Origin of the sequence: Leeuwenhoekiella sp. MAR_2009_132, assembly GCF_000687915.1 — a bacterium.
GTDB lineage: Bacteria > Bacteroidota > Bacteroidia > Flavobacteriales > Flavobacteriaceae > Leeuwenhoekiella.
Genome location: NZ_JHZY01000002.1, coordinates 57,672 through 173,014 on the forward strand (window position 1 = coordinate 57,672; position 115,343 = coordinate 173,014).

The 115,343-nt window shown below is 38.4% G+C and carries 74 protein-coding genes (1 of these 74 only partly in view); 36 read left to right on the top strand and 38 right to left on the bottom strand.

Going from position 1 to position 115,343, the window contains the following annotated elements:
• The 19 genes from P164_RS00355 to P164_RS00445 form a co-directional block, all read left to right on the top strand.
• Positions 1 to 625 carry the end of a nucleotide sugar dehydrogenase gene (locus P164_RS00355; protein ID WP_028374506.1) on the top strand. The gene continues 770 nt to the left of window position 1, outside the view, so 625 of the gene's 1,395 nt are visible here — the last part of the coding sequence; its start codon lies off the left edge, out of view; its stop codon occupies positions 623 to 625.
• Between the two features lie 35 nt (positions 626 to 660).
• Entirely contained in the window at positions 661 to 1,773 is a 1,113-nt protein-coding gene (gmd, locus tag P164_RS00360; RefSeq protein WP_028374507.1) for a GDP-mannose 4,6-dehydratase, read from the top strand.
• A gap of 115 nt (positions 1,774 to 1,888) precedes the next feature.
• Positions 1,889 to 3,019: a GDP-L-fucose synthase family protein gene (locus tag P164_RS00365; protein ID WP_028374508.1), complete on the top strand. Its 1,131-nt coding sequence runs from the start codon at positions 1,889 to 1,891 to the stop codon at positions 3,017 to 3,019.
• On the top strand, positions 3,012 to 4,046 hold the full coding sequence (locus tag P164_RS00370) for an acyltransferase family protein (RefSeq protein ID WP_028374509.1): 1,035 nt from the start codon (positions 3,012 to 3,014) through the stop codon (positions 4,044 to 4,046). The genes P164_RS00365 and P164_RS00370 overlap by 8 nt, the downstream gene beginning before the upstream one ends.
• Before the next feature lie 4 nt (positions 4,047 to 4,050).
• Positions 4,051 to 5,337, top strand: a complete 1,287-nt coding sequence (locus P164_RS00375) for a hypothetical protein (protein ID WP_035899264.1) — start codon at positions 4,051 to 4,053, stop codon at positions 5,335 to 5,337.
• Positions 5,337 to 5,930: an acyltransferase gene (locus tag P164_RS00380; RefSeq protein WP_028374511.1), complete on the top strand. Its 594-nt coding sequence runs from the start codon at positions 5,337 to 5,339 to the stop codon at positions 5,928 to 5,930. The genes P164_RS00375 and P164_RS00380 overlap by 1 nt, the downstream gene beginning before the upstream one ends.
• A gap of 9 nt (positions 5,931 to 5,939) precedes the next feature.
• Positions 5,940 to 7,109 carry a glycosyltransferase family 4 protein gene (locus P164_RS00385; protein WP_051621095.1) on the top strand — a complete coding sequence of 390 codons (1,170 nt, stop codon included), beginning with the start codon at positions 5,940 to 5,942 and terminating at the stop codon, positions 7,107 to 7,109.
• Complete coding sequence (locus tag P164_RS00390) at positions 7,078 to 8,475, top strand: hypothetical protein (RefSeq protein WP_028374512.1); 1,398 nt, start codon at positions 7,078 to 7,080, stop codon at positions 8,473 to 8,475. The genes P164_RS00385 and P164_RS00390 overlap by 32 nt, the downstream gene beginning before the upstream one ends.
• Positions 8,472 to 9,635: a glycosyltransferase family 4 protein gene (locus tag P164_RS00395; protein ID WP_028374513.1), complete on the top strand. Its 1,164-nt coding sequence runs from the start codon at positions 8,472 to 8,474 to the stop codon at positions 9,633 to 9,635. The genes P164_RS00390 and P164_RS00395 overlap by 4 nt, the downstream gene beginning before the upstream one ends.
• 23 nt (positions 9,636 to 9,658) lie before the next feature.
• Positions 9,659 to 10,612 (top strand): GDP-mannose 4,6-dehydratase, encoded by a 954-nt coding sequence (locus P164_RS00400; protein WP_028374514.1) that lies wholly within the window; start codon positions 9,659 to 9,661, stop codon positions 10,610 to 10,612.
• Positions 10,605 to 11,627 (top strand): glycosyltransferase family 4 protein, encoded by a 1,023-nt coding sequence (locus P164_RS00405; RefSeq protein WP_028374515.1) that lies wholly within the window; start codon positions 10,605 to 10,607, stop codon positions 11,625 to 11,627. The genes P164_RS00400 and P164_RS00405 overlap by 8 nt, the downstream gene beginning before the upstream one ends.
• Positions 11,628 to 12,797: a glycosyltransferase gene (locus tag P164_RS00410; RefSeq protein ID WP_028374516.1), complete on the top strand. Its 1,170-nt coding sequence runs from the start codon at positions 11,628 to 11,630 to the stop codon at positions 12,795 to 12,797.
• On the top strand, positions 12,797 to 13,378 hold the full coding sequence (locus tag P164_RS00415) for a putative colanic acid biosynthesis acetyltransferase (protein WP_035899265.1): 582 nt from the start codon (positions 12,797 to 12,799) through the stop codon (positions 13,376 to 13,378). Before P164_RS00410 ends, P164_RS00415 begins: the two co-directional genes overlap by 1 nt.
• On the top strand, positions 13,371 to 14,186 hold the full coding sequence (locus tag P164_RS00420) for a glycosyltransferase family 2 protein (protein WP_035899266.1): 816 nt from the start codon (positions 13,371 to 13,373) through the stop codon (positions 14,184 to 14,186). The genes P164_RS00415 and P164_RS00420 overlap by 8 nt, the downstream gene beginning before the upstream one ends.
• The gene (locus P164_RS00425) at positions 14,183 to 15,118 is read left to right on the top strand and encodes a UDP-glucuronic acid decarboxylase family protein (RefSeq protein WP_028374518.1); all 936 of its coding nucleotides are present in this window, start codon (positions 14,183 to 14,185) and stop codon (positions 15,116 to 15,118) included. The genes P164_RS00420 and P164_RS00425 overlap by 4 nt, the downstream gene beginning before the upstream one ends.
• Positions 15,119 to 15,128: 10 nt before the next feature.
• Positions 15,129 to 15,899, top strand: a complete 771-nt coding sequence (locus P164_RS00430; protein ID WP_028374519.1) for a glycosyltransferase family 2 protein — start codon at positions 15,129 to 15,131, stop codon at positions 15,897 to 15,899.
• Positions 15,900 to 15,905: 6 nt separating this feature from the next.
• Entirely contained in the window at positions 15,906 to 17,252 is a 1,347-nt protein-coding gene (locus tag P164_RS00435; RefSeq protein WP_028374520.1) for an exopolysaccharide biosynthesis polyprenyl glycosylphosphotransferase, read from the top strand.
• Between the two features lie 97 nt (positions 17,253 to 17,349).
• Positions 17,350 to 18,144 carry a polysaccharide biosynthesis/export family protein gene (locus P164_RS00440; RefSeq protein ID WP_028374521.1) on the top strand — a complete coding sequence of 265 codons (795 nt, stop codon included), beginning with the start codon at positions 17,350 to 17,352 and terminating at the stop codon, positions 18,142 to 18,144.
• Positions 18,144 to 20,549: a GumC family protein gene (locus P164_RS00445; protein ID WP_028374522.1), complete on the top strand. Its 2,406-nt coding sequence runs from the start codon at positions 18,144 to 18,146 to the stop codon at positions 20,547 to 20,549. Before P164_RS00440 ends, P164_RS00445 begins: the two co-directional genes overlap by 1 nt.
• An 81-nt stretch (positions 20,550 to 20,630) precedes the next feature.
• Here P164_RS00445 and P164_RS00450 read toward each other — a convergent pair whose 3' ends face one another.
• The 5 genes from P164_RS00450 to P164_RS00465 all read right to left on the bottom strand — a co-directional run bounded on the left by P164_RS00450 (position 20,631) and on the right by P164_RS00465 (position 29,453).
• Positions 20,631 to 21,797 carry a sensor histidine kinase gene (locus P164_RS00450; RefSeq protein ID WP_028374523.1) on the bottom strand — a complete coding sequence of 389 codons (1,167 nt, stop codon included), beginning with the start codon at positions 21,795 to 21,797 and terminating at the stop codon, positions 20,631 to 20,633.
• Positions 21,798 to 21,880: 83 nt separating this feature from the next.
• Complete coding sequence (locus tag P164_RS00455; RefSeq protein ID WP_028374524.1) at positions 21,881 to 24,280, bottom strand: glycoside hydrolase family 31 protein; 2,400 nt, start codon at positions 24,278 to 24,280, stop codon at positions 21,881 to 21,883.
• Positions 24,281 to 24,367: 87 nt separating this feature from the next.
• Positions 24,368 to 26,257, bottom strand: a complete 1,890-nt coding sequence (locus tag P164_RS00460; RefSeq protein ID WP_028374525.1) for a RagB/SusD family nutrient uptake outer membrane protein — start codon at positions 26,255 to 26,257, stop codon at positions 24,368 to 24,370.
• Positions 26,258 to 26,268: 11 nt separating this feature from the next.
• Positions 26,269 to 27,357 carry a TonB-dependent receptor domain-containing protein gene (locus P164_RS18765; protein ID WP_316930195.1) on the bottom strand — a complete coding sequence of 363 codons (1,089 nt, stop codon included), beginning with the start codon at positions 27,355 to 27,357 and terminating at the stop codon, positions 26,269 to 26,271.
• Positions 27,303 to 29,453, bottom strand: a complete 2,151-nt coding sequence (locus tag P164_RS00465; RefSeq protein ID WP_051621100.1) for a SusC/RagA family TonB-linked outer membrane protein — start codon at positions 29,451 to 29,453, stop codon at positions 27,303 to 27,305. The genes P164_RS18765 and P164_RS00465 overlap by 55 nt, the downstream gene beginning before the upstream one ends.
• 266 nt (positions 29,454 to 29,719) lie before the next feature.
• Between P164_RS00465 and P164_RS00470 the strand changes: the two genes are divergently transcribed.
• From P164_RS00470 to P164_RS00485, 5 genes are all read left to right on the top strand, one after another.
• Positions 29,720 to 32,458, top strand: coding sequence for a glycosyl hydrolase (locus tag P164_RS00470; protein ID WP_028374526.1), 2,739 nt, complete (start codon positions 29,720 to 29,722; stop codon positions 32,456 to 32,458).
• A gap of 27 nt (positions 32,459 to 32,485) precedes the next feature.
• The gene (locus P164_RS19075; RefSeq protein WP_262490347.1) at positions 32,486 to 32,869 is read left to right on the top strand and encodes a glycoside hydrolase family 88 protein; all 384 of its coding nucleotides are present in this window, start codon (positions 32,486 to 32,488) and stop codon (positions 32,867 to 32,869) included.
• Between the two features lie 17 nt (positions 32,870 to 32,886).
• Positions 32,887 to 33,609 (top strand): glycoside hydrolase family 88 protein, encoded by a 723-nt coding sequence (locus P164_RS00475; protein WP_262490348.1) that lies wholly within the window; start codon positions 32,887 to 32,889, stop codon positions 33,607 to 33,609.
• A gap of 44 nt (positions 33,610 to 33,653) precedes the next feature.
• The gene (locus P164_RS00480; RefSeq protein WP_028374527.1) at positions 33,654 to 34,571 is read left to right on the top strand and encodes an alpha/beta hydrolase; all 918 of its coding nucleotides are present in this window, start codon (positions 33,654 to 33,656) and stop codon (positions 34,569 to 34,571) included.
• 61 nt (positions 34,572 to 34,632) lie between these two features.
• Entirely contained in the window at positions 34,633 to 35,574 is a 942-nt protein-coding gene (locus P164_RS00485; protein ID WP_028374528.1) for a glycoside hydrolase family 43 protein, read from the top strand.
• A gap of 302 nt (positions 35,575 to 35,876) precedes the next feature.
• Here the strand turns inward: P164_RS00485 and P164_RS00490 are convergent, their stop codons facing one another.
• The 15 genes from P164_RS00490 to P164_RS00560 form a co-directional block, all read right to left on the bottom strand.
• Entirely contained in the window at positions 35,877 to 38,027 is a 2,151-nt protein-coding gene (locus tag P164_RS00490) for a hypothetical protein (RefSeq protein WP_035899268.1), read from the bottom strand.
• 8 nt (positions 38,028 to 38,035) lie between these two features.
• Entirely contained in the window at positions 38,036 to 41,680 is a 3,645-nt protein-coding gene (locus P164_RS00495; RefSeq protein WP_028374529.1) for a DUF4450 domain-containing protein, read from the bottom strand.
• Positions 41,677 to 44,565 carry a sugar-binding domain-containing protein gene (locus P164_RS00500; RefSeq protein ID WP_028374530.1) on the bottom strand — a complete coding sequence of 963 codons (2,889 nt, stop codon included), beginning with the start codon at positions 44,563 to 44,565 and terminating at the stop codon, positions 41,677 to 41,679. Before P164_RS00500 ends, P164_RS00495 begins: the two co-directional genes overlap by 4 nt.
• Position 44,566: 1 nt before the next feature.
• Positions 44,567 to 46,447, bottom strand: a complete 1,881-nt coding sequence (locus tag P164_RS00505) for a rhamnogalacturonan lyase (protein WP_028374531.1) — start codon at positions 46,445 to 46,447, stop codon at positions 44,567 to 44,569.
• A 3-nt stretch (positions 46,448 to 46,450) separates the two neighbouring features.
• Complete coding sequence (locus P164_RS00510; protein ID WP_051621102.1) at positions 46,451 to 48,970, bottom strand: glycosyl hydrolase 115 family protein; 2,520 nt, start codon at positions 48,968 to 48,970, stop codon at positions 46,451 to 46,453.
• A complete protein-coding gene (locus P164_RS00515; RefSeq protein WP_028374532.1) occupies positions 48,971 to 50,458 on the bottom strand; it encodes a glycoside hydrolase family 28 protein in 1,488 nt (495 codons plus the stop codon).
• A gap of 195 nt (positions 50,459 to 50,653) precedes the next feature.
• Positions 50,654 to 52,828 (bottom strand): hypothetical protein, encoded by a 2,175-nt coding sequence (locus P164_RS00520; RefSeq protein WP_028374533.1) that lies wholly within the window; start codon positions 52,826 to 52,828, stop codon positions 50,654 to 50,656.
• 8 nt (positions 52,829 to 52,836) lie between these two features.
• The gene (locus tag P164_RS00525) at positions 52,837 to 53,151 is read right to left on the bottom strand and encodes a DUF3892 domain-containing protein (RefSeq protein ID WP_028374534.1); all 315 of its coding nucleotides are present in this window, start codon (positions 53,149 to 53,151) and stop codon (positions 52,837 to 52,839) included.
• Between the two features lie 369 nt (positions 53,152 to 53,520).
• Positions 53,521 to 54,267, bottom strand: a complete 747-nt coding sequence (locus tag P164_RS00530) for a hypothetical protein (RefSeq protein WP_028374535.1) — start codon at positions 54,265 to 54,267, stop codon at positions 53,521 to 53,523.
• A 160-nt stretch (positions 54,268 to 54,427) separates the two neighbouring features.
• Complete coding sequence (locus tag P164_RS00535) at positions 54,428 to 55,687, bottom strand: SEFIR domain-containing protein (protein ID WP_028374536.1); 1,260 nt, start codon at positions 55,685 to 55,687, stop codon at positions 54,428 to 54,430.
• A 384-nt stretch (positions 55,688 to 56,071) separates the two neighbouring features.
• A complete protein-coding gene (locus P164_RS00540) occupies positions 56,072 to 57,487 on the bottom strand; it encodes a purine-cytosine permease family protein (RefSeq protein WP_028374537.1) in 1,416 nt (471 codons plus the stop codon).
• Positions 57,488 to 57,490: 3 nt separating this feature from the next.
• Positions 57,491 to 58,642 (bottom strand): alpha-hydroxy acid oxidase, encoded by a 1,152-nt coding sequence (locus P164_RS00545; protein WP_028374538.1) that lies wholly within the window; start codon positions 58,640 to 58,642, stop codon positions 57,491 to 57,493.
• 5 nt (positions 58,643 to 58,647) lie between these two features.
• A complete protein-coding gene (locus tag P164_RS00550) occupies positions 58,648 to 60,021 on the bottom strand; it encodes an FGGY-family carbohydrate kinase (protein WP_028374539.1) in 1,374 nt (457 codons plus the stop codon).
• 18 nt (positions 60,022 to 60,039) lie between these two features.
• The gene (locus tag P164_RS00555) at positions 60,040 to 61,320 is read right to left on the bottom strand and encodes a sugar isomerase (protein WP_028374540.1); all 1,281 of its coding nucleotides are present in this window, start codon (positions 61,318 to 61,320) and stop codon (positions 60,040 to 60,042) included.
• A gap of 88 nt (positions 61,321 to 61,408) precedes the next feature.
• Positions 61,409 to 63,505, bottom strand: a complete 2,097-nt coding sequence (locus tag P164_RS00560; protein ID WP_028374541.1) for a bifunctional rhamnulose-1-phosphate aldolase/short-chain dehydrogenase — start codon at positions 63,503 to 63,505, stop codon at positions 61,409 to 61,411.
• A gap of 151 nt (positions 63,506 to 63,656) precedes the next feature.
• On the opposite strand from P164_RS00560, the gene P164_RS00565 reads away from it, so the two are divergent.
• The 5 genes from P164_RS00565 to fucP all read left to right on the top strand — a co-directional run bounded on the left by P164_RS00565 (position 63,657) and on the right by fucP (position 72,393).
• Positions 63,657 to 64,703 carry a GntR family transcriptional regulator gene (locus P164_RS00565; RefSeq protein WP_028374542.1) on the top strand — a complete coding sequence of 349 codons (1,047 nt, stop codon included), beginning with the start codon at positions 63,657 to 63,659 and terminating at the stop codon, positions 64,701 to 64,703.
• An 83-nt stretch (positions 64,704 to 64,786) separates the two neighbouring features.
• Positions 64,787 to 66,073: a rhamnogalacturonan acetylesterase gene (locus P164_RS00570; RefSeq protein ID WP_028374543.1), complete on the top strand. Its 1,287-nt coding sequence runs from the start codon at positions 64,787 to 64,789 to the stop codon at positions 66,071 to 66,073.
• 6 nt (positions 66,074 to 66,079) lie between these two features.
• A complete protein-coding gene (locus P164_RS00575; protein WP_028374544.1) occupies positions 66,080 to 68,926 on the top strand; it encodes a glycoside hydrolase family 2 TIM barrel-domain containing protein in 2,847 nt (948 codons plus the stop codon).
• Positions 68,927 to 69,239: 313 nt separating this feature from the next.
• Positions 69,240 to 70,751: a rhamnogalacturonan acetylesterase gene (locus P164_RS00580; RefSeq protein WP_028374545.1), complete on the top strand. Its 1,512-nt coding sequence runs from the start codon at positions 69,240 to 69,242 to the stop codon at positions 70,749 to 70,751.
• Positions 70,752 to 71,073: 322 nt separating this feature from the next.
• The gene (gene fucP, locus P164_RS00585) at positions 71,074 to 72,393 is read left to right on the top strand and encodes an L-fucose:H+ symporter permease (RefSeq protein ID WP_028374546.1); all 1,320 of its coding nucleotides are present in this window, start codon (positions 71,074 to 71,076) and stop codon (positions 72,391 to 72,393) included.
• A gap of 82 nt (positions 72,394 to 72,475) precedes the next feature.
• On the opposite strand, the gene P164_RS00590 is transcribed toward fucP, so the two are convergent.
• Positions 72,476 to 73,189 (bottom strand): gluconate 2-dehydrogenase subunit 3 family protein, encoded by a 714-nt coding sequence (locus P164_RS00590; RefSeq protein ID WP_028374547.1) that lies wholly within the window; start codon positions 73,187 to 73,189, stop codon positions 72,476 to 72,478.
• Positions 73,190 to 73,192: 3 nt separating this feature from the next.
• The gene (locus tag P164_RS00595) at positions 73,193 to 74,911 is read right to left on the bottom strand and encodes a GMC family oxidoreductase (protein WP_028374548.1); all 1,719 of its coding nucleotides are present in this window, start codon (positions 74,909 to 74,911) and stop codon (positions 73,193 to 73,195) included.
• A gap of 233 nt (positions 74,912 to 75,144) precedes the next feature.
• On the opposite strand from P164_RS00595, the gene P164_RS00600 reads away from it, so the two are divergent.
• Positions 75,145 to 76,263, top strand: a complete 1,119-nt coding sequence (locus P164_RS00600; protein ID WP_234405800.1) for an ROK family protein — start codon at positions 75,145 to 75,147, stop codon at positions 76,261 to 76,263.
• A 70-nt stretch (positions 76,264 to 76,333) separates the two neighbouring features.
• Here the strand turns inward: P164_RS00600 and P164_RS00605 are convergent, their stop codons facing one another.
• The 4 genes from P164_RS00605 to P164_RS00620 all read right to left on the bottom strand — a co-directional run bounded on the left by P164_RS00605 (position 76,334) and on the right by P164_RS00620 (position 82,282).
• Positions 76,334 to 77,023, bottom strand: coding sequence for an SGNH/GDSL hydrolase family protein (locus P164_RS00605; protein WP_028374550.1), 690 nt, complete (start codon positions 77,021 to 77,023; stop codon positions 76,334 to 76,336).
• A gap of 45 nt (positions 77,024 to 77,068) precedes the next feature.
• A complete protein-coding gene (locus tag P164_RS00610) occupies positions 77,069 to 79,363 on the bottom strand; it encodes a GH92 family glycosyl hydrolase (protein WP_028374551.1) in 2,295 nt (764 codons plus the stop codon).
• Positions 79,364 to 79,555: 192 nt separating this feature from the next.
• A complete protein-coding gene (locus P164_RS00615; RefSeq protein WP_028374552.1) occupies positions 79,556 to 81,004 on the bottom strand; it encodes a Gfo/Idh/MocA family protein in 1,449 nt (482 codons plus the stop codon).
• Between the two features lie 255 nt (positions 81,005 to 81,259).
• A complete protein-coding gene (locus tag P164_RS00620) occupies positions 81,260 to 82,282 on the bottom strand; it encodes a LacI family DNA-binding transcriptional regulator (protein WP_028374553.1) in 1,023 nt (340 codons plus the stop codon).
• A gap of 360 nt (positions 82,283 to 82,642) precedes the next feature.
• Here P164_RS00620 and P164_RS00625 point away from each other — a divergent pair, with 360 nt between their 5' ends.
• Positions 82,643 to 83,614 carry a bile acid:sodium symporter family protein gene (locus tag P164_RS00625; RefSeq protein WP_028374554.1) on the top strand — a complete coding sequence of 324 codons (972 nt, stop codon included), beginning with the start codon at positions 82,643 to 82,645 and terminating at the stop codon, positions 83,612 to 83,614.
• 3 nt (positions 83,615 to 83,617) lie between these two features.
• Here the strand turns inward: P164_RS00625 and P164_RS00630 are convergent, their stop codons facing one another.
• On the bottom strand, positions 83,618 to 85,045 hold the full coding sequence (locus tag P164_RS00630) for an exonuclease domain-containing protein (protein WP_028374555.1): 1,428 nt from the start codon (positions 85,043 to 85,045) through the stop codon (positions 83,618 to 83,620).
• 130 nt (positions 85,046 to 85,175) lie between these two features.
• Positions 85,176 to 86,183, bottom strand: coding sequence for a class 1 fructose-bisphosphatase (gene fbp / locus P164_RS00635; RefSeq protein ID WP_028374556.1), 1,008 nt, complete (start codon positions 86,181 to 86,183; stop codon positions 85,176 to 85,178).
• A 286-nt stretch (positions 86,184 to 86,469) separates the two neighbouring features.
• On the opposite strand from fbp, the gene P164_RS00640 reads away from it, so the two are divergent.
• The 5 genes from P164_RS00640 to P164_RS00660 all read left to right on the top strand — a co-directional run bounded on the left by P164_RS00640 (position 86,470) and on the right by P164_RS00660 (position 102,559).
• The gene (locus tag P164_RS00640; RefSeq protein ID WP_028374557.1) at positions 86,470 to 87,735 is read left to right on the top strand and encodes an NAD(P)/FAD-dependent oxidoreductase; all 1,266 of its coding nucleotides are present in this window, start codon (positions 86,470 to 86,472) and stop codon (positions 87,733 to 87,735) included.
• Between the two features lie 568 nt (positions 87,736 to 88,303).
• Positions 88,304 to 98,011, top strand: a complete 9,708-nt coding sequence (locus P164_RS00645) for a T9SS C-terminal target domain-containing protein (RefSeq protein WP_028374558.1) — start codon at positions 88,304 to 88,306, stop codon at positions 98,009 to 98,011.
• A gap of 31 nt (positions 98,012 to 98,042) precedes the next feature.
• Positions 98,043 to 98,966: a type IX secretion system membrane protein PorP/SprF gene (locus tag P164_RS00650; RefSeq protein ID WP_035899269.1), complete on the top strand. Its 924-nt coding sequence runs from the start codon at positions 98,043 to 98,045 to the stop codon at positions 98,964 to 98,966.
• 11 nt (positions 98,967 to 98,977) lie between these two features.
• Entirely contained in the window at positions 98,978 to 100,900 is a 1,923-nt protein-coding gene (locus P164_RS00655) for an OmpA family protein (RefSeq protein WP_028374560.1), read from the top strand.
• Positions 100,901 to 101,107: 207 nt separating this feature from the next.
• Positions 101,108 to 102,559, top strand: coding sequence for an SLC13 family permease (locus P164_RS00660; protein ID WP_028374561.1), 1,452 nt, complete (start codon positions 101,108 to 101,110; stop codon positions 102,557 to 102,559).
• Positions 102,560 to 103,196: 637 nt separating this feature from the next.
• Here the strand turns inward: P164_RS00660 and rpe are convergent.
• The 10 genes from rpe to accD form a co-directional block, all read right to left on the bottom strand.
• Positions 103,197 to 103,856, bottom strand: a complete 660-nt coding sequence (rpe, locus tag P164_RS00665; RefSeq protein ID WP_028374562.1) for a ribulose-phosphate 3-epimerase — start codon at positions 103,854 to 103,856, stop codon at positions 103,197 to 103,199.
• 28 nt (positions 103,857 to 103,884) lie between these two features.
• Positions 103,885 to 104,358 carry a BLUF domain-containing protein gene (locus P164_RS00670; RefSeq protein WP_159105996.1) on the bottom strand — a complete coding sequence of 158 codons (474 nt, stop codon included), beginning with the start codon at positions 104,356 to 104,358 and terminating at the stop codon, positions 103,885 to 103,887.
• 131 nt (positions 104,359 to 104,489) lie between these two features.
• Positions 104,490 to 105,353, bottom strand: a complete 864-nt coding sequence (locus P164_RS00675; protein WP_028374563.1) for an RNA polymerase sigma factor RpoD/SigA — start codon at positions 105,351 to 105,353, stop codon at positions 104,490 to 104,492.
• A 153-nt stretch (positions 105,354 to 105,506) separates the two neighbouring features.
• Positions 105,507 to 108,230 carry an ATP-binding protein gene (locus P164_RS00680; protein ID WP_051621106.1) on the bottom strand — a complete coding sequence of 908 codons (2,724 nt, stop codon included), beginning with the start codon at positions 108,228 to 108,230 and terminating at the stop codon, positions 105,507 to 105,509.
• Between the two features lie 181 nt (positions 108,231 to 108,411).
• A complete protein-coding gene (locus tag P164_RS00685) occupies positions 108,412 to 109,611 on the bottom strand; it encodes a glutamate-5-semialdehyde dehydrogenase (protein WP_028374564.1) in 1,200 nt (399 codons plus the stop codon).
• A 104-nt stretch (positions 109,612 to 109,715) separates the two neighbouring features.
• Positions 109,716 to 110,486, bottom strand: coding sequence for a glutamate 5-kinase (gene proB, locus P164_RS00690; protein WP_028374565.1), 771 nt, complete (start codon positions 110,484 to 110,486; stop codon positions 109,716 to 109,718).
• Between the two features lie 4 nt (positions 110,487 to 110,490).
• A complete protein-coding gene (gene proC, locus P164_RS00695) occupies positions 110,491 to 111,297 on the bottom strand; it encodes a pyrroline-5-carboxylate reductase (RefSeq protein WP_028374566.1) in 807 nt (268 codons plus the stop codon).
• A gap of 369 nt (positions 111,298 to 111,666) precedes the next feature.
• On the bottom strand, positions 111,667 to 113,904 hold the full coding sequence (locus P164_RS00700) for a polyribonucleotide nucleotidyltransferase (RefSeq protein WP_028374567.1): 2,238 nt from the start codon (positions 113,902 to 113,904) through the stop codon (positions 111,667 to 111,669).
• 198 nt (positions 113,905 to 114,102) lie between these two features.
• Positions 114,103 to 114,372, bottom strand: a complete 270-nt coding sequence (rpsO, locus tag P164_RS00705) for a 30S ribosomal protein S15 (protein WP_028374568.1) — start codon at positions 114,370 to 114,372, stop codon at positions 114,103 to 114,105.
• Positions 114,373 to 114,465: 93 nt separating this feature from the next.
• Positions 114,466 to 115,323: an acetyl-CoA carboxylase, carboxyltransferase subunit beta gene (gene accD / locus P164_RS00710; protein ID WP_028374569.1), complete on the bottom strand. Its 858-nt coding sequence runs from the start codon at positions 115,321 to 115,323 to the stop codon at positions 114,466 to 114,468.
• Between the last annotated feature and the right edge of the window lie 20 nt (positions 115,324 to 115,343).

The window sequence follows — 115,343 nt, forward strand, 5'->3', positions numbered from 1 at the left end:
AGGTATGGACAGCCGTATAGGACCTAAATTTTTACAGGCATCTGTAGGATTTGGGGGGTCATGCTTTCAAAAAGATATTTTGAACCTGGTGTATATCGCCAAGTCCTTTGGTCTGCATGAAGTTGCCGATTATTGGGAGCAGGTCATCATTATGAACGATCACCAGAAGCGGCGTTTTGCGGCGAAGATGGTCAAAACATTATACAATACCGTTTCGGGTAAGAAAATAGCCATGTTGGGCTGGGCATTTAAAAAAGACACCAACGATACGCGGGAATCTGCAGCCATTTATGTGGCCGATTATTTATTGAATGAGCGCGCCGAAGTCGTGGTATATGATCCTAAAGTAAGCCAAGAACAAATCTTAGCCGATTTAGACTATTTAGGCACCCGCACCGAAGCAGAGAACCGCGCAGCTATTACTGTGGTAAACAGCGCTATTGAAGCAACTCAGGGTGCTCACGCCATTGCCATTATGACCGAGTGGGATGCATTTAAAGATTTAGACTGGAAACACGTTTATGAAGAGATGCTTAAACCGGCGTTTCTGTTTGACGGGCGCAGACTCTTAGACCGTCACGAACTGGAAGCTCTAGGATTTGATTTTTATGCAATAGGTTCCTAACACATTTAAAACATTATTTTTTATACCCATCAATTATGAAAGTAGCATTAATCACCGGCGTTACGGGCCAGGACGGCGCTTATTTAAGTGAATTTTTATTAAAAAAAGGATATCAGGTACACGGCTTAAAGCGCAGGTCATCCCTGTTTAATACCGATCGTATCGATCATTTGTATCAGGACCCTCATGTAGAACACCGTAATTTTATATTGCATTATGGGGATATGACCGATAGTACGAATCTGATTCGTTTGATTCAGGAAATACAACCTGATGAAATCTATAATCTGGCTGCGATGAGTCACGTGCAGGTTTCGTTTGAAGTTCCGGAATATACGGGTAATGCAGATGGTTTAGGTACACTACGTATTCTAGATGCCGTGCGTTTATTAGGCTTAGGCGATAAAACACGAATCTATCAGGCGTCTACTTCCGAGTTATATGGTAAAGTACAGGAAGTTCCACAAACGGAAACGACTCCTTTTTACCCACGTTCTCCATATGCTGTTGCAAAAATGTATGCGTATTGGATTACCGTAAATTACCGCGAAGCCTATGGGATGTATGCCTGTAATGGTATTTTATTCAATCACGAGTCTCCAATACGTGGAGAAACTTTCGTTACCCGTAAAATTACCCGTGCCGCTTCGCGTATTGCTTTAGGACTTCAGGATAAAATTTATTTAGGAAATCTAGATGCGAAACGCGACTGGGGTCATGCCAAAGATTACGTGCGTATGATGTGGATGATTTTACAGGCAGACGAAGCTGAAGACTGGGTGATCGCAACTAATAAAACTACACCGGTACGTGAATTTGTACGTATGGCTTTTGGACATGCCGGTATTGAATTGGAGTTTAAAGGAGAAGGAGTTGATGAGAAAGGCTATGTCAAAGCATGTAACAACCCGGAATACCAACTCGAAATAGGGAAAGAGGTATTGGCTGTTGATCCTAAATATTTTAGACCTACGGAAGTTGACTTATTGATTGGTGACGCTACGAAAGCCAAAGAAAAATTAGGTTGGGTGCCTGAGTATACCCTTCAGGACTTGGTTGAAGATATGATGCAGAGTGATTTGAATCTTATGAAAAAAGATCAGTACCTGAAAGATGGGGGTTATCAAATTTTAAATTACTTCGAATAACTAAGATTCCCTCATCCCCCGAGTCTTTCTCTTCAGGGGGAGCAGGGAGGGGATTGTAACTACGAGACGATTTGTTTTAATAAAGTTTAGGTATCGTAAATGCGTTTGAAAAAGTATGAATAAAGATTCTAAAATATATATTGCAGGGCATCGCGGACTGGTAGGTTCGGCAATTGTGAAAAACCTGAAGTCTAAGGGATATGCTAATCTGGTGTATCGTAGCAGTAGCGAACTTGACCTAAGGGATTCCAATCAGGTTGCTGCTTTTTTTCAGACAGAACAGCCCGAATATGTTTTTTTAGCTGCAGCAAAAGTTGGGGGTATTGTAGCCAACAACACCTACAGGGCCGATTTTATTTATGAAAACCTGATGATTCAAAACCATGTGATTCATCAGGCTTATAAACATGCCGTTAAAAAGCTGTTGTTTTTGGGGAGTACGTGTATATACCCTAAAGTCTGTCCCCAACCTATGAAAGAGGAGTACTTGTTGACGGATGTTTTAGAATATACTAATGAGCCGTATGCCATTGCAAAAATTGCAGGGATCAAGATGTGTGAGAGTTACAACCTGCAATACGGTACCAACTTCATTTCGGTAATGCCTACTAATTTGTATGGTCCTAACGATAATTTTGATTTAGAAAAATCACACGTTCTACCTGCTTTAATTCGTAAAATGCATTTGGGGAAAGCACTGGAGCAAAATAACTGGGACAGCCTAAAGGCTGATTTGAATAAGCTGCCGATTGAAGGGGTAGATGGTAATGCCACCGAGCAAGAAATTCTAGATATTCTAAAAAAATATGGAATTCGTAGTTCCTCACTCCTGGGGGGAGGTCAGGAGGGTGATGTGGTACAGGTAGAAATCTGGGGTACCGGTAAACCCATGCGTGAATTTTTATGGAGTGAAGACATGGCAGATGCCTGTGTCTTTATTATGGAAAACCGGGATTTTCAAGACGTGGTTCCGAACGGAGTGAAGGAATCTCATACTAAACCGGAAATACGCAACACCCACATCAACATCGGTACCGGTGAAGACATCTCCATTTGCGACCTGGCACATCTTGTCAAAAAAACAGTAGGTTTCAATGGGGAACTTTATTTCAACACCGATAAGCCCGATGGTACCATGAAGAAACTGACCGATGTATCTAAATTGAACGATTTGGGATGGGAATATCAGGTTAAACTAGAAGAAGGAATTAAAGAAGCATTTAATTGGTACAGTAAAAATGATTAATAAAATTGTCAATATTTCTCCCGGACTATTTCGACTACTTTTAGCCTTCATCGTAGTAGTTTTTCATTCTGTTGATTTTCTTACGATAGGCCATGCAGCTGTTTATATTTTTTTCGTACTTAGCGGATACTGGATATTTAGAATGTATTCTGAAAAATATGTAAACTTTAAGAATGCGTATTGGGTTTATATAAGGAGCCGTTTATGGAGGATATTTCCTATTTATTGGTTAATTCTAGTTTTTTCTATTGGAATACATTACTTTCTAAGTTCAGTTGGTTTTAAGCCTTTCTTTAGGGATTATGTTATTTCAAATTTTATTTTGTTGGGAGAAGGAATTAATAATGCAAAATATTTTATTGGTTCAGCTTGGTCTTTGGATATTGAATTACAATTCTATTTGATTGCTCCTTTACTGCTGTATTTTTTAATGAAAAGAGGGGGGCTATTTCTGATAATTTCATTTGGCTTTGTACTGGTATCCTATATATATAATTACAGTTTATTTAAATTAGAAACTATTTTACTATATCTACCCTATTTCATTTTAGGGGGGATGATTTATAAACTAAAATTAAAGTCAACTAGTTTTTGGGCGCTAACAAGTTTATTAGTGTCCTTTTCTTTTTTAGGAATACACTATTTGTATCCTGAGCTCAAAGCTTTGCTATTCGATAAAAATCCTTTTCTATATGGTGTAATTTACCAAGAATATGTAAACATAATTTTAACGATTCTTATCCTGCCTTTTCTAATTTATAATATACATCAGGTAATAAAAAGAAGGGAGTTAGATGCTGTTTTATCTTCAATGTCTTATGTGATTTATTTGCTACATTGGCCGCTATTACAGGTTTACGCATATCTAATTGATGGAGTTAGTTTAAGTTTAAAATTCTTATATCTATTGTCATACTACATAATAACAATTCTTTTATCTTATATAATTAGTATCTCTTACGACAACGAATCTGAAAAGCGAAGAAGAGCATGGCTTAAATTGCAAGTTTACAAAACTAATAAGTAGTTTAATGTCAGGAAACAGAAAGATCAGATCGTCTTTGCTTTATCAAAAAATTTTTTCTTGGACAAAATTAGTGAGTTTGGCAGGATCATCCCAGATACTTATTCAAGTATTAGGATTATTAGGAGGTATTTTAATAATTAGACTTTTAACCAAACAAGAATATGCATATTATACCCTTGCAAATACAATGCTAGGAACTATGACGCTACTCGCAGATGGAGGAGTGGCAGCAGGAGTGGTGGCTGAAGGGGGTAAGATTTGGAAAAACAAGGTAAAACTAGGAGTAGTACTTGAAACAGGTCTTAATCTTAGAAAAAAATTTGCTTTTTACAGTTTATTGGTTTCAATTCCTGTTTTACTGTACTTACTTATTAATAATAATGCATCTTGGTATACAGCAATACTTATTACAGCGTGTTTAATACCTGCGTTTTTATCGGCCTTATCTGATACCATTTTACAAGTTCCATTAAAGTTACATCAAGAGGTTAAGGATTTACAAAAAAACCAGATAATCGTTGCCTTAGTGCGACTTTTGTTAATAAGTTCTTCCATGTTTTTTCTCCCATTTACTTTTATTGCTCTTTTAGCAAATGGAATTCCTAGAATATTTGGGAATCGTAGACTTAAAAAGATCGCTGAACGTCATGTAGATTATGAGGTAGAAGCCAGCGAAGAGGTGCAAAAGCGGATTCTTATAATGGTTAAAAGAATTTTGCCCGGTACCATTTATTTCTGTTTATCAGCACAGATAATTATTTGGATTTTGTCCTTCTACGGTTCAACTGAAGAAATTGCTAATGTAGGTGCTTTATACCGTATAGCTACGATATTAATCGTCATGGATGTAATTTTTAATACCTTGATTTTGCCGCGCTTTGCAAGGCTTCAGGCAGATGGGGCTATGCTCTTAACTAGAAGTATTCAAATTTTAGCTTTAGCTTTTTTAACACTTGCATTTATAGCTTCAGCAATTTATATTTTATCAGATTACGCTTTATGGGTTTTAGGAGATGAATATGCAGGTCTTAATTTTGAGTTGTTGCTAATAATTTTAGGTATGGGAATACAAAATATCGCACATTTAACGCTCTCATTAGCGAATAGCAAAGGATGGGTTTTAAATCCCCTACTGTCAATTAGTATAAATATTATCGTACTGGTACTAGGTATATTTATATTCAATCTAAAATCTATTATAGGTATTCTTACTTTTAATATATTTATTGCTGCCGGACAATTTTTGATGAATTCATTATATCTTTTCTACAAAACAAAAATCACACAATAATGGCTGAATTGTCATTTTTATGGAAACATAGGAGTAAATTTTCTCTAACCTCTATTAATTTCTATAAGGCCTGGGCAAAGCGTTTTTTGACATTGCCTGCACTTCTAAAAAGAAATTGGAGAAGTTTTAAACTGCGTCAAAAAGGGGCTTCGATATCTCCCACAGCAGAGATAGGAGTAATTAAAGCTAGCGGTAATAAAAAAAACTTATCAATAGGAGCAAATAGTTCTATTGGTAGGGTTGAGTTTGCCTTGCATACAAAAATAGTTGTTGGCAATAATGTCTGTATAAATGACGGCGTTATTATATTAACTGCATCTCATAATTTGAATGACCCGTTATGGAGACATAAAACGGGTGATATACTTATAAAAGATTATGCCTGGATTGCTACTAACTCAATACTATTGCCCGGGGTTACAATAGGTAAGGGTGCTGTAGTAGGAGCTGGAGCCGTAGTATCTAAAAGTGTAGGTGATTATCATATTGTAACTGGTAATCCTGCTCAGCCTATTTCAAAGTATAGAATTGAAGATTTGAAATATAATCCTTGTGAATTTTTAGCAGCTAATCAAGCCTGGTTAGTTGGTTAATAGAATAAAGTGAAAGTACCTAAAGTTATTTATACCGCACCAAACAGAGCTCACCATTACATTTACGCTGTAGGGCTAGAAGGTCAAGGTCTGCTCTACAAATTTATATCTGGTTTTTCAAGATTAAGTAAGCGATCTAAAATTGATTTGCCTAAGAACAAAGTGGAACGAGTTGATTTTTTACAAAGTATTTATGTTTTATCCCTAAGGTTTAAGCTCCCATATTCAATAAGTCAATTTCTAAGTTTAATGGCTAAAATTGAACAGGATCTCAGGTCAGGATTTTATATAGAAGAAGCAGATATCTTTATATACTATAACGGCTGTGGTTTATATAGTGCAAGAAAGTTTAAAAAAAAAGGGGGTATAACTATCGTAGAAGCTGTTAATAGCCACGTATGGTATCAAGAAAAGCTTTTAGAGGAAGAGCATTTAAAATTGAATTTACCTTTTAAAAAATTTAATAAACTAGAAGTTAAAAGAAGAATTAAAGAATATCAAGAAGCAGATTATATTTTGGTTCCTTCACAATTTGTGAAAGACAGCTTTCTTGAAAATGGCTTTGTTGAAGAGAAAATTATTAAAGTACCTTTTGGATTTAAAGCGCAAGACAATTTAAATCCTGGTAATAAATTAAAAACTTCATTTCCATCCATTAATATTTTATTTGTGGGAAGTGTAAGTGTGAGAAAGGGGCTTCGCTACTTAATTAAGGCACTTGACTCTTTGAATGATTTAAATGTTAATTTAACCGTTGTAGGTCCTAGATCTATTTATACAGGTATAGAGGATTTGAAACTAAATTCGAACATTAGATTTACAGGTGCTTTAAAAGGAGCTGAATTAGAAAGAGAATTTCTAAATGCAGATTTATTTTGTCTTCCTACCATAGAGGAGGGTTTAGCTCTGGTAATAGGAGAGGCGTTGTCATATGGTTTGCCGGTTATAACCACTGTTAATTCTGGCGCTAGTGAAATTATGAGTGAGGGTAGGGAAGGATTTATAGTACCCATAAGAGATGTTAGCTCCCTAGCTTCTAAAATAAAATTGCTGGTATTGGATGAACAATTGAGATCTGATATGAGTGAAAATGCATTTGAATTGGCTAAAACTTTTAAAGGATGGGAGTCAACAATTTTAAATTTAAATGAAAAACTATCAGAAATTAGAAAATATTGATTTGAATTTTGTCAACCACTTAGATAATAAGACTAAATTTTTTCGATTTCTTTTTTATTTACTGTTATTTCTTCTGGTCTTTGAGGGAATTACAAGGAAGTTCTTGCCAGGTTCTTTATCAAATATTTTATTTTTTTTTAAAGATTTTATCTGTGTTTTTATAGTTTTTCAATTTGCAATTAAAAAACTCTCAGTTAATTCTAATTATATACTTAGAAAGTGGAAAATTTTAAGTATTCTTTTTTTTCCTTTGTTTTTTATCCACTCTTTTTATGATCCTATTTTAATACTATGGGGTGGTAAGCTTTATTTACTATACGTCGCACTTGCCATATTAACTATTGAAGCCTTCAATTCGCTAGAAGCTTTTAAAAGATTATATTTTATTGTTTCAATTTTGGTTGTGGCAACTACATGCTTTGCTGTGATACAGCAATCTCTCCCTCATTCGCATTGGATAAATCTTTCTGTTACCGGCGATTCATTAGAACACTTCAGTTCAGCAGGTGAATTACGGTTAAGTTCTACTTTTTCATTTGCTGGTCAATATGCGTATTTTCTTAATTTTTCGGGTTGTTTTGTTATCGGCGGAATGTTTTTGGACATTCAGAGAGGTTTTAAACTCTTTGGAGGCTATAATCTATTACTTAAAATTATTGTGATAATTAGCTTAATTATTGGCGTTTTTATAACTGGTGGGCGTGCTGCAGTGCTAGGTGTGGCTGCTACTGCAGTTATAGGCTTAATGTTATCTTTAATTAAGTATAGGGCCTATGTTATAAAAAAAACTTTTGCCCCTATTCTTTTAGGTATCATTTTAGTAGCTGTAGCGCAAGTCGTAAAACCGGAATATTTTAAAGCCTACAATAAACGGGCTCAAGGGTATAATGGGGTTAGTAATTCACAAGAGATGCAAAATCGAATTTTTGGCGCTTATGAAGATGGATTTAATGAGATAGCTAAAGAAAATTCTTTTGTAGATCTGTTTTTTGGAAAAGGCATAGGTGTGATGACAAATGGTGCAGATAAAGTAAGCAACTATGCAAACAAAATTAGATCTAAAGTAGCCTGGACAGAAACAGATTTTTACACAACAAGTTGGGAGGGGGGATTATACCTAATTATCTTGTGGTATGCTTTTCGAATTGCAATTATATTTAAATGCTTTGGAGTTTGGAGGTCATTAAAATTCAAGAAATTTACTTTAGCAGGTTCATTCCTTTTAGCATATATACTAGTAACCGGTTTAATAGGAAGCTTAAGTATTCAACCACCCTTGAGTATATATTGGTGGATCTCAATAGGTTTAATTTTTGTAATAAAATATTTAGATAATCAATTAATTAAAAAAGAAATAGCATTATGAGAAAATTAGTTTTTATAAATTCTCATCCAATACAATATTTTGTCCCATTGTATAAATTTCTTGTAGAAAAAGGTATTGATTGTAAAGCTTGGTATTGTTCTGACGAGTCGTTAAATACAAGATTAGATAAAGAATTTGGGGTAAAGATGAAATATGATATCCCATTATTAGAGGGTTATGAATCTAAGTTTTTTAAAAACTATTCTTGGAAACCTTCACATTTTAATGGTTTTTTTGGTCTTATTAATTTTGGTGTTATAAAGCAGTTTTTCAAGACTAAAGATACTTTAGTTATAATCCACGGTTGGCATTATTTCACGCATTTTTTTTCTCTTATTATTGGATCTTTTAGTCAAAATAAAATTGCTTTAAGAGTGGAGACACCACTAAATCAAGAGCAGACACAAAGCGGTGTAAAGAACAAAATACGAAGAGCTATTCTCAGGTATTTGATTTTTCCCAGAATTGATTATTTTTTATATATCGGAAAATATAACAACGATTTTTTTATTGATTTAGGTGTTGATAAAAATAGTCTGATTCATTGCCCTTATGCTGTAGATAATGAAAGGTTTCAAAAAAGTTTCAAGGATTTATTGCCTTTTCGAAACGATCTAAGATCCAAAATGGGAATTGGAATTCAGCATAAAGTAATTCTTTATTCAGGTAAATATATAGCTAAAAAAAATCCACTCGACTTGCTAAAAGCCTTTAATAAACTTGATAATTCTAGCTATTGGTTAATTATGGTAGGGGAGGGAGTTTTGAGAAAAGAGTTAGAGGAGTACATAAGAGAAAATAACGTAAAACAGGTTATACTAACGGGATTTATAAATCAATCAAGAATAGCTGAGTACTATACTGTTGCTGATCTTTTTGTAATGTGTTCAGGTAATGCAGAAACCTGGGGTTTATCAACTAATGAAGCAATGAATTTTAATTTGCCTGTAGTTATTTCTGATAGAACAGGATGTTCCGCAGATCTTGTTGAAGAGGGTGTAAATGGCTATACTTATCCATTAAATGATATTGATGCATTATCAGAACGAATAAAAGACGTTTTAGAACATAAAAAATTAAGTTTTACTAGAAGTTCTCAGGAAATCATAAATGACTTTAGCTATAATACTATAAGCGAAAATCTCAAAAGCATACTATAAAAATAGCCTAAAGATTACTATTTATGAAAACAGCATTAATAACAGGTATAACAGGACAAGATGGAGCGTATCTGGCTCAATTCTTGTTAAATAAGGGGTATGAAGTTATTGGCATCGTTAGAAGCGAGAATAGTATCAATGCTAAAGGACTAAAATATCTTAAGATTTTAGAACGCGTACAATTAGTAGAATGCGAACTAACAGATCTCTCTCAGGTTATTACAACGCTCAAAGCGTATGAGCCCAATGAAATATACAATCTGGCCGCTCAAAGCTCGGTTTCTCTGTCTTTTAATCAGCCTATAGGTACTATACAGTTTAATGTTTTATCTGTACTCAATCTATTAGAAGCCATTCGAATACTTGATATTTCAACAAAATTTTATCAGGCATCCAGTAGTGAAATTTTTGGTCAATCTCAATTGCCCATTACAGAGGATCGCGTAATTAATCCGTTAAGTCCCTACAGCATTTCAAAAGCTAGTGCGCACTGGATTACCCGTAATTATCGGGAGGCTTACGGTGTTTTTAGTTGCAGTGGTATACTTTTTAATCATGAATCGTATTTGAGAAGTTCAAACTTTTTCATTAAAAAAGTAATCCGTACGGCGATCGCAATACGTACTGGTGAAGAACAGGAATTGAGAGTTGGTAATATTGACATCAAAAGAGATTTTGGTTGGGCTCCTAAATATGTAGAGGCGATGTACCTGATGATGCAGCAGGAAAAGCCGGATGACTTTGTAATTTGTTCAGGAGTTTCAGTTTCTTTGCGCTCTCTAATAGAATATGTTTTTGAATATCTCAATATCTCAAAAGATCTTATAGTGGTAGATCCTAAATTTTACAGACCCACTGAGATTACTAATATTTATGGCGATAACTCAAAAGCAAAAAAACAATTGGGTTGGGACTATGATCTCTCTTTTTATAAGGTATTAGAAAAATTAATTGAGGAAGAATTAGAAAATGGATAAAGATAAATTACACGTTACCTATTTTCAGCGTAAACCCCGACCGGGTTTCAACTTTAGTATGGAAGCGATATTTGAAGATGTCAGATACCGTATTTCTAATCATATCACTCCAAAGGTTTATATATGCTCAGATTTTAATGATGGCTGGAAATCTAAAATATCTAATATTCTAGAAGCCTATCGTAGGCAAGGAAACGGAGTAAACCATATTACAGGAGAAGTACATTTCTTAAATCTCCTGATGAAAAAGAATCGAGTCGTACTAACGATTCTTGATTGTGGTATGATGAACCGCAAATCGGGATTTTCACGAAAAATCATTCAATGGCTCTACTTAAAGGCCCCTGTCGCAAAAGCTCAACTAGTAACAGCTATTTCTGCGCAGACGAAAGAACAAATAGTAGACTTTACAGGGTGTAATCCTAATAAAATCGTGGTTATTCCGGTTGCTATTGCAACTCGTTTTAAGCCCTCTCCAAAAGATTTTAATGAGGACTGTCCTAAAATTTTACAAATCGGTACAGGAGCAAATAAGAATCTAGAACGTTTAATTGAGGCCTTGGGTGGTATCTCGTGTGAGCTGCAGATTGTAGGTAAGCTGAGTCCAAAACAACTCTCATTACTCGAGCAGTATAGCATTAACTATACAAGTCTTTCTAACTTATCTAATGATGAAATTCTAAAATGTTACCAAGATGCAGACATTGTTTCATTTGTTTCTACGGCAGAAGGTTTTGGAATGCCTATTTTAGAAGCACATGCAGTGGAGCGCGTAGTGGTAACAAGCAATGTTTCTTCTATGCCCGAAGTAGCTGGAGAAGCGGCCTGTCTTGTCAACCCTTTTGAGGTGGAGTCAATTAAACAAGGATTTTTAAAAGTTATAGCAGATAAAGAGTATCGAGATCAGTTAATCGCTAATGGAAGAGTAAATAAGTTAAGGTATGATCCTCAATATATTGCAGAACGTTACTTAGAGGTTTATAAAAGCGTGGTTAATAAAAAACAGTTGGATTAATTGAAGTTTTTAAGAGTAATCGCATCTATGGATCCTGCCTCAGGCGGTCCGTGTCAGGGTATCCGGAACAGCGTCCCTGCTTTGAAAGAATTGGGTGTAAATACTACAGTTGCGACCTTAGATTCTCCTGAAGCTTCTTTTTTAGGACAGGACGACTTCAATATAGAAGCTTTGGGTCCCGGAAAGACGCCTTATGCGTATAGCAAAAAACTGAAAAACTGGCTTAAACAAAATCTGCAAGATTTTGATGTGGTTATTATTCACGGGGTATGGTTATATAACAGTTATGGCACCTTTTCCGAATGGAATACGTTAAAAAAATCAGGTGTAAAAGTTCCTAAGCTATACCTCATGCCTCACGGCATGCTCGATCCTTATTTCCAAATGGCAGAAGGACGTAAATTGAAAGCACTGCGTAATCGGGTATTCTGGCAGCTTTTGGAGAAAAAAGTCGTTAATGGTGTTGATGGTGTTTTGTTTACCTGCGAGCAAGAACTTCTTTTAGCCCGTACTACGTTCCCAGATTACCATCCTCAACACGAACTTAATGTAGGGTATGGGATACAACCCCCTCCAGCAAAAACTGAAGCACAACAACAGGCCTTTGTAACGAAATGTCCCGAAGCTGAGAATCAACCCTATTGGCTTTTTTTAAGTCGTGTTCATGAGAAAAAAGGAGTTGACCTTTTGATAACCGGGTATCGCAAGTTGATAGAAAAAAATCTAGAGGCACCTATTTTAGTAATTGCCGGTCCGGGTATGGAAACCCATTACGGATCTCATTTGAAAAAACTAGCGGAAGGATTACCGGTTTATTTTACAGGAATGCTCAAAGGAGACGAGAAATGGGGTGCCTTATATGGGGCAGACTGGTTTATATTGCCCAGTCATCAGGAAAACTTTGGCATTGCAGTAGTAGAAGCTTTAGCCTGTAAAACTCCGGTCGCAATTAGCGACCAGGTCAATATCTGGAGAGAAATCGATGCGGGTAAAGGGGGCGTGATCTTTAAAGATACTCCCGAAGGCGTTACTCAAGGTCTGGAGCTTATATCTGGTTTTTATGAACCCGATTTAGTTGATTTTAGAGCTCAAGCAATCGCCTTATATACTAAATTATTTACGGTTTCAGAAGCCGCAACGAAGCTTATCAAAAAATTGAAATTAAGTTAATGAGTTCTAAAAATACAGGGAATACGATTGATGCAGATCTCTCGGCCTATACTTCAGATTTTGGTTTAAAAAATAAAGTATACAGGCTCTTGTGGATGCTCAGTTCTTTTTTCTTTTTTAAACCTTTTCCAGGTCAGCCGTTTAAAACATGGAGAAACGTTGTATTGCGTATATTCGGCGCATCTGTTCATTCTACTGCACATATTTATGCGTCTGTGAAGATCTGGTCACCTAAAAATCTCCGTATTGGAGCACATAGTACTTTAGGGCCCAAAGTGGATTGCTACAATCAAGGAAGCATAACAATTGGGGTGAACACCATAGTTTCTCAAAAAACCTATCTCTGTGCCTCTACCCATGATTTTGAAAAATCAAATTTTCCGCTAATTTGTAAACCTATAATTATAGGTGATTCCGTCTGGATTGCAGCAAATGCTTTCGTAGGCCCGGGAGTAGTTATTCAGAATGGTGCAGTGGTTGGTGCCAGAGCTGCTGTATTTAAATATGTAGATTCCTGGACCGTCGTAGGTGGGAACCCTGCTCAATTTATTAAAAAACGCGTACTCAAAGCTTATGAATAAAATACCTGTTACCGTTTTAGTTCCTATTAAAAATGAGGAAATCAATCTAAGAAAATCTCTACCACTATTAACCGATTTTGATCAAATACTGATTCTGGATTCTCAAAGTACTGATGAATCTCTGAGTATAGCTGAATCGTATGGTGCAGAAATTCATCAATTTCACTGGAACGGAAAATTCCCTAAAAAGCGAAACTGGGCGCTTCGAAATCTGGAAATCAAAAACGATTGGGTTTTGTTTTTGGACGCTGATGAATATGTAACTCCAGAGTTTATTGAAGAATTAAAAGTTGCGATAACTAAGCCTGATGTTCAGGGCTATTGGATTGTCTTCCGTAATTACTTTATGGGGCATCAATTAAAACACGGGGATCAATTTAAAAAACTTCCCTTATTTAGAAAAGGCTCAGGCGAGTATGAGCGTATCATTGAAGACAGTTGGAGTCACTTGGATATGGAAGTTCATGAGCACCCCATTTTAGAAGGCGTTGTGGGTGATTTAAAGGCTCCGATACTGCATAATGATTACAAAGGATTAGAACACTATATTGCTCGTCACAATGCGTATAGCAGCTGGGAGGCACGTAGATTTATAAAACTGAAAGAATCGGGATTTGAAGGTCTTAATAGCAGGCAACGCTTAAAATATAAATTGATAGCCTTAGGTATAATGCCGTTTGCCTATTTTTGGGGAAATTATATTTTAAAAGCCGGTTTTCTAGATGGCATGGCGGGTTACTACTTTTCGAAATACAAAGCCAATTACTTTTTCCAAATACAAACTAAAATAAAGGAATTAACATCATGAAAAAAATACTAGTTACCGGGGGAGCCGGTTTTTTAGGGTCACACTTGTGTGAACGTCTTTTAAAGGAAGGCAACGAAGTTATTTGTTTAGATAATTATTTTACAGGATCCAAACAAAACATAGTCGAGTTTTTAGACAACCCGTATTTTGAGATGGTGCGTCATGATGTTACCGAACCCTATTATGCAGAAGTAGATGAGATTTACAATCTGGCCTGTCCTGCAAGCCCGGTGCATTATCAATACAATCCCATCAAAACGATTAAAACCTCGGTCATGGGTGCTATTAATATGCTGGGATTGGCCAAGCGGGTAAAAGCCCGAATTTTACAGGCCAGTACTTCTGAGGTTTATGGAGATCCGGCAGTACATCCCCAACCTGAAAGCTACTGGGGGAATGTAAACCCTATCGGCTTACGCTCCTGTTATGACGAAGGGAAACGTTGCGCAGAAACCCTTTTTATGGACTATTATAATCAAAATGGGGTAGATATTAAAATCGTACGTATTTTTAATACGTACGGTCCTAAAATGAACCCGGAAGATGGGCGCGTGGTTTCTAATTTTATTGTGCAGGCGTTGAAGGGAGAAGATATTACCATTTTTGGAGATGGTCAACAAACTCGTTCGTTTCAATATGTAGATGATTTAATAGAGGGATTTTGCAGAATGATGCAGAGTGAAGCGGGGTTTACCGGTCCTGTGAATCTGGGCAATTCCGGCGAATTCACGATGCTCGAGTTGGCAGAACAAGTATTGGATTTGGTGGGCTCCAAATCAAAACTCAAGTTTATGCCCTTACCTCAGGATGACCCTAAGCAGCGTAAACCCGATTCTTCTTTGGCCTATGCTAAACTAAACGGCTGGGAGTCAAAAGTTAAATTAAGAGATGGTCTGGAGCAAACAATTGCTTATTTTGATAAAATCATTTAATTGCTAACTATTGAAAATTTCTGTAATCACCATAGTCTATAATAATAAGAATACAATTGAATCGTGCCTGCAAGCTGTTCATAATCAAGATTATGCTCATGTTGAACATATTGTAATCGATGGGGGTTCTACAGACGGAACCCAGCAACTTATTGAAGCCTATAAAGACAATTTGGGCTACTATATTTCTGAAGCCGATACAGGTCTGTATAATGCCTTAAATAAGGGGATACGGGCAGCTACCGGAGACATCATTGGTATTTTACATTCTGATGATTTTTATCCTAATTCTTCCACATTAGGCGAAGTGGCGGCCGCTTTTGAAGCCACTGAAGCCGATGTGGTTTATGGGAATGGGATGTTTGTAGCCCGGGAAGACCCTTCCCAAATCAAGCGGGTGTATAAAGGGACTCCCTTTAAAAAAGCCCTGTTGAATTACGGCTGGGTACCTTTACATACGACTATGTATGCTACCGCAGCGGTATTTGACCGGTATGGGTTGTATGAAGAAGGGTATCGTATCGCCGGAGATTATGAGATGAGCTTACGCTGGTTTAAAAATCCTGATATTCGGTTTTATTTTTTAGACCGGTGGTTGGTCAAGATGCGACTGGGCGGTAAAAGCACCACCGCTTCACTTCAGAAAAAGAAATCTAAAGAAGATCTGGACATCATTCGCAGGTATGGGCTGTGGGGACCTTTTACGTTGGCGTTTAAAATAGCCCGCAAAATCCCACAGTATTTATTACCCCGTTTATTACCTGTAAAATCATATAACTAGCTCCATTTGCGTTTTTCAAAATACATAATTCCGATATCTATTGTTATCCATTTAGTTTTTATCAATGGAATTCTTGGATTTTTTGTACCCGAAACGTTCCTGAATTTTTGGGCGATTGTGTACTTTAACTTTTCCTGGATATTGAGCGCCTACTGGCTTAATTTTTATCCTACAGCGCGTAAAGAACGCTTCAGGGATAATTTCAATCGCTTTTTACAGTTGTTATTAGTTTTTGGTTTGGCGTATTTTGCCTGGTTTGGCTTTAGAAGAGCGGGTATCACAGCCTCCGGGAACCCGTCTTTTGCGTTAGGCGTTCTTTACGCGTGCCTTTTGGTCTATCGGATTTCGTTTTTTTGGGCGCGCAGCAGCTATCGGGAGATGGGTGGGAACCAGGTCAATGTTGTGGTCATAGGACGAGACCGGAATTTAAAAAAAATACGAAGCGTTTTTGATGAAGGGGATTTGGGGTATCGTTATAAGGGGTATTTTGACAATCAACATTCGCAAAGTCCTACCTACTTAGGTAAAATAGAAGAGTGTTTTCAATATGTACTAAACTACAATATCGATCAGATCTTTTGTACCGTTTCCCGCTTGTCACAGGCAGAACTGCTCAATTTGATGGCTTTTGCAGATAACAATATGAAAAAGCTCAAAATCATACCCGATAATAAAGAAATATTTACCCGGGCGATGACGATCGAGATGTATAAGTCTGTACCTGTATTGAATATGCGTGAACTGCCTTTAGATACCCTTTGGGCGCACTGGTCTAAGCGTACTTTTGATGTGATATTTTCATTATTAGTAATCGTAGGTATTTTATCGTGGTTGAGTCCTATTATTTTTATCTTGCAGCGTTTTGATTCTAATGAACCTCTATTTTTTAAGCAAAAGCGTCACGGGGTAGATCGTAAGGTATTCTGGTGCTATAAATTTAGATCGATGACCACCACAGCCGATGCAGATAAAACCATGATGACCAAAAACGATAAACGGGTTACCAAGTTGGGTCGTTTCTTGCGCCGAACCAGTATCGACGAGTTGCCCCAGTTTTATAATGTATTGTTGGGTGATATGAGTGTAGTGGGACCCCGGCCGCATATGGAACTGCATACCGAGATGTATCAGAGCTCGGTAGATAAGTATTTGGTTCGGCATTTTGTTAAACCCGGAATAACCGGTTTAGCGCAGGTACGGGGGTATCGCGGAGAAATCGTACAACAGGCCGATATCGTTAACCGTACGCGACTAGATATCTTTTATGTCGAGAAATGGTCGTTGCGGTTGGATATTAAAATTGTTATTAAGACTGTTTTAAACGCCATTCAAGGTGAAGAGAAAGCCTATTAATACTCAAGATCGTTTGTTAAAGTGTTTAAACTATAATCTAAAAGAAACACGAAGCTTCTTAAGAATATAATCATAAATTTGGCTAAATTTTAATTTGATGAATATAATAAAATATAGTGTTGTCTTTTTCTTGCTCATTAGCCTAAGCTCTTGTATTTCGAGAAAAGAAATGGTTTATTTCTATGAGCAGGAGCTCGATAATCCTTCGATACTTGTTGATTTAAATCAACCGGAGCGATCTCTGTTTAAAATTAAAACAAATGATCAACTTACTATTAGTGTTTCTGCACCCGAACAAGAAGCCGCAATACCTTTTAATTTGCCGGTTATAGGTGTTGGTAACGTAAGCAGTGGAGCATTAGAGCCTACAGGTACTCCTAGATTACAGACTTATTTAGTAAGTGATGAAGGTACTATTCAATTTCCGGTATTAGGAGACGTTAAAGTAAGCGGTTTAACACGAAAAGAAATTTCGGAATTATTACAAGAGAAGATTTCTATATATGTTCAAGACCCAATCGTGGTGGTGAGATTGGTTAATTTTCAGATTTCTGTTCTGGGAGAGGTGAATAAGCCGGGAACTTTTGCTATAAATGATGAATACATCAGTTTACCAAAGGCTTTAGGACTTGCAGGGGATATGACGATTTATGGGCGTAGAGATAATATATTAGTTATGCGCGAAGAAAATGGCACGTTAACAAAAGCCTATTTAGATATTACAGACAATGCTATTGTAAATTCTCCCTACTACTACTTAAAACAAAATGACGTTGTTGTCGTAGAGCCCAACGGCCCGGCACGTCAGGCAGCCAGTTACAATAGAAATACATCTTTGTATATTTCTGTAGCTTCCGTTATAATTTCACTAATTGTTGTAATATCTCGTTAATGCCCGATCAATCCTCGTATACTAAAATGGAAGAACAAGAAATCAATATTAGAGAAGAACTTGATAAGTATTTACGCTACTGGCCATGGTTTATTTTAGGGGTGCTCACCGCCTTAATCATCGCCTTTGTTTATTTAAAATTAAGTGTTCCTGTTTACCAAACCGTTGCCAGTGTCATTATTAAAGATGAAGAAAGCAAAGGTGGCGGTTTAGGTGCTGAGGCTGCCGGTTTTGCAGATTTGGGTCTCCTGGGAGGTATGAGCACCAATAGTATAGAAAATGAAATAGGACTTCTAAAATCCCGTCGCTTGATGATAAGTACCATACAGGCGCTTAAAGCGAATGTAGAGTATTATGATTTAGAGGGTGTTAAGGAAGATGAGTTGTATTTGAATACGCCCTTTCTCGTTGAGGTTATCACCTTAGATGAAGCTATACTCAGTAAAGCCGCCAGCGCAGCGTTGAATATTTTTACCATAGAACCCAAAGAACAAGGAACCCTGACCTTGACCTTTGTGGAAACCGGGAACTCCCAACTGGTAAAAATTGGGGAACTGGTCAATTTACCATTTGGGACGTTTATGTTTAAGGATAATCGTTTTAATGGGAATGGAGAAGCGGTCTCTGCAAAAAATCGGGTATTGGTAAAGGTTAAAAAAGTTGCTGATGTAGCCGATAAATACCGACAAACTGTACAAATTAATTTAATAGATGATAATGCCACACTTCTGGAGTTCAGCTTAGGAAGTACGGTTAAAGAAAAGGCTCAAAATATTTTAGATCAATTAATTTTTGAATACAATAAAGAGGCCATTGAAGATAAAAATGAAGTGGCGGTAAGTACCGCGCGTTTTATTGACGAGCGTTTAAAAATTATTAGTGGCGAACTCGATACGGTAGAGGTAGGGCTTGAAGAATTTAAGGAAGACAATAGTCTTACCAACATCGAAGCCGAAGCCTCACTCATTATCGAAAATGCGAGTGAGTATCGAAAGCGCGAACAGGAACTGCAAACCCAACTGTCTATATCCCGATCGATGCTGAGCTATCTTAAAAACGATACCGATAACAGTGGGCTGTTACCTGCTAATGTAGGATTAGAAAGCGAATCTGTAAATACGCAAATTGCCAACTACAACCAATTGGTTTTAGAACGCAACCGTATCTTAGCTGGTGCTACGGAGTTAAACCCGACGGTTACCCGTCTCAATTCACAAATTAATCAGCTTAAAGCTAATATTATTAACGGGCTTGAACAAACTTTATCTAACTTACGAATTGCTGAGAATGATTTAAACAGACAATCTCGTTTAATAGGTTCTGAAATTTCTAAGGTTCCTGCAAAAGAGCGTCAATTTAGAGACATCTCAAGACAGCAAAATATCAAAGAAGCCCTGTATATATTTCTGCTTCAGAAACGCGAAGAAAATTCGTTGTCCTTAGCGGCAACGGCACCTAAAGCAAAAATTGTAGATAGCGCTTATTCTTTAAACATACCCCTATCTCCAAAACCGAAAATTATTTTTGCAGCAGCTTTATTATTGGGTCTGGCAATTCCTTTTCTGGTCATTTATATCAAACGCTTACTCAATAATAAAATAGAGCGTCGAGAAGATATTGAGAAAGTAACCAAATCTATTCCTATTGTAGGGGAATTACCCAGTATTGCTAAAGGAGAATCTGATCTGGTAGTTGAAAACGACCGTTCGGTACTGGCGGAGTCTTTTAGAATTATGACCACTAACTTACAATACTTACTCGTCAATGTTGCGAATGAAGATCGAGGTTACTGTATTTATGTGACCTCTACGGTAAAGGGGGAGGGGAAAACCTTTACTTCGATCAACCTGGCTATGACCCTGGCCAATACCGGTAAAAAGGTGGTTATAGTGGGGGCCGACCTTAGAAATCCGCAGTTACAGCGTTATGATAACTCTTCCAAGAGTTTCTTAGGGGTGAGTGATTATCTGGTTAATAACGATCACAAAATTGATGATTTGGTTCACGATTCTAAATTTCATAACAATCTGAAGTTGTTCCTTTCGGGAAGTATTCCACCTAACCCGTCTGAACTTTTGAGACAGGCGAAGTTTGGGCATATGCTGAAAGACTTACAGACTAAATTTGATTATGTGATTGTAGATACGGCACCTTCAATGCTCGTAACCGATACCTTCTTAATTAGTAAACATGCAGAACTTATACTCTATGTAACCCGGGCCGGATACACCGAAAAGCGCTTGTTAGAATTCGCTGTTGATTCCAATAACGAAGGGAAACTACACGATGTAAGTTTTGTAATTAATGACGTGAAGAACGCTAATTTTGGTTATGGTAATAAATATGGTTATGCTTATGGACAAAGTAAACCTAGTTTGTGGGAGCGTTTTAAAAATAGTTTTTAATTCCTTATAAGTTATATATAAAAAGCCCTGTTGAATATTCAACAGGGCTTTTTATATATTAGAACGTTTTTTCTACTATAATCAAAGCAATGGAATCTCAATCCTTATTTGCGTTCCCTGATGTTTGGTACTTTCAATATGCATGGTACCATTTAAATTTGCAATGAGTTCTTTTACAAATAAGAGTCCCATCCCATAGCCCAACTCTCCTGAAGTTCCTGCTTTATGAATAGACTGGGTGTTTAGAATCGCATCAATTTGATTTTGATTCATTCCTACACCCCAATCTTTAACTTCAATTTTTAAAATGTCGAGCTTCAATTGTTCTTCTATCGCTAAATAAACATGTACCTGTTCTTTAGATCTGGTAAACTTTATGGCATTGGATATGAGATTGCCAATGAGCGGTAGCAAATTGCGTCTTGGGAATGTTAAATCGTGCTCCTTAAAGTCTATCGAAAGCTCAATATTCTTAGATCTAGCCTGTGGGCTGTAGAGATCACTTAATTTTGAAGCCAAGGAAGCTACGGTAAACTGGGCTTCCATTTTGCTTTCAGCAGCTGTAAAATGATCTTTTAAAATATCATTGGTTAATTGCAGAATGCCTGATGAAGCAGCCGAAATTAATTTTACGATATCCTGTAATTCTTCCTTTGTTTGACTTTCAAAATCATTGAGTTCTATAAGTTGGGAGATCCCGCTCAAAGGGCTTCGTACATCGTGTGCCAGGCGTAATTTTAGCAGTTTCTCCTCATGAGCCTGCTGAATGGCTTTTTGCGTTTCAAACTTTAATTGTATATGCTTTACAATTTGTTTTGCGATTATGTGTAGCTGTTCTATTTGAGCGTCTGACAACTCTTCAATTTTCTTACCGCCTACACACAGCGTACCTATTGCAATGTCATCTCCTAACCGTAACGGAATACCATAATAAAATTTATAGCCTTCATTCTTTACATAATCAGAATTTTTAAAACGCGGATCTAAGTCAACCCGGGATTCAAAATGATGCTTTTCTTCTATTGTAAAATTACAAATAGATTCTTCGCGACTTTTTTGTGAGAATTCATCCAGCGTTCCGGCGACGGTCCACTGCGTATAATTATCAATAAAATTTACTTCAGAAAGCTCAGTCCCTGCTATTTTAGCGGCTAATACACTTAAAGGGCCAAACTCACTGCGAAGCGACTCATAATCCAGATCGAGATCTGCTAATTTTTGTACTCTTAAAAAGTCTTTATTAATCAATTGTAGGGTTTAGAGGCCCTAAAAATAAGTCATATTTAAAGCTAAACTTCACATTTTGTTCGCATTAAAAATTGTTTAACATTTTAAAGCTCAATTTTAATGGTTTTTAATTTTTGAACATCAGTAAGGGCGAATTCTAAAATTTCGTTTTCATACGTATAACTTGAAATCTCATTATTATTTATCTTAATAGCTGTGGGTTTTGCTACAAAATGTACCCGTACGTTATACGTGCGCTTAGCTAATTCAAAATTTTTATAATCGGGATTAATGGTAATAGCTAAGGAATTTTCAGTATGCGCTGTAGTAATTTGAGTACGGGTATACATCCCTTTTTTATAGTCTAAGCTTTTACCATCATCATCATACAATTGAAATTCTGAATTTTTACCGGAGTAGATATCTAAGGTAATGACCTCCGGAGTTTTAGACCCAATGGTTTCTAACCGGTCTTGTGTAGGTATAATAGCGCCTTCTTTAATAAATATAGGCATCTCGTCTAAGGGGCATAAGACATTTATAAAACGCTTCCCGGTATATGCTTCCTGTGTCCAGTAATTAATCCAATTTCCTTCGGGCAGATAAACCGTACGGGTTTTAGCTCCTTTTGTAGTAACGGGACAAATCATCATAGCATCTCCTAATAAATATTGATCTGTTATAGCATATACATTGGGATCTTCCTGATAATCGAGCACTAATGCGCGCATGATTGGGCTTCCATCTTTATGGTTTTTATACATAGTACTGTATAAATAGGGGGTGAGGCTATAGCGTAGGTCGTCGTATTTCTTAAAGCTTGCCAGAGCTTCATCACCATATTTCCAGGGTTCTTTATAGTTGGGATGCTCCATACCAAACAAATGTGCTATAGGACTCATCAAACCAAACTGCGTCCATCTGATGTATAACTCGGGGTCTGCAACGTGTTCAAAACCACCCATACAATGCGCCCAGTTGCTCACGCCTGATAAACCAATATTTAACCCCGCTTTAATCACGGGTTCAAAATACTGCCATTCGCTAGGCCAGTCACCCGCAAAAATAAAGGGATAACGTTGAATACCGGCGTAGCCTTCTCGGGTATGATTCATTCCGCGTTGACCGTTATACGTTTCAAACTTCTTATAGGGTGCTTTAGCATAAACGAGCGGAAACAAATTATGCAATCGCTTGATCTCTTCGCCTTGAGGACCGGTTTTATCACTTTCATTGGCTTTTCGCCCAAAGGCACTTCCTTCGTCGGTTTTAAAAAACATAGCACCCGAATCTGCAAGGCGCTTCGCTCCATTTTGCCACCACCAGTTTACAGCTTCTTCGTCAAAAAAGTTTACAAATTCACCGGTATTATTGGGTTCGGGATATACAAAACCCGCTTCACGGGCCTGATCGAGTAAATTGAGTGTGTTACCATTATCAAAACGCGGTCTTACGTGAACGCCCACCATACTTAAGTCCTGCGCATACAGGCTGTCAAACATAGCTTCGGGATTTTCAAAGGTTTCCCGCCATTCAAAAGTTGTAGCACCGCTGCCTCCATTTTTACCGAAAATACGCCAGGTAGAATCCAGATGTAAAATATCTATTGGAATATTAAGTGCTCTAAATTTTTTTACAAGCGCTACGGGATATTGATCTGAAGTTAATTCTTCGTACCCCCAGGTTCCGCCGCTGTACGTCCCTACGTGCAGCCCTAAGGCAGCCTTAGGAAGTAACGGAGATTTACCAGTAATGTCCGTATAGTGATCTAAGATCGCCGGAAAACCGGGCCCGTAGATAAAATAATAGTCGAGTTCCCCACCTTTAGCTTCAAACGTGTAGACATCGTTAGCGGTGTGTCCCATATCCCAGCGTGTTTCAAATGAAGTATGAAAAAATATCCCATATCCACGCGTACTCATAAAAAATGGCACCGGACTGTAATTGGCTTCCAAAACGTTGTAAGCACCGATAATATGGGGCAAACCCTCACCGCGACCCACCGTAAGATTGGTGATTTTACCTCTTCGGTCTAAGAAATCCATACTTTCGCCAAAGCCAAAGAAATGTTCGTCAGGAAATAATTCTTTTTGAGCGCCTACTACTTGATCTTTTGTATAATCTCCGGAGTTGGCATCTTTAGAAAGTATGTTTCCAAATTTATCTTTAATCGTTACCTGAACCGGATTTTTAGTTACTTCTACAAGGAGCTGCGCTGTTTTTAACTGAATTAAATCTGCAGTTTCTTTAAGATCCCATTTGGTTTCTGCCCAGTCATACTGCGTTACCATATAGGGTTCATTAGGTTCAAAATTACCATCCCAGGAGGTTCTAAATCGTATAACAGCTGCGTTGCAGATCTCCATACACATATGACCTTTAGTTGTTTTAATCTGAATGTGTTTTTTATCCTGGCTTGTTATCGATTGAAAACTGCCTAAAGTGGTCTGGGCAGCAAGCGATGCTGTAATTAAAAGACTAAACAGAAAAATAGATAAGCGCATAGTAGTTGAGTTAAAATTATAAACAGGAATAGTCAAACACGCTTTAATGTGTTTGACTATTCTTTAAGTTAACCGGAATAATCACTATTAGAATCCCGGATTTTGCATTGCTTGTTTTTCACTTGGAGACAAAGAAGCTCCATCAATTTTTAAAGCATCAAGGTACGACTGTGGTACCGGACGTAAGGTAAATTTCTCACTCACATTTGCCGCTGCATCAGGGTTAAATGCTTTTGCTCTGCTAATTAAACGTTCAGTTCTGGTAAGATCTACCCATCTGTAGAATTCACCCATAAGTTCGCGTGCACGTTCATTAAGTACAAACTCTATAAATAAATCTGCTTTAGAACCTGATCTTGCAGGGTACAACTGCGCATTTGCTTCTGGTGTGCCGGGTGTAAAAAAGGCTTCGGTGGCCTGCATAGCATCAGCAGTACTTGTAGTAACTCCGTAATTAACCTCAGGTTCTGTAAGGTAATAAACAAAACCACGATCTTCACCTTCTTTATATGCAGCACGCTCTCGTAACTCATTTATATAACCAAGTGCAGTATTGTAATCACCCATTCTGCCATAAGCTTCTGCTGCTATTAAATACGTCTCTCCCAGACGTGCAAGAATACCATCACGAGTTCCTTTAGCATCATTAAAGTTGGTTCTAAACGGGTCTGCATATTTTAGTAGGGAAGGGTAAGTGCTTATGTTATAATCTGTAGTTTGATTACCATTTTCATCAACTGCATATCTTGCAACCACCAGTGGCGCCAACGTTGATTTATAAGCAGGTGTAAAGCGCATATCGTCACGTTCATTCACCACATAGACTGCTGCAGTATCCCCTACATTAAATTTTAATTCACCTACTAGATCTGGAGTGGGCGCTGTAGCTGCTGTCCATCTGGGTACAGAGTTTGTATTCTGAGCGATATATGAAGTCTGAAAACTCTTATAAAATCTGGAGTCATTTACCCGGTCAAAATTATCAAGGCCATAGTCTGTAGGCTTTAAGCGCTGAAATTCCCGTCCATCTGCAAGATTACGCGTCATACCCGGAAAGAAGCGATAGACTGATAAGAAATACAGGTGCGTTTGATTTCCGTATCTCCCTAAAAGTGCCTGTGTATTGTCAAACTGTGCGGCTAGTAGAATTTCAGATAATTGCTCGTTAGCCCCATTTACAGCGGTATAATTAAAAATATCTTTATAATTAGGTGCTAGTGAACGCTCACTGATTACCTGATCTGCAAGAGTAGCCGCCATTTGTAAATCGTTTGGCTGTGTTATTTCGGCATTCAATTCGCTAGCTCGCGTAAGATATGCTTTAGCTAAATAATGACGTGCTGCAGCTTTTGTGAGTCGGCCTTCCTGAGTTTCTTCAGTAGGAAGCATTTCTACCGCTTTTGTCAAATCATCTATTAATAAATTAAAAACATCTGCCTTAGGCTGTCTGGGGAAATCTGCACGATCTGTCGTTATAGGTTCTGTAGATATTGGCACATCACCAAACTGCGTTACGAGATTGTAATAATTAAACCCTCTAAAAAAATAGAGTTCTCCCATACGCGTATCTCGCAAAGCGGGAGTTTCTGCAAGCACTTCTGGAATTTTAGAAATACCAATATTCGCGAGATTTATCTGCGCATACATATTGTTCCAATAAGGCGCAAGATTGTCTCGTTCTGTAGCATCTAATTCACTGCTGTATTGATTCCATTTGATGTGGTTTGTGCCCCCACCATTAGTAAAGGTGTCAGTCCCATAATTGGTTAAAACATACGACCATTCATAATTAAAATGAAAGCGTAAGCCCTCATAAGCACCGTTTACAAGTTCTTCTAATCCTTCTGGCGAGTTGTAGCGCTCCTGCGTAAGTACTGCCACCAGTTCTTCCTGTATGAAATCATCGCTGCAAGAGCTGTAACCCAATGGAAGAGCAGCAAGTGCGCAAAGTGTTATTTTTTTATATAAATTTTTCATCTTGCTTTTTTTTAAAATGTAACATTAAGTCCTACAACAAAACTGTTTGTTGTGATAGACGAGGCGCTGTTGTTAGAACCCCCATTTTGAAAACTACTATCAGGATCTAAGAAATCTGCTTTCGAATATAACCACGGGTTTATTGCCTGAGCATAAATTTTTAAGTTTGACAAGCCTATTTTTTCGATATAGTTTTTTTCAAAATTATACCCGAGTGATACATATCTTAGCTTGATGAATGATCCATCCTGATAATTCATAGAACTAAAGAACAGGGGTTGACCGCCATTGTTGTAATTCGGTCTAGGATATGCATTGGTAGGATTATTTGGTGTCCAGTAATCTACTGCGCGATGCACGTATTGACCTTGTAAATCTACCGCTCCACCACGTATGGTAGCACCCCATTCTGAATATAAGAATGCACTTAAATCCCAATTTTTATAGCTGAAGGTATTGATAAGTCCACCTATCCATTCCGGATTGCCATTACCTATTATCTGACGGTCGTTAGTAGGATCTATAATACCATCGTTATTTACATCCTGTACTCTAATATCTCCCGGCTCATAATCTGCACCGTTGTCATTGTAACGTGCAAGCTCAGCTGCATCTGCAGTTTGCCAAATACCTATTTTTTTGAAATCGTAAATAGCACCTACTGGCTGGCCTATAAAATAGCCGTTATTAATATCATCATCTTTACTTCCGTCAACCAGTGATACAATTTCAGTACGGCTTGAGGTAAAAGTTAAGTCAGATGTCCATCTAAAATCAGGACTTTCAATATTTACCGTAGAAAGCGCCAGTTCAACTCCTGTATTCTTGGTTTTTCCGGCGTTGACTGTAATCGTACCGTAACCCGTAACCGAGTTTGGCGTTTTATTTAAAAGAATATCATCGGTATTTGCTACATAATATTCAATAGAACCTGTAATTCTATTGTTTAGAAAACCATAATCTAATCCCAGGTTAATTTGTTGTGTATGTTCCCAACCTAAATTTCTATTGGGCAAGCTTCCCTGATCTGTACCTTTAGGATCCCCTACGACATAACCGGGTGCTGCAATAGAACCAAATATATACGGAAGCCTAACCAGTCCTCCAGAAGTCGAGTAGGGGCAACAGCCTGATTACCTACTTCACCATAACCCAGTCGTAATTTAAACTGATTGATCCAGTCTATATCTTTCATAAAATCTTCCTGCTCCATTTTCCAACCTAAAGCCAATGATGGAAAGAAATCCCATTTATTACCTTCACTTAATACGGAAGCAGCATCTGCACGACCGGTTACCGTTAAGAGGTATTTGTCTAGAAGGCCGTAATTTAAACGAGCCATATACGAGGTAAGTGTACGTTTAGTATAACTAGACCCCCAGCCATCAAGAGCTCCACGGTTTGTTGAGCCCAGGTTGTACCATAACTGACTATCATACGGTAAATCTGAAGCAGTCATATCATTACTTTCGCCGGTAACACGTGACGAACTTTGTAGCAGGGTAACCCCTACATTGTGTAAATCATTAAAGTTTTTATTGTAGTACAGTAGGTTTTCAAGCGTCCAGGATACACTCTCGCTGGTTGAGTAGCGTGCATAATTTGTAGAAGAAGAACTGCCACCACCTCGTAAACTTGATTCCGCACTTTGAAACTGACCATTTCTAAAATTACGAATATCGGGACCAAAGATGGTCTTAAACCTTAAGCCTTCAGCTAATTTTAATTCCGCAAAAAAGCTGCCAAACATACGTGCAGTTTTACGCTCGTTGATCACTTCACCAATATCGCGTATTGGGTTTATGATATTTGGGTTACCACCGGGATTAAAAATATAATCTCCATTAGCATCATAAGGTTGCGCATAAGGTAACTGTCCTAAAGCCGCTTCATAAAGCGTTCTTGACCCTCTTGATCCTCCGGCTGCATACCCATAATCCTGTACCGAATAACTCGCATTGATCGTTCCTCCTATGGTAAACCAGTCTACCGGAGATAATTCTAAATTCATCAAAGCACTGTAGCGTTTGTATTCCTGACCCGGTACGGTTCCCTGTTGATCTAAATAACCTGTAGAGATATAGGCTTTCATTTTTTCAGTACCCATATTGGCACTCAGGTTGTGTTGCTGTAAAATACCTGTTTGTTCTGCAAAATCGGTCCAGTTTGCAGTAGGTACCTGTGAACCGTCATATACCGGTATTTCACTTACACCATAAAGGGCCTGCTCTTCTGCAGTCGCAGGGCGGGTTTGTACGATGCGTGCATCACGGTCAACCCAGGAGTACCCGTCTAAAATATTATTTAATGCCGTCTCATCACCGCCAAAATACTGTGCATCTAAGATTGGGTCTGCATAGCCCTTACTCTGATAAAGACCGGCACCGCGTAACGCATCTCGTCTGTATTCGGCATAGTCTCCTGCATTCCAATAGTCAGCAAGATTACGTATGTTTTCGACAGTTACATTGGTACTGTAGTTTAATTGAAATCTTCCGTCTTTACCACTTTTGGTAGTTACTAATACCACGCCGTTTGCACCACGTGAACCATAAATAGCAGTTGCCGAAGCATCTTTTAGAATCTCAACAGATTCAATATCATTAGGATTGAATGCTTCTAAGCCACCCGATTGCAGCGGTACACCGTCAACCACATACAGAGGACTGCTATTACCGCTTATAGAGCGTTCACCACGTATACGTATAGAACCTATTTCACCCGGTCTCGCATTAGATGAAATATTTACCCCGGCAGCTTTACCCTGAATACCTTGTAAAGTGTTTTGAACCGGGAAGTCATTGAGTTCATCTGCAGATACCTGCGAGATAGCACCAGTTATATCTGACTTCTTTTGGGTACCATATCCCACTACGATGACGGCGTCTAATTCTGAGCTATCTTCTTGTAACGTAATAGGATATGAATTTGCAGCACCTACAAGTTGCGAAATCGATTTCATTCCTACAAAAGAAAAAAGGAGGGTTTGGCCTTCATTAGCCTGTAAGCTGTAATTACCGTCAAAATCGGTTTGGGTACCTGTTGAGGTTCCCTGTACAATGACATTAACTCCCGGGAGCGGCATTCCCTGAGAATCTGTAACGGTACCCGATACTGTTTTTTCTTGTGCCCAGATGGTTATACTAAGCATTAAAAAACTTAAAAACAGTACGATGTGTTTTTGCGTTTTTTTCATATTCATTAATTTTTAGAGAGATAAACTAGCATTAGTTGTTTGTGCTTTAAAATTAAATAAAGGAAACGGTAGCGCTATCCTGTACTTACTGTGCTGTACTGTCCTGCTTTATGTTAATATAGTCGTGGTAGTTTCTACTATACATTAATTAGTGTGCTCAACAGGACGGCACAGGATAGCATTTGATTTATGAACTTTTATTTTTAGCATAACTTGAATACCTGTAGCATACCCACTTATTTTTAGCAATTAATTACCTTGAATTAATGACCTATACCAACCCTAAATATTTATTGATCCTCTCAGCCTTAATGGTTTTTTTAAGTTGTAAAACGCAAGAGCATCAAGAACCGTTAAAAAATTCGATCTGGCCTGAAGTTACCAATACCACTAAGCCGTGGACACGCTGGTGGTGGATGGGTAGTGCAGTAGATAAACCCAATCTAAAAAAACACCTCATTGCTTTTCAAGAAGCAGGTCTTGGCGGAGTGGAAATTACTCCCATATATGGTGTAAAAGGGGAAGAAGCTAATTTTCTAGATCATCTTTCTCCAAAATGGCTGGAGATGCTAGATTATACCATTTCTACCGCAGACAGTCTTGGTCTGGGAGTCGATATGGTTTTAGGAACCGGCTGGCCTTATGGTGGGCCACAGGTTACAAAAGAGTTTGCCGCAACCAAGCTGGTAGTGTCTACTTATACGGTAAGAAAAGGAGTTGCCTTTACTAGCGCCATTCATCCACCAGCTATCGAAAAGCAACCTGCAGTGTTCTCTGCTTTGTTAGCTTACGACGACGATGGAAACTTAAAAGATTTAACGACACAAGTTAGTGACGGGACAATTTCATGGGAGAATCCTGATGCAGACTATACCGTATATGCCTTATTTACCGGTAAAACAGGTCAGCAGGTAAAACGGTCTGCCCCGGGTGGTGCAGGTTATACTTTAGATCATTATTCTAACGAAGCTTTTGAGGCATACGTAAAACCTTATGATTCTGCATTTGCGAAATTAAATGGAAATCTTCGTGCTATTTTTAATGATAGTTATGAAGTATATGGTACCGATTTTACACCTAAGTTCTTTTCTTTTTTTGAAGAACACAGAGGTTACGATCTTAAACAACATATCAATCTTTTATTGAGTGAAGAAGACGAGGAACTGGGCAATCGGGTAAAAGCAGATTACAGGCTTACCATTTCTGAATTATTATTGACCCAATTTGATGAACCCTGGACTAAATGGGCAAACACCCATAATTTTAAAACCAAATTGCAGGCACATGGTTCGCCGGGCAATTTGATCGACTTATATGCATCGGCAGATATTCCCGAGTGTGAGACTTTTGGCTCTATGCCGTATGATATACAGGGTTTTAGACGCGAAGCCGAAAATATACGTAGCGGTGATGCAGATCCTGTAATGCTGAAGTTTTCGTCTTCCGCAGGGCATATCGCCGGGAAACCTTTAATTTCTTCAGAGACATTTACGTGGTTACGCGAGCATTTTAAAACCGCACTTTCACAAACAAAACCGGAAGCAGAAGAGTTGTTGCTTAATGGGGTAAATCATATCTTTTTACATGGCTCTACCTATTCACCGGAGCGTGCAGGTTGGCCGGGCTGGAAGTTTTATGCTTCTGTAAATTTTAGTCCTAATACTACGATATGGGAGGATGTACCTGCTCTATTTTCGTATTTGACTAATGTGCAATCTGTTTTACAAGAGGGTAAACCCGATAATGAGACTTTATTATACTGGCCTATTCAGGATGAGTGGAACAAATTTCAGCACGGTAAATTGTTCTTTGAGTTTAAAATTCACTCGCTAGAGGAGTGGTTGCTGGGTACACCCTTTTATAATACTACTCAGGAACTGATGCAAAAAGGTTATGGAGTAGATTTTCTTTCAGATGATTTTCTAAAACAAGCAACTGTTGTAGATGGAAAGATCGTTCTACCCGGCGGTAGCTACAAGTCTTTGGTAGTCCCAGATACTGATTTTATGCCATTGGCAACACTTCAAAAATTAATTGAATTGAAAAATCAGGGAGCTTCGGTACTATTTAGAGGCTTACCAGAAAGTGTTCCGGGGTTTTATAAATATGTGCAGCAAACCCAAGAATTAAAATCACTTATCGAAACTAATTCTCTTTCAGCAACTGATTTAGAAACCGGTTTGCAAGCAGCTTCAGTGTATCCCGAGACTTTAGTAAACACAGGGTTAAAATTTATAAGACGGGATGTTGATGGAAGCAAAATTTATTATTTGGTAAATCATACCGCAAATGCTATTGATCACTATATTCCGCTTGCGGGAACAGTTGAGAATGTGCTGATTTTAGATCCGCTTACGCGAAAGGCGGGAGCTGCACGTACCAAAAAAGCAAATGGTGTTACTACTGTAAACGTGCAAATCGCATCTGGTGATGCCTTAATTCTTAAAACAAATACTTCAGTTGCTGCAGATGACTGGGTGTATACTAATCCTATAAATTCAGGAATTGAGTTGACCAATCCCTGGAAAATTTCATTTGAAAAGGGTGGTCCTGTCTTACCCGAAGCTGTAGAAATGAAAAGCCTAAAATCCTGGACGACTTTAGGTAAGGAAGCCGAAGAATTTTCAGGAACAGCCGTATACACAACAATGTTTAATACGCCAGATGTTGAAGCAGATGCGTGGCGCTTAGATTTAGGCGACGTACGGGAAAGTGCAGCAGTTTGGTTAGATGATGTGTATATAGGTACTGCCTGGTCTGTACCCTATGTTCTTGATTTAGGTAAACTAGATTCGGGAAAACATACTTTAAAAATTAAAGTCACCAATCTTGCAGCAAACAGACTTCGTGCTAAAGAACTACGCGGTGAAGAATGGAAAATTTTTTATGAGATCAATATGGTAAATAAAGATTACAAACCTTTTGACGCTACCGTATGGGAACCTACTCCTTCTGGTTTATTAAGTCCCGTAAAATTGATTCCGCTTAAAACAACAACAAACTAATTACTTGATAAATTAAAGAATACTCTGATGAATAAAACAATCGCATTGCTACTTTTTGCTGTGTTTAGTATTAACTGTGCAGCTCAAAAAACAATAGACCGTAACGACATTTTAGCAAAAATGGAATTAGCCAATTCGTATTTTATGCAAAAATGGCCCGATGTAGGCAAAACCATTATTACTAATAAAGAGCGCCCCAGCCACATCTGGACACGCGGGGTTTATTATGAAGGCTTAATGGCACTTCACAAAATTTACCCTAAAGAAGAGTATTATACCTACGCGCTAGACTGGGCTAACTTTCACGAGTGGAGTTTTAGAAGTGGTAACGAGACCCGTAATGCAGATGATTATGATGCAGCACATACCTATATCGATTTGTACAATTTGCAACCCGACCCGAGAAACTAAAAAACACCCGCGCGTGTATGCAGAAGTTTCTAGTTACACCTCAAAATGGGGATTGGGACTGGATTGATGCCATACAAATGGGAATGCCTGTTTTTGCAAAAATGGGCGTGTTGGAACAAGACGACCGTTATTTTGAGAAAATGTACCAGATGTATATGGAAAGTAGAAACGTAATCGGCGGGAAGGGCTTATACAATCCTGAGGACGGACTCTGGTGGCGTGATGCAGATTTTGATTCGCCATATACAGAGCCTAATGGAGAAGATTCGTATTGGAGCCGCGGGAATGGCTGGGTGATTGCAGCATTAGCAAAAACACTTGCTATAATCCCGGCAGATGCTCCACACCGCGAGCAGTATGTAGAAGATTTACAAGCAATGGCAGAAGCTCTAAAAAAGGTACAGCGTCCTGATGGCTTCTGGAATGTGAGTTTACACGATCCCACACATTTTGGAGGTAAAGAAACTTCAGGAACAGCTCTGTTTGTATACGGTATCGCATATGGGATTAACAACGATTTACTAGATAGAGAGACCTATTTACCTGTAATTACTAAAGCCTGGAATGCGATGATTTCAGATAGTTTACACGAAAATGGATTTTTAGGATGGTTACAATCTACGGGTAAAGAACCTAAAGATGGGCAGCCGCTTTCTTATGATAAGCAACCCGATTTTGAAGATTATGGTTTGGGTTGTTTTCTTTTAGCAGGTGCCGAAATGTATCGTTTAGAGTTTTAAAATGTAGTTTTTACAATTAACTTTTCTTTGTTTAACTTTCCGGTATGAAATTAAAAATAATTTTAATGAGCTTATTTTTAAGCAATGCTGCAATAGCCCAACAGGAAGAAGTTAAACTTTGGGATGTAGTGCCGGGAAGTATTACAAATGATTCTTTTAAAGAAGAAAAGCAATACGAAGGTGATCAAATACGAGGATATAGCAAAGTTTCAGAGCCTACATTAACCATTTTCACTCCGGAAGATGGTAAAAGTAACGGCACTGCAGTGGTAATTTGTCCCGGTGGTGGTTACAGCCATTTAGCGATAAATAAAGAAGGCTACAAACTAGGCGCCTGGTTTGCAGAACAGGGTATTACAGGATTTGTGTTAAAAAATAGATTACCTAGTGATGCCATTATGCAGGATAAAACTATTGGTCCGCTACAAGATGTACAACGTGCGATTCGCTATGTTCGGGAAAACGCTTTAAAATTTGGTATCGACACTACAAAAGTGGGGGTAATGGGTTTTTCGGCAGGTGGACATCTTGCTGTTACCGCATCTACTTTGTATGAGGAAGCTGTATATGACAGTAAAGAAGGTGTGTCTGCAAAACCTGATTTTTCAATGCTAATTTATCCAGTAGTTAGTATGAAAAAAGGAGTAACACATCAAGGTTCGCGAGATAATTTATTGGGTAAAAATCCCGATGAAGCGACTGTCACAAAATACTCAGGAGAAGAACAAGTAACAGCAGCTACTCCAAAGACTTTTCTAATTCACGCTACAGATGATAAAGCTGTTCCGGTAGAAAACAGTATTCATTATTACCTGGCTTTAAAAGATGCCGGTGTACCGGTAGAACTGCATATCTATGAAGATGGCGGTCACGGGTTTGGGATGGGACGCTCTGCAACAGCCGATTCTTGGCCTGCAGCATTAAATCTGTGGTTGAAAAAGCATAGCTTAATTTCAGAGTAATTAAATTCAAAATTTCATCCTGAACTTGTTCTAAAACCTCATCACACGTAATTTTTATATTATGATCAAAAAAATTCTATTCGTACTTATAATTGCAACCGCTTTTACTTCCTGTAAAGCTCAAGAGCCCGCTTACTTGTTTACTTATTTTAAAGGTAACGGGGAAGATGGTTTGCATCTGGCTTACAGTACCGATGCGCTAAATTGGAAATCGCTAAACAACGATGAATCTATTTTGACTCCAGAGGTGGGGGAGCAAAAATTAATGCGTGATCCCGCAGTAATTAAAGGTGGAGACGGCTTGTATCATATGGTATGGACCACCGGTTGGACCGAGCGGGGTATCGGTTATGCCTCTTCAGAAGATCTGGTAAACTGGTCTGAGCAGCAATTAATACCGGTTATGCAACACGAAGAAACTGCGCGTAATTGCTGGGCTCCGGAGATTACCTACGATGCTAAAAACGACCAATATATGATTTACTGGGCGACCACCATCCCCGGTTTATTCCCGGAAACCCAATCAAAAGCAGATGATGGATACAACCACCGTATGTATTATATCCTAACCAAGGATTTTAAAGATTTTACTAAAGCCGAAGTACTATACGAACCGGGTTTTAATTCCATAGACGCGACCATACAATGGGATGGCGAGCAGTATGTGATGTTTTTAAAAGATGAAACCCGCGAACCGGCACGTAAAAATTTAAAAGTTGCATTCGCGGAAAATTTAACCGGACCGTATTCTGAAGCTAGCGAACCCATCACCGGTAAATACTGGGCAGAAGGACCTACTGCCATTCAAAAAGATGGGAAATGGATTGTTTATTTTGATAAATATACCGACCATCAATACGGCGCTGTGATGTCTGAAGACTTAAAAAACTGGACCGATATTTCAGATAAAGTTACATTTCCTGATGGTATACGTCACGGGACTGTGATATGTGTTTCTACCGCGGAGTTGAAACAGATTCAAGAGGTATTAGTAATTGATTGAGATGTTGTGATAGAGGTTAAATCTGCAATTAAAGGCTTTATTGATTAGAGCAGGTAAATTTTCTTTACTTTTCTTTGCTTGTCTAAAGAAAAGTAACAAAAGAAAAGACACTTTTTCTTAGGCATTTTTGCCCTATTAGGCAAAACCGCAACAAGTCCCCTAAATTTTCTCCAAGGCTTGGAAAATTTTTAACGTGAACTTGTTACTAAGCTGAAGAAAAAGAACACTTTTTATTGAAATCATTCTTACAGTTGAAAATGTAAATTTATCTATTTGATAATTTCGCATAAAAAATACACGACTTAAAAAAACGGCTCTAGACCTTCCCATTTTACATCCCAGCTTCCATCATTCGGGAAGCCGGGATTTTTTAATTTATTCCCATCCCAACCGGCACACATCATCGCAACGGCAGTCAATAATCCGCCATTTCCAGGCATATACAGCGTTAAACGTTCTTCCTGATAGTTGTGTCCGTTTTTAAGGTAGGTGTTCGTCTGTACGTCCATAAATAAGGCGTCAATTGCTTTATCGGGCATTCCCAGTCGGGCAGCAGTCATTGCAGTCATTGGGAAATCCCATCCCCAGGTATCTTCCCAGATCCACACCTCCCAAACTTTATCAAAGGTATGTTGCATCGTTGGTTTGTCTAATAAACTCGTCTCCGGAAGCATTCCATAAGCCCCAAGAACCGAGGGGTGATCGGTTAAGAACTCAGGATTGGTATACGAATCTGTTGCGCTTTCGGTCGCCAGGTAATAGTCTTCCTGAATCGGCAACGCCGAAAGCTTATCCAATACCTTCTGCCAGTTCTCAGGTACGGTTTCTCCTAAGCGTTTTTTCCAGTTAATGGCTGTTTTTAGCGCCCAGTTCCAATAGGCGAGTTCGTAGGTTGGGTTATAGGTTTCTGTTTTTTCAAAACGTTCCTGTGCAGGGATCACCGGCGGACCTAAAACATAGCGGTCATTTTTTTCATCATAATCGGGAAAGGAAGCCATAAAATCGGCTGTTGCAAAAACACGGTCTTTATAGGTAGTTAATGTCGTTTCAGTAGTGTCTGCACGGTACATCAATTCGGCAAAGGTGATAAAATGCGGTTGTTGCCAAACCAAAAATGCACCTACCGATGAGGGTCCTTCATCCCCATAAGGATCGGTCATTTTTTGCCAGCGCGCCCCGTCAAAACCCTGGCGGGCTGCCAGATCTTTTGCATTTTGAAATGCCGTATTGTACCAGCCTAGACTGTTTTCAAGCAATTGCGGTCTTCCCCAAAGTGGATAATGTACTCCGTGCCACCAGTGCATTTCAAGATGGGGTTTACCATACCAACTGTTATAAGTCAATCCGGTTTCCTGAGGTGGCATATTCGCGCTGGTTTGCGCTTTGGTTAAATATTGCGAAAGCACCACGCGACGCTCCAATTCCGCTGCTCTGGAGTCTGTACTTCCCGAAAAATCTACAATACCGCCACTTTGCCAAAATGCTTCCCAACCCGTACTGCTGCTTGCATATACGGTATTTACAGTGGGTAATTCATCAATTTTTTTATCAGAAAAGGTACAGGTAAACGCGATTTTTTCGCCTTTAGGGGCTAAACTAAAATAGTGCTGTTTCTTTTCTATAACTTTTGCTTCTCCTTCCCATTTTAATCCCACCGTATAGGACAACGAATCTAGCGAGCGATTGATTACCGCAGTGTTATCATAATTTGTGGTAAGTGTACTGGTATAGTGTTTAGGGTTTTTCCATTGGGTTCCATAATCAGACCATCTGGCGGTAGCTGCAGGAAAACGTAAGCGTATTTTGAGTTGGCCGGTGTTGAGTAATGCAGATTCTACGCTAATTCCTATCGCATCCTGCTCCTGACTACTGGAGGTAATTACTTTTACCGGAACGCCCTCTACTTTAAAATTACTGATTAATATTCCCGTCCATAAATCTAGGGTTTGATCTACAGCCTCTATATCTTCTGGTTTTACCGGCGTTCCATCTTTTTTGGTTAAATCAAAACCCAAATTTCCTAAATGCACCCGATGCGGATTGGATCTGTAATATTCAGCGGCATCTTTGGCATGTTGAGGTGATTTTACCTGTATGGCATAAGATACGTTTCGGCCATTTTGATCATAGTCTAACAGGGTTTCCTTAAAATCAAAAGCTTCTGTATTGGGGAACGCATTCCAGCCCCAATTAGATTGTGTTCCTAAGGGAATCCCTTTTTCGTAGAAATCGGGAAAGGTTTGCAAACCGGTAACATCGGTTGTAAAAGCAAAATTACCATTACCCAGTGTCAACGAAGCCAGTGTATCAATCTCGGTGAGATGTACATTGTGACGCGAGACCACAGTTTTACGGTCTATTTTATTTTCTAGAGTAGTTTCTTTTTTAACTTCCTGAGTACAGGCTAATGTACACCCGAGGAAAACCAGAATGAATAGCAGTTTAAGATTCATAATTTTAGTTAGCGTTGTAAGGTGAGACTCATTAATCCTATAATCACATCATTGGTAATACTTTCTATGTGTATATGTTGTAGCGTTTTTTTCACATCCAGCGGAAGATCTAAAAGCGTTCCTGCACCATTATCAATTCCATACTGCGTAAAACCGTGAATATCTGTATAGTCATCAAAGTTTCGGGTTATTTCTCCTGTTTTAAATATGAGGCGTGGAGGTTTTGGGGCATCTGCTGTAAATGCATAGCCGTCTGCATAATAATCCTGCTCGATTGGCCACCAGTTTTCGGGATTTTTTAGACTCAGCTTATCTGAAGTTCCATCAGTATAGGTTACGGTAACTCTGCCATTTTCCATTCGGGTCTGCATGGGGTTTGTAGTACCTGTCATAATTAAGTAAGCGTGGCTTGCTTTACCCGTGAGTGGTATGTTAATCGTGTCTGGATAGGTATCCCATTTTGAGGTGAAAACTACATTCTCCTCATTTGCTTGAGACCCAGTTTTAAATGGGATGTTTTGTTGACTTTTTATGGTTCCTGTACGTGCTGCTGCCTTACGTAAGCCACTATCGTCTATAGTTATTTCTTCGGAAATATTAGGGTAGCACCAGTTGCCGATGCCGGTTGTGGGCAGTTGTAGTGTAGGTGATTCCGGTCGCGGACTCCAATACTGTTGTTTGAAAATTTGATTGACCTCTGCATTAAAATGACTCGATAAATCAATACAATCAAATTTAGGTACCTGGTAAACAGGTATGTCCCAATTGGTAAATGCCAATTCAATTTCGGCTCCCGAAGTTAAACTAAACTTCAACTTATTTGTCCCGGGAACCACTGCCCGTACGGGTAACTTTAGTTGTTTGCTGCCTGATGAAGGAATTTTTATTTTTTGTTGATGGTTGGTATTTATTCCTAAAGTACCTTCTAGGATTTCTGAAGCATTATTTTGAAGATCAATTTTTACAGCTCCTGAAGAATAGTGGTTGTTGACGATTTCTAGTTTTGGAATAACTTCAAAATTTATCGGTTGCCACCAGATCATTTCGTCATGTTTCAGTTTTATAAAAACCGTTTTATGCCCCAAACCGGAATTTATACGTGCATCAATTTTCTTTGAAGAACTATCAATCTCAGAAAGGGCACGTTGAGGATCGTAAACTTCTAGAATTTCTGCGTTTGAAGTGTTGAGGTTTAGTGGTTCTTGAAGTGCATATTTTGTTTTTGTAGTAATAGGATCTATAGCTTGAGTACCCCACTTTACTTCAATTTTATACTGCTTAGCCTTACCCGCATCAATACTTATTTTAGGAGTTCCTACTGCATTCGTATCCATGGTGTAAGTTGCTTTTTTTCCGTTTACAGTTAGCTCTTCAAGCGTAGAACAGGCGGCATTTAATTCTAATTTGAGATTTAAATCGGCGTCGAAATTATTTTTCAGCGTATAGATTTCGGTATTTTCTATTCTTTTAAAAGACAACGAGACATCAGGTAGGTGTAAAGAAGCCTGTTCCCATTCTTGCGGAAAGCCGGGTTGTATAATCAATTCATTATTGATAAAATTTGGCTTTATGCCAAAAAGACCTTCTACTAAAGCTCGTGCAGCAACACCTATAGGATCTGCAAAATCCCGATAGAGTTCGCCGCGCATGGCATCATAAAACGACAATTGCTGAAATCCGCCCGGCGAAGCACCCAGATACATACTTTCTACAAGGGCGCTTTCAAAAAGTTTAAAACCTTTTTCAGGTTGATTGCCCTGCCAGTAGGCAAGTGCCATATTAAGATTTTCAGCCAGCGCAACATTGTTTACAGACCAGGTGTAGGGTTGCCAGTTGGTCGTTGCAACTAAAGAAAGATCATCATAGGGTAAGCCTTCAGCCGCGACAGGAATATGCGGAATTTCATTGCTCACATAATTCAAACTTTGATACGCCTGAAAATTATCTGCAATGTCTTTATCAAGGGCGTGATACACCGTCCAAATTCCGGGAGTTTTGTGTAGCAGTTGATTGCCTAATGCATCTTTATACTCTGCAAAAACACCTTGTTCAGGAAGCCATAGTGTGTTTTGAATGGCGTTTTTAATTTTTTTGGCTTCTAAAAAATAAGGTTGTGGATCTTTTTCTAAAAGCTGAGCTAATTTTGCGGTCAATACATTAGCACGGTAATTATATGCCGAGGTATAGGTCACCGAACCCCCGCTGTATTGCAGGGCGTCACTTGCCCAGATTGTTGCGTAGGCATCATACAATCCATCATCATTTGCATCAAAATTTCGTTTTTCCCATTTTAAATGCCGCTCAATTACGGGAAATATTTCTTTTAGAAATTGAGGATTTTTATTCCATTTAAAATGCGTGAGCAGCTGATCTATAAAAACCAGATTCATATCATAATGATGTGCGCGGTCGTTGCGATTGGGATGTCTGCTTATGTAGCCCTCGCTAAACATAGCCGTACCCAAAACTTCCTTTTGTCGTGCAAAATAACGGCTGCTGTCTAAAACCACAGGGCCGGTCTCGGGTTCTAAAACCTGTGATTTTCCGTAGCTGCTAAAGTGGGTTTTCGCACGGTCGTGCCAGCCTAATAGGTCTGCAGTATATGCACCACGCCAGGCGTTGAGGTGCATCCGCCAGGCTACCGAGCCATGTAAATATGCCGGACTTTCCCAGATGGCATCTGCTGCAGTAGCGAGTGCGCCGCCCAATGTATTCAAATAGGGATCAGGAGTTTTAAGCGTTACGCGGTTTGCCAGCGTTTCTGCTTTATGTAAAGCCTCATTAAATGCTTCTTCGGTAGTACGTGTATCTTGAGTTGTTTTAGAATCGGGGTTTTCAATCGCCCAATAATAGGTTTTTGAAGCGTTTCTTGAAACGGTACCGTACACCACAGGAAGCGTATCTGCAGTGGAGTTGGTTAAACTTTTAGGGTTCTGATTTGCTGTTGCACTGCCTACCTTTACGATGCCGTCGGGGATTGTGCCATGGAGTATTTTGGTGTTTTTATGCGTTTTTTTATCCCAGTTAAAATCAAGAGTAAACTTGTTTTTGGCTAGAGTATAGGTGTTGTGTAAACAATATTCCGGTTGCAGGTAAAACACAGATTCGGGGTCTGCGCCAATATCACCATCTCTATGGAATTTCTTTCCGCTGGCTCCACCGAATAGCCAACTTATATCAACCGTTTCGGGTAGATTGATTTCCGTTACTTTAAGTAAGAAACCTTCGTGTGTCGCCGAAGCAACCACGGTAAGCTGTAAACTTCCGGCACCTAAAATCTCATCCCGCAGGGTGTATTCCATAATACCCGGCGTATAGCGGGTTTCAATACTGTCTGCTTCTGTAATCCATTTGGAGGTTTTTCCATTAGCAATGCCCAGTTTAAAGTTGCCACCCATTCCCGGCATATACAATGCAAACTCGGGTAAGTCGCCGGTTTCTACTCTAAAACCAGAATTGGTACCGTATAAGGCGCGGTTAAATTTTCGGGTACCGTTTACTAAAACAAAACTTTTACCGTCCGGCTTATAGTGTAGTAGCCTTTTTTGATTGTGCCAAAGCGCTTTTTCTTGTGCGATTGCAGGCGTAAATGCTAAACCTGCTAAAATCAGAAGTGAAGAAAAACCAGCTATTAGTTGGATAGAACTTCTCATTCACCCTCATTTTTAGGCTTTAATTCGTCGGGACTGTCGTTTGTATATTTATTAAATTGTTGCTTGGATGGGGTTTTAAATAAATCCTGAATCAGCGCAATATCGAGTTCGTTTTTTGGATTAAATTCTGCCGAAGCCATATACTTCTGCAAGCTGTAATACAATTGGTGGGCTGCCGCATCTTTCTCAGGATCGTTAAGATCAACACTCACAACCATAAGTTTCCCGTTGCCCACTTTGGCTTCAAAAGCCATTGCAAGTCTGCGGTTCATAAACCAGGTGTCTATAGGCTGAATTAGCGGTCTAAAGTTTTCGGGAAAATCTTCCAAATGCATTACCTGCTGGTTGTTTACAATGCTGTACCACTGTAAATCACTGTGATATTCGGTGGGAAATTCGTTAAACAACGGGTGCTCCGGATCGATTAAAATTCCGGTAGTATGCGGTGGGCGCATCTGAAACCACGAGGTGTTCCAAAAAACCGGGATAAAGGTTTGTACTACTTCGGCACCTTTTACGATGCGTCCTGCAGCATTTAATATAACGGTACCGCCAGAGTTTAGGGTTTTTAGCGCTTGTTCGTCAAGCGAGGTACACTCATAAACTTGCGTGGTTACGGCAGGTAATTCCTTAGGATATACCCAAAAGTCCCAGTGATTCTTAAATTCGGTATTTTCAACCGAAATGGTAAATATCAATTTTTGTGGAGTTTCGATTTCGCTAAGCGGAACTGCTACTTCTCCTAAAGTAGATAATCCATAACCAATTTCAGGAGTATCAAAACTACCTGAAGCTACACTAATTCCTGCGCTATTAGTGATCTGCCAGTTTTGATTTTGCTTTAAAGGTGTCTTCCCAAAATGGGAAATGAGCGCAGTAGCGGTAAACGATTCGTCATTAGTATATACAAACTTTGGGATCTCAGCGAGCGGCACCGTACTGTTTGCAAATTCCCGAAATGCAGTCGCATCTGTATAGGATTTTGGGTCCCAAAAGGCATCCAAAACACCTACTAGCGCAGTCCCCTGACCCGAATAATCACTTAGCGAAAGCATTTGATAGCCGGCATAATTGGGAGTACGCAATGCTTTCTCAATATCATATTTATAACACAAAGCCTGTAATTTCCCGGAAGCCATAAAAAAATCATCTGCCTGATCAAGCATATGATGATCTTTAAGATCCTCTTCAAAAAGTTCGAAGTTCTTAGCCTTAAGCGGACCTGTATATTTTTTTGTCTCGTTGAAATTAGGGAAAACACAATATTGCCCCAGTTCGTGCGACACAAACGGGACCTCAAATTGCGCGATATTTTTGGTAAAATTATTAAGCGTTTGCGGCGTTTCATTTTTCCAATCCAGTCCGCGGGCACCACCACGCACCATAAATTCGTTATTGGGTACTACCGGCCAGCTGCCACCTACCGATGCGCCAGTGTATAAGCGACGGGTATCTTTTTGTTTCCAATAATTATTAAAAGCACTCAGGTATTCTACCTGTCGTCCTGTGGGTTCGTTACCATAAGCCAGCATCACATAGGAGGCAAAGTTGCCGTAATGGGTTTCCATACGGTTTGTTTCTTCATAAATATAGGTATCTATAGGTCTGCCTAGTCCTAAAGCACTGCCGTGATTTGCCCAGCTTGGGCCTTCGGGTTGTAAATAAATACCCAATAAATCTGCGGCTTTAAAAGCAGCTTCGGGCGGACACCAGGAATGATACCGTACGTGATTGAGACCGTGATCTTTTATAGCTTTAAACACTTTTTTCCAGGAGTCTATATCCATTGGGGGATGTCCTGTAAGTGGGTAGATCGCATTGTCTAGCGTTCCTCTTAAAAATACAGGTCGGTCATTTATGAGAAAAGAAGTGGCTTGTGTTTTAAAATCCCGAATCCCGAATTGCAAGGTTTTATGATCAACACCTTTAGAAGACGTCAAAGTGACTTTAGCACGGTATAAAGCCGGGTCAAACTCATCCCATAACGCAATAGTTTCTCCTAGCGGAACCGTTGCAACTAGTGTATCCTGAGTTGCGTTTATTTTAAATGAAGTCGAGTAAGGGTTTATTTTTTGAGGAGCAGCCGTATTGAACGTTACCAACTCAAAATTTAAGGTTACTTTTTTAGACTGTTGCTTTAATTGGGCAACAGCAATTTTAAAACGAACTTCTTTTGCAGCTCGATTGGGATAGGCCTGTATATTTTCAATATAAATTTCGGGGGTGGCGACTAATTTTAATTTTCCTATAATTCCATTCCAGTTGCCCTGTGTATGGTCGGTGATACTGTGGGAATCGGGACCTACATTAATTTCTTTAACGCGGTTGTCAACGCGAATGCTTAGCGTATGTGTACCCGGAGTTAAGTAGCTGCTTAAGTCGTATTGATGGGGAGCCACCATAGAATTTTGTATCCCTATTTTTTGACTGTCGAGATATACCAGTGTTTCGGTATGCGGGCGTTCCAGATAGAGGTAAATGTGCTTATTATCCCAATCTTTTGGAATGGTAATTTCCTTTTGATACCAGGCTGCGCCTACGTATTCTTTTTCGGGCGTAAGCCAGAATGGGAATTTGACATCCCCCGGCTGACGGTACTTTTCAAACCGCGGATTGAAATAAAATGAACTGTCGTAAATACTACCCGTCCATTGTGTTTTTATGGTAACCTCGTTGCCTTTGTTATTGGTAAGCATCGACCCCGGAAGTATGATGTTGTCTTTTAATTTTCGGGCAAACCATGCTGCAGTAGTTCCCTGGTCTTTAGCATCTATTTCAAATCGCCAGGTCCCCTCTAGGTGCAGTGTATCACTTTTTTGGGCGTGTATTGGCTGTAATCCTATAAAGCTTACTAGTAAAATAAAAAAAGTATAAAAGTGACGCATATTAGTTAGAATTTAATTGATTAGGAACGAGTTTGATATTGGGTTTGGGGGCTTTTTGCATCCCGTAACCCATATAAAAACCTACATGTGGCGGCTGGTTGTAGCCCACATTTTGCCAGGCAATACTCAAGCGGTACTGCGGATCGTGCATTAAGGTGTATACGCGTGTGGTGGTAGGATTAGGTGTTGTATAAATACGCAGTTCTGTACCATCATCACTGGGGAGCATCAGCTCTTCACGCCAGTCGCCCAGAATATCTGCCGAAAGACTGGGAGTAGATTTTGATCCGTTTACTGAATGTGCGCCATCGGCTTTAAAAATTCGGCCTTTGCCATATTTCTCAATATAATTGCTGTTTAAGAGTTCGCGGGTCGTATCGCCATCCCACCAAATTAAAAAGTTGGCAACCCGTGGCGCTCTACCTATGGGATTGCCTTTGCTGTCGTGAAGATTCCGATTGCCAGACCACCACATTTGTGCACCTACACGAGTGGTATCAATATTTGCGGCTACGCCACGACCCACATCTTCATCAGGTTGTGCTTCAAATAATACATTACCATCTTTTGCGGAAAACAAGACCACTCCCGGTCCTTTGGTACCTTCTTCAATTTCGTGAACACCAAAACGTTCCAGACCCGGTATTTCAGGATCGAGGTCACTTACGTGAATGGCATCACCGTGTCTAAACCCTGTGGTGTATAAACCGCTACCGTCATCATCTACGGTCATCGCACCAAAAATGATTTCATCTTTCCCATCCTCATCAACATCAGCAACAGAAAGGTTGTGGTTGCCCATCCCTGAATAGGGATTTTTTCCGTTTTCAGAATCAAAGGTCCAGCGCGATTGTAGTTGGTTATTTTTAAAATCAAAGGCTGCCAGAACGATGCGCCCATAGTAGCCGCGGCCCATTACGATATTGGGATGAATGCCGTCAAGGTAAGCAACACAGGCGGTAAAGCGATCTACCCGATTGCCGGTGTTATCGTTTTTACCGTTTCCACCGGTTCCGCCCCAGGCGCCAATATTCCCACGTTCGGGAATGTAAGCGGTAGTGGCAACCACTTTACCGGTTTCACCATTAAAAACTGTAAGATATTCGGGGCCTTTTAAGATTTTACCAAAGGTTCGGGAGCGCTCATCGGTATCCCGCCAGTCGGCTTTAGGGTCACCAATAACGGTTCCCAATGCATCTGTGGTGCCGTCTGCGGTTTTGCAAACCATTTCGGCTTTACCATCCCCATCAAAATCATAAACTAAAAACTGCGTATAATGCGCACCTTCGCGAATGTTTTTTCCCAGACTGAGTTGCCAAAGCAGTGTGCCATCTAATTCGTAAGCCTGAAAAATAGGAGGGTCGGTTAACCCGCGATGGGAGTTGTCGTGACTTTTGCCGGTCATATGCACAATAAGCTCATACTGCCCGTCGCCGTCTAAATCTCCCACAGCGGCATCGTTTGCGCTATAGCCTTCAATTTGAGTAAGCGGTAAGGATAAATAAGGTTTTACAGCTGCATTAGCCGGTATCGTGAATTTACCGGGTTCTTCGGTTTCTGTGTTCTGTAAAACCGACTTTACAAACCAGGTATTGTGCAGGGTTAAGTCTGCGGTTTTATCTATAAAAAACGTCCTATTTGAAATAGGATCTGTATTCAATTTAACCGGTTTCTCATCACCAGATTTTCGGTAGATATTAAAACAAAGTTCGTCGGGGTCAGTTCCTAGAAATCGCCAACTAACGATGACTTCTTGATTTTCCTGAGCGAGGGCAACCACACCACGATCCAGATGTTCCATCTGTCGCTGTGCGTTACAGGCAACGCCAATTACGCAGAAAATTAAAATAAGATAATGCTTAATTGGACGGGATAGATTCATCGGTTAGTCGGTTAGGGGTAGGGTGTAGGGAAGTGCTGTGCCATTCTCGGCGAGTATAAAATAATCGGGCAATACTCCGGGATCAAGTCGGTAGATTTTAATCGTATGCGTACCGGCTTTAAGCACACCTAAATTCAGTGATTTTCGGGCTTGATTGCGCAGTACATTTTGTTTCCATTCTTCACTTCTGCCGAAGGTCTCAAAATCTAAAATCTCGACAGTATTATCGTTTAGTTGTATTCCTATTTTTAAGTTTTGGTTACCGGTTGTGGGATGATTGGGTAATGCTGTAAGCGTAAAGTCGGCGTTTTTTAAATCTTCTAACAGCTCAATCTCGTAGCTTAAAACCGGAGTGGTAGCTGCTAGCTCTTTAATTGTTGTGGCGTCTGAAGCGGCTAATTGTAAGATTTGCCCGCTATAACCTAATCCGTTTAATTGCTGCGGAAAACCTGCTTCAAAGTTTGTAGCACGCGTATAATCTGCTGCGTTGTGCACCAGTGCAAGTTTAGGAGCTTCGGTGCTTTTGGACTCGTCGTCCAAAATTTCGGGTAGCTCAAATACCGGAAGTCTGCGCGGTGCAGGATCCATAATACCGTTCCATTTTCCATTTGCGAGGCTGTTGTAGGTGCTGGTTAATTGCGCCATCTCCTCTTGATTTGCGCGTATTGCGTTTTTATATTCCTCAGCTTTTTGACGATTGGTCTTACTATAATGCGTTGCCAAATCCCGATATAAATACTTTTTGTTCATCGCACTTGATCCAAGTACCGGATAAACCACCAACTGATACCAGGCATCGGTACGGTGTTTCGGGATTTCGTTTTGAGTGGTGTACACTTTTTTTGAAAGCGCCTCATAGGCTGCTATACGCTTTGTGTTTTCATCATTTTCGGGACTTAATGAAAATCCCGTAAGGTGCGTAGCGCGTGTAGGTTCGGTTTGACTCCATCCCATAAATTCGGGTTTGCGTAGCCAGGCGAGATCATAATACGTATGGCGTATATCGCTAATTTCAGAAGCCAGATTTTCACCAAAAATGCTTCCGTAGAACTGTTGCATATGGGTTAGATAGTTTTCAGGCTTTCTAAATCTTTCCGGCTCAAAAGCCAAATCCATAAAAAACTGCGTATTGTATTCTGCAGGCTTAATATCTCCCACATTAAGAATCCATATTTTATCTGCTCCCGTATCGTAGGCTTTCAGTAATTCTTCGCGTATTAAAGCGGGATGTGTCGTACTCAACCACAAATAATCGTGCGGTCTGCCCCAGTAGGAAGCGTGGTAATACACACCGCTACCGCCAGTGCGTTTGCGCTCTTCGGCGTTGCTTAATTGTCGAAAATATCCGTAGTTATCATCGGTCCACATCAGGGTGATATCTTCAGGTAAATCGAGGCCGTATTCATACAAGTCAAGCACCTCTTTGTAAACGGTAAACACCTGCGGTACCTGTTTAGGGTCTCCTATATGTTTTTGCAATAAAGCCCGCTGATCTTTAATTACGTCATTTAAAATTGCTGCGGCATCTGCCGTGTTTTTAGCACCTTCCATACCGCTGTCGTGAACGCCACGCATCCCAATGGTGTAAATTCCGTTTACATTTTTAGCTTCAGCAACACGCTCTTCCCAATAATTGAGTACGCCTTTTTTATTGCTGAAGTAATTAAAATCACCCATCGTATCGTGATCCCATTCATCTACATTATTACGTAACATAGGTTCTGCGTGTGACGAACCTAAAACAATCTCATAATCTTCAGCCACTTTAGCATTGCCCGGATAGTGAAAAAACGCTTTAGTACTGGGATGCATTGCCGGCCAGATGGTATTTGCACGCAGGCGCAATAACAATTCAAAAACCTTTGCGTAGGTTTTAGGTCCTATATCACCGGTTTCGGGTTCAAAAGTTTTTGCTGCCCAGGGCTGTAAACCCCAGTCTTCATCATTTATAAAAATGCCGCGGAATTGAACCGCCGGACTTACCGATTGAAAATCATCAATCGCCAATACCAAATTTTCTTGTGGGGTAGGTGTGACATCTGCCCACCAATACCAGGGAGAAACGCCTATTTTTTGAGAGATTGAAAATACACCATAAGCCGTTCCGCGGGGATCTGCTCCCGAAATCACCAGAGCTTTTTGAATACGTTCAGCAGGATTGTGTACCAGTGTATGTGTATAGGTTTCCCAGGCATTTGCTGCCGGAAGTTTATTTTGATCGTTGACTAAGGCTTTAATCAATTGCGAATCGCGGTTACCTATCGCAATTACATTTCCTGAAACCTCTACAATACGCGTAACGACCTGAGGCTTAAAGCCAGTAACCTGCTCGATGTCCTGAGCGAGCAAATATGCCGAAATAGAATCGAGCGCAGGACCGTTTGCATCGTAAATAATCGCAGTCTTTGTGTCTGCGGTTACGAGTTCAAAATTTGAATTATTGAGCGTTTCTTTTTGCGTAGCACTGCCACAGCTTATACAAGCAGCAGATACTAACAAAAGAAATAGAAAAGAGCTTTTCATTTAGTTGATTTTCGGGGAAGAGGTATAAAGCGAATCTGAAATGACAACTCCGGGTGAATTTTCAATTTTTAAGGTCGAACCGTTTTTGATACTCAGGCTTACGTTTTCAATAGTCCAGTTGGTACTGTGGGTGATTTGACCGGCTTCTTCTGCCTGTATGTGTACATCTTTTAAGGTGATGTTTTCAACAAGTGATTGCTCCATACCATTAACATTAATAGCGCGTTGCGCCCCTTTTACATCAATGTTATACAAGGTGATGTCTTTAAACGTAGGGATGCCTTTTTCGGGAGGGTCTACTTCCATCAATAAGGTTTTCCAACGTTGTGGTATGCTTTCTTCATCGTAACCTTCGGGCAACTTAGAGTAAGAGTACGACGGGTTCCAGTTCATCGAAACTTCCATAAATGTACGTACGCTGTCCATCTGAATGTTTTGAATCTGAATGTCTTCTACCGTACCGCCACGATTAGTAGCCGATTTGATGTTGAGTCCGTTTTTAGTTCCCAGACCTTTAATGTTAGAAACAAAAACGTGGCGTATGCTACCACTGGTCTCACTACCTATGGTACACAATCCCGAACCGGCAAGTGCTATACAGTCGCGTATCACTACATATTCGGTAGGGCGATCTACCCGAAGACCGTCCCAATCGCGACCGGCTTTTAAACAAAAATTGTCATCGTTACAGTCGATGTCGCAGTTTTGTACCAGAATATATCTCGAGGAATCAATATCAATCCCGTCTGTGCTGGGGCCGTGACCGCCTATATTGTTTCTAATGGTTAAACCATCTACCGTGATGTGGCTAGAATACAACACCTGTACCGTCCAGAATCCTGCACGTTGTATGTTGAGGTCTTCTATAAATACATTTTCTGAATTTTGCACCAGGAGCGTACGCGGGCGTTTAGCGTCATAATCTACAATCCAGCGCAGGCCTTTGGGTTCGTATTCTTTACGCAGATTCCAGTAATAGTCCCAAAACACTTTTCCCTGCCCGTCAACCAGACCGTCGCCGTTTATGGTCACATTGGTCTCATCTAACACATTGATTAATGCCGCAGGCCATTTCATCTCAATACCGGCAACACGCGTATCAATCTCGGGGTAGTCTTTAATGTCCTCACTCCCTAAAATCACAACCCCTTCAGGAATGGTAAACTGTATGTTTTTTTTGATAAAAATAGAGCCGCTTAAGTAGGTACCCGGTTTAAAGGTTACCGTACCGCCACCATTTGCTGCAGCTGCATCAACGGCTTGTTGTATTGCTGTTGTGGTTAATGCGCTCCCATCCGCAATGGCGTTGTAGTCGTTTACATAAAACACCTCTTTTTTAAAATCTATAGGTTTTGCACCTACTTCGCTTACCCAGGCGGGTTCTGTATCTGCAGGAGATTGGGCTGCGAGATCTGGAGTTGCGGTCTTGTTTTTGCAACTGCTCAGACTGATTAAGGCACTAAATAAAAGAAAAGAAAGCTGTCTCATAATTGTTTATCCAATTGAATAAACAAGTTCCTTTTTTTTAAAGAAACTAGCATCCTGTTCTTACCTGTTGGGGGAAAAAATGCAGCAGTTAGAATTTGTTTAGTAGAGGTTTTATTAGAGTATATGTAGGTTTACTAATCAAATCTTGTAATGAGTTGTTTTTTACCTTAGTTCTTTTTTGTCTTAGTTTTTTTATTATTTTAAATTTTTTATTTCTTCGTATAAATTCATTAAATGAATCATAGACATATCAATTAAAGGCTCAAACATAAATGCATTAATATGAATGTTTTCAGGAGTCATTAAGTTAACTTTATCTATTATGAAACTATTATTACTGTCAGGATATTTTTTGCAATATTCTTTAAACAAAGCCTGAGTTTGGTTTTTCTTTATTGTTTTTAAATCAAGATCAGGTAGCTTGTTTATTAAGTATTTTTCTGTTTCTAATCTAATTGCTACTGCTAGACAAATTTTATTTTCGAGAGCTATTTCATTAGAGTCGTTTAGTTTTATAGAATTGGCTGTTGCGATTATTAATTCTATTAAATTTTCTTCTCCAAAATCAATTGTTCTATCTTTTAAGAATATTAGTTTCTTTTGAAATATTTTAAATACATCTTTTGCTAATAAACTTTCTGACTCTTCTTTTCTATGCAAGCAACTTGTTAGAGTTAAATAATCCTGATTATTCTTACTTTCACTGTATTCTATTAAGTTCCTTACAAAAGCAATCAAGCTAATAAAAAACTTTTCATCCTTAAATTTTTTAATGAAATAACTAAAAACATCATTTACATATTCACCTTTATTGAAAGTTATTTCATTTTCTAAATTTTTTGTAGTCATATAAATTACATCTCTACTTAAATAAAGTCTTGATGCTATAGTTCTATAGAAATCAAAATTATGAGTTAAAATAATTACTTTAAAATCATTCTTTTCGTGAATCTCTTTTATGTATTCAATAATTGCAAATTTATTTTTATAATCAAATGAATCTGCAATATCATCGAATATTAGTAAATCTCTACTTTGCTTTAATTTTCGAGCTTCAATTTCGAATAAGAAATGTAAAATAAAATAAGCTCTTTGTTCTCCTTTGCTTAATATTGAAAGTAAATTTTCTCGATTTTGTTGTATAGGTTCTTTTCCTCTGTCAGAATAATCAAAGTTTAGATTAGCTGTTTCTTGTTTTAAAATTATATCTTCTTGGTTTATAATATTAACCTTAAATGGAACGTGGAACCTAGAATTAAAGGTTGTTACGATATTTTTCCATAAAGCAAATTCCTTTTTAGCTTCGCTTATAATTTTCTCTAATCTAGCTTTTTTGGATTTGTAAAAATCCAATAATTTTACAGACTCTTCCTTTATTTCTGAAAAATAATTAATCCAAATTTCTTGTTTAAATTTATCATAATCCTTTAATTTAATTAGAATTAAGTTGTTTTTTTCTAAGACATTTTTAAATAATCTTAATTCTGCATTAGCACCAATTGCCTTATCCACTTTGTCAAATGATACTTTTAGCTTTTCATCATTTAAAATGTTTTGAATTTCTTCTTGAATTATTGACTTTAAATTTTCTACATTTTCTATTTCTGTTCCATCTTCTAAAACAAATTTATGACCTGCTTCAAAAAAAGAATTATCTTCTATGGATTTGATAATAACGTTTGCTTGATAAGTTCCAAAAGTATTACCAGTAGAATCTTTAAAGAATCTTGATTTAGAAATAATATTTTTGTAATCATTAATGTATTGGTCTAAAATCGTTTTGTTTTTATCAAGAAATCTTTTTACGTTTCCTTTCCTATCAAAAACATCATTATATCTAAAATCAAATTTTTCAAATTTTGTTTTTAGATTATTAATTTGTTGGTTTAAAACCTCAAAAAAATTAGCGTTTTCATCTTCTGAAAATGTATTTATAAATTCTGTCTCACAATCCGTACTTTGTGATATAATTTTTAGTTTTTTTATAAATTCGACTTTATTATCATTCAATTCCTTGTAGATAGAATCATATTCCTGCTTTAATTCTTTACTAGCTAAGAAACTGCTGATTTTACTTGAAGCATCAAAATTATTATCTTCTGCATTTATTACTAATATATCTTCAGGATTAATTTCTTCATTTTCAGTTAGAACTTTGTATTTAGTAATTCTATTCTTATAAATTCTATCGCAAGGTTTTTGTTTGGAATCATTTTTCGCAATCAAATCAAATGTTTTTGCGAAAGAGGTTTTCATAGTTCCATTTGGGGCATAAATTAGATAAGAATTACTTATGCTGAAATCAAACGAGTGGTCTAATTTTCCGATTCCGAAACAATTTTCAAATTGAATATGAAGTTCTTCTTTCATTCTAAGTTTTATGGTGCTATCCAATCAAAATCGATTAAATGAGCTAGATTATCTGTCTTTGTATTGTCAGGATTAGACCTTAAGTATTTTCCATTACTTCCATTTACTACTTCTACATTTTCTCCTATTTTCCAGCCAGCAGTTGAATAATTCCAAACCCAAGTAACAGCGGAATTCCCATTCATTTCTAAAAGTTTAACAGCATCTACTTTTGATTTTTTTGATGCTCTTGTAGTTGATTTTTCTCCAACAGTATGAAAAGCGTAATGTGTTATTACATTACTACTATTTTTCCATACTCCAGAAATTCGATATACTGCCATATTGTTTTTTTTTTCGTTATTTAATTATTTAAATGTTATTAAAACAATTAATTTTAGTCTTCGGATGTATGTTTATGAAGTTTTAACCCTGAATATTTAGGTTTAGTTTCAGGTGTTCCATTTTCCTTCTTTGGTTTTTGGCCAGGCTTAATTGCTCGTATTATTTTCCTATTTTTTTGTTTATCAATATTATTTTGCTAAAGTTTTGACTTAATAATAATTTTAATTACGGAAATGCGTATTAGAAACGAGTTTTTTTATATTAAAGATAACGGTATCGGCTATGCGTAGTTGCGTATGTTAGCGATTAACTTTACAAAGTAGGCGAGAAAGAGCAATTACTTATAGCCATTGATGTGCATAGTGTTTTTATTCCGATTTCCATCTTTTAATATAGTGTTGTAGACCAGTTTTTGCACCACCTTTAAAATAGCCACCAGAGTTTACTTTGTCAATCAATTTTATGATGTCATTTGCATAATCAGACTCCCAATTCAATTCGGTTGTTAGAAATGAAAATATTTGTTTAGAATTCAGTTCATAATTATATTTGTTTAAAGCTCTGATATAAGTTTTGCATTGTTCTTCATCCATAAAGTGATGAATTCCAGTTGACATATTTATAGAATTACTTAAATCAATAAATGCTTTTTGAACAACTTTATCTGGTAATTCGGTTTTTTCTATTTTGGTTTCAGATTTTATGTCTATTGCTCCCCAAGTTCTAGCCCAATCTTTAACACTATCTTCCATCCATTGATGAGCAATAATTCCAGTTATATTTTCGTAATCATCGTATTTATGTAATTCGTTTGAACGTAATCCAAATGCAACAACAATTTTATTTCCTTGATAATCGTCATTGAAAGTTCGAAGAGTTTCAATTTTCATAGGTGGATAACTTTCGTCCATTTTAACTCCACGAAATAAATTCTTTACATTCCTAGTGTTAAAAATTCTTTCTAAATATCCTGTATTTCCTTTTGTGTGAATTAAAAAAACTATTTGAGTTATATCTCCAATTTCATTGCACAACTCCAATGCTTTTTTGAGGGCAAGAATTTCATTTTCTTTATTTGCACCTACATTATCATTATAATACCTTTTTTTCTCCATTTTTCGGTTTTGTTACGTTATACATAACGGTCTCAGCTATGAGTAGTTGCATGGGTTAGCTGTTAATTTTGCAAGTACGCACCAAGCTGAAAATCCGCGAGGGTTTTCAGAAGTAGGCGAGAACAAGCAATTACTTATAGCCATTGTTGCCAGTAGTTTCTTATCTATAATTCTTATCGTGAAATTTGTCAATTGTTAAATTCTCATTCCCATAAATTGAGTTGAATTTCAAAACTTCGGATAAATTAAATTCTTTTTCTACCACTCCGTTTTTAGAAAATACTTTAACAATTAAATTATTTTCTAAAATTTCCTCTGCGGTATAATTTCTTATTAATATTCTGTGTAACTGAACACTTTTTGATTGTTTAGGGAAAATTTTAGGATTATCCTCATATGTAACAATTTTATAATTGTTCTCTATTCTTCCATCAACATCATATTCTGTTGATTTTTGAGGATAATGAATTTCTAAATTGTAATCCTCAAAAATTTCATCAGTTTCATTATTGAGTTCAACACTCAATTCATATTCGATTTTGGTCAATAAATTTGCGAATTGGCTTGAAAAATCGAATCTAGGAATTAAATCAAAAATCTGTACATTTTTTTCTTCGACTTCAAATGGTGGAATGACTTTTTTAGCTATTTGAGGTTTGTTTTTACCAACCTCTGAAAATTCAATTATTTCCTCATCCATCAATTTTGAGAATAATTCGTTCATATTCTCTTTGATTGACAAATCAATAATGTGTCTTCCTTTGAAAAATAAAGGCGTAATATCATCAGATATTTTGTCGAATGAAACTAAAATATACTTATTGTTGGATTGCTCAATATCTTTAATGATTAGATTATATTCATTTCCCACGCCACCTTTAAATGCTGTTGCTTTTTCTTTATAACCTTTTGACAAGACCACAAGAACTTTTTTATAATCTGTCATTGCTTGGTGCATCATTTTATTGAAATCTGTTGCAGACTCTCTTTGAGACATTAGCTTGTCCACTTCTGCTTCAAAACCTTTGTCTCTTAAAAAATTTGTAAATGAAATGACTTTATCATTATGTTGCTCATCGTCCCAACTGTAGGTTACAAATACATCTTTTAATTCCATTTTTTTGTTCTCTATAATGTTTTGCTTTTTTAAATGTTCTATTCCTTTTAAACTTATGCTATACCTCAAATCCATTTTTACTAAATGAGGCATTCCGGGAACGTGTCCGTTAGGTTCTGATTTTTTAGTTACTAACTTATTTTCGTGCAATTCGTCCAATAAATCTCTAAAATTGTCAATTCCACTTGTCGGCATAAGTTCCATAAAGAAATTCCCAAAATCGACTGGATGTACTTTTTTATAGAGTTCTAACAATATAAAATTCACATAATCTTCTTTGTTTTGGACGTCCTCTTTTTTCAATTGTATTTTGTGTTTTGGGTTTGGTTCAAATTACTGGCAACGTAGGGATAACATTACCCTATTATATTTAATCCATTTTTAATTTTGCATAAAAGCAATTAAAAGTGCATTATTCATCTAAGTAGATATAATCTTCATTCCAGTCAAGTTTACTCTTCTTTTAAGCCTTTTAAAAACCGTAGATGAGATTCTGAAATTAATTTAGAATGACGTTATCTACCTGATAACTAATAGATAAATATAACTAATTACTCCATAGCCTTTTTTACAATTCGTTATTCACAACCAATTCTCGGTTATATAACACTCTCGTGTATGTATCTGTAAATAAGAAATGGCCGTCTTTAAAAAAAGACGACCATTTACACACACAATTATTTTGAGCTATACCGCTTTGCGCTGATACAGTTTACTAAAGATTAAAAACAAAATCCCACAGCTAATCCACGCGGGTAGGGTTAAAAAGGATAAGAATACATCATACTGCACCGAGATAAAGTAGAACACCCCAAAGCTTAACGCCCAGGCGCCAAACACCGCCCAGTTGAATTTGATTCCGGTTTTTTCTGCATAAAAAGACTGTATTCCGGCGCGCTTTCCGAAGAAATATTCAAAAACAATGATCGCTCCTATAGGTGCTAAAATAAAACCGTACAGGGCAACAAAACCTAAGAGTTTCATTGCAAACGCGGGGAATAGTCCGGCGATGGTGGCTACTGTACCCGCGATAATGGTTACCCAGAAGGTAGAAAGTTTTGGTATGATGGCTTGAAAGGCAAGACCGGCTCTGTAAATCGTTGGGTTTGCGGTCGTCCATCCTGCAAGCAGTACTGCGATAATCCCAAAAATACCAATAGCGTTATACGCCAGCGGTCCCGGTGCAACGGTAGGCGCTTCCCCACCGGCAAGCATTGCCAGCGCTTCGGGTGATTTAAGATATACGGCATAGAGTAGGGCAGCAGCAATCCACGCGATATAGTGGCCTATATAAATCCCGGCAGCCGTCGTCCAGCCTGCGCTTGCTTTTTTAGCAAAACGAAATACCGATAAATCTGACATCCCAATGTGCATCGCTGCATTTGCAAACCACGACCACAACACCACGTGCCAGAAGGTATATTTTATTTGTCCCGGAAAAGGCTCACTGCCTTCGCCCCAGATATTCCAGAAATCTGAAAAGCTGTTTACATCAAGTTGTATCAAAGCCACAACACCACAAGCTACAAAAGCCAGTACGATAACCGGAGACATCCAGTTAGCAGCCTTGGCAACGGTATTGTATCCGCGGGCAGCAATGAGTGAAATTACAGCTCCTATTGCTAAAACGACAAGGACCCAGGTAAGGCTGTTAGGCGTGGTATCGGTCAATTTGGGCATTTCCATATCAAACGGAATTCCCACTGCGGTGGCAGAAACGGTAATCATCGCCCCGGCAAGAAAACAGAATAAGATTCCGTTTGCCAGATTGTAGGCCGTAACCAGGCGGGTACCACAAATTTTTTCTAAATGAAAATACAGGGTGTATCTAAATTTGGTTCCTATTTCTGCGGTTAAAAACCTCCAACTTAAAACGGCAAGGAGGTTACCTATTAATAAACCTATGATGAGGTCAAAGGCACTTACACCGGTGGTTAAAAATAAGGGACCTATAACAAACTCGGTACCTGCGGCGTGCTCGCCGGCGTACATACCTAAAAAGGCTTTCCAGCTTTGCAATCTCGATTGCGGAACGGGCTGGCGTTCAAATTCGCCACCTGCGATTTCTTCAATAGTATCTTCTTCCTGGTTGTATTGAGACATAGTCTAGGTTGTTATTAAATGTTTTGGTAAATCTTCTACGCGCTCGCAAACCAACTGATCCATCACTTGCTTAAACTGGGTTTTGAGCATCCCAATGGTGTGATCGCCGCCTTTGTTGCCCAAAGCGCCACAGCCGTACATAAACGAGCGACCCATAAAGGTAAATTTGGCTCCACAAGCCATTGCACGGGCAATATCTGGGCCCGAGCGTAAACCGCTGTCCATCATCACTTCAATCTGATCGCCATAAGTCGCGGCGATTTCTTTAAGTGAATTGATCGTAGATTGTGCCGCGTCGAGTTGGCGCCCGCCGTGGTTAGAAACGATAATGCCGTCAAAACCCATACGTATGGCAGCAGCAGTATCTTCTAACGAAGCAACGCCTTTAAGCACGAGTTTGCCCTTCCAGCGATCGCGGATGGGTTTTATTTTTTCTTCGTTGAGTTTTCCTGAAAAGGTACGGTCCATAAAGGCGCCCAGTTGTTTTAGGTTTAAACCTTCGGGGGTATAGGGTTTTAGATTTTCAAAAGTAGGCTGCCCGTATTTAAGGGTATTGTACGCCCAGGTAGGTTTCCCCAGAATTTGCATAATGTTGCGTACCGACATTTTAGGCGGAAGCGCCAATCCGTTTTTAAAATCTCTGGGTCGAAAGCCAAAGGTAGGCACATCGCACAGCAGCACGAGAACGGGGCAACCGGCGGCTTCTGCACGGTCTATAATATCATTGCGTACCGCATCTTCCACAGGGTTGTACAGCTGAAACCAGGCATTGCCTTCGGTAAGTTCGCTGGCTTTCTCGATATCCATCGTGGTTACCGTACTCAGAATAAAAGGCACATTGTGCTGGTGAGCGGCTTTTGCCAAAATAGCAGGCGAGTTGGGCCACATTAAGCCTTGCAGACCTACGGGTGCAATCCCAAAAGGCGCATCAAATTCCATCCCCAAAACTTTGGTTTTGGTAGAACTTTGACCGTAATTGTTTAAATACCGCGGCTGTAATTGTACATCGCGTATCTCTGAAGTGTTGCGTTTGATACTTACATCTTCGTTGCAACCGCCATCAAGATATTCAAAAGCAAATGCCGGGACGCGGCTTTTTGCTTTGGTACGTAAATCGTCAACAGAAGGATAGGCAGTGTTAAAAGCGTTGGCCATAGTATTTATTTAGCGATGAACGGAATGTGTTTTTTCATCGAGTAATTTTTCTTTAAAAATTTTGAATTCAGTTGGGTGTCAGAGATGCAAATTGCCGCTCCTAATGCAGAGCCTAAAGAAGAATCTGTGGTGCGGAGTTCCATCGTTCTAAAATGATGCGAAAGCAGGTGAATGTATAGGTCGTTATCGCTAAAACCACCGTCAACAAAAAGTTTTTCGATCGTCATATCACCTTTTGCCGTCTGTATACTTTTAACCTGTAAGCGTACCAGCTCCATCATTAACTGGTGGTAGGCGTCTTCAAAAGAAGTGAATCTAAGCACTGTTTTTGGCGGCATCTCAGGATCTTCAAGAGACTCCCAATGAAAGATTTTTTCAAACTCTTTTACGAGTTCGTAGTGAATTTCAGGATTAAATTTTACCGTTTTGTGGTAGTCTTTATCTACCCCATAATGTTCGGTTAGTTTTTTAACCTGTATGCTGTATTCATTGCCTAAAAAGAGGCGTGCAGATTTTACGGGTTTACCGTTAATACGCATATAATTGATGCAATCTTTGGCAACATCTGCTTTGCTGAGTTCGTTTTCTACAAACGGATTTAAAGCAATACTCCAGGTTCCCGTAGAAATCAAAATAAATTGTTTTTTAAGACTGCGCACATAGGGCAGCAATGCAGCCGAACTGTCGTGAATACCTACGCCAATCTTAATACGCTTCCCGTTATAGTTCATATTGATACTCGTTTCGGTGGAAACGATAGGAGGTAAGATCTGGTCGAGCTGTTCGGCATATACCCAGTCGTGGTAATCGCGCTTTTCAAAATCCCAAAGCGAAGTATGGCAGCCTATACTGGTGTATTCGCTTAACGGGATTCCTGTAAAAACAAAGCTTAAATACTGCGGAAGGTGCAGCGAATATCGAATTTTTTTAAAGACTTCGGGTTTGGTGTTTTTTAACCAATACAATTGCATCCCGGCATTGAGCATGCCTGAACTTGACGAACCTGTTTTCTGATGAAAAATTTCTTCAGGTCCGTATTTTTCGTAAAACGAATCTATAATTTCGGTAGGAATCGCTTTAGTATAATTATACAGCGGAAAAATCACATCGCGGTTCTCATCGAGATGTACCAAACTGGCGCCGTATGAAGAAAAGTTAATGGCTTTGATATCAAATTTTTCGGTTTTTAGAATGCGGTCAAACACCGTTTTTAACCATTCGCGCAAAGCGGAAAGATCTTCGGTAGGATGCCCATCTTCATCTGAAATTTCGTCAAACTGAATGTACTCGCGGTACACCTCCTGAAATTCAGAATCAAAAAGAAAAAACTTTTTATTTGTTTTACCAATATCAAATACTGCCGTAACTGTTTGCTTCATTAAATGCGTGTTTCCAGATTAAAGTCCTGTAGCGATCGTGTTTTTACCACGTTCTTTGATCAATTGACCACGCACATCCAATTTGCGGTAAGCATCAATAGGATTGATAACTCCGCCTGCCTGTACCCGTGCCTGGCGAACCAGTGGGCGTACATCTGTGCGGTACGCTCCCTGAATGATTTCCTGACAAAGTGTAACATCATTAGCTTCCTGAGCCGCTCTAAGTGCATCCTGATCGATTAAAAGAGCTTTTGCATAGGCTTCCTGAATGGCTTCAAGAGACTGTATTAAATCTTCTAACGGATCTTTTACATTGTGACTCGCATCGATCATCCAACCCAGTTCGGGATTGTTTGGGTTGTTTTGCATCCCGTAAACCAACTCGTTAAAAATAAGGAATAGGGCGTAGGGTTTTATACTTCCCACGGTGATATCATCATCCCCATATTTGCTATCATTAAAGTGGAAACCGCCCAGTTTGCCTTTCAGCATTAAGATGGAAACAATCTGCTCAATATTCGTATTGGGTAAATGATGTCCTAGATCTACTAAGGTATAGGCTCGTTCCCCGCAACCATTGGCAAGCATCAGCGAGGTCCCCCAATCTTGAATCACCGTACTGTAGAAATTAGGTTCGTAGGGTTTATACTCAATAAACAGTTTCCAATCCATCGGCATATCTTCGTAGATGGAAATCAGGCTGTTTTGTGTATGGGTGAGTGCGGTCTGAAAGTTATTTTGTCCCGGAAACGAAGAACCATCTGCCAACCAAACGGTCAAACTTTTTGATCCCAGCTTATTTCCGATTTCAATAACCTCTTTATTGTGGGCAATCGCCTGCTCGCGTACTGCTGCACTGGTGTTGCTCAACGAACCGTATTTGTACGATTCTTTCTGGTTTTTTTGATCCTGAAAGGTGTTGCTGTTTACCGCATCAAATTTAATTTTGTGTATGGCGGCCAGTTCTTTTATCGCATTGTAATCGTTAGGCACATCCCACGGAATATGCAGCGATACCGCACCCGCGGTTTGCGTAAGACTGTGAATTAAGCCAATATCTTCTATTTTTTGCTCTAAAGAAGCCGGTTCGCCAGAAAAGGAAAACCTTCCAAAGCGGGTCCCGCCGGCACCCAAAGCCCAGCTGGGGATAGCTACCTGAAATTCGGCAAGCTTATTTACAATTGCAGTAACATCTACCTTATTTTTCGACAACGATTGAGCCAAAAAATCAAAGTGTGATTTATGATCAGAAAGACCTGTTTTGTTGAGGTCTTCTACGTGTTGGTTATTAATTTTCATAAGAAAAAAATTCTGAAAATGAAGTTAGTTAAAACTCTCGGAATCTTAATGAATCTAAGAGTTTTAACCCACTTCAATAAGTTTTTAATTAACGTACAAAAGCATTGGCCATACCACCATCTACGTTTATGGTATTTCCGGTACTTTTCTGAAGAACGCTTACACAGGCAAAAACACCATCTGCGATATCGTCTGGTAAGATGATCTCGTTAAGTAAATTACGTTTTGCGTAATGTGCCGGTAAATCTTTAACCTCAATCCCGTAGGCTTTGGCGCGGCCTTCGGCCCAGGCACCTTCCCAGATTTTACTACCTACAATAACGCCATCAGGATTTACCGTATTTACACGTATTTTATCACCACCTAATTCGGCAGCAAGAAGACGGGTCATATGTTGTTGTGCAGCTTTTGCTGTTCCGTAGGCCACGTTATTAGGTCCTGAAACCAGTCCGTTTTTACTGGCAATATTTACGATGTCACCGCCTAAGCCTTGCTTACGCATAATCGCAACACCTTCCTGAGCCATTAGAAACTGCCCTTTTACCAGAACGTTTTGTAAAATATCCCAGTCTTTTTGAGTGGTCTCTTCCAACGGTTTAGAAATTGCAAGTCCGGCAGAATGTATAACAATATCTACCCCACCAAATGCGAGGCAAGCTTCTTTATAGGCTTTTTCAATCGCTTCCTGGTTGGTCACATCGCACACGGCACCGGCAACCTGATCTTTTTTGTAAGTCGCCACGGCTTCTTTAAGCGCGTCTTCACTCATATCGGTAAGCACCACATTGGCACCTTCGGCAACCAGCTTATCTGCAATTGCTTTACCTATACCACCGGCGGCACCGGTTACAATCGCTACTTTACGAGAAAGCGGTTGTTCTTTAGGCATACGCTGTAACTTCGCTTCTTCAAGAAGCCAGTATTCAATATCAAAAGCTTCCTGACGGGGTAATGAGGTATAACTTGTAATCGCTTCTGCACCGCGCATCACATTGATCGCGTTGATGTAGAATTCGCTAGCAACCCGCGTTGTCTGTTTATTTTTAGCAAAGCTAAACATCCCCACACCCGGATAAATAATAATCACAGGGTTAGGATCCCGCATTGCCGGGCTGTTGTCGTGCTTGCAGTTTTCGTAATAGTCTTTGTATTCCTGGCGGTATTGTGCAAACGAAGGTTCAAGTTTAGCCAGTACCGCATCGGTATCGTCCAGATTATCATCTTTATCCAGATTCAGAATTAACGGCTGAATTTTAGTACGTAAAAAGTGATCTGGGCACGAGGTACCCATAGGCGCCAGGCGTTCTAGATCGTTACTGTTTATAAATTGTAGAACAGTATCACTATCTGTAAAATGGCCGATCATTCGGTCTTCTGATGATGCAAGACCTCTAAGAAGTGGCATTAATTTAGCGGCTTGTTCGTTACGTTTTGCAGCTGGCAAACTTGCAATTTTTTCACCTCCAAAAACGCTTCCTTTTTCAGCTACTTTTTTCTCAATATATGCAGAAGCTTTTTCGATAACTTCAAGACTGTTTATGTAGCATTCGTAAGAGGTATCTCCCCAGGTAAATAAACCGTGGCTACCTAAAACAATTCCGCGTATTCCGGGGTTGTCATTAAGACATTTCTCTAACTGAAGCCCCAGGTCAAAACCGGGTCGTTGCCACGGCACCCAGCCCATGGTATCTCCCCAGATGTCTTTAGTTACCTGCTCGCTGTCTTCTGCAGCGGCAATGGCGATGAGTGCATCAGGATGCAGGTGATCTATATGTTTAAATGGTAAAAGTCCGTGAAGGGGTGTGTCAATTGATGGCGCTTTAGAATCCAGATCATAAATACAATGGTTGAAAAGCCCTACCATACGGTCTTCATCTTCAAGACCGCCATACACATTTTTTAGATTTCTAAGGCGTTCGGTGTACAAACCTGCTATTCCCTGTCTGGTTAGCGTACCTATATCTCCACCAGAACCTTTAACCCACATCACTTCAACATCTTCGTTTGTAAGCGGATCTTTTTCTATGGTTTTACAGCTGGTGTTACCACCTCCATAATTTGTTATTCTTAAATCTGCACCCAGAATATTTGAGCGGTATAAAAAAAGTGCAACCTGGTCATCGCCTAATTCTGCTGCCTTTTGCTCATCCCAAAGATAATTAACGTGGCTAAAAGTTTTTTCCATTTTCGTTGTGTAAAGTTTAACGCATCTGACTCAAAATTATAGGTATTGAATTAGGTGGGCATCCTGTGCTGTACTGCTATATAAATGTTTTTAATGGCTAATCTTTTGATTAGTTTTACAGATACTTAATAAAATTAGTTATCCCTACTGTATGGCCCGCACTGTTGAAATTAAAATCAATGAAGATTCAAGAATACCTAAATACAAACAAATTGTAGACTCAATCATTGACGATGTCGCAAAAGGAAAATTGAAGGTAGGGCAAAAAATTCCGTCTATAAACGAACTGAGCGAAGCGGCGTATTTAAGCAGAGATACGGTAGAAAAAGCCTATAAAATTTTAAAAGAGCGCAAGGTTATAATTTCCGTAAAAGGAAAGGGATATTACACCGCAAAAACCGAACTAATTTCTAAGATTAATGTGTTCTTTTTAATCAACAAACCCAGCTCGTATAAGATGATTATTTTTAATCATTTTGTAAATACACTCGGTGTAAATGCACACGTGAACTTAAGTATTTACCACTGCGAAGAATCGCTTTTTATCAATGCAATTGAGAAAAATATAGGTGCGTATAACTACTATGTGATTATGCCACATTTTAAAGATACAGACCTCAATCACGTAAGTTTTACGCCAGAAGTTCTTAAGGCTATTGAGATGATTCCTAAAGATCAATTGCTGGTAGTAGATAATACTAAACCTGAGATTAAAGGGAATTATGGTTCAATCTATCAGGATTTTAAAGAAGATATTTATAACGCTCTAATTGAGGGGATGGACCGGCTGAAAAAATACGATCGGCTAATTTTAGTTTACCCGTCAAAAAGTGTTCACCCATACCCAAGACGTATCGTTCACGGCTTTCGGTATTTTTGTCAAAAATTTGATTTTGAATTTGAAATTCTTGATGAGATTTATGAGGATATGGAGTTTGAAAGCAAAGACGTTTACATCACCATAGAAGAGATGGATCTCGTAAACTTGCTTCGTCAGGTGCGCGCCCGTAACCTGGTTTTAGGTAAAGACATTGGTGTAATCTCGTATAACGAGACGCCTTTAAAAGAGCTTTTAGGCATTACCGTTGTTAGTACAGATTTTAAAGCAATGGGGGAGACTGCAGCCTATATGATACTTAAAAACAAAAAAGAGAAAGTTAAAAACGTCTTCAAGTACATAGAGCGTAATTCGGTATAGTCTAATTTCAGAACAGTACAGGATACTCTAACGTATTCCTCTTTGTATTTTTCACATAACTTTTTTCTAACAAAAAAACAGCTATGCGAAAACGCAACTGCCTTTTTATACTATTGGGACTCACGGTTAATCTGCTCTCGTCTCAGGAACAGGACACTTTTCATTTTAATTTTGCTACTGAAAATGAAAGTTTAGGAGAGTCTGTCACCGCTATACAACCCTATTCTGAAGGCTCAGGTTATGGTTTTGATTTGGGTACCGCTTATCGTGTGCAAGCAACTGAGAATGGATTTACAAGCACTGCTCCGGTATATTTTTCGGTACAGGTCCCTGAAGGTACTTACAAAGTAACAGCAACCGTTTCCGGATTAGATACCGAAACTACCTTAAAAGCCGAATCTAAACGACTTTTTATTCCGCAGCATAAAATAACTACAACAGATGAAGTAAGCCTATCTTTCAATGTTAGCGTATTTAAACCTCAAATTACTGCAGACTATAGTGTAGGTTTGAAAGATCGCGAACTTTTAAAACTTGATTGGGATGATAAACTTACGCTGGAGTTCTTAGGAAATAGTACCATAAAAAGCATTCATATCGAGCCTGTAACGGGATTAAAAACACTGTTTCTCGTGGGCGATTCAACAGTTACCAATCAGGATTTAGAGCCCTGGGCATCATGGGGACAATTTATTACAGCTTACCTTGATGAAAATATTGCAGTTGCCAATATGGCTTCTTCAGGTGCATCATTGGCTTCTTTTAAAGGCAGTAGGATAGATAAAGTATTGCATATGCTGAAGAAGGATGATTATGTAGTAATCGAATTTGGGCATAACGACGAAAAAATAAAGGGCGAAGGTAACGGTGCATACGGTTTGTATACCAATCTGCTTACCGATTTTGTTACGCGTATTAAAGAAAAAGGAGGGATTCCTATTTTAATCACTCCTACTCAACGCCGTGCTTTTGAAGGTGAACAACTAAAGCCTACACACGGTGATTTCCCGGACGCAATGCGTAATGTCGCCAAAAACGAAAAGGTTACTCTAATAGATATAACTGCATTTACCACGCAGATGTATGAAGCCTGGGGAGCAGAAGGCTCGCGCAAAGCCTTTGTACAATATCCGGCAAATACATTTCCCGGGCAGTCTAAAGCATTAGAAGATAATACACATTTCAGCAATTTTGGCGCTAACGAAATTGCGCTTGCCGTGTTATCTGGTTTGCGCCAAAGCTCCTCTACACTCAAGCACTATATTACAGTAAATACACCTCCATACAATCCGTCACAACCTCATGAGCCGCAATCGTATAACATACCCTACAGCAGTTTATTTGAAGCTTTAAAACCCGACGGAAACTAAATTATCATGAAAAAAATACACCTAATTTTTGCGCTTTTTCTTTTGAGTGTTATCGCTGCTTTTGGACAGCAAACCGATAAAATCTGGCTTTCAGGGATAGATTTTGAACATCCTAAAACCTGGGAGTTCAAAGTTTCTGCAGGCAATAATAGCGGAGAGTGGTCTACAATAAAGGTGCCTTCTCAATGGGAGTTAGAAGGTTTTGGAGAATATACGTATGGCCGCTGGTATAAAGAATTGGAGCAGGACGAACCCAGCAAAGAAGAGGGGTTTTATAAATTGAATTTTGAGGTTCCCGCTTCCGCGAAAGCGAAACAGGTGACGATTCATTTTGGTGGGGTAATGACCGATACCGAAGTGAAAGTAAACGGTAAAGTGATAGGACCTAAACATCACGGTGGCTTTTATGAGTTTGAATACGACATCACTGAATATTTAAAATTTGGAGAAGAAAATTTACTCGAAGTTCACGTTTGGAAACATTCTGAAATAGGAAGTGTAAACAACGCAGAACGCAAAGCAGACTGGTGGTTGTTTGGTGGAATTTACCGTCCCGTTTGGTTAGAAGTCAATCCTAAAACGCATATTAAGCATGTTGCCGTAGATGCGCAAATGGACGGCAGCCTAAAGGCTGTTTTAGATATTTTAAACCCTTCTGAAAATCTGCAGGTAGTTGCTTCAATCGCATTAGTAGGCGGTGAATCTAATTTGGAATCACAAACCATTAACCTCAATAAAACCGATACCACACAGACTATCACTGCAAAATGGAATAACGTTAAAACCTGGGATCCCGAAAACCCCAATTTATACATATTAACCCTGCAATTACAGAAAAACGGACAAACCTTACATGAAGTAAGCGAGCGCATCGGGTTTAGAACACTCGAGTTTAGAAAGCGAGACGGGATTTATGTAAATGGCACTAAAATAAAAATGAAAGGGATCAACCGTCACAGCTTTTGGCCGGAAGGTGGTCGCAGTACCAGCAAACGCATAAGTGTGATGGATGTAAACTTAATTAAGGACATGAACATGAATGCGGTGCGTTTTCACTATCCGCCAGATGATCATTTTCTTCACGTTGCAGATTCGCTGGGATTGTTTGTTCTTGACGAACTCGCAGGCTGGCAGAATCCGTATGAGACAAAAACGGGTGAAAAATTGATTAAAGAGCTAGTAGATCGTGATGTAAATCATCCATCTATAATCATCTGGGATCAGGGCAATGAGGGCGGCTGGAACTATGAACTGGATGATGATTTTGCCAAACACGATCCGCAAAACCGAATTGTAATTCATCCGTGGTCTGATTTTGACGGTTGGGATACGCACCATTATCCAACATTTTTAACGGGTGTTCACCGTTTTGGAAGTGGTGAAAATGTATTTTTCCCTACCGAATTTATGCACGGTACCTACGATAATGGTATAGGTGCCGGCCTCAAGGATTTCTGGGAGCATTATAGTAAAAGTCCGTTGTTTGCCGGTGGTTTTATGTGGGCATTTAGTGATGAGGCGGTATTGCGCAGCGATTGGACGGGTAATGAGCAATTTGATTCTAAAGGCAATCTGGCAGCAGACGGCGTTTTAGGTCCGCACCGCGAGAAAGAAGGCAGCTTTTTTACCGTAAAAGAAGTTTGGTCTCCCATACAGTTTAAACCCAAAGCGATTACCAAAACTTTTGATGGAAGCTTCTTAGTAACCAACGACTATTTGTTTTCAAATCTCAATACGGTTACGATGCAGTATCGCGTAATGGAAGCTGACGCGAAAACATTTTACGAGCCGGGAACTGCTGCGCGTATTTTAGATTCGGGAACTATAGAATTACCAAATGCAGAACCGGGAGAAACCCGAAAAATCAAGATGCCGGTAGCTGAAGATTTCTTTAAAGGAGACTGGCTAGAAATTACAGCGACAGACCAACACGGGCGTGAGATTTATACCTTTACCTGGGCCATTCATAAAGCCGATTATTTTGCAGATAAATTTGTATTTCAAACCGAAACTAAAAAAGCTGCAAAAGCAACTCAAGACGATGCTATCGTTACTTTAAAAGGCGCTGAGGTTAGGTTGAAGTTGAACACCAAGACTGGTTATATCACCGAAATTAATAGTAAGAAAAGAGCAATTCCGTTTTTAAATGGCCCTAAACCTATAGGGATGAAAGCCGAAGTAGAAGAGGTAACCCTATCGCAGGAAGGTCTAAATGCAGTTTGCCGTATTGATTACAATGGCGGAATCGACCACATCACCTGGACGATGTATGCAGACGGCCGCGTGCATATGGAACTCGTCGCACTTAAAAATGCTGGAAGAAATAGCGGTTTTGACGGGGCTTTTTATGAAGGCGATATCGATAGATTTGGGATTACGTTTGACTTCCCGGAAACCGGTGTAGAGGGCATCACACTCTTTGGCCGTGGACCGTATCACACATGGCGTAACCGCCAGCAGGGGATTGAGTATGGAATTTGGGAAAAAGAATACAACAACACCATAACCGGAGAAAGCTTTGAGAATCTGGTATATCCTGAATTTAAAGGCTATTACGCTAATTTCTTAGCCGGAAACCTGCAAGCCGGGGAAAACAGCTTTAAAGTTTTTAGCGATAGCGATAAATTATTCCTGCGTTTGTTTACACCGGAAGAAGCCAAAAAGGGCTTTAAAGGCAGCCACTTTCAGCCTTCGTTTCCAGATGGGAATATCTCTTTCTTGTATGAAGTTCCCGGGCAGCGTGCGTTTAAACCCTTAGAACAACAAGGACCCAGCAGTCAGCCTTCAAACATTCGTATTAAAAGTGGCGATGAGGGAATCTCGATGAAGTTGTGGTTTGATTTTAGGGATTAGATTTTAGACGAGAGACGTTAGGTTTTAGAGATCAGAAATAGGAAGAGAGAATAGAAAAAAGAATAGAGAGAAAAGAGGAAAAATAATAGAAAGAAGAAGAGGGAAAACCTGTATTTGTTAGATTTTGAAGGCTTAATTGAATTTAAGACATCTGATTTAGAATTTATTAATAAGGAATAACAAACACGAATTTACATACACGACCCGCGCAAGGGATTGCAGTGAAAATCCCGGATTGCGACCTTAGGAGCAAATGGAATTGCAACGAAAAGCCCGACCCTTTTGGGTTGCGCCCAATATATTTAAGTGACTTATGAAAATAGTAAAACTAACTTGCTTGCTTATTGCGACGATTTTTTTTGTGCAATGTGATACGGCTAATGCACAAAAGCCTACGGTATATTGCGTGGGCGATTCTACTGTTAAAAACGGACAGGGAAAAGGGGATGGCGGACTCTGGGGCTGGGGAGATTTTATTGGGCAGTATTTAGACACTACACAAGTGCGTGTAGAAAACCACGCACTAGGCGGAACGAGCAGCCGAACCTTTCAATCTAAAGGATTGTGGCAGCCGGTTTTAGACAGTTTGCAACCGGGAGATTATGTGTTGATTCAGTTTGGGCATAACGATAATGGGGCGCTAAATGACGATTCACGCGCTCGTGGAACTATAAAAGGCATCGGTCAGGAAACCGAAGAAATAGACAATATGCTTACCGGCGAGCACGAAGTGGTGCACAGCTACGGCTGGTACATTCGTAAAGTGGTAACCGAAGCAAAGTCTAAAGGCGCAATCCCGGTAATTATGGCGCCCATACCGCGCAACGATTGGGAAAATGGAAAAGTACCGCGCAATTCAGATTCGTACGGCGGCTGGGCACAACAAATCGCTGAAGAAGAAGGTGTAACCTTTATCAATCTCAATGATAAAATGGCTTCAGAAATGGAAGTCAGAGGAGAAGAGCAGGTTACAGGTCATCTGTTTTACAAACGCGATCATACCCATACTTCGGCAAAAGGAGCGGTGCTTGCCGCTTCGTTAATTGCTGAAGGTTTGGCTGAAAGCGATAATTCGTTAAAAAACTACCTGCTTGAAAATCCTGAGATTAGCCTTCCGCGAAAGCGAAATCTATTTTTAATAGGTGATTCTACAGTAGCAGATAACGGTCAGCCTACAAAAACCGGTTGGGGTGTTTATCTACAGCAACACGTAGATACAACACGAATGACCATTTATAATAAAGCCCGTGGCGGTAGAAGTAGTCGCACCTTTAGATATGAAGGCTTGTGGGATGCCGTTAAAGAACAGTTACAGCCGGGGGATTTTGTGTTGATGCAGTTTGGTCATAACGACGGCGGAAACATTGATAAAGCAAAATACCGTGGTTCTATCAAAGGAATGGGTGATGAAACGCAGGAGGTGCAACGCGATAGCAGCGGCATTGAAACGGTACATTCTTACGGGTGGTATATGAAGCAATATATTAAAGAAACCAAAGAAGCGGGAGCGACACCTATCGTGCTCAGTATGATTCCACGCAACGATTGGTCTGACGGTAAAGTGGATCGTGCAGTAACAAGCTATGGGGGTTGGGCTAAGGAAGCTGCTGCGCAAGCCGGCGGTTACTTTTTAGACCTGAATGAAGCCGTTGCTTTAAAGTATGAAGAACTTGGAAAGGATAGCGTTGATGCATTTTTCCCCGATGATCATACGCATACCAACATAGCAGGTGCACAACTCAATGCGCGTATCGTTGCCCAACTTATAGAAGGATTACGTCAATCTGATTTGCGAGATTATATTTATATTCAGGAAGAAAAGTAAGTGAGTAACACGTATAGATTAGAAAAAAACCAATCTTTAAGATTGTTTTTTTTGTGTCATACTATGCCGGTTTCATGTACTCAAAAATACTCTTGCGAAGTTTTTCAGTACTAATTCTAAAGAATAAAATAATCGTTTTAATTTTTAAATTAAATACGCTAGTTTTAAAAAGTAAAACGTTTTAGTTTACTTTGTTAGTTTTACTTTTATTTTGCTTAGTAAATAACTTGGCATTTACTACAACGATTTTTATTGCAACCAGATTTTAATTTATAGTTAACTAATCTACAAGCTGTGTTCACGCTTTTAACCAATTTTATTTATGAGTAAACCTGTATCTATTCCCGTAGTACCTAAAAAATTAATGCTTCCGTTTATTTTAGTGACTTCACTTTTTGCGCTTTGGGGTTTTGCAAATGCAGTTACAGATCCTATGGTACAGGCCTTTAAAAAAGTTTTAGAATTGTCTAACTCACAGGCGGCCTGGGTACAAATGGCATTTTATGGTGGGTATTTTTGTATGGCGCTTCCTGCCGCATTATTTGTGCGTAGATTTTCATACAAGTCTGGCGTTTTGGTAGGGTTAACACTTTATGCTGTGGGTGCTTTATTATTTTATCCTGCTGCAACAACCGGATTATTCTGGTTTTTTTGTTTGGGACTTTACATTCTCACTTTTGGTCTTGCTTTTCTAGAGACCACAGCAAATCCTTACATATTGGCGATGGGTGATCCGTCAACAGCGACACGTCGTTTAAATCTAGCACAGGCCTTTAATCCCGTAGGGCTTATCGCCGGACTTATGGTCGCAAAATTCTTTGTTTTAGATTTATTGCAGTCTGATGATGTAGCTAATTTTTCGGCGTTGCCTGAAACTCAGAAACTGTTGATTAAATCTGCAGACCTGATGGTCATACGCAATCCGTATGTGATTTTAGGATTAGTAGTTTTAGCCATATTGATTTTAATTGCTGTTAATAAAATGCCTCAGGCAAAAGGAGAAGGAGCATTACCAAGTGTTAAACATACCTTTGCCAATCTTTTTAAAAACAAGAAATATACATTAGGTGTACTTTCTTTAATATTATATATGGGTGCGCAAATAGGGTGCTGGACATACATTTACCAGTATGCAGAATCTAAAGGAATTGCCAGCTCTACAGCAGCAAATTATCAACTTGTCGCCTTTATTTTATTTACCGTAGGTCGTGCCTTAGGGACCTATATGCTTAAGTTTATGAGTTCGGGTAGATTACTTTTTATATTCTCGGCTTTAGGAGGTTTATTCACACTTGGTGTTGTCGTATTAGAAGGAACTTTCGGTTTATACAGTCTGGTAATGGTATCTTTATTTTTATCTATAATGTTCCCCACAATTTATGGTATTGCTTTAGAGGGGCTTAAAGAAGAGGAGTCAAAAATAGGTGCTGCCGGTCTGGTTATGGCTATTGTGGGAGGTGCTTTGTTACCTAAGCTTCAGGGAATGATTATAGACCTGGGTGGAGTAGGAGTTAACGATATTACCGTACTGGGCTTGTCTGAGATGAATTTCTCCTTTTTGCTACCGGTGCTATGTTTTATTCTGGTAGCAATTTACGGAAACTGGATTCATAAATTAGGGTCTAAACGTAGTATTCGTTAACAGTTTCTCTAATAGAATGAATATTTAGAAAATAAAAAACCTCCTAATTTCAGGAGGTTTTTTATGCTTTAAATTGGTGAGATTAAGTGATTAAATTACCATTATCATCCCATTCTGCGATGACCCCGCGTTGTTCCTGATCAACACATTTTGCAATCCAATCAGGATCATAGGCGACCCCGTGTTTTTGCAATACTTCTTCAGGAACGCCATCCCAAATATTAGGTTGATTGCCTTTATAACCTAAATCTTCTAACCCCATTTTAGATGTGTAATATCCCGTCATAGTCAAATTGCGCATCAGTGTAAAAAACTGTACCGGCATAGGTTGTTCATTTCGTGGAATGTCTGCATCAGGATATGCAATCGTATCTAGTATCGCTTTCTGATTTTCTTCTGACGATTCAATAAATTCTGTATTGTGTAGCGTATTTGAGGTGTGATCAAGCCACATTAAACCTCCGCGTATGGGGGTTTGCAATGCCGGAATATCTTTAACCATAAATTCTAGAAACCCCGGAACTCCGGCTTCGGTGGCACTGCCATATTCGTCATTTGCAGGGAGTATTAAAGCGCACAAGATATCTAGTGTTTTTTGCTCGTGTTCATTAAAAAACTGTTCAGAATTTAGTTTTTCTATATACGCAAGTTCTTCGGGCGTACGCCCAAAATAGTCATCTGCAGCTTTAGCAACATCCTCTTCTTTAACCTCTAGATTAGGATCGCAACCGGTTAATAGAAGTCCGGTTCCAAGAGAACCTAAAAACAAGGATTTTAAACTATCTCTTCTATCCATAATTTAGATATTTTGTTGTTTTAACTGTTCAATAATATAATCTGAAGCCCTCCACGAGAGTGCTAAAATAGTCCAAGTTGGGTTTTTGTCTGCTTGAGAAACAAACGGCCCGGCATCTACAATAAAGACATTATCTACATCATGCAATTGCTGAAATTTATTAACTACAGATGTTTTAGGATCATTACCCATTCGGGTTGTGCCTACCTCGTGAATAATACGCCCGGGATTTGCCAGACCGTAATCCTGTTCTTTTGTAGGCGCATCCTGAAGTAATTGTCCACCCATATTGTGTACAATTTCTTCAAAAGTTTCATTCATATGTTTTGCTTGGTTACGTTCATAATCAGACCATTTATAATTAAACCGCAGCACCGGAATCCCAAATTCATCTACTGTAGACGGGTCTATCTCACAGTAATTATCAATCATCGCGATAGATTCGCCACGGCCGGCCATACCTATGGTTGACCCGTAATATTTTTTAATATCAGAACGCAAACTGTTACCGTAACCACCCACTTTCTGATTAAAAAAGTGGTTTAAATCATTAGGATTAAAACCAAAACCATAGCTGGGCATTCCCATACCACCCCAGACTTCAATATGATAACCTCGCGGGAAGTTGAGTTTTTTGTTATCGCCCCACCACGGAGTATATACGTGCATACCGCCTACACCATCTTCATTATAGGTATCGCGATTCATGAGTTCGGGTATAAAAGCAGAGCGGCTCGCACCGGTAGAATCGTGCAGGTATTTACCTACCATATCACTACTGTTTCCTAAACCGTTAGGGTGCTGTTTGCTTTTTGAATTGAGTAAAATACGTGCAGAACTGCAAGCTGAAGCTGCAAGTATAACAATTCGGGCTTTTAGCTTATATTCTTTACGATCTTCTTTATTAATGTAAGATACACCGGTCGCTTTTCCTTCTGCATTAGTGGTGATTTCGCGCACCATAGAATTTACAAAAAGATCTATTTGTCCGCCGCTTTTTTGAGCCGGAAAAATTAAGCAGGTTCCCGAAGAGAAATCTGCATAAACCGAGCAGGCACGGGAGCACTGCCCGCAGTAAAAACAAATTCCGCGATCGTTATTTAGCTTTTTAGTAAGCATAGACATACGGGAAGGAATCACGGGAATGTTTGATTTCTGAGCTCCTTTTATATAGAAAAGTTCGTGTAATCTGGGCTTAGGAGGCGGAAGAAAAAACCCATTCGGTTCATTTTCAAAATTCTCTTTAGAACCAAAAACTCCTATTAATTTATCTACTTTATCATAGTAAGGTTTAACATCTTCATAACCTATAGGCCAGTCGTCACCGTGACCGTCATAACTGTGATGTTTAAAATCACGTTCGCTAAAACGTAACGAAATACGCCCCCAATGATTAGTACGACCACCCAGCATACGTGATCTAAACCAGTCAAATTGAGAATCTCCTTTTTGGGTATATGGCTCTCCTTCTATATCCCAACCCCCATAAGCGCTGTCAAAATCACCAAAAGGCCGTACAGTAGAAGCGCCACGGCGCGGAGATTCATAAGGCCATTTAAGTTGTGTACGTTGCTCTGGAGCAGCAGGATCAAAATAGGGGCCTGCTTCAACCACGGCAACTTTTAAACCGGCATCAGCGAGAATTTTTGTCGCCATACCACCGCCGGCACCAGAACCTACAATGATGACATCGTAAAGTTTTGAGGATTCCTTTAATTGCATAAATTAAGATTGAAAGATTATAGAATTAGAGTTTATAACTGCTTGAATTAAGAATACTTAAATTAACGAGACATAAACTTATTAGATTTTAAAAGATCTTATTTATTTAAATTTAAATAAAAATAGTTCAATACAGGTAAAACGATTTATTCTAATTTGATAAAACGTTTTAGTTAAGCTATTTTTGCGGTATAATTTAAAGTTTAGATTCTGATTGTTAGGGGTTAAAATTTATGAGAAATATTTATAGCGATGATAGAATTGTAATGACCCTTGATGCAGGAGGTACAAATTTTGTATTTACAGCCATACAAGCTGGTGTTGAAATTGTCCAACCTCTTACATTACCGTCTAATTCCTCTAATCTTGAAGTTTGTTTAAAGACTATAATTGACGGATTTAATCAAGTGAAGGCAGCCTTAAAAACGAAGACTCCACAGGCGATAAGTTTTGCATTTCCCGGACCTGCAGATTATAAAAACGGAGTGATAGGTGACCTTGTGAATTTACCTGCGTTTAGAGGAGGTGTAGCTTTAGGTCCTATGCTTAGCGAACTTTTTAAAATACCAACACTTATAAATAACGACGGAGATCTTTTTGCATACGGCGAGGCAGTTGCTGGTATGTTGCCTTTTATAAACCAAGAATTTGCTAATGCAGGATTGTTACGTACTTATAAAAACTTAATCGGAATTACATTAGGAACCGGGTATGGAGGCGGTATTGTGGTAAATAATCAATTATGTCTGGGCGATAATTCTGCTGCAGGTGAAATCTGGCTGACCCGCAATTATTTAAAACAAAAAACTATTGTTGAAGAAAGCGTGAGTATTCGGGCGATTCAGCGGGTATATAAAGAGCAATCTACAGAATCTACAGCATTGACTCCTTTTGATATATATCAAATCGCCAAAGGTCAACAGGTAGGAAATAGGGAAGCAGCTTGTAAGGCTTTTGAGGAAATGGCCCTTGCTGTGGGAGAATCTTTGGCTAATACGCTGGCACTTATAGATGGACCTGTGGTAATAGGTGGCGGGATTGCAGGAGCTTCAGATCTAATTATTCCTAAAATTATTGCGCATTTAGAAGGTTCTATTTATGATTTGAATGAAAATGCTATACCACGAAGTATCGCTTCCATTTATAATATTGATACTGAACATGGGTTACAAACTTTTTTAAAGAATTCTGAAGTTAAAGTGACTATCCCGTTTAGTTCTAAAAAGTCTATTTATTCTAAAGAAAAACGCATTGCACTAGGAGTTTCAAAACTGGGAACGAGCAGATCTATATGTCTTGGAGCCTACGCACTGGCACTTGACTACCTTGATAAAACAAATTTATACGCTTAGTTTTAAAAAATTTGATATAAAAAAAGCCTAATCATTAGACTAGGCCACTAATAGTTCAGGAAATTATCTGCTATTTTAAAGCTTCAGCAATAGCAGCCTTAGCTAAAGGTTCCATCACTTTATAGCCCTCTAACGTAGGATGCACCCCATCATAGGCAAGTCCTTCCTTAATACCATTTTCGGTATTCACCATTGCAGTAAAATAATCGAGGTACACAAAACCTTTGCCTTTTGCGTAATATTTTAGCATCGTATTGATCATGTTTATAGGCTTTACAGATTCTACTTTCGGTTTCCACGGGTATTTTGCCGCGGGTAAAATTGAGGAGATCACAACTTTAATTCTGTTTGCTTCTGCCAGTTCTGCCATAGAAACGATATTTCCAAAAGTCTGCTCAGCGGTCATCGGGCCGGTATTGCCGGCAATATCATTGGTTCCGGCGAGTATTACTACAACTTCAGGCTTTAAATCAATAACATCCTGCCGAAAACGCAGCAACATTTGTGGAGTTGTTTGACCACTTATACCACGACCTATATAATTATTTTCAGTAAAGAAAGCAGCATCGTCTCTTACCCAACCTTCTGTGATAGAGTTTCCCATAAATACAACCCTGTTTTCCGGGGAATTTGTTGAATCTATAGTGGCGTTAGCTTCGGCATACTTTTGAAGGTTAGGCCAATCCTGAGCTTTTAAATGAAATAAACTGCTGAAAATCATTAGAAGTGTAACTAGAGAAAATTTAGCTTTTGTATGCATAACTCAAGGTTGATTAAAACAATAGTGATTTTAAAATTAGCGTTTTTAATCTTCGTTTGAAAGCGAGTAAGGATATGCTGATTTTGTGGTTCCACGAGAGGTATTTGGTATAGTACTCATATCAAAATCAATTTTCATTCCCTTCATCATAGCTTTATGGCTCAGCCAGTTTTTATTATAGGTCTTACCATCAATTTTCATAGTTTCAATATACTTATTTTCCGGGCTATTTTTAGGAGCGTTAATTTCTACTGTATTTCCATTTTCAAGATTTAATGTGATTTTTTGAAATAGGGGAGCACCTAAAATGTACTGATCTGTAGCGGGAGCAACCGGGTAGAAGCCCATTGCAGAAAACATATACCAGGCCGAAGTTTGCCCATTATCTTCATCACCGCAATAACCGTCTGGCGTGGGTAAATACATCTTGTTCATCGTCTCGCGCACCCATTCTTGCGTTTTCCAGGGTTGACCGGCATAATTATATAGGTAAATCATATGTTGTATGGGTTGGTTTCCGTGAGCATATTGCCCCATATCTGCAATTTGCATTTCTCGAATTTCGTGAATCACAAAGCCATAATAGCTATCGTCAAAAACCGGAGGAAGACAAAAAACAGTATCTAACTGTGCCACAAACTTATCTTCACCTCCCATGAGATCTATAAGACCCTGCATATCGTGAAATACAGACCAGCTGTAGTGCCAGCTGTTTCCTTCCGTAAATGCATCACCCCATTTAAACGGATTAAAGGGAGCCATAAATTTGCCATTTTTATTTTTACCACGCATCAAACTGGTTTCAGAATCAAAAAGATGCGTATAGTTCATCGCTCTTTTTTTATAAAGATTAATTTCAATTTTGGGCTTTTTTAAAGCCTTTGCCAGTTGATAAATTGCGAAATCATCGTAGGCATATTCTAGCGTTCGCGCGGCATTCTCATTAATACCAACATCATAAGGTACATAACCCAATTTGTTATAATATTCAGCACCTTTACGACCTACAGCATCTAAAGGGCCTTCATTATTTGCCCCATGAATTAAAGCTTTATACAAATTCTCAATATCATACGTATAAGCATCACCGCTTTTAAGATAGGCTTCTGCAACTACCGAGGCTGAGTTGTTACCCACCATAACATTACGCAAGCCCGGGCTTGCCCACTCTGGTAACCAACCACTCTCATCATAGGCGTTAGAAAGACCTTCCTGCATATGTGCATTAAGTTCTGGGTACATTAAATTTAAAAATGGAAATAAGGCTCTAAACGTGTCCCAAAAACCGGTATCTGTAAACATATAGCCGTCACGTACTTCCCCGTTATAAGGACTGTAATGAACAATTTTACCTGTAGCATCATACTCGTAGAACTTTCGGGGAAATAAGAGAGAGCGGTATAAACTGCTGTAAAAAGTTTTAAACTGGTCCGTAGTTCCTCCTTCAACGTTAATACGTTTTAAATTAGCATTCCAGAGCGTTCTGCCTTTTTCTTTTACCGTATCAAAATCATCAGACCCTATCTCTTTTAAGTTTAATTCGGCTTGCTCGTAACTAATAAACGAAGAGGCCACCTTTGCATTTACCTGTTTATCCTTTTTGGTTTTAAAACCTATTATGGCACCCGCATGGTTTGCAGTACTTTCTAAAGCATCAGATAGTATAGAGTCTTTATAGGTTTTGGTAAGATCAAATTCTTTGTCAAAAACAATGACAAAATAATTTTTAAAATTATCAGGAACTCCGCCGCTGTTGCGCGTGGTATATCCAATTATTTTTCGCTCCTTCGGAATTATTTTAACGTAAGAACCCCGGTCAAAAGCATCAATTACTACTGAAGCACTATCTGTCTGCGGAAATGTAAATCTAAAACGGGCAGCACGTTCGGTAGGAGTAAGTTCAGTCGTAATATCGTGATCTGCGAGATACACGCTATAATAATAGGGTTTTACAAGTTCCGCTTTATGTGAAAACCAACTTTTACGTTCTTCTTCTTTAAATCGCAATTTTCCGGTAACTGGCATGATTGAAAATTGTCCGTAATCATTCATCCATGGAGAAGGCTGATGCGTCTGTTTGAAACCACGTATCGTTCTGGCGTTGTAGGTATATGCCCAACCATTGCCCATCTCACCGGTTTGTGGCGTCCAGAAATTCATTCCCCAGGGTAATGCAATTGCAGGATAAGTATTTCCTGTAGAGAGACTGGGGTCACTATCGCTGCCTATTAAAGGATCTACATAATCTACAGGATTTTCTATAGATTGTATAAGCGCATTTTGGCCATTTGAAACTGTAATGACTAAACATGAGAGAACAACAAAAAGTATTTTTTTCATTCTAAGCGTATTTTATTTAAAAATTGAAATCTACCCACATAAAACGATTTACTAAAATCAATATTATTATATCGGTATCTATTCTATTCCTGTAAACTAAATAAAACGACATTTAATTTAAGAGCTTCTGAAGCTTCTAAATTAAATGTCGTTTTTATAATAATTAAATAGGATTACTCCTTGATTTATAATTTAAAGCGACCATCCTTCTCGGTAACTGCGCTTTACAAATTGATTTGCTTCTTCAAAATTAGTCACGCGCATAGCGTCAGAGTCCCAAAGCATTTCGATATAGCGTCCCGGGTAGTCAAAGCCACCATCTTCTCGTTCTTTACGCACATCAAAACCGCGTATAGCAAGGTTTGCTATTAATAAAGTTTCCGTTAAAGGTCCTGCAACACTAAAGGGTGAACTTACTTCTTTTTTACCATAGCCGGCAAGAGCAGCTTCTACCCACTGGGCGTAGTGTCCTTCGGCTTGCCCGGCAACGCGCTCGTACTTTTGAGGCACGGTGGTTTGTTCTGTTTTTGAAGTAGGCAAAAGCTGTGGATTACGCGAATAGGTACCACACATCATTTTACCTTTTGTGCCTATAAACAATACGCCATTACCGCCGTCACCAAAGACTTCATTAGGACCTAATTCTTCAGGGCGAGCAGGTTGTATACCGCCATCCATCCAATGTAATTTTACATCGCCTTTTGTTTTATCTGTTTGAGCAAAAGTCATTGTAACGTGACTTGACGGAGGACAGGCTTCTGGGAAATAACCACGTTTAAACTCATCTACATAAACACTACCTACACTGCATTGCACATCTTTAGGGTATTTTAGATTGAGTACTCGTACCGGTACTTCTACCAGGTGACACCCCATATCACCCAAAGCGCCGGTACCGTAATCCCACCAGCCACGCCAGTTAAAAGGAACCAAACCACCTACATAGTCTTTATAGGGTGCTGTACCCAACCATAAATCCCAGTCTAATTCACTTGGGATAGGAGCAGCCGTTTTTGGCCACGGAATTCCCTGAGGCCATACAGGGCGGTCTGTCCAACAATAGACTTCTTGAATATCGCCTATTAATCCTGCATCAAACCATTCACTCATTAAGCGCGTGCCATCATTAGACGCACCTTGATTTCCCATTTGTGTAACCACTTTATACTGCTCTGCAGCTTCAGTGAGTTTACGAGCTTCATATATATCGTGTGTTAAAGGTTTTTGAACGTAAACGTGCTTTCCTTTTTTCATGGCAGCAATCGCAGGAGCAGCGTGATTATGATCTGGCGTTGCAATAGAAACCGCATCAAAATGCTTTTCTTCTTTATCTAACATCTCGCGCCAGTCTTTATAGTATTTAGCTTTAGGGAACCGTGCTCTTGAACTTGCTGCTCTTCGGTCATCTACGTCACATAAAAATGCTATATCAGCTTTGCCACTATCTGCAAAACTTTTTATGTCACTTTCTCCTTTTCCGCCTACACCTATACCTGCAACAAGTAGTTTATCACTGGGAGCTGTATAGCCCACGCCACCTAATACGTGTCGTGGTACAATAGAAATACCTAAAGAAGCAATAGATGCTTTTTTAATAAAATCTCTTCTTGGAGAAGAAGAGGAATTTTTGTTTCCGTTCATGGTCTCGAGTTTTAGTTGTTCTGTGAGTTAAAGAGTTTCCTGACGGAATAGTTGCAGGAGCTCCTTCGCAAACGACTTCGTTAATTTGCCTTGAAGTTAATTAGAATTTTCTAAAGTGCTACATAAATCGTTTTACTTTATTTGAAACTACAGTTAATAAAAAGGAAATGTAATACTAGAGCAGGCATATTTTTAGACTTAAAAAGTTTAATCAATTATTGAAGCTTCCCTTTTTTAGTCACATACTGAAACTTCTTATTTTCTAAAAGAAGAATCTCTTACAATAAGTTTAGCATCAAGAACCGTTTGCATAAGTGGGATGTCCTTATCTTTTGTCTTTAAAAGTTTAAACATAATACGCATTAATTCTTCTGCCATTTCCTGCAGCGGTTGTGCTACCGCAGAAATAGACGGATTATTAATTTTAAAGAAGTCATTATCATCAAAAGTAACAATACCCAGATCGTAAATAAGTTGCGGATTTGTCTCTTTAATAATTTCTAGTGCAGTTTGGGTAAGATAGTTTGTTGAGAAAAAAACTGCATCAATATTTTTTTCTAAAAGAAGAGATTGAATAAGATCAGAACTTTCTTTTTGATTAATTTGTTTAAAAGGCAATTCAAGAATAGTGCTGGTAAGCCCGGCATTTTTAATCGCATCTTCATAACCGCGCGCGCGATCAAGCATCTGATTTTGATTGGTATCTGTGGTTATAAAGGCTATATTTTTAAAGTTATTATTTATTAAATGTTGCGTAGCTTCTTTAGAGGCCACATAGTTATTAATCACAACGTGATGCGTGGGTAAGTCTTCAAAATAGCGATCGCCTAATACTACCGGAATTCCGTTTTTTATAAGATTTTCAATTTCGTCTTTAATCCCGGAAGAGGGTATGATTAAAAACCCATCTACCTGACGTTCACTAAAGACACGTATGAGTTCGCGAGAGCGTTTATCATTATTTTCATTGCTGCAAAAAAGTACTTTATAACCCTTATCATAAGCTATATCTTCAATGATCCTGGCGATTTTAGCAAAAAAACTATTGCTGATATCTTCTACCATAAACACCAGAATTTTACTTTTTCCGGTTCGTAAACTTTGTGCAACCTGATTAGGAGTGTAGTTTATTTCTTCAACGTAGTCTTTTATTTTTTTAATGACTTCTTTTGAGATTTTGCGTTCTTCTCCTTTTCCATTTAATACAAATGAGATAGTTGTTATTGATACACCAAGTGCCTTTGATATATCTTTTATTGAGGGTCTTTTTTGTTTCATTTTACTAATCACCCACAACCCGGGATTTATATTTGAGAGTTAAACTCGTCGTGCTATTTAAATTCTTTTAGCAACGCTTTAAAAAAATAGCACAAGCTTATTTAAATAAGGCAGTATTTACATACGGAAGCTAATACATTTTTATTTAACACATAAATTAAGGTACCGAGATAAAGCTTTTTAAACCAATTTAGAGTTAGTGATTATGCTCTTGTATTCTAAACTATGGGTTTTATTTTTATGGAAATCTCACCTATAATAATAACGAAGAGCAGCTCGCTTTCCCTTTTGTAGTATAACTTTACTCGCTTATTTAAATAGCAATTTAGAGAACTTTTCCTTTTAAAGTATTTACTAAGTATGAGGTTAAAACTAGATAGGTTTGTGTTATCCATTATTTTGGTAATTGGCTTGGCCTACTTCATTCCCCAATGGGGGACTGAGGAAAGTGCTATACCTATAAATACAATTAGTGCTATTGGTATCTCTTTGATATTCTTTTTTTATGGAGTTAAATTGAGTCCGTCTAAGTTAAGAGCCGGTCTTGCTAATTATAAATTGCATCTGCTTGTACAAGCCTCAACGTTTTTAATATTTCCGCTACTCGTATTGCTGTTTAGACCTATGATACAAAATGAAGAACAGGAAACTATATGGCTCGCATTTTTCTTTTTGGCCGCTTTACCCTCTACAGTAAGTTCTTCTGTTGTAATGGTTTCATTAGCTAAAGGAAATATTCCATCGGCGATTTTTAATGCCACTATTTCTGGACTAATAGGTATTTTGATTACGCCTTTATGGATGGGTCTTTTTATTGACGCAGCAGAAACCGAATTTAATTTTACAGAGATCTATGTTAAGCTTATTGTGCAAATAATTTTACCGGTCGTACTCGGTATGTTATTACAAAGGTATCTAGGTGACTTTGTACAACGTCATTCTTCTAAACTAACTTTGTTTGATAAGTCTATTATTCTGCTCATCATTTACAAAAGCTTTGCAGAATCGTTTTCTGAAAACCTATTCAGTTCGGTTTCAATACTAGATTTGTTAGCTTTGTTTATGGGAGTTCTACTGCTTTTTATTCTGGTGTTTTTAATTACCGGTATAGCGTCTAAACTCTTAGATTTTTCTATTGAAGATCGCATCACAGCTCAATTTTGTGGTACAAAAAAATCGCTGGTTCACGGTACGGTATTTTCTAAAATACTATTTGGTAATATGGCCGGTTTAGGGTTAATTCTACTGCCGCTTATGCTTTTTCACGCTTCGCAAATTATGATAATAAGTGCAATCGCTTCGCGTTATGCAAGACGACCTAATTCCCTCTAAATCTTAAGAAACCCACCGCTCAAAAATATCCTGAGTAAATGTGTCTTCCTCATTAAGAATTATTTTTTCAATTTTTGGAGTAGTTGTTAGATGCCTGCGAATAATACGATCTGCGTATCCCGAACTTTTTTGAGGAACAAGATATGGCGTGAAGTCTTCGGCTTTATTTACCGGTAGTTGGGCATCTATAAACCCGTAACCTGAGTATTTGCCTTGTTTTAAATAGATAAAAGATTTTTCTCCGGGTATTCTTCCTTCATCTAAAAGGAGACACGAATCGTCATACGTATTGATAAACTCTAAAGCTTCAGCCACCCGCTTATTATAAGTTTTCACTTCTATTTCTCCTTTACAAACACCACTACAGGTCTGTAATTTATAGTGATTACAAGAATCAACTCCTTGCTGTAAACCGCAATATTTTGGACACAAATTAAAGGTCTCGCAAACTAATTCTAAAAAGAAAATAGCTTCCTCATAGGTGTAAAATTGCATTAAACTTACCGGGGCGATTTTATTTTTATGCAGCGCAAATTGTTGTATTCCCTTTTTATTTGGGTAGGAGGTTAGCTTGTAGGGTTTAGAAGGATTTTTCTGTGCTTTATTGTATTTAGGATAATGTTTTAAAATAAGTTCTGCTTCGCGCAAGAGCGCAAGTAATTCACTTCCGGTACGTTCAAAATCTATGCTATGCGTATCTTGCAATAGCGCATATTTACGATTGCTCTTCTCTCTAAAGTGAGACAATACCCGTTTTTGAATATTTATCGCTTTACCTATATATAAAGGAGTTCCCTTTTTGTCTTTAAAGAAATACACGCCCGCATTTGTAGGCAATTCTTCAAAATCTGCAGATTTGAAATGTGGTGGGAGAAATGATTCTTTAGATTTTCGATTAAGAAAGCCTTCAATAACTTCATACTCTGGATCAAGTTCTATACAACGTTGAAATAGTAGCACAGTGGCCTCTGTATCTCCCTGAGCACGGTGTCTGTCGCGATGTGGGATATTTATAGAGGTACATAAATTTCCCAAACTGTAAGAGAATAAGCCGGGAATAAGTTTTTTAGCAAGTCGCACGGTACAAATGCGTTTCCGGTTAAAATCTATGCCCGCAGTGCTAAACTCTGCGCGTACCACATTGTAATCAAAGCCAACATTGTGGGCAACAAAAATACAGTCTTTTGTAAGTGTGTTTATAGCAGGAGCAACAGTATCAAACGTAGGCGCATCCTTAACCATCGCATCGTTTATCCCGGTAAGTTTTTCTATATAAAACGGGATCTCGCGTAGTGGATTTATCAGCGAAACAAAACGATCTATCTCGACACCATTTTGCAAGACAATGATACAGATCTCTGTAATTTTGTTGTCTTTAATTCCACCGCCGGTCGTTTCAACATCTATGATGGCAAACTTCGCTTCTTCCATAGTTCAAAAATAATTTATTCTTGAAAACTAAAGAAGGAAATTATCCATATTAACGGAAATTATCCATTAAGAGTTTTAAAAAAAGTCCGGAATGTAATCCCGGACTATAAATTGCTATTTTAAATGTATTCTAATCATTCTGCTGTAAGAACCACTCTATCTTTTCAACTTCAGTAGTACAACCGCAATAAAACGGAGCACGCTCATGCAACTCATTAGGAATACGTTCCATAATGCGGCCGTAACCGTCTGAGGCTTTTCCTCCGGCTTGCTCGGCCAGAAACGCCATAGGGTTGCATTCATATAGTAATCTTAGTTTTCCTTTAGGAGAGGTTGTTCCCGTAGGATATAGGTAAACGCCACCTAATAACATATTTCTATGAAAATCTGCTACTAAAGAACCAATGTATCTAGACGTAAAAGGTCTGTTTTCTTCTTCATTTAATTCTTGAGTCCAGCGAATAAATTTTTTAATTCCCTGCGGAAAGTGAACATAATTACCTTCATTAATTGAATAGATACGACCAGATTCGGCATGTTTCATATTAGGATGCGATAAGAAAAAGGAGCCTATACCGGGATCAAAGGTAAAGCCGTGTGTACCATTACCTGTGGTGTATACCAGCATTGTTGAGGTACCATAAATTAAATAACCCGCTGCAACTTGATTGATGCCGGGTTGTAAAAAATCTTCTAGCGTAACCGGCGTTCCTACCGGACTGATGCGGCGGTATATACTAAAAATTGTACCTACAGTAATATCTACATCTATGTTTGAAGAGCCGTCAAGCGGATCTATCAAAACAACATAATTTGCGTTTTTATGCTTTTCTTCATTAAAAACTAAAAAATCTTCAAGTTCCTCTGAAGCAAGACCACAAATCTCACCTCGATCTCTAAGTGTGCTTATAAACATATCATTTGCGAGAACATCTAATTTTGCCTGAGATTCACCCTGTACATTTTCCTGTCCGGCTTTTCCTCGTATTTCGGCAAGCCCCGCTTTGTTTATTTCTTGATTAACCATTTTACCCGCCAGGCGTATCGCGCTTAAAAGGGAACTTAATTCTCCTTTAGCGTATGGAAAATCTTTTTGATTTTGAATAATAAATTCGCCTAAGGTCGTGTGTCTTTCCATAGTTTGAGAAGGTTGTCTAAGTAGAATGCGTTATGAATTTAAATTTAACAAATTACGATTAATACAATCGATTGCAAAGACTATTTATTTATCAATTTTGCACCGAATTATTGTGCTAAAATAACCCAAATTTTATGGAAACATTCGGTTTTAGGTATTCAATTATCAATATATACTGTTTGAAAGGTAACAAATTAAAAACACGGTGATAAAGCACTAAATTTGACTTAAAGCACACTCCTTTCTAATATAAAACTTTTAATTTTCAGCCTTAAGAAATAACTGAATGAGCAAGCGTATTGTAATTATAGGTGGAGGTTTTGCAGGAATTAATCTCGTAAAGCATCTTGTAAAATCTGAAGTTTATGAGGTGGTGCTCGTAGATAAGAATAATTATAATTTTTTTCCGCCACTATTGTATCAGGTTTCTACGGGCTTTTTAGATCCTTCGAGTATTACGTTTCCGTTTAGAAATCTTTTTAGAAGTAAAAAGAACTTTAGATATAGAATGGGTGAGTTGCTTGAAATTTTACCCGAGGAAAAGAAAATTGTTCTTGATAACGGCGAGCTTACCTATGACTACCTTGTTTTAGCAACAGGAACAAAAACCAATTTTTTTGGTTTAGATCAATGTCAGCAGCATGCGATACCTATGAAAACGCTTGAAGACGCTTTAGAAATGCGTAATATTTTGCTTCAGCGCTTAGAGCAGGCTACACGTATACATGATAAGTCACAACGCTTACCCTATTTAAATATGGTAATAGCAGGCGGTGGGCCTACAGGAGTCGAAATTTCTGGAGTATTTGCAGAACTACGTAATAATACGATACGTAAAGAATTTCCCGAGCTTATAGGATCTGGATCTAAAATTTATTTGGTAAATGGAGGGAGCGAGCTCTTATCTCCTATGAGTAAGAAAAGTCAGGAATATACCTATAAAAAGCTTTCTGAAATGGGCGTTGAGATTTTACTAAACACGCGGGTAGTTGATTTTGATGGCGAAAAAGTATTGATGAAAGACGGCTCTCATATCTACAGTAAAAATCTTATTTGGGCTACGGGAGTGATAGGTCATAAATTTAGGGGCGTTCCCGAAGATGCATATCAACGTGGAAATCGCATTCAAGTGAATGCCTATAATAAAGTAGCAGGCTGCGATGCTCTTTATGCGATAGGAGATTCTGCTGTGAGTAATGCAGATCCTAACTTCCCCGAAGGACACCCACAACTGGCCCAGGTAGCTATGCAGCAAGGTGTGAGGCTTGCTAAAAATTTTAAGTTAATGCAGGCAGGTAAGGAGCCTAAGCCTTTTACCTATAACGATAGGGGCTCAATGGCAATTATAGGAAGTAATAAGGCAGTTGCAGATGTGCCACAACCCAATCTGCATCTTAACGGATTTATTGCCTGGTGCGCCTGGTTATTTGTACATCTTTTCGCATTAATTGATTACCGCAATCGCGTACGTACTTTTTACAACTGGTCTACAGAATACCTAACAAAAAATCAAGATTTGCGTCTTATTATAAGACCTAAAAAAGGCCGATAAAATTTATAATTCTAATTTTCAAAATTAGCATTGTAGATACTTCGAGGTGTTTACTTCACCTGCTAAATTTTAAATTAAAATTCCTACAAATTTTATTCCTACAAATAATATTCTTCAGAATTGTAGTGTTAACATTTTGAACCAATAAAACGGTTTAGTTTCTATTTATTAAAATCAGGTAATTATTGTAATAATTACGTTTAAATGCATATAAATTGAATGTAAATCATACATTTTATTGGTAAAAATCACTATTTCAATAAGTTTAAACTTGTATAAAACATAGATTAAAACAACTAAATCGTTTAGTTAGTGTGTATTTCATCGTTTTATTTGGTATTTAAAAGATCCTTTTTTAGTTTTAGTTAATAGAAACTAACCAATTCTTTACAACCAATGATTCTCCAAAACGTTCAATCTTATCGTCCCAAAATTTTACCCCTGAGCGTATAAGATTTAGTCCCCTAAGATTTTTACAACTAATGATTGAATGCCTCGTGCATTTTCGATCCCAGATCACTTTTGCCCAATATTTAGATTTTAACTCTCATTCTAATACGCTTATACTATGGTGAACTTTACTTTTAAACAATTAGAAATTAGATTTGTAACTGTTGCGTTACTTTTCTTAATATTCAATGTGGCAGTACAGGCTCAAGACAGAACTTTTGCGACAACTGTCATTGATAATGCAAGCGTGACTAATTTATCGTTTGCAACCGATCAAAATTTATCAACTCAGGCACGCGTACGGGCTAATTCAGGAGTATCTGCCTTAGGAATTGAAATAACCCCTCCAACTGTAGGACATATCGAACTTGGTTATAATACCACGGTACTTGCAAACACAACTACTTACATTCAAATTGAGACTCAAGATCAATTACTAGATGTATTAGTAGGTGGGACTTTAGGAGGTTTAGTAGGAGATGTATTAGATATAGTTTTAGGAGGACAGGAAGTAACAATTGAAGCTAAAAATGGTGGCACAAGTGTTTTAACAGTAAGCACCACAAATCCTTCTGCTTTCAATACAGAAACCGCACGCGTTTTAATAGGACCTGATGGTAACTATTATATAGCCATAACTCCAAATCAAAATTATACGAGTATTCGTGTTACAAACTCCACAGGATCTGCATTGCTTGGTTTAAATAATACCAGAGATTTGTTTATTTCGGGTGTATTTACTGCTTCAGGAAGCAACTTTTGCAATGAACCTGCATTTACTTCATTCAATTCAACAGGAATAACGCTAGACGCCTTGCAGTTGGCCGGCTCGGGTGTTACAAATCCTGAATTTGCGATTGACTCAGACCCATCAACATTCTCTCAAATTAGCTTGGGTATTTTAGCAGTAGCAGGTTCTATAGAACAGGTAATTTATTTTGATACTCCCACTCAGCCTACAGAAGATTTTAAAATAGCCCTTCGGGTAGATCCTTCTTTACTCGCTTTGGGCCTTGCAAATAATGTCGGATTATTGGCTTATAACGGTACTACTTTAGTCAGTTCTTCAAGCCTTTCATCCCTTTTAAATCTTGATTTGTTAGGGCTATTGCAAAGCAATGCAATTGTACAGGTGCCCTTTGATGTTGCCGGTCCCGCAGATCGTATTGTGGTGCGTTATGAATCTTTAGTAAATGCCAGTGTAACGCAGCGTATAGATCTCTTCGATATCGCAGTAACTTCAGGAATACCGGTTCTTGATAGTGCATCTCAAAATGTGGAGATTTGTGCTGGTGAAACTGCAGATTTAATTGCAACAACAGCAACAACCGGAGCTGAATTAAGATGGTATGATAGTGCTACGGGTGGTAATTTACTAGCAACAGTTGCAAGTGGGGATACCTTTACAACACCAGTTTTAACCGGAGATACTACGTTTTATGTAGCCTCATTTTTAGCAGGCTGTGCTGAAGAATCTGGGAGGGTGGCAGTGACGGTTACCGTAAATCCTATTCCACAATCAGGTGATATAACAGTGTTAGGTTTAGACTTACCTATATGTATTCCTGAAATTTTAAATATAGTACCTACAACTGCGCTTAATGGCAGTTTTAAATACTACCTAGATGCAAATGGAGATGTAGAAATCACAAATGGTCTGGTAGACGGTAATTTAACATATACTATAAATCCTGAAGGCGAACTAGAAGTAGAAGGTCTTACGGAAGCTGAAAGTCCGTACCGGGTTTATGTAAGTCTGGTTGATGCGGTAACCGGTTGCGAGAATGCACCGGGAGATTTAAAAGTTGTTGACGTAACTCTTGATGGGGGTCCCCAACCTACTATTGCTCTAAATCCTGTAACAACAGATGGTATTGTTAATACTTCTGAAGCGTTAGCTCCTGTAACAATCACCGGCACAGTAGGTGGCGATGCAGAAGCGGGTGACCCGGTAACTGTTACGGTTAATACATTTGACTATGTTACAACTGTTACTGCAGGATTAACATTCTCTGTAGATGTTGCCGGCGCGCAATTGGTTGCAGATTCAGATTTAACCATTGAAGCTGAGGTTACAGCATCAGGTTTGTTATGTCAGAACACCGTAAGTACGAGCATTAGCTACAGCTTAGATTTAGTACCTCCAACAGTTCCTACGGTAAATACACAAATCACAAATAATACAACTCCTACAATTACAGGTACTGCAGATTCTATAGATAATCTTACAGTCGTGGTAAACGGAGTTACCTACACCGAAGGTGACGGAAATTTAACCGACAATGGTGATGACACCTATACTTTAGTCATTCCTAGCGGAAATGAAATTTCAGAAGGAACTTATGATGTAGTAGCGACTGCTGCTGATGCAGCAGGAAATTCTTCCACAGATACTACTACAAATGAATTAACAATAGATCTTACTAACCCTACAATTCCTACGGTAAATACTCAAACCACCAGCGACACTACACCCACAGTAACAGGAACTGCAGATTCCGTAGATGCCCTTACAGTGGTTGTTAATTCCGTTACTTATATTGAAGGTGATGGAAATTTAGTAGATAATGGTGACAATACTTGGACGCTTGTAATACCAGCTGGAAACGAATTAATAAACGGTGTTTATGAAGTTTTAGTAACCGCTACAGATCTTGCCGGCAACATGGCAACCGACATTACTACAAACGAATTAACAATAGATAATACTATCCCAACAACACCAACGGTTGTCGCGCAGGTTACAAGTAATACAACGCCAACAATTACCGGAACAGCAGATAGTGGAGATGATTTGACAGTAACGGTTGATGGAGTTGATTATAACGAGAGCGGTACAGATTTAACCGATAATGGTAACGATACCTGGACCTTAATAATACCTAGCCCATTAGCTGAAGGTACTTATAATGTTACAGCAGTGGTTGTGGGTACCGGGGGTACAGCTACAGACCCTACAATGAATGAGTTGGTTATTGATACTACAAATCCTGTAAATCCTACTGTAGATGCCTTAACCACTAATGATACCACCCCAACAATCACCGGAACTGCAAATTCAGTTGATGACCTGACAGTTGTTGTAAACGGAGTTACCTACTCGGAGGGCGACGGTAATTTAATCGATAATGGAGATGACACCTTTACATTAGTGATTCCTGGAGGAAATGCGTTAGCTGATGGGACGTATGATGTAGTTGCCACCGCAACGGATGCTGCGGGCAATACATCTTCAGATATCACAACTGATGAGTTGGTAATTGATACGGCAGCGCCAACGGTACCAACAGTTGATGCATTAGTAACCAATAATTCAACTCCAACAATAACGGGTACTGCAGATTCTGTTGATAATCTGACAGTCGTAGTAAATAGTGTAACCTACACGGAGGGCGATGGTAACTTAACCGATAACGGAGATAACACCTTTACCTTGATAATTCCTGCGGGTGATGCTTTACCGGATGGGACGTATGATGTGGTTGCCACCGCAACGGATGCAGCGGGTAATGGTTCTTCAGATATTACAACTGATGAATTGGTGATCGATACAACAGCGCCAACAGTACCAACAGTTGATGCATTAATAACCAATTCAAATACACCGACAATCACCGGTACTGCAGATTCAGTTGATGATTTGACAGTTGTTATAAACGGAGTAACCTATACAGAAGGTGATGGTGATTTAACCGATAATGGTGATGGCACCTGGACTTTGAATATTCCAGCAGGGAATGCTTTACCCGATGGCACTTACGATGTAGTTGCAACCGCAACCGATGCAGCGGGTAATGCGTCTTCAGATATAACAACAGATGAGTTGGTGATTGATACTGCGGCGCCAGCGGTTCCTACTGTAAATGCCCAAATCACAAATAATTCAACCCCAACAATCACAGGTACTGCAGATTCTGTTGATGATTTGACAGTTGTTGTAAACGAAGTTACCTACACAGAAGGCGACGGAAATTTAACCGATAACGGAGATAACACCTTTTCATTAGTGATTCCAGCGGGTGATGCGTTACCGGATGGGACCTATGATGTGGTTGCCACCGCAACCGATGCTGCGGGTAATGCATCTTCAGATATTACAACTGATGAGTTGGTGATTGATACGGCAGCGCCAACGGTTCCAACTGTAAATACACAAATCACCAATAATTCAACTCCGACAATCACGGGTACAGCAGATTCAGTTGATGATCTGACAGTCGTTGTAAACGGAATTACCTACACAGAAGGCGACGGTAATTTAACCGATATCGGAGACAACACCTTTACGTTAATAATTCCTGCAGGTAACGCGTTACCTGATGGGACGTATGATGTAGTTGCCACCGCAACTGATTCAGCGGGCAATGCGTCTTCAGATATCACAACTGATGAATTGGTAATTGATACAGCAGCGCCAACGGTTCCAACTGTAAATACACAAATCACAAATAATTCGACACCAACAATCATGGGTACTGCTGATTCAGTTGATGATTTGACGGTTGTTGTAAACGGAATTACCTACACGGAAGGCGACGGTAATTTAACCGATAACGGAGATGGCACCTTTACATTAGTGATTCCTGGAGGAAATGCGTTACCCGATGGCACCTACGATGTAGTTGCAACCGCAACGGATGCTACGGGCAATGTGTCTTCAGATATCACAACTGATGAGTTGGTGATTGATACGACAGCGCCAACGGTTCCAACTGTAAATACACAAATCACAAATAATTCAACTCCGACAATCACAGGTACTGCTGATTCAGCTGATGCTTTGACAGTCGTTGTAAACGGAGTAACCTACACAGAAGGCGATGGTAATTTAAACGATAATGGTGATGGCACTTGGACTTTGATTATTCCTGCAGGTAACGCGTTACCGGACGGCACCTACGATGTAGTTGCCACCGCTACGGATGCTTCGGGCAATGCTTCTTCAGATATCACAACAGATGAATTGGTAATTGATACAGCAGCGCCAACAGTACCAACAGTTGATGCTTTAGTAACCAATTCAAATACCCCGACAATCACCGGTACTGCAGATTCAGTAGATGACTTGACCCTTACTGTAAACGGAGTAACATATACAGAAGGCGATGGTAATTTAACGGATAATGGTGATGGCACCTTTACATTAGTGATTCCTGGAGGAAATGCGTTACCTGATGGGACGTATGATGTAGTTGCAACCGCAACGGATGCTGCGGGCAATACATCTTCAGATATCACAACTGATGAGTTGGTAATTGATACGGCAGCGCCAACGGTTCCAACTGTAAATATACAAATCACAAATAATCCAACTCCGACAATCACGGGTACTGCAGATTCAGTTGATAACCTGACCGTTGTTGTAAACGGAGTAACCTACACGGAAAGCGACGGAAACTTAACCGATAATGGTGATAACACGTTCACATTGGTTATTCCAGCGGGTGATGCGTTACCGGATGGGACGTATGATGTAGTTGCTACCGCAACGGATGCTGCGGGTAATTCCTCTTCAGATATTACAACGGATGAGTTGGTGATTGATACAGCAGCGCCAACGGTTCCTACTGTATATGCACAAATCACAAATGATACCACCCCAACAATAACAGGTACTGCTGATTCAGTTGATAACCTGACCGTTGCTGTAAACGGAATAACCTACACAGAAGGCGACGGTAATTTAACCGATAATGGTGATAACACCTTTACCTTGATAATTCCTGCAGGTGATGCATTACCGGATGATACTTATGATGTAGTTGCCACCGCAACCGATGCTGCGGGTAATTCCTCTTCAGATATTACAACTGACGAATTGGTGATTGATACAGCAGCGCCAACAGTACCAACAGTTGATACTTTGCTATCCAACAATTCAACACCAACAATCACAGGTACTGCCGATTCAGTTGATAACCTGACAGTCGTGGTAAACGGAGTAACCTACTCGGAGGGCGACGGAAACTTAACCGATAACGGAGACAACACCTTTACCTTAATTATTCCAGCGGGGAATGCGTTACCTGATGGTACTTATGATGTAGTTGCCACCGCAACGGATGCAGCGGGCAATGCGTCTTCAGATATAACAACAGATGAATTGGTAATTGATACAGCAGCGCCAACAGTACCAACAGTTGATGCATTAGTTACCAATAATTCAACTCCGACAATTACGGGTGCTGCAGATTCAGTTAATGACCTGACAGTCGTGGTAAACGGAGTAACCTACATAGAAGGCGACGGTAATTTAACCGATAACGGAGACAACACCTTTACGTTAATAATTCCTGCAGGTGATGCTTTACCTGACGGCACCTATGATGTAGTTGCCACCGCAACGGATGCTGCGGGCAATGCTTCTTCAGATAACACAACTGATGAGTTGGTTATTGATACTACAAATCCTGTAAATCCTACTGTAGATGCCTTAACCACTAATGATACCACCCCAACAATCACAGGTACTGCTGATTCTGTTGATAATCTGACAGTCGTTGTAAACGGAATAACCTATACCGAAGGCGACGGAAACTTAACCGATAATGGTGATAATACCTTTACCTTAATAATTCCTGCAGGTAATGCGTTACCGGATGGTACTTACGATGTAGTTGCCACCGCAACAGATGCAGCGGGCAATGCATCTTCAGATGGTACAAATAATGAGTTGGTGATTGATACAGCAGCGCCAACATTACCAACAGTTGATACTTTGCTATCCAACAATTCAACTCCGACAATCACGGGTACTGCAGATTCTGTTGATGATTTGACGGTCTTTGTAAACGGAATAACCTATACCGAAGGCGACGGTAATTTAATCGATAACGGAGACAACACCTTTACGTTAATAATTCCTGCAGGGAATGCGTTACCGGATGGTACTTACGATGTAGTTGCCACCGCTACGGATGCTGCGGGGAATACATCTTCAGATATCACAACTGATGAGTTGGTGATTGATACGACAGCGCCAACGGTTCCAACTGTAAATTTACAAATCACAAATACTTCGACACCAACAATCACAGGTACTGCAGATTCTATTGATAACCTGACAGTTGTTGTAAACGGAGTAACATACACGGAGGGCGACGGAAACTTAACCGATAACGGAGATAACACCTTTACATTGATTATTCCAGCGGGTGATGCGTTACCTGACGGCACCTACGATGTAGATGCCACTGCAACGGATGCTGCGGGCAATGCATCTTCAGATATTACAACTGATGAGTTGGTAATTGATACAGCAGCGCCAACAGTACCAACAGTTGATGCATTAGTTACCAATTCAAATACCCCGACAATCACGGGAACTGCAGATTCAGTTGATGACCTGACAGTCGTTGTAAACGGAATAACCTATACCGAAGGCGACGGAAACTTAACCGATAATGGTGATAATACCTTTACATTAGTGATTCCTGCGGGTAATGCGTTACCGGATGGTACTTACGATGTAGTTGCCACCGCAACAGATGCAGCGGGCAATGCATCTTCAGATGGTACAATTGATGAGTTGGTGATTGATACAGCAGCGCCAACCGTACCAACAGTTGATGCTTTAGTAACCAATAATTCAACTCCGACAATTACGGGTACTGCAGATTCAGTTGATAACCTGACAGTTGTTGTAAACGGCGTAACCTACACAGAAGGCGATGGTAATTTGACTGATAATGGCGATAACACCTTTACCTTAATAATTCCTGCAGGTGATGCATTACCTGACGGCACCTACGATGTAGTTGCCACCGCAACGGATGCTGCGGGCAATACATCTTCAGATATCACAACTGACGAGTTGGTGATTGATACGGCAGCGCCAACAGTACCAACGGTGAATACTTTACTTACTAATAATTCAACACCGACAATCACAGGTACTGCAGATTCAGTTGATAATCTGACAGTCGTAGTAAATAGTGTAACCTACACGGAAAGCGACGGAAACTTAACCGATAATGGTGATAACACGTTCACATTGATTATTCCAGCGGGTGACACCTTACCGGATGGTATTTACGATGTAGTTGCCAACGCAACGGATGCTGCGGGCAATACGTCTTCAGATATTACAACGGATGAGTTAGTGATTGATACGGCAGCGCCAACGGTTCCTACTGTAAATACACAAATCACAAACAATTCAACTCCGACAATTACGGGTACTGCCGATTCTGTTGATGACCTGACAGTCGTTGTAAACGGAATAACCTATACAGAAGGCGACGGTAATTTAACCGATAACGGAGATAACACCTTTACGTTAATTATTCCTGCAGGGAATGCGTTACCTGACGGTACTTATGATGTTATCGTTACTGTGACCGATGCCCTGGGTAATAGTTCTAATGATACCACAGTAGATGAGTTGACGATTGATACCTCAACTTTAAACCAGCCTACTGTGCCTACTGTTACTTCACAAATTACGAGTGATAGTACTCCTTTAATTACCGGTACTGCAGATTCAGTAGATATGTTAATGGTTTCTGTAAATGGCTTTACCTATGCAGAGGGAGACGGTAATCTGGTAGATAATACCAATGATACTTGGACGTTAACGATCCCCGACGGGAATGAAATTCCGCAAGGGACCTATGATGTGGTAGCTTCTGTTACAAATACATTTGGAAATACCCTGACCGATGTCACTACTAATGAATTGACAATTAATGTGGGAACTCCTGTAGGAGATCCTAATCAAAGCTTTTGTGCAGCAGATATGCCCACTTTAGCAGATATCGTTTTAAACACAAATTCTATTAAATGGTATGGGCAGGCTTCTGGAGGTGTTGCTCTAGATCTTAATACTCCGTTAGTAAATGGTGTAACGTATTATGCGGCACTTACGGTAGGATCATTTGAAAGCTCAGTCCGTTTAGGAGTAACCGTAAGTTTAACAGAACCTGTTGAGGCTAGTTTAGATGCTTCAGTTGATACCGGATGTTTAGGAGCTGAAGTCGTTTATACAACAGAACCCGGTATGATAGATTATTTCTGGTCTGTTAGCACTGGTGGACGTATTGTTTCCGGAGGTACCGATACAGATAACTCCGTTACGGTTATTTGGGATGTTGCTGGTACCCAAAACGTGAGTGTAAATTATTTAGCTAACGATGCTTGTCTTACTGAAACTTCTGCCGAGATAGAACTAGAAGTTTCAGCTTGCTCAGATATGTCTATTTCTAAAACAGTAAACAATTTAAACCCTGCCATAGGTGAAGATATTATCTACACGATTGAAGTAACTAATACAGGTGAAGTAGCCTTACGCGATGTGATCGTAGATGAAAGTCTTCCATCTGGTCTTGAATTTTTAAGCTTTACGGCTTCGGTAGGTGATTATAACAATACGACAGGTACCTGGAGTATCCCCGTGTTAGATGCAAATGCTACAGCGACACTTTCGGTAACGGTAACGGTTTTAGATACCGGAAACTATTTAAATATTGCACGCATTGTTACCTCAAATCCTGTTGATGCTAATCCCGATAATAATTCGGCAGAACTTGAGATAGATCCAGATTGTCTAATGGTGTTCAATGAATTTTCGCCAAATGGTGACGGTATGAATGATGTTTTCACAGTTAGATGTATCGAAAATTATCCTAACAACACGGTGCAGGTATATAATAGAAACGGGCAGCTCGTATTTGATGCCAGTGGTTATTCAAATACGTGGAATGGTGATTCTAATGTGTCGAGTTCTATTCAAAAATCAAGCGGTTTACCAGCGGGAACCTATTATTATGTTCTAGAGATCAACGATGGTTCGAGATCGCTTACCGGATGGGTTTATATAGCCCGATAAATTAAAAATTCTCTCATTAAAAACTTTAATTATGACAACAGTAGTAACCCACGTAATCAGATTTTTGATACTCGTTTTATGTTGTGCAGGTCTTTACGCTCAGCAAGAGCCTAATTATTCTCAGTATATGTACAACACAATGGCGATTAATCCTGCCTATGTAGGATCATCAGATAATTTTAATATTACGGCAAATTATAAAGCTCAGTTTACAGGCATTAATGGAGCTCCGGAAACAGTAAGTTTAGGATTAGAATCACCGGTGACATACAATCTGGGTCTGGGGTTAAATATTACCCGCGATGCTTTAGGACCTTCTGAAGAATTGAATGTAGATGGTAACTTCTCATACTCTCTACAGTTGTCTTCACAGACTTATTTGTCATTTGGTTTAAAAGCTGGTTTTAGAGTGCTTAATGTAGATTTTAGGAAAGGTGTTTTTGATAATCCAAATGACCCGTTATTTATGAATAATATAGATAATCAGTTTTTGGGAGTACTAGGCGCAGGGGCATATTTATTTGGCGATAAATGGTATATAGGATTATCAACGCCTAATTTCTTTTCGCAGGAATATTACAATGATGAAAGCACCATGGTGAATACCGAAAAACTAAACCTTTATCTTATAGGAGGGTACATTTTTGACGTAAGCAGTAACGTAAAATTTAAACCAGCAGTACTTTTTGATTATGTAGAAGGAGCACCTATGCGAGCCAGTCTATCTGCAAACTTTCTATTTCTTGAGAAATTTACAGCGGGGGTATCTTATAATATTGATGCCGCGGTAGGTGCATTAGCCGGTTTTCAAGTATCTGATAATATTTTTATAGGCTACGCCTATGATTACAACACATCAGACTTTAACCGGTATAATGATGGAAGTCACGAAGTGTTAATTAAGTTTTCTCTAGCCCGCAAACGTGGAGCTACATTCTCACCTAGATTCTTCTAATACTTAAAACTATGAAACGTATATATATAGTGTTATTCTGTCTTATAGGTTTTAATCTATTTGCGCAGAGTCAACTGGAAAAGGCTAATAGCTTGCATGATCGATTTATTTATGTAGAGGCGGCAAAAGAATATGAACTGTATTTGCAAACAGCAAAAAAGGTAGATCCTATTGTTTATATGAATATGGGTGATACTTACTATAATCTAAAAGATTTTAATAAGGCTAAAGAGGTGTATGAGAAATGGTACACCATTGTAGGACCTAATAAAAATAACCTTCAGGGATATCAATACTACGATACGCTTCGATTCTTAAAAGAATATGATAAGGCAAATAAAGTGGTAGAAACCTATTTTAGAGAGCGGGGTCTAAATGATAAGCTTAATGCTCATTTTGAAGAGCGTTCCAGATTTAATGAATTGCTGAAGGGAGATACCCTGTATGATGTAAAAAATCTGGATCTCAATTCACAATATGCAGATTTTGGAGGAGCTTTTGACGGGAATACATTCGTTTTTTCATCTTCCAGAAATAAAGACATTAATAAGATATCTGATCGGGATAATACTCCGTATTTAGCACTATATAAAGCTGAATTAGATGCCGGTCAAAACTTTATCAATGTAGATCTTTATAATGAAAAATTAGAGACACCTTTTCATGACGCTACTGTAAGCTTCTCTCCTAATAGTAAATATTTATACTATGCATCAAGTTTTCAAGATGGAAAGCGTAAAGTTTTTAAAGGAGATAAACGTAATTATTTTAAGATCTATAGAGTTGATGTAACTTCAAAACGCTTTAAAAAAGAGTTACTGCCATTTAATGGTGATGAGTATTCTACAGGTCATCCCTTTGTGACAGAAGATGGTAAAAAATTGTACTTCGCTTCAGATATGCCGGGAGGTTACGGTAATGCAGATATATATGTTTGCGACATTTATGAAGACGGTACATATTCAAAACCAATGAATTTAGGCCCGCTCATTAATAGTTTGGTAGATGATGTATTTCCGTACGTAAAAGGCAACACGCTATATTTTTCATCAGAGGGTCACGTAGGCTATGGTGGACTTGATATTTATAAATCGGTTTTTAAAGATGGGGTTTATGGAACGACCATAAATTTGGGTCCGGGTATCAATTCTAACGCAGATGATTTTGCATATTTAGAAGGAAAAGAGCCCAATACAGGATATTTTTCTTCAAACCGGTCAGGAGGTAAGGGTGGTGACGATATCTATAGTTTTAAATACAATTTAAAGGAATGTCTACAAACGATAAATGGAACTGTATTTAATATAGATACTAAAGAGCCGTTGACAAATGCTGTAATTACCGTTTTTGATAGTGATCTTAAAGAGTACGTAAAAGTGACTACGAATGAGAAAGGAGTTTATACGTTAGAATTAAACTGTGGTCAAAAGTATAAAATTGAAGCTTCTAAACTAGGTTTTAGTAGAGACGCTTTAGAATTTAGCACAGATATTTTACCGGGTCATCTAATGAATATGGTAGACTTTAAACTGAAGGATTTATCAGACACATTTGTGACAGATGGGGTAGTAGAGAAGATACGTATAGACCCTATTTACTTTGAGTATTACAGGTATAATATTAATGACATAGCGGCCATACAAATGCGTAAAGTGCTTAATGCAATGGTTGCCTATCCTGATATGATTATTAAAATAGAAGCCCACACAGATCAGCGAGGGACAGATTATTTTAATAAAATATTATCTACAAATAGAGCATTAGCCACACGAGATTGGCTTATTGAAAAAGGAATAAATCCATCACGTATAGAAAGTGCTATAGGCTATGGAGAATCACAACCTATTAATATTTGTGATGAGGAAAGTAAAAACTGTACAGAGGTAGAATATTCTGAAAACAGACGATCTGAATTTATTGTAGTTAGTAGATAATGAGAGGCGCTAGTGCGCCCAATTGATCAAGTGTACTAGCGTAGAAACTCCTTCTTTTGAAGGAGTTTCTTATTTGTATGATACTAAGTAGTTAAATGATTTGTTTTTGACCAATTAAGGCTTGAGATGATATTGATCTCAATATTTAAAGTAATTTAAGGGCGTTTTCTAAATTTAAATGGGAAATGACCCTCAATACTTTTTTGAATGAAGCTTAATAAGATACTCTTTCTAATACTTGGTCCACTATTATTTATTGGTTTGCAGCAATTAGATCCGCCGGAAGCTATGTCAGCATCGGCGTATGCTATTTTATGCGCTACAATCTGGATTGCATTATGGTGGGTTACCGAAGCTGTGCCTATTGCAGTTACCGCGCTATTACCCATTGTTATTTTTCCGCTTACAGGAGCGCTTGATATTTCTACCACCACGGCCTCTTACGGGCATAAATATATATTTCTCTATTTAGGAGGATTTATGCTGGCCATTGCCATCGAAAAATGGAACTTACACAAACGTATTGCCTTGCATTTAATACAAGCTATAGGAACTAATGTTAAACAAATCATACTAGGTTTTATGGTGGCAACTGCATTTTTATCTATGTGGATTTCTAATACAGCCACAGCAGTTATGATGCTACCTATTGGAATGTCTATAATTTCTCAATTAAAGGATAACCCAAATACTATAGAGGATGAAAATAAAATTTTTGGAAAAGCATTAATGTTAGGTATTGCTTACAGTGCATCAATAGGAGGGATGGCTACTCTTATAGGTACACCACCCAATTTAGTTTTTGCAGGATATATACAGGAGGTTTATAAAATTGATATTAGTTTTTTTCAGTGGTTTAAGTTTGGCCTTCCTATTAGTCTGCTATTATTGGCTATTTCGTGGTTTTACTTAACAAATATTGCTTTTAAATTTAAACAGAAAGAATTTCCGGGAGGTAAAAGAGAAGTAGAGCGACTTCTTGCAGAGTTAGGACCTATGTGTCGAGAAGAGAAAATTGTATTATCAATATTTATACTTACTGCATTCTGCTGGATTACAAGAGCCTTTTTGTTAGAGCGTATTTTTCCCCAAATAGATGATACCATCATTGCAGTAGCTGCAGGAATTCTATTATTTGCAATAAATACGAGAGATAAAAATGAGCGTATTATAAATTGGGATGATGCGATTAACATACCCTGGGGAATAATTTTACTTTTTGGTGGAGGTATGGCGCTTGCTTCAGGTTTTGAAGTTACAGGGCTGGCTACCTGGTTTGGTACTCAAATGGTTTTATTAGAGGCTTTACCACTAATCGTACTGTTATTTATAGTCATATTTAGTGTAAATTTTATAACCGAACTTACCTCAAACCTGGCAACCACCGCAATGCTGCTGCCAATATTAGCTCCCATCGCACTTAATTTAAATCTAAACCCCTACTTGCTTTTAGTTTCTACAACAGTGGCAGCTTCCTGTGCATTTATGCTCCCTGTAGCTACGCCACCTAACGCCGTAGTATTTGGATCTGGTTATTTACGTATCCCAGATATGGTACGAGCAGGCATCTGGATGAATATACTATCAATTCTTTTACTAACATTTATGGTTTATTATATATTACCCTTAGTTTGGGATTTTCAAGTATATATTGATTAATCAGAATTACATTATCCATTATACTTGGAAAATATAAAAAGGCGAATCCTGATTTAATGGCAGTATTTTTGTGGTAGTCGCATAGCAATAGAATGTAATTTTTTGTTAAATATTAAGTCAAATGAGGAAATCTGTAAAATGGTTTAATATGTTTTAGTTTTCTTTGACCTAATATAATAAATGTTAAAGAATATCATTTTTAATGATATGAATGGTATTTAAAAATATTGTTTTTAAATTGCCTCAAAATTTTTTCTTAAATAGAAATAGGGTAGAATTGGCCTCTGTTTAGAATAGTAAATCCGTGAGCTGTAGGGGGCGTTACGTATTATGCTGTCTTGCAAGCCCGTTCTGCCTTTTTTTATTTAGTATAGGAATCTAATTAATAGTTCCACTTTTGAATTTCTTAGATTAAGCAATTTTATCATTATCAAATATAAATTACCTCAACTGTTTAAGTATAATAGTCTTATAGATTATTATACTTCTAAGTACTTTAAAAAATATTAAAAACTTTTAGGTGCTATAGAAGGTTCAGATATTCTAAGCATAGAAATACATAGCGAAGTCTATTCGCTAATTTTACATAGAAATAGATATTAATTATTTTAAATAAAAGAGTGTAAATAGTCTTATTTTAAGACATGATCTTTTTTAAGTCTTTAATAATTTCAGTAGGGTTTTCAGCATTAAATACAAAACTCCCTGCGACAAGAATATCGGCTCCGCTTAGTAGCAGTTTTTTAGCATTTTGATCGGTTACACCGCCATCTATTTCAATAAGCGTGTTTGCTTTTGCATTTAAAATGATTTCTTTCAGCTCTCTTACTTTTTTATAGGTATTTTCTATAAAAGATTGACCGCCAAATCCTGGATTTACGCTCATAATTATGACCTGATCTATATCTTGAATAACGTCTTTAAGTAGGTAAACCGGGGTGTGAGGATTTAAAGCAACACCAGCTTTCATCCCTTCAGCCTTAATGGCTTGTAGTGTTCTATGTAAGTGTGTGCAAGCTTCATAGTGTACAGTTAGGTTTGTAGTCCCTAATTGGGCAAATGTTTTAATGTAGCGATCAGGATCTACTATCATTAAATGAACATCTATAGTTTTTGTGGCATGTTTTGTAATCGCTTTTACAACCGGAAAGCCAAAAGATATATTAGGAACAAAAACTCCATCCATAATATCTACATGAAACCAGTCTGCTTCACTTGCATTAATCATCTTTATATCACGTTCAAGATTCGCAAAATCTGCAGCGAGTAATGAGGGTGCAAGGTAGGTAGGTTTCATAAGGGTAATTCTTGATTGGTATGTAAAATTACATATTAGAAAGTATTTTCTCTAATATCGATATGGTAGAATCTAATTTTGGATTTTCTAAAAGTTTTAAATTTAGGAGATGATTTTTTAAAAGTTCTAAAACAATTTTATTTTTAGGAACTAAAAACCCGGATTCATAATCACTAAAAAGTCGATTTGTGGATTGGTTTTCTAGGATTTGGGTAACATTTTTATGCCGCCTGTCTTTTTTGATTTTATTAAACAGCTTTAAAACATTTTCTTTCTCTCCTTCTAATAACTGGAGGTAGTTACCATCTTTGTATACCAGAAATCCAGAGATATCAAGAATAGTATTCCAATTTGCTACATTATTCAAAATATCGTTAACAATCTCAGTATTAGATGAATTTGAAGATTCGCTGACATATATCAAATAGTAAAACATAAAATAAATTGGAGAATAAATAAGATACAATAAAAATCCCCGGTAATCAGCCGGGGATTCATTCATCAATCAAAAAACGAACAGTTATGATAAACTGTTGTTGTCTTAAATATTGTTTTTTGGGGTCTTATTCTGGTAGGCAATTTAATAAAAAAGTATCAGCAAGCCCCATATTTAACGAATTCTTGTAAAAATAACTATCCTAAATAGGTTTTTAAAATTTTACTTCTTGAGGTATGTTTTAATCGTCTGATTGCTTTTTCTTTAATCTGGCGTACACGCTCGCGAGTAAGGTCGAAGGTTTCTCCTATTTCTTCTAATGTCATAGGATGTTGATTACCTAAACCAAAATATAAACGCACTACATCTGCTTCTCTAGGAGTCAATGTGTCTAAGGCTCGCTCTACTTCGGTGCAAAGCGATTCATTTAATAACTCACGATCTGGGTTAGGCGATTCTCCAAAACGAAGAACATCGTATAACGTAGAATCTTCACCAGATATTAATGGCGCATCCATACTTACATGGCGTCCTGCATTTTTTAATGACTCTTTTACGTCATTAATACTCATGTCTAGTTCTTTAGCAATTTCTTCTGGGCTGGGTGGTCGTTCATGTGCTTGCTCTAAATAAGCAAAAGTTTTATTAATCTTATTAATAGAGCCTATTTTGTTTAATGGCAATCTTACAATACGCGACTGTTCTGCTAGTGCTTGTAAAATAGACTGTCTAATCCACCATACCGCATAAGAGATAAATTTAAAACCACGAGTCTCATCAAAACGTTGCGCAGCTTTAATTAACCCTAAATTTCCCTCATTAATTAAATCTGGTAAGGTTAATCCCTGGTTTTGGTATTGTTTAGCAACAGAAACTACAAACCTTAAGTTTGCTTTGGTTAGTTTCTCAAGTGCTCTCTGGTCACCTGCTTTAATACGTTGTGCAAGTTCTACTTCTTCGTCTGCAGTGATAAGGTCTACTTTACCTATTTCCTGTAGATATTTGTCTAAAGAAGCAGTCTCTCTGTTTGTAACCTGTTTTGTAATTTTAAGTTGTCTCATAGGACTATTACGTGTATTAAGTTGTTTAAACTATATCTTATACGTAAGGGCATATAAAAAGGTTACAAAAAAAATGAAATTTATTTAGAAAATTTTAACAATATTATTTTTAAGTACTTGTAAATAACTTTATGTGGCTATGTGTTGATCTTGTTATTCTTGTTTTAGTTTGATTATCAGAATATTAATTTCAATAAGTGCTTTGGTGTATATTTCTTCAAATGCCCGTAAATGTTTTTTAGCTTCCTCCGTTTTTGATGGAACTATTATAGTACTTTCTATTTGCTGTAAATGATGCCCATGTGTAGTCATACCCAAATTCATAAAACTTGATTTCAATTTGTGTGCTAAGGTACTTGCCCTGGGATAATATTCCCGGGCAACACAATTTCTAAGGCTATTTAAATCTTCCGGTGTTTCACTTATAAATACTTCGAGTAAAGAAATAATAAATGCGGTATCATTATCAAATATTTCTAGTAGCTGCGCGATGTTTACATAGTTTGTACTTTCTGTACTTTCGGTATTTTCAATTATTCTGATAGTTTCTTCAGTATTTATGACAGGTTTTTCATCTGAAATAAGCCAGTATAAAACTTCTTTTAAATCTTCTTCTTTTAAAGGTTTTGTGAGGTAAAAATCTATACCTGCTTTAATTGCATTTTTTCTAGATTCTGGAAAAACATCTGCAGAGCAGGCTACGATAGGAACTTTATGTAATGAGTCTTTGTGAGATTGTCGTATTAATGAAATTGCTTCGAGACCATTCATTACCGGCATATGCATATCCATCAAAATAAGATCGTATTGAACTGAATTGTTTTTATAAATAGCAACTGCTTCTTCACCATTTTCTGCAATATCTGCTTCTACACCCAGCCCCTGTAGCAGTTGACGTATATAGAACTGATTCATCTTATTATCTTCGGCTACTAAGATGCGCAAATCACTAAGTCTAGCGCTGTTTGTATGTTTGTGAAGATCTGTATTTTTAATTTTTTTGAGTTTACTACTTTTAAAATCAATAGTGAATGAAAAGGTTGATCCTTTACCCAGTTCACTTTCAGCATTTAACTTACCTTGTTGAAGTGCAATAAGTTCTCGTGTTATTGTAAGCCCTAATCCCGTACCGTTTATTTTAGCATTTTCTTTACCCTCAACCTGATAAAAACTTTCGAATATACTTTCTAATTTATCAGGGACAATGCCTATTCCGGTATCGGTAACTTTAAATTCTATAGTATTTGAATGTTCAGTTTTATTTAAAAGATTTAACTCAATGCATATATAGCCTTTTTTAGTAAATTTTATAGCATTGCCTACAAGATTAGTAAGAATTTGATTCAGCCTAAATTGATCTCCAACCACAATTTTAGGAATGGTATCATCTATTTCAACACTAATTGCAATACCCTTTTCTTTACCTTTAATTTCAAATCCTGAAGTAAGGTTTGTAACTACTTCTCGCAGATTAAAATCTAAGGATTGCAAAGTAAGTTTACCAGCTTCAATTTTAGAAAAGTCAAGAATATCATTAACTATAGAGAGTAAATTTTTTGCTGAAAATGAAATCCCGTCAATATTTTTTCTCAAAAGTTGTTGATCTTGTAAGTCGCTTTTTGAGATTATTTCAGAAAGCCCCAAAATCACATTTAAAGGTGTGCGTATTTCGTGACTCATATTTGAAAGAAAGGTAGTTTTTGCTTCAGCAACCCGCTCTGCGTTAATTTTGGCCTTAAGGGTATCTTTTCGGTTTGAAATATTCTTAATCAGGGCCGTAAAGCTATCTTCTGGGGAAGCAAAATTATTAGAAAACGAAATCTCGTAATACGAAGAAATACCGGCTCTGTTTGCAATATCGGTTTCTATGCGGTGTCCAATTACCTCAGTTTCGGTAACCGAATATAAATTTTGAAGGTCAGTTTTTAATAGCGTTGTTAAATCATCTGGAAAAAGCTTGAATACCGAATTATTTACAAGTTCAGTTTTAGTATATCCAAAGATTTTTAAGGCCAGTGTATTACAATCTCTAATTGTGCCTAATGCATCAAACAGCAAATAACCATCTAGCAGATTTTCTAATATGGAAAAAGTCTCACCATAAACCGGAAAGTTTGCAGGTGGAGTTGATATTTTTTGAATGTCTTTCTTTATAGTATCAAAATCTAAATTGATGATGGGTTTTGTTTCATTGAGAATCGAGGTAAATGAATTAGGTATAACATCTGCAATACACGTAACTGCAGGCAGCAGATTGTAATAGATATAAAACTCGTCTTTAGTAGTGTCAAAGATTGAAGTAACTGTATCTGACCCGAGAAGCTCGTTAAATTCTTTAGTAATTTTAAAAGCATCATCTTTCACTCTTCTAAATGCATTTATCTGCTTAACTAAATCATCTGAGCTTTTAAAATTTATTGAAGCTTTTAAAGCCTCAATCCAGGCAATAGTGCTTGCAAGCTCTGTATTTTTTAGTTTTAATTTTCTAAGAACTGTGAGAAGATAAATACGAGCAATTAGTATTTCTTTGTTTTTACCAGATTCATAAAGTGGCATAAAAGCCATTGAATTTGTTATAACTGGAAACTTTTCCCGAAGTTCTTGTCTTAGGTTTTCTTTGGTATTTATATACGCATTATCATAGGTGATTAAGTAATTCTCAAGATCCAAATATAAATTAACACAGCATAAATCTGCTGTAAAGACATCATCAGGGTATGTAAAGTTTGCTATTTGCGATTTTAATTCTTGTAATCGTTTGCTATAGGTTCCTAAACCTAACAAGTATTGAAAAAATATACTCTTAGGGTCTGTTACTTCTTCTTTGCTGAGTCGGCTGGCTCGTTGGGTAAAAAGACGATCAATAAAAGAGTTCATTTAGCTAGGGTGATATGGTGCGATTAAATAGGAGAACAGTATACTAAATTAATCTTTTACTATTACATGTACTTATTTACGGTCATAAATACAACCATTTCGGTATATGGAATAAAAAAAAGTCTGGCAGTTGCCAGACTTTAAAATAACCTTAAATAGGTTCCATTAATATATTTAAGTATTAGACCCGAATATGCCCATCACCGTATACGTAGTATTTATTAGTTACTAGTTGTTTAAGACCTAAGGGGCCTCTGTGGTGTAATTTATCTGTACTTATGGCAAGTTCTGCACCTACACCCATTTGACCGCCATCAGTGAAGCGGGTAGAGGCATTATGATATACAGCTGCAGTATCTATGTTTTCCATAAATCGGGTTGCAGCATCAGTATTCTGGGTCATAATAGTACTGGAGTGACCACCACTATACGTATTTATTTTTGTCATCGCCTCTTCTAAGCCGGTGACTGCACCCAGTACAATTTTCATGGCCAAAAATTCTTCATACCACGTATCTTCTGTAGGCAGAACTTCATTGTCTTTAAGTACTTTTTTAGAAAGTTCATCAGCAAGTACTTCAACTCCTTTACCAATTAAAATTTCATTCAATTCTCGTAAGCGAGACTCATAATCAGGTAGATTAGTATCTACTAATACTTTATCAAGCGCATTACAACCTGAAATTTTATCGGTTTTGGCATTGATGATTACCTCGATTGTTTTTTTCCAGTCTGCTTCAGGATGCACATATAAGAAATTATTTCCTCTACCACTTATTAAGACAGCACACTTTGCATGCTGCTTAACAAAATCGATTAAGCGCTCGCCACCACGGGGTACAATTAAGTCTAATGGTTGATCAGGATTTCTTAAAAATTCCTGAGTTTCTTCACGGTTCATTTGTAACATTGTAATCCAGGACTCATCAAGGCCATTTTCGCGTAATGCCTGTTTCCAGCAATCAACCAAGACAACATTACTATTGTAGGCTTCTTTACCACCTTTTAAAAGTATTTTATTGTTTGCTTTAAATGCTAAAACAGCTGCCTCAATAGTGACATCAGGACGCGATTCGTAGATAATCATAATCGTACCAAAAGGAGCAGTCTTATTCACTATATTTAAACCACTATCTAATGTAATGTTAGATATTTCCTGGCTTACAGGATCTTCCTGCTCTTTTACTTCTTTAATCGCCTGAATCATTCCTTGTACCTTAGAATCGTTCACCACTAAACGGTCGTAAAGAGCCTGATCATCACGATCAAAAGCTTCTAAATCTTTTTTATTTGCTTCGAGTATTTCAGATTTTCTTGATTGAATGATTTGCATCATAGAATCAAGAACTTTATTTTTTATCTCTTTTGAGAGTAATTTCATATTTGTAATTTTTCGGTTAATAATTCACCCTTGTGGGGTATTTAAAAAACCTGCACTTCTATCAGGTGATAGTTTTAATTCAAAACCATCTTTCATTTAGTTTCTTAAGAAGAAAACTTAGTTCCTATGTTTTTGCCGTCAAGCAAATCTAATATCACATTATGTTTTTTACCATTTGCGATATAACAGGTTATATTTTTTCTGGCAGCATCTTTAGCGATTTTGAGTTTAGATCGCATACCACCTCGTCCTTCTCCTTCGGCTTTATTGTTTTCTTGAACATATTGTTCAACATTTTCTTCAGGATGCACTTCAGTCAATTTGTGAGAATCATCATCGTCGGGATGACCGGTATAAAGCCCGTCTGTATCGGTTAATAATATCAATGCATCGGCATTAATTAGCTCTGCAACCAGACTTGCCAGCTCATCGTTGTCTGTAAACATAGACATCGTAAGTGATACAGCATCATCTTCATTTGCTATAGGGATAATACCTTCCGATAATAAACCTTCATAACAATTTATCATGTTTTCACGATGTTTTCCCGGCGCAAAATCTCGTTTTGTGGCCAAGAGCTGCGCGCAATGCATTCCGAAACTATTAAACATGGTATAATAGTGGCGCATCATACGCGGTTGTCCTACTGAAGAGAAAATTTGTCTTCTTGTAGAAGGATCTGTATAGCTGCAATCACCTAAAACTTCTTTACCTGCTATTGCAGATCCTGAAGAGACGAGAACAGGTTGATATCCCTTTTCATACAATTCTGCTATTTGTCGTACTAATTCTTGAAGAACAGGACCAACGATTCTGTTATTCTTGTTGGTCATAACATTAGTTCCTACTTTAATAACTACACGTTTTGTGCTCATAACATTATTTTTCTTTACCAAGTTCTGTTGCTCGGTTAAATGCAGCATAAGCCGCATCTTTAATTAATTCTTTTACATTATTATCTTCCATAGAGTCAAGTGCGGCACGGGTTGTACCACCTTTTGAAGCTACGCGATCCATCCAAGTTTCTGGTGAAAGATCTGAATCATTAAATAACTTTACAGCTCCTTCAAATGTTTTAGAAACTAATACTTTAGAATCATTTGCAGAGAAACCCATTTTAAGTGCGGCTTCAAGCATAGATTGCATAAAATAAAATATATATGCAGGACCACTACCTGATATTCCTGTAGACGCATCTATAAAATTCTCATTTTCTACGTGAATAGAAGCGCCGGTAGTATCTAATAAATTACGCACGGTTAGAAGTTCTATTCTACTTACAGATTCAGACTCGGTAAATGAGGTAACACCTTTACCTACTTTTGCAGGTAAGTTTGGCATAGTACGTATTACTTTACTAACACCTAAACCATCTTGAATCGTCTTAATTGTTACACCCGCCATTAATGACACAAATATTTGCTGGTCATTTATATAAGGTTTCATAGATTTAAATAGTGACTGACTGTGAAACGGTTTAACCGCTATAAAAATCACATCTGCCTTGGGTACACATTCTTCAATGCTATCGTAAGCATCAAACTGAGCCATGGTTGATAGTGCTTCAGTTTTTTCTGGTGATACATCGAATATCATGAGCTTGCGATTGTTTAAAAATGGTGATTGTGCCATACCTTCTGCGTAGGTCAATCCCATATTTCCTGCACCTAATACTAATACTTTCATTAAGTTTTCTTTATTGGTTCAACCTATTAGCTGCAAGTATCGTACGACAAAATAAAAAATAGGGAATATTGAAGATTTTAGAAAAATAATAGCTTCTTAGCGCAATTATACTAAAGCCTAAGAAGGTTATTAAAAATAAATGTTAAAATTGTTATAACTAAAACAGATTAATAGCATTACGATTTTTGGCAGGAAAACTGCCAAACCCCTGTATTAATGGCAGTTTTAGCGCTTTGGCGACTACAATTAAGAATAGTATAAATTATTTTTAGAAATATTTTTATCACGCAATATGTGTTTATTTAAAAAGTGTTTTCAAAAAAAAAGGAGCCCTAAGGCTCCTTTTATCATTTATAAAATAAAGAGAATTTAATCTCTTTTGCGATCTCTGTTATCACGACTGCGGTTGTCTCTACCACGGTTGTCGCGATCTCTGCTACCACCACGATCATTATTTTCTCGGGGAGCACGTTCTTTGTAACCTTCTGGCTTTTCAAGCAATGCCTTACGAGAAACTTTTTCTTTACGTGTACGTGAATCAAGACCAAAATATTTAACCTCAAATTCATCACCCATATTAACAACGTCACTTACATTTTCAGTACGTTCCCAGGCTAATTCAGATACGTGAAGTAATACTTCGTTTCCTGGAGCGTCAAGATATTCTACTACAGCTCCAAAATCTAACATCTTAATTACTTTAACTCTATAGCTGTCGCCAACTACAGGTTTAAATGTAATAGAATCAATTTTTGCAAGAACAGCATTAATACCTTCCTGGCCAGTACCTAAAATTTCTACAATACCTTCTTCTGTTACAGGATCTTCGTTTATTACGATAGTTGTCCCAGTTGCCTTCTGAAGTTCTTGAATCACCTTTCCGCCAGGTCCTATAAGTGCACCTATAAATGCGTTAGGTATGCGTACAGATACCATTTTAGGAGCGTATTCTTTAACATCCTCACGTGGTGCGCTAATGGTCTCGGTAAGTTTACCTAATATATGTAAACGACCGTCACGTGCTTGTTTAAGTGCGCTTACTAAAATTTCGTAAGAAAGACCTTTAACCTTAATATCCATCTGGCAGGCAGTAATACCATCTGCCGTACCGGTTACTTTAAAGTCCATATCACCTAAATGATCTTCATCACCTAAGATATCTGAAAGAACCGCATATTTACCAGAATCACCGTCTGAGATTAATCCCATAGCAATACCAGAAACCGGTTTTTTTAATTGAACACCAGCATCCATTAATGCCATTGTACCGGCACAAACAGTTGCCATAGAAGAAGAACCATTAGATTCTAATACTTCTGAAACTACTCGTACAGTATATGGGCAGTCTGCAGGAATCATACCTTTTAAAGCACGTTGTGCAAGGTTACCGTGTCCTACCTCACGACGAGAAGTACCACGTATTGGGCGCGCCTCACCAGTTGAGAAAGGAGGGAAGTTGTAGTGTAAATAGAATGTCTCTTCACCTTCGTATGAAGGCATATCTATTTGATTAGCTTCTCTAGAAGTACCTAAAGTTACTGTAGCTAATGCTTGAGTTTCCCCACGAGTAAAAATAGAAGAACCGTGTACAGATGGTAAATAATCGGTTTCACACCAGATAGGGCGTATATCTGTAGTTTTACGACCGTCAAGACGTAAACCTTCATTAAGTGTAAGATCACGTACAGCAGCTTTTTCGGCCTTGTAGTAGTATTTTGTAACCATACCGCCATAGTCTGCTAACTCTTCTTCAGAAAATGTAGCTTTTATTTCTTCTTTTATAGCATCAAATGCAGCACTACGCTCATGCTTGGCAGAACCTGCTTTTGCAATTGCATAGACTTTATCATAAGCCATATCGTGAATTTTCTGTGCAAGATCTGCATCTTCACGCTCTGGCTCATACTCACGAGTTTCTTTCTTACCGAAAGCTTCAGCTAAACGAATCTGAGCAGCACACTGTACTTTAATAGCTTCGTGAGCAGCTTTGATAGCTTCAGTCATTTCTTCCTCAGAAATCTCGTTCATTTCACCTTCAACCATCATTACAGAATCTGCAGATGCACCAATTACCATATCGATATCAGATTCTGCTAATTGAGTTCTTGAAGGGTTGATGATAAATTCACCATTAATACGACCTACGCGTACTTCTGAAATAGCACATTCAAACGGAAAGTCTGAAAGTTGAATTGCAGCAGAAGCGGCAAGACCGGCCATAGCATCAGGCATAACATCATCGTCATGAGACATTAGCTGAATCATAACCTGAGTTTCTGCGTGGTAATCTTTAGGGAATAAAGGGCGAAGTACACGGTCAACCAGACGCATGGTTAAAACTTCACCATCACTTGGGCGTGCTTCTCTCTTGAAGAAACCACCAGGATAACGACCTGCAGCCGCAAATTTTTCACGATAATCTACCGTTAGCGGAAGAAAATCAACGTCACTTTGTTTGTAATTAGATACAACAGTACAAAGTATCATACATTTACCGGATTGTACAACTACAGAACCGTGGGCCTGTTTTGCAAGTTTACCGGTTTCGATAGAGATTTCTCTACCATCACCAAGGTCTATGACCTCTTTGAAAGTTTTTGGAATCATAAAAATGTTTTTCAGTAGCACGACAGCGCGTGCAATTAATCAAATGCCTTAACTAGTTAGGGAAAGGCAAGGTCTGTTGTTGTGTTGTGTGTAGTGTTTGACCTGTGAAAAACCTTTAGGTAGCTTTCTTTGCCCTTTCGGGACTTTTGAGTAATTAATAAAATAAAAGGGGCAAACTGCCCCTTTTAAAAATAAGAATTATTTTCTTAAACCTAATTCTTTAACGATAGCACGATATCTTAAAATATCTTTCTTAATTAAGTAATCAAGCAACGCTCTGCGTTTACCTACCAACATTACTAATGAACGCTCTGTGTTAAAATCCTTACGGTTTGTTTTTAAATGCTCAGTAAGGTGGCTAATGCGGTATGTGAATAACGCAATTTGTCCCTCTGCAGACCCGGTATCGTTTTTACCTTTACCGTATTTGCTAAAAATTTCATCTTTCTTTTCTTGAGTAAGATACATGCCAATATTATTTAAATAGTTTTTATGTATTTAATGAGTCTATCTCATTAAGCCGGCAAAGATACAATTAATTCTTAAAGAAAAACGATATTTTTAATTACGTATAGCTTGATTGAGAATTAAGTCTATATAGAGATTTATATTTTTCTTTAACACTTTACGGTGTGAAATAAAATCTAGGAAACCGTGCTCTTTCAAGAATTCTGCAGTTTGAAAATCTGCCGGAAGTTCCTGACCTGTTGTATCGCGTACTACTCGGGGACCTGCAAAACCTATTAATGCACCGGGTTCAGAAATGTTTATATCTCCTAACATTGCAAAAGAGGCTGTTGTACCGCCTGTTGTAGGATCTGTACATAAAGAGATGTAAGGAATTTTAGCCTCTGCAAGTTGTGCAAGTTTAGCAGATGTTTTTGCTAATTGCATTAAAGATAAGGCAGCTTCCATCATACGCGCGCCACCAGATTTAGATATTATAACTAAAGGCACATTGTTTTTAAGTGAGTAATCTGCTGCGCGGGCAATTTTTTCACCTACAACAGATCCCATAGAACCGCCAATAAATTTAAAATCCATTGCCGCAACAACCAGATCTTTGCCAAAGCTTTTACCTACCGCTGTACGTACCGCATCTTTAAGACCGGTTTTAGCTTCTGCATCTTTAAGACGATCTACGTATTTTTTAGTGTCTTCAAATCCTAAGGGATCTTTAGAACTAAGGTTTTTATCTAATTCTTTATATTTTCCTTCATCAAAAAGAATTGAAAAGTATTCTTCGCTTCCTATTCTTACATGGTAATCATCTTCTGGACTTACATAAAAGTTTTTAGCAAGCTCATCTGCATCAATAATTTTACCGGTAGGTGATTTATACCAAAGACCTTTGGGTACGTCTTTTTTATTTTCGGTAGCGGTTTGTATACCTTTTTCTTTTCGTTTGAACCAAGCCATAAATTTTGCTTTTTAGTTTT

Bases quoted from the DNA above. Each gene is read 5' to 3' on its own strand.
- gmd (WP_028374507.1), top strand. From the start codon at position 661: ATGAAAGTAGCATTAATCACCGGCGTTACGGGCCAGGACGGCGCTTAT.
- P164_RS00365 (WP_028374508.1), top strand. From the start codon at position 1,889: ATGAATAAAGATTCTAAAATATATATTGCAGGGCATCGCGGACTGGTA.
- P164_RS00370 (WP_028374509.1), top strand. From the start codon at position 3,012: ATGATTAATAAAATTGTCAATATTTCTCCCGGACTATTTCGACTACTT.
- P164_RS00375 (WP_035899264.1), top strand. From the start codon at position 4,051: ATGTCAGGAAACAGAAAGATCAGATCGTCTTTGCTTTATCAAAAAATT.
- P164_RS00380 (WP_028374511.1), top strand. From the start codon at position 5,337: ATGGCTGAATTGTCATTTTTATGGAAACATAGGAGTAAATTTTCTCTA.
- P164_RS00390 (WP_028374512.1), top strand. From the start codon at position 7,078: ATGAAAAACTATCAGAAATTAGAAAATATTGATTTGAATTTTGTCAAC.
- P164_RS00395 (WP_028374513.1), top strand. From the start codon at position 8,472: ATGAGAAAATTAGTTTTTATAAATTCTCATCCAATACAATATTTTGTC.
- P164_RS00400 (WP_028374514.1), top strand. From the start codon at position 9,659: ATGAAAACAGCATTAATAACAGGTATAACAGGACAAGATGGAGCGTAT.
- P164_RS00405 (WP_028374515.1), top strand. From the start codon at position 10,605: ATGGATAAAGATAAATTACACGTTACCTATTTTCAGCGTAAACCCCGA.
- P164_RS00415 (WP_035899265.1), top strand. From the start codon at position 12,797: ATGAGTTCTAAAAATACAGGGAATACGATTGATGCAGATCTCTCGGCC.
- P164_RS00420 (WP_035899266.1), top strand. From the start codon at position 13,371: ATGAATAAAATACCTGTTACCGTTTTAGTTCCTATTAAAAATGAGGAA.
- P164_RS00425 (WP_028374518.1), top strand. From the start codon at position 14,183: ATGAAAAAAATACTAGTTACCGGGGGAGCCGGTTTTTTAGGGTCACAC.
- P164_RS00440 (WP_028374521.1), top strand. From the start codon at position 17,350: ATGAATATAATAAAATATAGTGTTGTCTTTTTCTTGCTCATTAGCCTA.
- P164_RS00445 (WP_028374522.1), top strand. From the start codon at position 18,144: ATGCCCGATCAATCCTCGTATACTAAAATGGAAGAACAAGAAATCAAT.
- P164_RS00455 (WP_028374524.1), bottom strand. From the start codon at position 24,280: ATGCGCTTATCTATTTTTCTGTTTAGTCTTTTAATTACAGCATCGCTT.
- P164_RS00460 (WP_028374525.1), bottom strand. From the start codon at position 26,257: ATGAAAAATTTATATAAAAAAATAACACTTTGCGCACTTGCTGCTCTT.
- P164_RS00465 (WP_051621100.1), bottom strand. From the start codon at position 29,453: ATGAAAAAAACGCAAAAACACATCGTACTGTTTTTAAGTTTTTTAATG.
- P164_RS00470 (WP_028374526.1), top strand. From the start codon at position 29,720: ATGACCTATACCAACCCTAAATATTTATTGATCCTCTCAGCCTTAATG.
- P164_RS19075 (WP_262490347.1), top strand. From the start codon at position 32,486: ATGAATAAAACAATCGCATTGCTACTTTTTGCTGTGTTTAGTATTAAC.
- P164_RS00475 (WP_262490348.1), top strand. From the start codon at position 32,887: ATGCAGAAGTTTCTAGTTACACCTCAAAATGGGGATTGGGACTGGATT.
- P164_RS00480 (WP_028374527.1), top strand. From the start codon at position 33,654: ATGAAATTAAAAATAATTTTAATGAGCTTATTTTTAAGCAATGCTGCA.
- P164_RS00485 (WP_028374528.1), top strand. From the start codon at position 34,633: ATGATCAAAAAAATTCTATTCGTACTTATAATTGCAACCGCTTTTACT.
- P164_RS00490 (WP_035899268.1), bottom strand. From the start codon at position 38,027: ATGAATCTTAAACTGCTATTCATTCTGGTTTTCCTCGGGTGTACATTA.
- P164_RS00495 (WP_028374529.1), bottom strand. From the start codon at position 41,680: ATGAGAAGTTCTATCCAACTAATAGCTGGTTTTTCTTCACTTCTGATT.
- P164_RS00500 (WP_028374530.1), bottom strand. From the start codon at position 44,565: ATGCGTCACTTTTATACTTTTTTTATTTTACTAGTAAGCTTTATAGGA.
- P164_RS00505 (WP_028374531.1), bottom strand. From the start codon at position 46,447: ATGAATCTATCCCGTCCAATTAAGCATTATCTTATTTTAATTTTCTGC.
- P164_RS00510 (WP_051621102.1), bottom strand. From the start codon at position 48,970: ATGAAAAGCTCTTTTCTATTTCTTTTGTTAGTATCTGCTGCTTGTATA.
- P164_RS00515 (WP_028374532.1), bottom strand. From the start codon at position 50,458: ATGAGACAGCTTTCTTTTCTTTTATTTAGTGCCTTAATCAGTCTGAGC.
- P164_RS00520 (WP_028374533.1), bottom strand. From the start codon at position 52,828: ATGAAAGAAGAACTTCATATTCAATTTGAAAATTGTTTCGGAATCGGA.
- P164_RS00525 (WP_028374534.1), bottom strand. From the start codon at position 53,151: ATGGCAGTATATCGAATTTCTGGAGTATGGAAAAATAGTAGTAATGTA.
- P164_RS00530 (WP_028374535.1), bottom strand. From the start codon at position 54,267: ATGGAGAAAAAAAGGTATTATAATGATAATGTAGGTGCAAATAAAGAA.
- P164_RS00540 (WP_028374537.1), bottom strand. From the start codon at position 57,487: ATGTCTCAATACAACCAGGAAGAAGATACTATTGAAGAAATCGCAGGT.
- P164_RS00545 (WP_028374538.1), bottom strand. From the start codon at position 58,642: ATGGCCAACGCTTTTAACACTGCCTATCCTTCTGTTGACGATTTACGT.
- P164_RS00550 (WP_028374539.1), bottom strand. From the start codon at position 60,021: ATGAAGCAAACAGTTACGGCAGTATTTGATATTGGTAAAACAAATAAA.
- P164_RS00555 (WP_028374540.1), bottom strand. From the start codon at position 61,320: ATGAAAATTAATAACCAACACGTAGAAGACCTCAACAAAACAGGTCTT.
- P164_RS00560 (WP_028374541.1), bottom strand. From the start codon at position 63,505: ATGGAAAAAACTTTTAGCCACGTTAATTATCTTTGGGATGAGCAAAAG.
- P164_RS00565 (WP_028374542.1), top strand. From the start codon at position 63,657: ATGGCCCGCACTGTTGAAATTAAAATCAATGAAGATTCAAGAATACCT.
- P164_RS00570 (WP_028374543.1), top strand. From the start codon at position 64,787: ATGCGAAAACGCAACTGCCTTTTTATACTATTGGGACTCACGGTTAAT.
- P164_RS00575 (WP_028374544.1), top strand. From the start codon at position 66,080: ATGAAAAAAATACACCTAATTTTTGCGCTTTTTCTTTTGAGTGTTATC.
- P164_RS00580 (WP_028374545.1), top strand. From the start codon at position 69,240: ATGAAAATAGTAAAACTAACTTGCTTGCTTATTGCGACGATTTTTTTT.
- fucP (WP_028374546.1), top strand. From the start codon at position 71,074: ATGAGTAAACCTGTATCTATTCCCGTAGTACCTAAAAAATTAATGCTT.
- P164_RS00590 (WP_028374547.1), bottom strand. From the start codon at position 73,189: ATGGATAGAAGAGATAGTTTAAAATCCTTGTTTTTAGGTTCTCTTGGA.
- P164_RS00595 (WP_028374548.1), bottom strand. From the start codon at position 74,911: ATGCAATTAAAGGAATCCTCAAAACTTTACGATGTCATCATTGTAGGT.
- P164_RS00600 (WP_234405800.1), top strand. From the start codon at position 75,145: ATGAGAAATATTTATAGCGATGATAGAATTGTAATGACCCTTGATGCA.
- P164_RS00605 (WP_028374550.1), bottom strand. From the start codon at position 77,023: ATGCATACAAAAGCTAAATTTTCTCTAGTTACACTTCTAATGATTTTC.
- P164_RS00610 (WP_028374551.1), bottom strand. From the start codon at position 79,363: ATGAAAAAAATACTTTTTGTTGTTCTCTCATGTTTAGTCATTACAGTT.
- P164_RS00615 (WP_028374552.1), bottom strand. From the start codon at position 81,004: ATGAACGGAAACAAAAATTCCTCTTCTTCTCCAAGAAGAGATTTTATT.
- P164_RS00620 (WP_028374553.1), bottom strand. From the start codon at position 82,282: ATGAAACAAAAAAGACCCTCAATAAAAGATATATCAAAGGCACTTGGT.
- P164_RS00625 (WP_028374554.1), top strand. From the start codon at position 82,643: ATGAGGTTAAAACTAGATAGGTTTGTGTTATCCATTATTTTGGTAATT.
- P164_RS00630 (WP_028374555.1), bottom strand. From the start codon at position 85,045: ATGGAAGAAGCGAAGTTTGCCATCATAGATGTTGAAACGACCGGCGGT.
- fbp (WP_028374556.1), bottom strand. From the start codon at position 86,183: ATGGAAAGACACACGACCTTAGGCGAATTTATTATTCAAAATCAAAAA.
- P164_RS00640 (WP_028374557.1), top strand. From the start codon at position 86,470: ATGAGCAAGCGTATTGTAATTATAGGTGGAGGTTTTGCAGGAATTAAT.
- P164_RS00645 (WP_028374558.1), top strand. From the start codon at position 88,304: ATGGTGAACTTTACTTTTAAACAATTAGAAATTAGATTTGTAACTGTT.
- P164_RS00650 (WP_035899269.1), top strand. From the start codon at position 98,043: ATGACAACAGTAGTAACCCACGTAATCAGATTTTTGATACTCGTTTTA.
- P164_RS00655 (WP_028374560.1), top strand. From the start codon at position 98,978: ATGAAACGTATATATATAGTGTTATTCTGTCTTATAGGTTTTAATCTA.
- P164_RS00660 (WP_028374561.1), top strand. From the start codon at position 101,108: ATGAAGCTTAATAAGATACTCTTTCTAATACTTGGTCCACTATTATTT.
- rpe (WP_028374562.1), bottom strand. From the start codon at position 103,856: ATGAAACCTACCTACCTTGCACCCTCATTACTCGCTGCAGATTTTGCG.
- P164_RS00670 (WP_159105996.1), bottom strand. From the start codon at position 104,358: ATGAATGAATCCCCGGCTGATTACCGGGGATTTTTATTGTATCTTATT.
- P164_RS00675 (WP_028374563.1), bottom strand. From the start codon at position 105,353: ATGAGACAACTTAAAATTACAAAACAGGTTACAAACAGAGAGACTGCT.
- P164_RS00680 (WP_051621106.1), bottom strand. From the start codon at position 108,230: ATGAACTCTTTTATTGATCGTCTTTTTACCCAACGAGCCAGCCGACTC.
- P164_RS00685 (WP_028374564.1), bottom strand. From the start codon at position 109,611: ATGAAATTACTCTCAAAAGAGATAAAAAATAAAGTTCTTGATTCTATG.
- proB (WP_028374565.1), bottom strand. From the start codon at position 110,486: ATGAGCACAAAACGTGTAGTTATTAAAGTAGGAACTAATGTTATGACC.
- proC (WP_028374566.1), bottom strand. From the start codon at position 111,297: ATGAAAGTATTAGTATTAGGTGCAGGAAATATGGGATTGACCTACGCA.
- P164_RS00700 (WP_028374567.1), bottom strand. From the start codon at position 113,904: ATGATTCCAAAAACTTTCAAAGAGGTCATAGACCTTGGTGATGGTAGA.
- rpsO (WP_028374568.1), bottom strand. From the start codon at position 114,372: ATGTATCTTACTCAAGAAAAGAAAGATGAAATTTTTAGCAAATACGGT.
- accD (WP_028374569.1), bottom strand. From the start codon at position 115,323: ATGGCTTGGTTCAAACGAAAAGAAAAAGGTATACAAACCGCTACCGAA.